Genomic DNA, 107,087 nt, shown 5'->3' on the forward strand with positions numbered 1-107,087 from the left:
CCCGTCCGTAGTCGAGGACGAGTGTGCCCTTCGTTCGCATCGTGTCGCGGTCGAGGGCGGTGAGAGCGACGTTGCGCTCGTTGATGTCCACACCGACTACCGTATCGGCGGTATCGGGTTCGGGCACGTCGAACTCGCGTGTGACCGTGACGTGTAGGTAGTACACGCCATCGCGGTATCTCGAAGTGCCGTGGCACTTCGATGACTCGTCGAAAATCTTTGATTTTCGAGACAGGAGGTCGGCCTGTCCTATATCCACCTCATCCGACGTGAGGGCGTCTCGAAGTTCGTTCATTGCGTCCGGCTCACCGCGAAGATGGCCCTTCACCTTCTTGTAGGGTTTCGGGCTGATGCGGAACTGGACGCGGTTCGTGTTGTTGTTCACGGTGAGGCGGTAGCCTTCCGTGTGCGCCATCACAAGCGGGTAGGCACCAGATTTGTCCGTACTCGGCGGAGTCGGCTTCCCTCGGTCAGGGTCGTCTTGATTCTCCCACCAGTCTTTGAGTGATTGGTAGGAGTCCCATGTTTGGAGGGCTTTGCCGACGACCGCGCACTTGTTGTTCTGTAGGAAGTCGTCGGGTCAACCTCCTTTTGTATCTCGGTGCGATTGTACCCTTGTTGTTTGAGGCGGATGGTTTGGTTGAAGCTCTCGCGTGAGGCGAGGCGGGCGTCGTGAAGCCACGATCGTTCACCAGACGCTATGTGGAGGCGCGTCTGGATCGTCTTCGTGGCTTCTTCACCCATGCATTGACAATCGTTCCAGATTATCATAAATGTAGAGATTAGAGATGGAAGAGTACCGCAGTCACGCACATTCGGTTAGTTCCTGCAAGTATCATTTCGTGTGGTGTCTAAAGTCAAGCAAAGCGAAGTCGTTCGAGACGGCGCGCCGTCTCGTGATGACGAAACGTGTTCGCACGTTTCGAACCACTTTGCGTACCTCGCGGGATCTCTGATCCCGCTCAGTATAGACACCCTGTTCTCGGTGTGGTCGAGGAGGACGTGAGAGAGTTGTTTGCGGAGACTGCCGACCACTTCGGCCACGAGATCTTGGCGTTGGAGATTGCAGACGACCACATTCATCTGTTCGTGCAAACAGACCCGAAACATAGCCCTGCTGAGGTAGCACGGCAGTTCAAGTCGTACTCTGGAAAGCACTTGCTGGAACGGTATCCCGAGATTCGAGAGTCGTATTTCTGGGGCGGTGGATTCTGGAAGGTTGGATACTACGTGGGAACAACGGAAGCAGTATCGGAGGAAGTGGTTGAACGGTATATCGAGGAGACGGAACATATGCCGGAGTGACGCGCTTTACCCCCGCCCACGGTGTTGACGCAAATCTTCGATTTGCGAAAGCCGAAAACCTACGGTTTTCGGAAGGGCAGGGAACTCGCGCTGCTATTCATTTAGATCTGCCACCAGACAAAACACGCATCGAAAATAATAACTTATCTATCAATAGTCGATGTTCACATATCAAAAACAGACTGACGAGTGATCTTCGAGTATAACGCATAATAGCCAAATTTGACCCAGAATACGCCGCATATTCGCCTATTGTTCATGAAGTGTGAACACATAGATTACAATAGTATGTTCGTAATTAGTCCTCGAGACGTGAAAGACGATTACGGATGGAATTTATCGTACTACCAACGAGGCTCTCGAAATCGGTACTTGCGTCCTTGCGTTTCATCCGGGTTGCTGGTCCCGAGACTGTTACTGCAGCGATTGCACGCTCATCAGCATCCATCACTGGGTGAGCAATACAGTGACGATTCGAACGGTGCTCGCCCCGATCGTAAGCAGTTCGGCGGTCACGGACAAGTTGGAGTTCGTCCTCGAGTTCGTCTCGATCCGTAATGGTGTGCTCAGTGAGGGCTGGAAGTCCACGGCGGTCAAGAATCATGTTGCGTTCGTCTGGAGGCATGTACGAAAGGATAGCCTTCCCACCCGCAGTTGCGTGCATGGGAAGCCTATCACCGACTCGCACATCATCCGTACGCTGTCTGGAACCACTTTCTTGTGCGATGTATATGCCGTGTCCATGTTCAGGGATCATCAGACTCGCCGTTTCGCCCGTTGCTGCTGCCAGATCTTCCAGTGGGTGTAACGCAGCATCATAGATGGGAAGGCGGGCTCGAGCGCTTGTTCCCAGTCCAAGGAAGCTGACACTCAATCGATACTCGTGACCATCCTTGACGACGTAATCTAACTGTCGAAGCGTGTTGAGGTGTTTGTGAACCGTTCCTTTCGACAGTTCGAGTTCGGTAGCCAGTTCAGTGACACCCGCAGTGTGGCGGTCTTTGAGTGCCTCAATCACCCGTACACTCGTTACAGACGTCGTCGCAGTCGGTTGCTCGTCAGACCCTGGAGGGACATTTACCGTGGTCATAGAAATATATCCACACCCCATCGACAAAAAATTGTTCATACTTGATGAACACAGTAGAGCAAGTGTGGGCTCACTCGAGCCAGACGTGGACTCAAAGCCACTAGGGGCTGTCCATCATCGTACGAACTGCACACCTTCGGTGCAACACACATTATTCACACACCGTGAACACACGAGCGATGACGAATTCTGGATCTGAAAACAAACAATAGAGTGGGTAGACAGAAAAGCAAAAGATGGCCCGATCAAATCGAGCGAGAAACACCGCCAATCGATACTGTGACCAAAGTCTTAATATCCGAGGGTACGATTGCCGTTCACATGGGTCAGATTGCGATTCGGAACCTGAGAAAGGTCTTCAACACCGGCGAGAACGATATCGTCGCAGTTGACGATCTCGATTTCACGATCGAAGATGGTGAGTTTCTCGTCCTCGTCGGTCCGTCCGGGTGTGGCAAATCAACGACGCTCCGTTGTATCGCCGGTCTGGAAACCGTGAGTTCGGGTGAAATCGTCGTGGATGGAGAAGACGTTACGCACAGTAACCCCTCGGCTCGAGATATGGCGATGGTATTCCAGAGTTACGCGCTGTATCCACACATGACGGCTCGAGAGAACATGGCGTTCGGGCTGAAAATGACGACCGATATGGCGAAAGACGACATCAATGACCGGGTTGAAGACGTCGCGGAAGTGACCGGTATTGAGGACCTCCTCGAGAAGAAGCCTGGTGAACTCTCGGGTGGCCAGCAACAGCGTGTGGCACTTGGTCGGGCGATTGTTCGGGATCCCTCCGTGTTCTTGATGGACGAGCCACTCTCGAATCTCGATGCAAAGCTCCGGTCGCAGATGCGAATGGAGTTGCAGAATCTCCAGCAAGAACTCGACGTGACGACGATTTACGTCACCCACGACCAGACCGAAGCGATGACCATGGGTGATCGAATCGCGGTTCTCAACGACGGAGAGTTACAACAGGTTGGCACGCCGCTCGAGTGCTACCACGAGCCCGCAAACCGGTTCGTCGCCGGCTTCATCGGCTCGCCAAGCATGAATTTCCTTGATGTCACGTTGGCTGATGCGACCTTCGAGCACGACGTATTTGCCTATACGCTTACCGAGACGACGACCAGCGAACTCGAGACGACAACCGGGACATACACGCTTGGAATCCGGCCCGAAGACATCAGGCTGGCAGCACCAGACGATCCGAACGCAATCGAAGCGACTGTTAACGTCGTCGAACCGCTTGGTGACGTTTCGCATATCAACATCGACATCGGATCACAAACCTACACTGCCAGTATCGACGGCACACCACGGTTACAGCCTGGCGAAACGCTCCATGTGACGTTCCCCGAGGACGATATTCACGTCTTCGACGCCGAAAGCGGAGAGGCACTTAAGAATGCCTCACTGGACGAAGAGACAGTCATCCCGGGGTCGAACACGAACGCGACAGCATAGACTCTCGAGTGGTCGAACAGCGTAAAAAGAAACTGGGTGATTAGGTTAACGTCGGGAGGTACGCTTCGTTCGCGTCGATGAGTTCCTCAGTCATGTCGTGAATCTCGTCGAGCGAAAGCGCTGCTGCGGTTAGCGGATCGAGTTTGAGCGCCTGGTGAACGGCGTCACGGTCGCCCTCGAGACCACCTTTGACCGCGAGCTGTTGGACGTTGACATTGGTTCGGATCAGTGAGATCAGCTGTGGTGGCAGATCGCCGACTGAGCACGGTCGGACGCCAGTGCCGTCGATCAGACACGGGACTTCGACGCAGGCTTCGCTGGGGAGATTCGTGATATGCTCGTCGTGGTTCGGGACGTTGAGGTTGAGTCGACGCGGTGTATCCGTCTCGAGAGAATGAATCAAACGGGCAGCATACTCCTCGGAGCGTTCGATCTCAGCGTCTTCGGGATTGAAATCGTCGAGAGCACTGTCGCGTTCTTCGGAGCGTTCCTTCCAGCCGTTAAGGTACGTCGCGGTTGGCATCCGCTCGGCGTAGTCCGTCCCAGTCATCTCGTCGATCACGGCCTCATCCGTGCGGAAGTGCGGGACGTACTCCGAGAAGTGGTGGCTCGATTCCGTGACGAACGCATCGAAGTGGTTCATGATTTCGAAACGGACCGTGTCCCGCTCGTAAATTTCGGGATCCGTCATTGCCTCCTCGAGCATCGGATAGACGTCTGTCCCGTCGTGCTCCAGTTCGAGGAACCACGCCATGTGGTTGATTCCGGCGACCCAATAGTCCAGTTGGTCCTCTGGGAGTCCAACGTAGTCTGCAATCGCTTCGGCGGTGTGTGGAACACTGTGACAGAGACCAATCGTTTCGATGTCCGTCGCTTCGGCCATCGTCCAACAGAGAATCGCCATCGGATTAGTGTAGTTCAACAGCAAGGCATCAGGGCACAGTTCCTCCATGTCTCGAGCGATCTCGAGCATCGTTGGAATCGTCCGCAGCCCACGGAAAACACCGCCAGGCCCCAACGTGTCACCAATTGACTGTTTGACGCCATACTCCTGTGGGATACGGATCTCGTTTTCGAACGGCTCGGTCCCGCCAACGTTGATCATATTCAAGACGTAATCAGCACCCTCGAGCGCCTCGCGGCGGTCAGTCGTCGACTCGATAGTGGCGTCGACATCACCGTTTTCGACCATCGCGTCGGCAACAGCGGTCGTCTGCTCGAGGCGGTGGTCGTCGATATCCATGAGCCTAATCGTGCTGTCAGAGAGGGCATCAAATGAAAGGATATCACCGACGAGGTTCTTTGCGAAGACCATACTTCCGGCACCGATGAAGGTTATCGTTGGCATCTACATGCATCTGTCTCAGACACCAGCATAAAATTGTCGCAGCAGGCCCTCGCTCGTGCGTTAAGGAAATTTAGCGCTTAGACTGTTGGCTGGCCAGAATTGTTTTCATCCCTTTTTGTCCAGATTCTGAGACTGACTTTTATCATAGTTGGTCCAAGACAGTGGAGTATACGATGGAGCTTAGCAAGCGGACCTTCCTGAAAGCGAGTGGTGCAACGACCGTTGCAGCTCTTGCGGGTTGCCTCGGTGACGATGATGATGACGGGCGCACCTTCTGGGCAGGGTGGTGGGATGAAGACCACCTCGAGGACTTCCGACCAGAGTTCGAATCCGAACTGGAAGAAGAAACCGGCCAGGAGTGGGAGCTAACTGAGTACCAGTACGACGATTTACAGAGCAACGTGCTCACCGGTGGCAACACGGGAACACCGGACCTTCTCGAGGGCGTCCTCGAGCATCCGGGCGATTACGTTGCGGCGGATGCGATAGAACCGTTGACTGACCACGTTCAGGATTTCGATCATTTCGATGGCTATCTTGACGCTGCAATCGACGCCTTCGAGTTCCAGGGTGAACTTTGGGGCCTGCCACTCGCTGGCGGCAATGGTCGCGCACTTGTTTACCGGACAGATATTCTCGCGGAGTATGGGTACGAAGACGGGCCACCAGAGGACCTCGATGAATTGGTCGAACTAGCTGGAGAGATCAACGCGAACGAGGACATGAACGGCCTCCACCTGACGACTGAACACGGCGAGGTTCGCGCAACACAGGAGTTCCTCTCACACGTCTACCAGCGTACTGGTAACATCTACGAATACGATGGTGACGAATGGGTGTTGCAAGCAACTGCTGATGATTTCGAAATCGTCCTCGATACGCTGTATTACAATCTGTTCCACGGTGACGAACCGATGGCTGACGATGATTACCGTGGTGCCGGCTGGGAAACCAACGACGAAGGATACTCGATGGGTGACCACGCAATGATCCACTGTGGACCATGGATTCAACAGGATGCCGACTCCTCCGATGAGCAAGCCGAAGTCATCGAAGAAAACACTGGGATTGCAGAACTGCCTGTCATCGATGGCGGCGAGCGAGCAACGTATATGGAAGTCTCGCCAGTCATGATCAACGCCCACACCGACGACCTCGATGCCTCACTCGAGGCACTTGAACTGTTCACGAGCCCAGAGATGATGCAGCGGTTCGAGGACGCTGATCCAGCGACAAACGCACCGACGCATGACTCCCTCGAGGTCGAACACGACCTGGAGGCGTTCGAGACGTTCGAAGATGCGTTCGAGAACGGTGTCGCCCCAGCGCAGATTCAGTGGGGCGAGGTTCGAACCCCGATGTACGATGCAATAGAGGAGGTCATCTACGACGAGACCGACCCCGCAACCGCTGCCGAGGAACTCGAAGCAGCACTCTCTGAAGCCGATGTCCAACTCGAGGCCTGAGCTGTCGAGTCGCTCCATATACTAATCAATGTCTACGCAATCAGACCGTTCCGGAACATACGTCCGCGAGCTACTCTCCCTTTCGAAGGAGAGTTGGCTCGGCTACGCGTTCCTCGCACCGGTAGTCGTCATTATGGGAGTCATCATCGGCTACCCAATCCTCGAGGGTATTTTGATGAGTTTCCAGGAGCGATCGATGCTCCAGCCAGATGATTGGACCTGGGTTGGTCTCGGGAACTACAGCCAGTTAGTGAACGACGAACTATTCCGGACGGCATTGTGGAACTCTGCGGTATTGACCGGGGTTGCCGTTGCCTTCCAGTACCTGCTTGGACTCGGGCTAGCCTTGTTGTTGATGCAGAAGGTTCCGGGTATCCAAATCTTCCGAAGCCTTACGATGGTGACGTGGGTGCTGCCTGTGATCGTCATCGTGATTATCTTCAACTGGCTGGTTCAGCCAGGCTACGGTGCAGTAAACATCATCTTCGAACGGCTCGGACTTCCGACGACCTACTGGTTTGCGGATACCCGGTGGGCAATGCCGCTGGTTATCCTCATGCACGTCTGGAAGAACGTTCCGTTCTTCGCAATTGCACTGTATGCCGCGATGCAGTCAATCCCACGTGATCTCTACGAAGCAGCCCAGATGGACGGGGCAAGCTCAATCCAGCAATTCCGATATATTACGCTGCCGAACATCTCGTACGTCTCGATGATCATGATCGTGTTGCACGTGTTGTTCACGTTCAACAACTTCGACTTCGTCTGGCTGTCGACCGGCGGCGGACCGTTGCAGACGACTGAAGTGCTGCCAACGTACATTTACCGCGAGGCGTTCGAAACCTACGCACTCGGGTACGCAGCGAGCGTTGGTGTCGTGATGATGGTGATCATGGTCACGTTCACGACGATCTACATCAAACTGGAGGACTTCAACTAATGGCGACGAAAACGGACACCTCGCAATCGACTGATGCCGATGGGACGATAGACGGCCTCATCCAGCGGTTCGATCGACATTTGGGCAATGACATGTCGATTCGCAAAGCCGCGACCGTTTACGGCCTGTTGTTCGCCTATTACATCTTCTTGCTCGTCCCGATCGTCTGGCTCATGCTCTCGTCATTCTTGACGACCTCTGGACTCTACAGCGGCGAGTTGATCCCATCGATCGACGAGTACACGATTGCCAACTATGAGCGCGTGCTGGGCGATGGGCTCTTCCAGCAGTACTTCCTCAATTCCGTCATTGTAGCCGCTGCAACGACCCTTCTCACGCTGGTCGTTGCCATCCCAGCAGCGTATTCAGTGAGCCGATTCGAGTACCCTGGCCGAGACTACGTGATCATTGGGCTCATCTCGAGTCAGATGCTTCCACTGGTGCTCGTATTGTTGCCACTGTTTACCATCATGTTCCGGCTGAACCTCGTTGACAGCCTGATGGGACTGGTGATCGGCCACACTGTCGGTGCCCTCCCGTTCGCTGTCTGGCTCCTGAAAGGGTTCTTCGATGGGATCCCGGAGGCACTCGACGACGCAGCAATGATGGATGGCTGTAATCGGATCCAGATCATGTACAAAATCATCGTTCCGCTGTCGATTCCAGGAATTGCCGTAAGCGCGTTCTACGCGTTTATCGCCTCGTGGAACGATTACCTCTTCGTGTCCATCCTCTCGCAGTCCTCGGGCACGCGAACGCTACCGATGGGTCTCCAGTTATTCCAGACGGCTAACCAAGTCGACTGGGGAGCAGTCACTGCAGCAGCAGTAGTGACGATGATCCCCGTCTTGTTGCTGTTCGCGTTCGTCCAGAGTTGGCTCGTTGAAGGACTCTCAAACACTGGAACGAAGGGGTCATAATACAGTCTGGGGCGATCTACAAAGGCTGTCTCTCAATGCGGTTTCGGATTCAAGCATTGGATCGGCTACCCCATCGATACTAGCTGCACAACATCAAAGACCAACTGCAACACTCTCCCAACATAGACGCATTCACAGAGATCCATGACAAGAATCACTGAGTACGAACTGTTCGAGGTACCGCCACGCTGGGTATTCCTCAAAATCACGACGAGCGACGGCACCGTTGGCTGGGGAGAGCCAGTCGTCGAAGGCCGTGCAAAGACCGTCCGTACTGCTGTCGAGGAACTGATGGACAACTATCTCCTCGATGAAGATCCGTCACGGATCGAGCATCACTGGCAACGCCTCTACCGCGGGGGCTTCTATCGCGGTGGACCCATTCTCATGAGCGCCATCTCTGGAATCGACCAGGCGCTGTGGGACATCAAAGCAAAGCAGTTTGATGCACCAATCTACGAATTACTTGGTGGTGCTGCCCGCGACCGTATTCGTGTCTACCAATGGATCGGTGGCGACCGGCCGTCCGAGGTCGGTCACGCTGCAGTTGAAAAAGTTGACAACGGCTTTACCGCATTGAAAATGAACGGCACCTCGGAGATGCGCCGTGTCGATACTCCTGGGGCCGTTCAGGAGGCTCGAGACCGGCTATCCGAAGTTCGTGACGCCGTTGGTGATGATGTCGACATCGGCGTGGACTTCCATGGCCGTGTCAGCAAACCGATGGCCAAGCGACTCGTCGAGGCTCTCGAGCCGTACGAACCGATGTTCATCGAAGAGCCAGTCTTGCCGGAACACAACGACGCGCTCCCAGAAATCGCTCAGCACACGACGGTTCCAATCGCGACCGGTGAACGAATGTACTCTCGGTGGGACTTTAAATCGCTGTTCAAGCAGGGCGTCGTTGACGTGATCCAGCCGGACCTCTCCCACGCTGGCGGCATTACCGAGGTCAAGAAAATTGCGAGCATGGCAGAGGCCTACGACGTTGCCGTTGCGCCACATTGTCCGCTCGGACCAATCGCACTGGCTTCGTGTATTCAGGTTGACGCCTGTACACCAAATGCACTGATTCAGGAACAGAGTCTCAATATCCACTACAATCAAACGAGTGATGTGCTCGATTACCTGGCTGATCCGACCGTCTTCGAGTACCAGGATGGGTACGTCACCCTGCCAACTGGGCCTGGGTTAGGCATCAATATTGACGAGGACGTCGTTCGCGAACGCGCGGCACAAGACGTCAACTGGCACAATCCAGTCTGGAGACACGACGACGGGAGCGTCGCCGAGTGGTAGCGACCGGAGGGAGGGAGTACTAGTACGATCTTCACAAGACTGCTGTGGAAATACAATCTGAGTGTAAATACGGTAAAATAGCATGTATAAATATGTATTTTGTAAGCAGAGGCGCATAACACCCACCAAGAGATCAATAAGCAATCGCCGTGTATCTCAAGTTATAGCTGACGACGCGACCAACAAAAACACCGACATAACTATCAATAAGTTTTCCTTTTTAGAGTGGAAAATTCAAACAGGAGCCTTAAACCGCCCATAGGACACAAATACAACTATTATAGATCCGCAGAGTCCCATATGTGAATTGATTTTATTGTCTCTTGATACAGACTCACTCAACAGCATAGAACAGTTAATAGTTCACAATGAATACAATGTTGATGTCGACGCCATCCCCGTTCGTTCCAGGCAATCGCTCGAAAGCACACCGGAAAGACCCAAAGGTGATCCCCAGAACGGAGAAATAAGTCCCTCATCGGGGCGGCCCAGCGCTCACACAGTGGTGTCTGCACGCGGGAGCGTAAAGTAGAACGTCGTCCCAGAACCGGGTTCTGACTCGAGCCAGATGTCACCGCTGTGGCGTTCGATGATGCGGGTGCAAACGGCAAGTCCAATGCCCGTTCCCGAATGCTGATCGGTTGGATGTAAGCTTTGAAAGAGTTCGAAAACACGCTCGCTGTTGTCTGGCTCAATACCGATTCCCTCGTCAGCAACCGATATGAGTGCATCTGAGCCCTCCGTGGTCGCCGAGACTGTTACTCGTGGCGGATCGTCCCCACTATACTCAATTGCGTTCGACAACAAGTTCTGGAAGACCTGGCGCAACTGGCCTGCGTCACCGTCGACTCGAGGCAGCGATTCAGCCGTGATCTCGGCGTTGCTTTCTTCGATTCGCATGTGAAGGTCCTGGCGAACATCTGCCAGCACAGCGTCCAATTCGACCGGTTCGAACGGATCGCCGTGCGTTTCGATCCGTGAATACTCGAGGAGACCGTTGATCATCTCGCGCATCCGTTCAGCACCGTCGACGGCGTAGTCGATGAATTCTTGGCCATCCTCGTCGAGTTCGTCTGCGTAGCGGTTCTCGACCAACTGGAGATAGCTTGTAACCATCCGCAGCGGCTCTTGGAGGTCGTGTGAGGCCGCGTACGCAAACTGCTCGAGTCGTTGGTTGGAAGCCTCGAGTTTGCGTTCGAACTGCTTGCGCTCGGTGATGTCAGCCAGTGCACCGGGAAACAAAACAGGCTCACCATCGTCGTCGTACGTGACGTGACCGCGGGCAACCACCCATCGGAGGTCGCCGTCGTCGTTCCAGACCCGATACTCCTGGTCGTACTCGTCTCCCGACTCGATGGCGTCCTCGATTCGTTGTTTAACGCGCTCGCGATCGTCTTCGTGGATGGCTGTGATGAACTCCTCAAGTGAAACCCCCTCAGTAGCTGCGTCCGGATCAATCCCGAACTTATTGGCAAACGACGCACTCGTGACCATCCGGTCGTCGGGAATGTGCCACTCCCACGTTCCAACAGCACCGGCTTCGGCCGCCGCCTCCAACCGCTCTTTTGCATCCTCAAGTTCTTGCTCGCGTTCGACCCGTTCGGTGACGTCGTTCGCCGTCCCGAGCCAGCGAGTGACGGTTCCATCGTCATCTAAAAGCGGGGTGGCACGCGAGACGACCCAGGTGACACTACCATCCTCGCGAATAATACGGTGTTCAAGCTCGAAGCTTTGTTGTGTACGAATAGCGTCGTCGATGGTTTCCCGAACACGGGGCCGGTCCGCAGACGGGACGTGCTCGTCAATCCACGATGATCCGTCTTCGTCAGTATTGGGGAAGAAATTGGTCCCCTCAACACTCTGTACCTCGGTCCACGCTGCGTTCGTCGTGAACACAGCATCTGATGTCGTCGTCACTAACGCACGAAACCGCTCTTCGCTCTCACGCAGTTGTTCGTACGCCTCCTGCTTTGCCTCTCGGAGAACCTTCTGTCCACGCAAGACAACATCGGATGCGAGTTGTTCGTCGACGGGCGTGTCGGGGTCCTGCAACAACTCCATGTCACCATCTGCATGAAGCTCCTGAACGATTGGCGTGACATCGTCAACAGAATGGATAATATACTCGAGATCACCGTCTGAGGTGAAAACCGGCGAATTAATCGGGCTCCACCAGCGTTCCTCGAATTCCTCACCACCCGACTCACGGGTGGGAATCGGATAGTGTGTCACCGACATTACATCGATCTCACCGGTCTCAGTAACTGTCTCGAGTGAACGGCGCAAGTTTTCGGCGCCATCAGCCGGGTCGTCAGGGTTGTTCGGAAAGATTTCAAAGAGTGAAGCACCCAAGACATCCGCCCGATCAGTCATCGTCGCCTCGAGATAAGCGTCGCTCACGGCGATTATTTTGTGGTTCCCAGGTTTGACAATGAGATAGTTCCCTGGAACGTTCTCGAACAACCGGCGGAAGGTCGCTTCCGTGGTCTCTGGACCCGTTCCATCACAGTCAGGGCATTCGCGAACAATGCCAACAGCTCCCTGTGGGCCGTTGCTCGTCTCGAGGACGGTGACTCGGACAGTACAGTGAATCTGTTCTTCGGCGGCAGTCCCGATACTAAGGGTAAGGATGTTGCTCTGTTCGTCTGGGTTCGCTCGAAGTCTGTCGACCTCGCGACTGATCGCCAAAGTGTCTCCGCCGAAGAGCACAGACATGTGCTCGCCACGCAGTGTCTCGCGTGTGTATCCAGTCAGCGCAACAAGCGCATCGTTGAACGCGATGAGACGTCCCTCACCATCGAGTCGGTAGACTCCATCGTCGATCGTATTGATAAGAGCCCGATAGTGCTGGAGGGCTTCAGAATTGTCTGCATCACCCCACAATAGAAATTCAGCAGACCTCGCCGAGTCGTTCATATACGTAGTAGCGGCCCCGAATCAGATAAGTTTCGTGCCGACCTCGAGTTGTGGATGACAGAACGGCACGGTAAACTACCCCACCCTACTCCTTCGGCGAATAAGCGCCTCAGTCCTTGAGGGTAGCGCGGGACCGAAGGTCCCGCTGACCATGCAAACGGGCGCTTCGCACCCGTGAGCAGATGGGGCTTTGATGTGGACTCCCGGCAATCAGTCACCAGCAATAGGCTGCTATAGTAACAACTGAAACTGTGTACACACCAATCGCATAGCCGTCATGCGATTGGGTGTGCACTGACTGTCAGTGGCTACTATAGATATCGTGTGTTCCATGTAGATAACTAATAGTTTCACCGAATATACATCTCGTGTGTATTCCAATTTGGTCCCAGGCTGGATAGCAACCATTTTCCTGCAGAACGTACCGTATGCGCCTATGTTACTCTCTGGAACCGTCATCGCCGATGCCTCGACCGTCATCGAAGACGGTAGCATCGTCGTTGATGGCTCGCGTATCGAGGCAGTCGGGCCTCGAGAGACGCTTCGCCAGCGCTATCCCAACCTCGAGGAACGCACAGTCGATATTCTTCTCCCGGGGCTCGTCGGCGGCCATCTCCACTCGGTACAGAGTCTCGGCCGTGGCATCGCCGACGATCACGAACTGCTCGATTGGCTGTTCGAGTACGTGTTGCCGATGGAAGCCTCGCTCACCGCAGACGAGATGGAAATCGCCGCGAAGTTGGGCTACCTCGAGATGATCGAGAGCGGGACAACGACCTGTATCGATCACCTCTCGGTCAATCACGCCGAACGGGCGTTCGAAGCAGCTGGCGAAATCGGCATTCGCGGCGTGTTGGGCAAGGTATTGATGGACCAACGCGCCCCCGAGGGACTGCTCGAGTCGACCGAAGACGCACTCGCTGAAAGCGAACAGCTCATTCAGGAGTACCATGGGGCGTTCGACGATCGCATCCGGTATGCGGTGACACCCCGATTTGCGGTCTCCTGTACTGAAAACTGTCTCCGCGGTGCTCGAGAGTTGGCAGACACCTATGACGGCGTTCGGATCCACACGCATGCAAGCGAAAATCGCAGTGAGATCGAAACCGTCGAAGGTGATACCGGCTTGCGAAACATCCACTGGCTCGACGAGGTCGGCCTTACCGGCGAAGATGTGGTGCTCGCACATTGCGTCTGGACTGACGAAAGCGAACGGGAGGTACTTGCAGAGACGGGTACCCACGTCACGCACTGCCCATCTTCGAACATGAAACTCGCAAGCGGGATTGCGCCGGTCGTTGACTATCTCGAGCGCGGGATCAACGTCGCACTGGGCAACGATGGCCCGCCGTGTAACAACACGCTCGATCCGTTCACCGAGATGCGCCAGGGGAGTCTCCTACAGAAAGTCGACCGACTCAACCCGGTTGCAGCCTCCGCAAGCGAACTACTCGAGATGGCGACACTGAACGGGGCACGCGCGGCTGGCTTCGACAAACTCGGCGCGATCCGTGAGGGATGGCGAGCCGATATCATCGGCATCGATACCGATCATACCCGGGCAACACCGCTGCATGATCCGCTCTCGCATCTCGTCTACGGCGCCCACGGCGACGACGTCGTATTCTCGATGATCGACGGCAACGTCGTTCTCGAGGACGGCGAGATTCAGACGGTCGACGCCAACGCAATTCGGGAGGAAGCGACCGCCATTGCCGATGGTTTTGATCTCGAGGGCCATCGGGACGCTGCCAGAAACGTTCAGCCATGATTGTCGGCGGGAAGGAAACCATGTGCGGAAAACGATGAAGGTGTTGCTGCCCTGTACAATAGGTGCCTATTTCCTAAAAGAAGGCTATTTTACAACAGCAGGCTCTTTCGCCTATCAAATTTGCTGATGAGTGAGTACTACCGAGCGATGAGACACTGATTCGTCCGGGAAACAGGACAAGACACCTCAAAAACCGAACGTATATCGTGACATATATAGTCCACAACCAATAAGAAAATCTAGACGAGACAACCACGCACAGGAGTCCACTCCCTTGTTGCACCAGTTCAAGTCGACAAGGAGACGAAATTCATGACAGACGATCTCTCCGTGAGTTTACCGGATGATGCCTTTGGGGTACTGAGTCATGATCTTCGACTGGCTGTCTTAGACGTTCTGCAACGGGCACAAAAGGCCGATACGTTCGCCGCCGAACCCGTTGCCTATGCTGAACTCGCTATGTTGGTCAGTGAACGCCTCGAGAAGGACTTTACGCGAGATTCTGGCAATTTCAATTACCATCTTCGAACACTACGAGACGCGGGATTCATCCGTCGGGTTGATGGGGGATATCGCATCCGTCAGGCAGGCGTTCGGGTTGTTCGCGCCGTCAGAGCAGGAAACATTTCTAATGAGACACAGTTCGAGTCGGTTCCGATCAACGAGCCCTGTCCGTACTGCAACGCAGAGTCAACAATTTCGTTAGACGATGATTGGCTGTTTATCCGCTGTTCGTCCTGCGATGGGGCCTTCGCACAGGACGAAACGCTTCCTAGTGGAACACTGGCTGGATTCGAAGTATCGCCAGCTAGCGTCCAGGGTCGTGACCCAATCGAGACATTCAAAGTTGCGTTTCAACTCGGCCAACAAGTGCACCGATCGTTCGCTGCAGGTATTTGTCCAGAGTGTGGTGGCACAACCACGACAGAAATTCTCGAGACCTGCCTCGAGCATGAATTGACAGAAGAACACGTCTGTGATGCCTGTGGACGAACGACGGATGAGTTCGTTGCCGTTTCGTGTGATGTGTGTAATCGATCGCTGATGACGTTTCCGGCAATCGTCGTTGCGACTGATCCACATGTCATCGCAACTATGTACGAACGTGGGAGAGACGTCACTGATCAGACGTGGGGAGCACTCTCTCGACCACCCGATTGGCCGTGTCACCACGTTCAGACTGAGCCACCAATTCTCGAGTATGTGATCCCTGTACCTGACGGAGAGGATATCCGCGTACAACTCGATATGTCACTAACGGTCCGTATCATAAATCCATGAGCGGGGAAGGCCGACAGTCAGAACAACGGCGCAATTGGATCGTTCCGAACCGGTGCACCCGCAATCGCAACAGAGAGACTCATTTCGCCAACACCTGCCTCAAGCTCGAGGACATCGCCGAGCGGTCCCCGTGGATCGTAATTCAGCATAAGGCGATTCGCGCCGCCAGGATTCGCCCGAAGCGTTTCCCAGAGTGTCCGTGCGGCGTCTTCGTGTCCGGATGCATACCAAAGGTCAGAGAGCATCGTCATTCGAAGTTCCTTGCTGTCGGGAATCGCCGGTGGCAGTGAGTCTGCCTCCTCGAGTTCCGGTGGCAGTGAATCAACAACAAGAGACATCACTTTGTGCATGTCCGAGGCGAAAACGCCTGCAACGACCTCGTCGTCGACGGTCGCAACGACGTAGCGATGAATCGGTTCCTCGATCGGCGAATCACCAAGCCGGTCTGTCAGGCCCGAAGCTGTGTACGGTCGGTACACGTCCGTCTCGGAGTAGAATTCGTTTGACTGTTCGACGGCAACTGCTTGCTCATCCAGAGTTCCGTCGTGAATAGCAATGCGGTCGGTGGTCGGACCCTCCTCGAGCGGTGAGGCGGGATACATGACGAACTCGGACTCGAGCGAATCGGCCCACCATTCAGCGACCGCTTCTGAGGGATCGTTTCCGTGCTGGATATTCGAGAACACAACGCAGTCTTCGCCCAGTTGTTCTCGGGCGAACTCGATACGTTGTGTGACAATCCGTTTGGCTAGTCCCTGCCCGCGGAAATCAGGATGGACTGCAAGCGCGTTTAATAGTGCACTTGGCCGTAGTTCATCGTCGAAGCGCGCTTCGGTAAATGAAACGAAACCCACTCCTGCGAGTCGCCCATCATCGGTTTCGGCAACAAATCCCGTCGTATCAGGTCGTAACCCAGCGTAGACGTCGTATGGATCGTACGCAAACCGTGGTGCAAAACTCACGGCCCCTTCGTCAGGACTGTTCGTAAAGAGTCGTCCAATCGCCTCTCCATCGGCAGGTCGTGCGGTTCGGATCTGCACGGGTGTCGCTGCATCGCTTTTGGTTGTCATTTTCGAACAGCCTCGTCTCTTCCTGTGCCTGCACTATTATAAACTCTTCTGAACGTATATTAAATTGATACATACACATACATTGTGAGAATCAGTTTGGCTCTGACATCGGTATCAAGAGTAGAGTATATTGCTCTAAGGAGTTATTCAGCGTTAATAATCTCTATTGGCATCGGTGTGGATGTCACTTTCATTGTCAGATCCGTTTTCTGTGACGTTATCGTCTTCACTATCATCTTGATCGTTGTCAATACGTTCGCTCGTATTCTCGACAGAATCACCACCGAAATCGGTATTCGTATTTTCATCCTCGAGTACGTCCTTTTCAGAAGCGGTCTCGTTGTCTGTACTCGATGCGGTCTCGTTCTCACTCGTATCTGCTGACTCCTCGAGATCGGACGGACCGACAGCAGGCTGATTGGTAGCTGCGGTTGTGACTGTCGAGACAGAATCGTCGTCAGTTGTGGTTGTCGAAAACTCGCTGGTTACCTGTTCAGAGTCAGAGAACATGGCAAGGGTTCCTGCGCCACTGAAAACAGCGCTCCCAATAATTATCACTGCAATGACGGCGACCAGACGACGACTCATTGGACTACCTCCTCGTTATCAACGGATTGCTGGCTAGTGTTGTCTGCAGTCTCGGTAGTGACACCAGCGCCCGAAGGTGTCGAATCGGTTGTCTGAGAGCCTTCCCAGATGAACGCGGATTCATCCGGTGTGCTAATGGGCCCAGATTCAGCGTCCTGTACAGCGACCTCGTCAGTTGAAGTGGAGTCTCCCTCATCTCGATTGAGAGCGTCGGAACCATCTGGTAACGGACCCGAGGCACCAGCAGAGCTGCCATCTGATTCTGCGCCGCTACGTCGTGCTGCGAGCCAGATGGCACCAAGGCCAAGGAAGGAAAAACTCGTGGCGAACGCTGCAGTGATCGCGAGTGGTGTCTGCACCAACATTGCAACGTAGATGCTGTATGGCATCACCAGAGACAGAATACCGAGTGTAAGCGTTAGATCCGCTGCATGGACGCCGACGACATCGTCCCCATCCATCCCATCAGCCGACTCGCCGTCTTGGTCACTGGAACGTGTGTGAGTCATCTCTGCGTCGGCTGCCGTTCCAGTGACCTCATCTGTGTCGTCTGTAGTGTTTGAGGCAGCTGCCGTCTCCCCCGGTGAATCAGGCGCTGTGTCGCTCGAGTCGTGTTCGACGGACTGGAACAGCGACCAGAGTTCCGAGAGGACGAGGAATCCGACTGGAATGCCCACGAGCAACACGATACCAAGCGGTGTCGAGCCAAACTGGATGACGTGACCGATAAGCGGAATCGTCAGGATAACCGACCCGAGGAGGTTATCTTCAGGAACGAGTTCCGTATCTGGCTCAGGATTTGCATCACCCTGCGTTTCGTACGCCACATTGCCGTTTTGTTCCTGGACATCGATCACGCGGTGTGTCACCGGCGTTGCCTCGTCGGCTTCGGCGTAGGTGATGACATCGCCGTCAGTGATGGCTTCTGGGTCAGTCTCATCGACAATGACGACATCACCAGGCGAGAGTTCCGGCTCCATGCTGCCCGAGAGGACAACAAATCCGTGATCGGCACCAATTACACCAGGAACGGCGTACACGATGAACGGTACAACAAGCGTGATCAACAGGACGATACCACCGATGTGAGCTAGTTTTCGGATATTCATCGGGAATCACCAGCCTCCGCAGGTGGGCAGACGTAAACCGAGAGGTTGCTAATCGCCGGCCGCTCGCTATCGTCGACGGAATCAGGGTCAGTTTTTGCGTCGCCATGGGCAGCACAGACCGACTGTCGTGTCCGGGTGAGCGGCGGCGACACGTCGTAGCTTGCAACCCGTGAGTCAGGATCGCTTGGCGGGTCCATTGGCCGTCCACCACCGACCGTCACTCGACAGATTGGTGGGGCACCGTTCTCGTCGCCATCTTCTAAGAGCCGAATGCGTGAACACACCGTCTCAGCACCAGCCCCCTCTCCCTTATTCGTCACCCCCAACACCTCGAGTTGGTACTCGTGATCAACTGTAAATCTGTCATCTAATTCGTCGAATTCGTATACGCGCGGCTCCAGCTGATCGCCTTCAACATCGAGTTTGCCCAGTTCGACACAGTCAGGACACTTGAGTTCCGGACAGTCCTCAGTTGGGTCGAACGGGTTCTTGAGGTCAGCAGGCTGTGAGCGACATTGCTGAGCAAACAGGCGAAACGAAAAGTCTGCCTGTGCGTTGACGGTCCACTCCGCGTCGGCCGGTAGTTCGTACTCAAGTTCCAACGAAAGATCATCGTCTGCGGAGAAGCAGGTGTCTTCGCTCTGATCATCGAGATGGACGCCTCCACTGAATGTTCGACGGAGCGCAGACAGCGAGCCGGAGTCACCGTCCGTTGGGAACAACTGGGTTTCCTCACCGTTGCGAACAAATACGACGCTGACCTCGAGTGCATCAGCAAGCGGGTCGACGGTAGATGGACAGGCTGTTTTGAGCCAGAGGTGTGATGGATTTCCGTCAAGTGTCAGCGAAAATGTTTCGGAGTCTCGGTCGCCAGGTTCGATATCACTGAACGAGACAGTAAGTTCGTCATCAGTACTGTTACACCTCGAGCAGTCAATTTCAACCGAGACCTCACCCGCCTGAATCGTTGCTGAATTGCGCTCAGAGTGTGCGAGGCGGGCAGCAGTAACACCAGCGGTCGCACCAAGGGCGCCGGCACCGGCAACGGCTCCGAGCAGTTGTCGGCGAGTCGGTTCGGTAGATCGGTTTGTCATGAGTCACACTCTGCGGTTGGCGGGTTCGTTCCAGGCCAGTCGACCACTCGGTGGAGAGACGATCATGGTCTCATCCTGTTTTCGTCGCTCGTTCAATCGGTACGGAAGCACGGACGTTTCAACTGAGAGGCCTGGAATACTGTGTTGGCTCACAGACGGACAACTCATAAGCATACAGTGTGTACCGGGTCGAACACCGACCAACAAGCATCGCTTACCGGCTTTCAAGCATGTGCTGTTGGACCGCGCCGGCGTGTGAAACTGGAGTCCCCACGGTATTGAACCCCGTTCAGACCTGGTTGGGAAGTCGTGAAGTATCATTGTCAGTCGTCGTTAGCACTGTGTGGCATCAAAGGAGAGATCAAACTCAAGAGAGTCTCCCTGTGCCGCGTTGATGTTCGGTTGATCCGGCGGGAACGACCAGCCAAACGTGACTGTAACGCCGTCGCCACCAGACTCGAGACAGCGTCCCCCAAGCCGTTCAGGAGTTCCAGTAAGGTCGATACCATCACGGAATACGGCCGCAAGATCCTCGAGCGTGCCATCAGCCTCAGGGTGGACGAGTGATTCACCAAGGTCTTGCTCGCCGTTATCACCGCCGAACGCGGAGATTCCCAAGAGTCCGCCGTCATACCAGACAGACCCGTTGATAAACGCTTGCAACGGTGAGGACTCGCCCGAAGCAAGATCGAACGCCATCGACGGCACGACTGCAAGACTCGAGTCCTCACTCTCGAGGCGGAGCCGAACACTTAGCGAGCCCGAATCACCTGGCAAGACGTTCCCCACAGAAATTCCCGGCTCGCTCGACGAGGCTGTGCCATCGCTGTCGTCCAGTGGCGTCAGCGTTGCGCCGTTGTACGTTTCTCGCCAGTCAGCAACGAGTCCATCAACGCTGTCGGTTGCTATCGCCGTGGTTCTGGTGAACGACTGACTACGGTCAGTCGTCAGGGCAACGCTGGCGGTCGTGATCGAGACGCCGCCAACCAGCCCAGCGAGTACCGTTCGTCGTGGGATTCGGTCAGGCATATCTTGTCGAGAGCGTACGCACGGTGTACGAAAACCCGCCGGCGGAATCGAACCGCCGAATGCCAGCACGGGTCAGGGTGTGTGAATGACAATGAACAATGGGCCCTGGCCGCCGTTAGACTCCGGATGGACCAGACGGCAGGGTGTTGTGGCGACACTGTTCGGTGTAGAATCCAAGATCAAAGCTCAGCGATCGCCCCTGCAACTCGTTGATATCCTCGAGGTGCTCTGGTGTCGTCGTTGGGAGACACCATTTGAAGGCGACACAGAACGTCTCATCCGGCGGGAAACACGGTGGGATAACGTCATCATCAGGGCAGTACCGGAACTCGATGACGTTAATCTCGTCTTCGTTGTCGTTCTCTGGAATACGAACATTGGTCTGTCCGGTCGTACAGCCATCGAACGTCACGAGGGTGTCCCCATCCTCGTTGATCACGAGTTCTCCAAACCCGAAGTCATCACTCGAGTCGACAATATCCCAGTCGAATCGCGTGATTTCCGAGAGATCATCCGCGTCTGCATCGACGGCCGTCCGCTCGAGTCCGTCCGATGTTGGGATCTGTAAGTCCGACAGGACAACATCGAACCAGACCGAACCATCGACAGAGACGAGTTTGAGTTCAATCTCAACTTCATCGACACCATCGTCGTTCTCGTCTCGAATCTCTAGGACCTCTCCGTTCTCGATGTGGACACCGTTCTCTTCGAACGTAATCGGCTCGAGTGGTTGTGGGTCAGTTGGATCACCACCAGCATCGACCCCACTGCCGTCGTAGACGTCTGGGTTGAGGAATCGTCCGTCGGGTGAGAGACGGTCCTCGAGGAACGTCTTGAGATCGGTTGTCTCGATAAAGACGACATCGCCGTCGTCCTCGAGGAGTGTGTTCGTACACCCGAGATCGTACCAGGCTTGGACTTGGATGGCTTCTGCTAACTCCGCATCGTAGTCACCGATGTCGGCAAGCATCCAGATGTACCCAGAGTTATCGCACAGGTGGAGACTGAACGTGACCTCACCGCAGTCTCCTGGCTTCACATCGTCGAGTTCGATCAACCGCTGCTGTTCGGGTTCGACTCCGTTTGCAAAGTCAGCTGGATCCTCGAAGTTTGAAAGCGTCTCACAGGTCAGATACTCCTGAATGTTTGCGCCTTCTTCAGGATCCTCGACTTCGTCCATGTACGACACCTCGTCCGACTGGTCAGCGAATTCCCCATCGTCAAAGGCACTGAGATCGAGCGACTGCATACCGTTGGTGTCGTGATCTGGGTGTGCGTTGACGAACGGATACCCTGCGTCACCGTACGGTGCGTAGTGATCCTGGTTCGTCTCCGGACCGAAGTACAACTGTTGCCAGTCGATTCTGAGGTCAAGTTCGCCAGCGGTCAGTTCGTTCCCTTCGAACGACTCTTGATCACTAAAGAGCGCACTCGTCCCCAGCCCGGCCCCCGCCGACAACGCGCCGATGGCACCGATTCCAGCGAGGGCCTTGCGTCGCGTCAATGTAATTTTCTTACTCATATGGAATCAGGATGTGAGTATCGGCGACGGGTTAGTCGTCGGACTCCTCGTCTCCGACCGTTGCAGCAGCACGCGCGACGAATTCTTCGAGATCGTCGTTGTGTCGCTGCTGTTCAGCGTAGAATGCCAGATCCCACTCGAGGACAGCCCCCTGCAGTTCGTTTCCGACGTCGGTCGGAATGCTCAGTTCGATGCAGAGTTCCTGTGACTCCTCGATCTCGAAGTCAGCAGCATCCCCATCCTCGTCGACGAGTAGTTCGCCGTCTGCGAGGGAATCAAGGAGGTCCGCGAGCGAGTCGTACTCCGCGATGGTCTCGTCCTCGAGCGTCACGTCGTCGACCTCCGTCGCTTCGGCGACGGTCGTGAGGTCGTCTTCGTCATCGACGTCCCAAAGGTCGTCCAGGTCGACGTTCTCGGCTTCGACGCCGTCGTAATCGCTGCTGTCAGCAGCAAGTGCGACGTAGCCGGGATTTTCGTCAACAGTAATCTCCCAGCAGAATTCGTACTCGTCACCGGGTTTGGCGTCTTCGATTTCAATCGTTTCAGTGGCCCAGAGACCGTCCCCGCCACTCACTTCATCAAAGAACATCTCGTCCGGACCGATTCCATCCTGATCAATGTCGTGGACAAGTTGTTCAACACTCAGTGCGAACTCACCGGCTGTGATCGTGTTGTCCTCAAAAGACTCCTGATCACTGAAATACGCGCTCGTTCCGATGCCTGCGCCTGCGGATGCGATACCAATACCGGCGAGGCCACCAAGGGCACGTCGCCGCGTCAGTCGAAGTTTGTTGTCGTCGGTCATGGTTGTAAGCCCCAAGTCGCCGGTGTTGTCGGCGGTTGGGTTGTTTTCATCCAGACCGGGTACCGGTGTAGTTATGAGCGAGCACGTCACCATCGAACGAATTGATAGAACGGTCGCCAAGATGTCGAACACTCCGTTGAGTCGCGTCAAATGGTGTATTTGACTGACGTATGGTTCTCAACCCCACCTCCAAGAACCCGTCAATGCAGAATAAATTCTATATTTCTACTAGCTGGTGTTACTTGAAACAATATTGCTCGAGTACAAACACTGTATACGATACCGGTATGGAGTGTGTACATATGGTAGCTGGTAGCTACCCAGCATGTGGGGGATGACCGTGGATACCATGTCCACGTCGTTCAGTAGCAGACAATGTTCAACACGAACACCATTCCGGAAGAACAGATCTACGAAATACTCGCGAATCGCCGCCGGAGAGAGACCATTCGAGAGCTCATGTACTCGAGTGAGGCAGCACCAATGTCGTTGCACCAACTATCGAAAGAGGTTGCAGCGCGGGAAACAGGGGAAACGCCTCCACCATCGAAGCTTCGCGAAAGCGTGTATAACTCGCTCCACCAGACACACCTTCCGAAGCTTCACGAACTCGGGATTGTCCAGTACGACCGCGACAGTCGAACCGTACAACTACACGAGCGTGCCCACGACGTCGACCAGTATATGGCGGTCGAAGCCGGGTATGGCATTACCTGGAGCGAAGTGTATCGAACGCTTGGCGTCCTCTCGCTGACTGTCCTATTGGCCGCATTGCTCGAGGCACCCGCCGTCTCGGCTGTCGACCCACTCTTGTGGTCTGCGGTCTTTCTGGTCGCGTTCACCATCGCCATTAGCGGACAACTCTGGACAAACCGCTGGCAAATCGCTCGAGCGCTCCGATCGCCGACGCTCTGATTTAATTTTTTGCGGAGAACGTCTAGGCAGACAACGGTCCCAGATCGAGGCCTATTTCCGCCAGTCACTGACTGTAGTGGCCACTGTTGCCGATTCAGCTGCATCGAGATCGATCGGTACCTCAGCTATTCGAGTATCACAGTCTTCACACGTAACGACGGCAACGTCTAGAGTTCGACAACAGGACTCTACGACGCCGTGTGCCAGTGAGACCGTACCCGTACAGTTCGGGCAACGCTCGAGAAAGAATCGTAACGTCGCCAGTAACTCCATCCGGTCGTCGATAGAACGGCGGCCCCAGTCAGGGTCTCGCTGGGCGAGGACAACGGCTGCGGCGACGTCGGCTCGACAAGCCGCTTGTGACTCCCATCTCGCAATCGTGTCGCCGTCGTAGGTCGCGATAAACGACGACAGCTCCGACGAGACCGCAAGACGATCCGGAGACAGCAACAAGATGTCAGCGATACCATGTCGAAGGTCACTCTCCGTGTTCGTACATGCCGACAGTGATTCGCGCCACGCCTGTGCGAACGACGGTGTCAACAACAGGTCATCGACTCGAGGATCAGGTTCAATCGCCCCGATTCGACGCAACTCGACCTCCGGGTTGTACAACCCTCGAGCCGGATCGTCAGCCGTGTCAAATATCGCAAGCAGCCAATCCGGAAGGTATCGCTTGGTCAGACGAGGTGTTCCGGGAACGAGATACCCTCGAAAATAGATGACACTCAGCGCACAGCCAAACACGAAGAGCCCAGCAACGACACCACCAGCGGAACTGGCGCGTGCGACGACGCCAGCAATGAGGGCAATCACACCGGCCAGGAACGTATTGATGGCTGTACAGGGAATACACCGATTGTCGCCAGTGTAGGCCGGGTTCTTGAATCGCTCGAGGAGTGTATCAAAGCGGTGTGTCCGTGGCATAGCACTCCTATTGTGGGTAGATCGGTAGTTACAGTGGCCGTACCGAGCTCCAAACCCCGTATTGTACGGAAACGCTGTCGAAATCACGGTTTGAATGGCATATTTGATCGACAGCACAATCGATCGCACAGCTATTATGATATTAGATCACCAACAAGTAGAGTATTCTTATGCCTCATCTGGCGCGACTACTGTCAGATGCAACGGGTTGGGACGGGCGGCGACGACCAGACCGAGACAGATGCACAATCGGACGCGCCCTCGAGGCCACAGATCGAAGCAACACGTGATGGAGCGTTCAAAATTCTTTCAAACCCGCGTCGACGGTATACGATCGAGTATCTGGTTCAGTCGGACGAAGAGGTCGTTCGACTGCGCGACGTTGCCGAACAGATCGCCGCCTGGGAAAACAACGTTTCGACGCAAGAGATTACCTACAAACAGCGAAAACGCGTCTACACGTCGCTCTACCAGACCCATTTGCCGAAAATGGATCGGGCAGGTGTGATCGAGTACGATCAAAGCGCCGGCGTGATCCGGTCGACCCCAACGGTGGCAGACCTCGCAACCCACCTCAACTCGAGTACCCACGCACGCCGGTGGGAGAGGATTGGACTCCTCACTTCGTTTGGAAGTGGAATTGTGGCACTCAGTCTGACCGTGATGACAGCCGGAGGAACCGGCTCCGTAGGTGCGCTTGTGATTTCGGTCGTCTTTGTGTTGGTATCGATTGCACAGTACCGGAGTCGACGCTCAATTTGAGTCAGTAGAAGACACTTCGGGTGGCGGACCGCGCTGTGTCGAGCGCCCACGACAGGTCCGGTATCTGTGACACAGTCCAAGCACAACGAACAACAGTGACGTGCCAACAGCCCAGACATGACCAGAGTACCACGCAGCGGGGACGATTCCTACCCAGCCAAAGAGCGCGCCGACACAGAGCACTGCCGCAATAGCGGTATAGCGAACGCTCCAGGGAACACCAGCCCTGGGTACGACATCCATGTAGACAGTCAACGTCTCGAGTGCATCAGTTGGACGAACAACAGTCTGGCGGGTGTCGTATCGAACGATATCCATTCGCTCGAGTTTTGGTAAGTGTGACTGGTGTAACGCGGTATACACACGCTTGCGTTGTTGTGGTGTCACAGCACTCGTTGACACCCCATTCTCCCAGGCGGCTACCTGTCGAGAAAGCGCTCGCAACGGAATGGGTTTCCCCACCTGGACGAGATGATGAAGCGTGAATCGCCGCCTCCTGTTTTGGAGGATCTGATACGCCATTTCACGGTCGACCGTCGTTTCAGACTGACCTGGCGAACGATCCCAGCCAAATTGCTGACCCATCACACTTGGACACCGATCACTGTGGGTTCGATTCGAGTAACGCTCATTCCGTACTGACTCTTGTTAGCGAGTGGTCATAAATGACCTACCAGCATGCGGGGGTGTGCTATAGTAGCCACTGAACGTCAGTGCACACCCAATCGCACGAGGGCTGTGCGATTGGTGTGTAAACAGTTTCAGTTGTTACTATAGGTATATCGCGAAAACCTGAACACCGCGGAGGGTACCAAGAATCCTCGTATCGACTCCGTCGTCAGTGATTAGTGATGAGAAACTTCCGGCGGCGGCCCTTCGACACCGAGTCGATTGTGCCGGTCTCGATACATGTTAACAACGCCCGTCAGCATAATCACCGCCGAAATGAGAATCGCCCAAAGGTAGCCAGAAACGAGTCCGAACGGAAGGAGGCCACCCCATCCAAGAAGCGCACTGCCACCAAGCAGTGCCGCGGTTCCTGTATAGAAGACACTCCACGGAACATCATCACTTGAGACAACATCCATGTAGACAGTTAGCCTCTTGAGGTCGTCCGTAGGCTTGACAACTGTCTGGCGCGTATCGTACGTGATGAGTCCGTACCGATCCAACTTCGGTAGATGTGCCTGATGCAGAGCCGTGTAGACGCGCTTTCGCTGCTGTGGCGTTACCGCTTGCCTCGGGACATTGTTTTCCCATGCGGCAACTTGTTCTGAAAGCGGGCGAAGCGAGACCGGCCCGCCATGTTGAATCAAATAGTGGACTGTAAAGCGCCGTCGCTGATTCCCCAGAACCTGATAGGCTATTTCGCGGTCACTCTCCGTTTCGTCTGACTGCCCCCCGGCAACAGCTGCGTGTTGTGGTCGTCCTTTTGTGAGACTCATGCTATCACCCCCACCCGAATTATGCCTGTCCAGCGAATTGACCCGCCAGCGCTGACTCGAGTCGTTCCACTGAGATGGATAATCTGATCAATTGTCGAGTCATAGTAGTTCCACAGTCCAGAGTGGCCCACTGATTAATATGTACGCGAGGTACCTCCGATTGGCTGTTGGGTTGTATTGTCATCAGATAATACTCCCTTCGGTGGGAATTAATTAATAGTTCTGAGCAACCAGTTATGGTATTTTTTCTGACGGGAGGATTGGCAGGTTGGAAGCGAGAGAAGTGAGTATTTATAGAGATGTTTATTTAAAAATGTATATGGTTCGGGGACGAACCGCTCAATTCATCGGGATGACTACGCCGCTCAGCCGCCTCGAGAACGGAGAAGAGTGGACAAAACTGTGTGTCCAAGTCCCGTTCTGTTGGACGGGTTCCCACCACACCCGCAATTTTGAACAGTGAAATTAAAGATTGTTCTCTCCTGCTGCACTACCTTCTTTGAGTTCAGAATACGTGGAACACGATGGACAGCCATGTACCTCTCCATCAATGCCATAAACTCGAACAAAATCCGACGTCACGTGACTACCACACTCGGCACATTCAGGCATTGTCCAAGTCAATGAAGTAATAGAATATAAATTCTAGTGAGAGAGTTTGTTCTCAATATCTGTACGGGTGTTCTCATTCCCAGTTATCAACTGGGTCGTACTCTTCTACTGTTGTGCCCCCATTTTTCGCTAACATGGCGATTAATAGAGTGATTACAGTAAGCACAACAAGGATGGTAAGCCGTCTCATTGCAGTTCAATGGTTGATTCTCCAACCTATAAAAATAAATTGGTATTTTCTCCATGAACAATGAACATAGTGCGATGATTCTCTGATTTCATGAGATGTTCTGTAGTATTCCGTAATCCATGGGGAGACCGAATTGAGTTATTTGATTTTCGCACATCATTTCCGATAGGTGAACTGAGCAGAGATCGGAATCCGCAGAGATGTGTAATTTGGGCTACTCGACGGTAACGCTTTTTGCGAGATTCCGAGGTTTATCGATTGAGCGATCCAACTGATTGGCAACCCAATACGAAACCAACTGCAACTGGACATTAGCCAGAATGGGTGTTAGATAGGGTCCAGCATCAGGAACCGCGAGTACATGCGATGCGTATTGACCAACCGCTTCTGGTGAATCAGTCACAGCGATTACAGGGGCACCGCGGGCCTCGACTTCTTTGATGTTGCCAATTGTCTTGGCTGCATCTGTGCCAGTGACCACTGCAAAGACTGGCGTGCGCTCAGTGACGAGCGCAAGTGGGCCATGTTTGAGTTCACCAGCTGCAAAGCCCTCAGCATGCTTATAGGTGATCTCTTTCATTTTGAGTGCTCCCTCGAGAGCGACTGGTGCATTGTAGCCCCGGCCGATGAAAAAGTATGCATCGGCGTCGACGAACTCGGTAGCAACTGCCTGAGCCGTTGACTCGTCGAGGACGTGTTGCAGTTTGTCAGGGAGCCCACGGAGATCTTTGATCAGCGTTGGTGAGTCCCCATTTGACAGCACACCAGAGAGCATGGCGAGAGCAGCTTGCTGACTCACGAACGTTTTGGTTGCGGCGACGCCGATCTCTGGACCGGCCCGAATATACATCACATGGTCACACTCGCGTGCAGCAGAACTACCGACAACGTTCGTGAGCGCAAGCGTCGTTGCACCAGCCTGATTCGCGGCTCGAAGCGCACTCATCGTATCGGCAGTTTCACCGCTTTGTGTGACTCCAACAACAAGAGTCTCATCAGTAATCGGGATCGAGCGCGCATCGTACTCGCTGGCAAGGAAACACTGTGCGGAGCGCCCATTCTCACGGAGCAAACGGGCGCCATACAATGCTGCGTGATAAGAGGTGCCACACGCGACAAACTGGATTGGACCGGTGGACTCGAGCGAAGATAGTTCGTCAACAGTTATTGTGTTCTCGAGTTCTGAGACACGCTCACGAAGACACTTACGGAGTGCAGTTGGTTGTTCGTGGATCTCTTTGAGCATGTAGTGATCGTAGCCTGATTTTCCGGCGTCCTCAGGATCCCAATCGACAGTGTCAATTGCCGTGTCGATGACTGCTCCCTGTTCGTCCGTGACGACGATTCCAGACGGGCTAACTCGTGCAAACTGTCCATCCTCGAGATAGATTACCCGGTCTGTGTACTCGAGAAATGCAGGGACATCACTGGCAAGATAGTGTCCGTCGTCACCGACGCCAAGGACGAGTGGAGACTCATTGCGTGCTACGTAGATGGTCTCATCGGCCTGAAACACCGCTGCAACTGCATAGCTCCCCTCGAGGCGGTCAACAGCCTGTCGAAATGCCTGGTCAGGAGTAGCACCGTTCTCGAGCGCTGATTCGATTAAATGTGGGATAACTTCAGTATCAGTATCGCTTTCGAACTCATGGCCGGCCGTCGAAAGTTCTGTCCGAAGTGCTTGGTAGTTCTCGATGATCCCATTGTGGACAACGGCAACACGTGACTCACAATCGGTGTGTGGGTGGGCGTTTTCGTCCGAGGGTGGACCATGCGTACTCCAGCGGGTGTGACCAATCCCAGCAAGCCCATCGTGGTTACTTGCTGGCACTTCGGCTTCCAGTCCCGAAACATCACCCTCGCGCTTGTGGACGGCTAATGAGCCATTTGAAATGGCAAAACCTGCAGAGTCATAGCCACGGTACTCGAGTCCAGAAAGGCCCGTTAACAGTACTTCTTGGACATCGTTGCCGGTACCGGAGTAACCAATAATCCCACACATTATGATCGCACCTCCGTTCCGTCCGACACCGTTCCACGGACTGTTGCTCCGGCTTCGATGACTGTCTCTGAGCCGACGACAGTGCCTGGAACGTACGTGCTCCCACCACGGTCTTCAACGCGGTCACTGAGCAATGCGCCCAATTGCTCGCCCTCAAAGACTTGATTACCAACACGAACATCACCAGGGCCGCCAGGAATTGTTGTTCCGGGGCCAATAGTGACGCCAAGACCAGTGACACAGTCGACGACGGTTGCCCCAGACTCAACTCGCGTATCAGCATCAAGGACGCTCCGCTCGACAACAGCATTCGATCCTACTGTTGTGTTCTCACCAAGGCAGGTGTAGGGACCGACGACAGCGTTAGCACCAATTTCACAATCGGAGGCAATAACGACCGGCTCGCGGACAATAGCTGAGTCATGAACTGTCGTCGACTCAGCAACTGACGTATTACCATGTGTCTCGAGAAGGCCCGACTCGAGTAACTCAAATGAGATATCAAGCAAATCCCACGGATATGTTGCATCAACCCAGGTGCCAGCAGACCGTGTTGCACCAATCGCTCCATCGGTACACAGTTCACTAATCGCATCCGTCAATGAATATTCACCAGCTTGTGGCTCTGCGTCGTATATTGCATCGAATATCGCGGGCTCGAACGCATAGACACCTGCATTGAGCCGATACGTTCGATCATCCTGTGGGTTCTCAACAATTTCTGTGACAGTGCCGTCTTCGACGATCACACCGCCATATGAGCCAATCTCAACTCGATTGAGAACGCCGAGTGTTCCAACAGTATCACCGGTGTGGGACGCAAGTACATCAGCGATGATTGGACTCTCAACGAACTGATCACCATTGACAACAAGGACAGCCTCGTCTACTTCGGATTCAGCAGCCAGTAACGCGTGTCCACTTCCAAGTTGTTGCTCCTGAACGACGTACGTTAGCGGTACGTTCCGATACGTTGAGCCGAAATGCGCTTGGACACGGTTGCGCTTGTACCCGACAACAACTGTAATGTCAGTGATTCCTGCGTCGATGAGTTGATCAAAGACGTGCTCGAGAATTGGCGTCGTTGCCGCAGGTAACAACGGCTTTGGCCGATTGCTTGTCAACGGACGGACTCGAGATCCCTCACCCCCAGCAAGAACGACAGCAGAGGATATTCCCATACACAATGGAGAAGGTGACAAGCATATAGTAGTATTGTTTCGGGAAACAATAGCGCATGTACAGGAGTGGATCGTAGCACGAGCGTCATACTTCCTGATTTAAATGGAAATTTCTATCTTTCTTCGAGGAGAGAATCCCGTCGTTTACGACGGGCGTGAATCCGACAACGCCCCTACAACTCACGTTCAGCAACAATACTGATATTTAAGTGGGAACGTCTCGTAGCATGACGTACACCGAGGCGGCATGACCGCCCACCTAATCGGACAATATCGGGACTCCGAGACCCAGAACGTTCGAGACACCCTCTCGAACCGCTGTGGTGTCTCGGTTACAAGATAACTCCAAGTCCCCCTACCTGGGATAGGAGTAACGGCGGTGTGGCCCCGCCAGCGGCCCGTCATGCCGACAGGTCGTCAACCAGCAAATATCCCAACCCAGCGGTGCGGTGCCGTGGGAAGCCTCGCTGTTTACGGCGAGGAGGAGGTCACAGCCAGCAATTCATTCTTCAACGTCGACCCAAAGGTGAACGTGATAGTCTGTAGTCTCCATGGAGACATCCTCGGGAATGTCATCTGGGTAGAGAAGCCAAACCAGTCGAATATCTTCGCCCGTCATCGTCGGCTCAACGTCGTGTGAATGATGCCACGTTTCGTTGTGTGCAAGTTGTGTTTCGAAGCGCTCGAGTTCGCGTTGTTCGTCCACGACCGTTTCATTACCGTCTTGACTTACTTGCTGTTCGACCAGTACAACAGAGTAATCAACCGTGCGGTGTTCGTTGTTATCAACACCAACGACAAGCTCTTCTGACTCTCCTTGCGTAAATTCAGTGGGGTAGTTATCTGCGACGTACTCGCCATCATCGTCTTCAGACAGGATGTAGACGGCAGAAAATTGTTCTCCGTCCGGTGGAACCATAACTGCAAATGTGACGCTACCGGCAGCGAGTAAAATCGACGCAATCAACAAGATGTTCAACAGTGCGTCGCCCCGACTGTCTGGTTCCAACAATTCTGATCGGCCTGTGGCGTACCACGATTTATACGGAACACGAAAGCGCTGATCAGCGGGAAGATTCCACCGACGAACGGCCGCAATCACGGTGGCAAGAACCGTAAAGAGACTCACAGTGATCATAATCGGGACCAACCGAATCCCCCACGGCGTGAAGTTCAATATGAGTCCCAAAAGCGGGGTGATCGCAATACTGAGCCCGAACGAGAGTGCAACGCGTTCGATGCCATCAATACCGGACCGGCCAAGCCCATGTTGTAACAGACCCGTCTCGTCAGTATTGTCGTCTGCAGTCGACGACGAACTCGAACCCCAGTCAGTCTCTGAACCCCAGGTTGAATCTGGTGCTGCCTCAGAGTCGGAGTCACTGTCTGTATCAGTATCAGAATCTGTGTCTGTAGGTGAGTCGCCCTCTTCCGGAAACAGCGCGGCTATGAACGCATAGCCAGGGATAAACAGTACAAAGACCAGTCCGAGTGGAATTCGAAGTGAGGTCTCGCTGATGACCGGCGCAAGGACCGCGACGTTGGTGAGCGCGACAAAGATGAGAACCACAGCGAGATCGGCAGGGAGCGTTCGGACTGGACGTGGAAGCAATGCCAGCAGTGAACGCAACTCGGTCATTCGAACCTACGTAGCGACGACGATAATAAAAACCAACCGGTCATCGGCTGTCGGTGTCGTCATCTGCACACAGTTGCTGTGCGTTCTCGAGAATCGTTTCTGCCTCTGTTTGTGAGATACCAGCCGTATCGAAAGTCGCCATCTCGTAGCCTTCTGTGATGGTACGGAGTGAATCAGCCATTGAGGTTGTCGCCGTCTGTTGTTGGAACGCACGATAGAACTCCCAGTGGGTGTAGCTGGCTGTGTTAGCCGAGCGAAGTTGGGGCTCGAGTGTATGGCGCACTGCTGTATAGCAGGTTCTGACGGCTGCATCTGCCTCGCCATTAGTCAGACGGCCAGTTGCTTCCTCGAATAAGACCTCTGTGAGCGATGGAGCGGATGGCTCGGAGACAGCCACTGTCTCAGAGGTTGCGTGGTTACCAGGAGGGATGGAGTCGTTCGAACTATCACTAGAGGTGCCAGGCGAGCCTCGAGATCGATACCAGTAAAGACCACCACCGGCACCGACAACTGCAAACACACCCATCGCAACCGCGATCCAGAGCCATGGGATCCCTGTAGAGTCACCAGCAAGCGAAAGCGTAGTTGTTTCGCTGGCGTCTCCAATATTCGTATCCGCATCGGTATACGTCGCAGTGAGTTCAGCATCCGATGGCGTGTCTGCAGGAATCGAAAGAGTGCTACCGAACGAACCGTCTTCTGCGGTCGTCACTGTCTCAAGCGTTGTTCCATCAAGAGCAAACGCGACAGATTCACCACCGAGTCCGTCACCAACAGCGGTAAGCGATCCATTGACAGTGAGTTCATTTTCATCCGCATCACTGTCGGTCACATCGATGGTGAGATCTGGATCGGTCTCTTCGACCGTCACAGTCGTCTCGGCCGTCACGGGCTCGAGTGCACTGTCTTCGAACGGAAGCGAAACCCTCAGAGGCTGTTCGCCTGCACTGACACCCGCCGGGAGAGTCGGTTCGCCATCCAGATACAAAGATCCAGACTCCAATGAACCCGTCCCAAGATCTGTCTCAGCAATCGAGACCGCAAGTGGAACGTCATCGATTTCGTGGCCATCAGCCTGTAACTCGACCTCGAGTGAGACAGCCTCGTTGTACGCGACCGTCTCAGGTTCAACAGATGTGATCGAAATAGTTGGTTCGACCTGGTCAACATCGGCTGTAATGGTCGTTTCAGAGTCAAGGTGTGTCGACTCGTCATCAGGGATGTACTGAATATCGATATCAGTCGTCCCGGCAGCAATGGAAATCGGTCGGTATGTGAACTCGAACGAACCAGTTTGATCCGTATCTACCTCGAGTAACTGATTGCCAACATTGAGTTGGATCGTTTCATTGGCAACCGGAGTCCCATCATCTGTGGTTACCTCACCAGTTGCGACAAGTGGATCAGTAAATGATACTGTCTCTGATTCAGTCGACGTAATCTCGATAGTCGTCTGTTCAAACTCAGAGTCACGGATTTGGTCCTGATCTGTTTGAACTGATTGATTCGTCGAGTTAATCGCTTCCGTCGAACTATCGACATCAGCATCGGTTGCTTCGCCTATCGCATCGTAGTGGTTACGGACTGTCTGGCTCGTATCACTGATATCACCAGCTAATGATTCGAGCTCGCGTGCGAGTTCGCGCGCTCGATCGTCATCACCGTCATCACGAGCCTCCTGATATTCCTCTTGTGTCTCGTTGTACTCCGAAATCGTCGCAGAGAGGTTTTGCTGATCCTGTTGTGCCTGCTCATAGGCCGATGGTTCGTCATCATCAGTCTCACCGGAAACAGAGACGTACTGTTCAAGGCGCTCGTCAAATTCATCGCCGAGATATTCGCTTGCAGCATCATACTGACCGTCGCTAATCTCTGCTGCACTCTCTTCGAGTTGTTCAGAAAGCCAGCCAGAGAGCCACTCCTCAAGTTCCTCGTCATCTGCATCCTCACTGTACGTCTCTGGATTCTGGTGGCGAACCGTTTCGTTATCGTCGTCTGCCTGCTGTGTCGTACCGGAAACGACAGATGTAACCACTGGATCAGACGAATAGAGTGACTCTGAGTGGCCCGAATCCGTCGTCATAGGTGAGGCCGACGCACCGAAAGCGACCCCTGTCGTGGCCACGAGCAGACAGCAAATCAAAGCCAGGAGGGCAATCGTCCGACCAGCAGCGAATGTCACAGTAGCCGAATGTGAACCAGACCGCAAAAATCTGTCTTCTCGCAATGCCCGATTCGGAGCTACCGAACCAGTACCTTCAACAGGGGGCCCGCGCATCGAACGAATATGCATCCCACGCGCCGATTGTGGGCAGCAATCGCACTGGCCGTCCTTCTTGGACTGCTCGCAATTAGTACTGCCCAGCCTGTGTTGCTTGCCGGGAGCGGACTCATCGGTGCGTGGATCATCGTACAGCAGTATCATTTTCTGCAGACAGTGAGAACAACGGCCGCACAACTCGAGGTCCAGCAGGCCCCAGTGCGATCTGGAATCCAAACTGGTGAATCAGTGCCAGTAACCCTCGCAGTCAGTCTCGATAAGCCATCGCCGCTCTCGATAGCAGTCAACGGTGGACTCCCAACCGTAGCAGTATCAGATACTGATTTGGAAGTAATTCTCGCACCGGGAGAAACAGATGCTAGTCACACACTGGAGTGTTCGTGGTCTGTTGCAGGCCATCATACATTTGAAACGCCAACGGTTGTTGTCGAGAACAACTTCTTTAAACAGACACTCACGATTGGCTCGGCACCGTCGGTGACAGCAGAGCCACATGGACCACGAACCATCCATGTTGGCGAAGGAGGAGATCGACTGGCAACGGCATACGGAGAACACGATGGTGGACGCCACGGTTCGGGCATCGAACCTGCAGAGCTTCGGGAGTACATGCCAGGCGATACGATGGACCAAATTGACTGGAAAGCAACCGCACGACTATCCGCCCCACACGTTCGAGAGTATGAAGCCGAAACGGAGCGCCGAACGCTATTGCTTGTTGATCACCGAAGCGTCCTCGGGACAGGCAATGAAGACGGTACAAAACTCGAGTACCTTCGCGAAGTTGCACTCGCAATCGCTGCCAGTGCACGACGACTTGGCGATCCAATCGGCTTGCTGAGCGTCGGAGACGATGGAATCACGACTCGCATTGATCCAGCGACGACGCCTGCAACCTACAATCGGATCAAGCGCGAACTGCTTGAACTCGAGCCAACAACACCCGAGGGCGACACCGTTGAGACCAAATCTGCTGTGAGAGCCGATGCGAAAGCGCGTGCTGAACCACACCAGCCAGGCGTTCAAAAAACAGCTGCTGACGCCCGTCAGACACTCGAGAAACTCACTGACGGAACTGTGGATGAGCCGACGGATTTTGTCTCGACACTGCGCCCCTTCTATGCGGCCAGAGATGGCTACCAGAGACGAATTGAATCCGAACCCCTCTATGGAGCGGTCAAAACCGCTATCCAACGGACGGACACACAACGCTGGACGATCATTTGTACGGATGATTCGAACCCAGCCGAACTCCGCGAAGCAGTGACGTACGCTCGCAAGAGCGGCAACTCCGTCATGGTGTTGCTCGCGCCCACCGTATTATATGAATCCGGTGGCCTCACAGATATCGAACGTGCGTACGACCGCTACGTGGAATTCGAAGAGTTACGGCGTGACCTTGCGCGGATGAACCGCGTCACCGCACTCGAGGTTGGGCCAAAAGACCGACTTGCGAGTGTGCTGGCTGCACGTCGTCCACGAGGTGAGGTCGCATGAACACGTCAACACCGGTGTCGATGCCAGCACGGGATATCCCCTCAGCTATCGCAATACTCGCCTGTGTGATCATCCTGACGCTGGTTGTTGGCCCACTTGGCGCAGTGATTGCACTTGTCGGTGCAACTGTCTGGTACACCTTGGGGACGCCGTATGCGATTGCAACGGGGTTTGTACTGCTTGCGGTACTATCACCACCAACGACTGCTGTGACATGGGGTGGAATTGTACTGGCGTTTCTCGCACTCGCCTTGTTGCCAGCATTGCGCCAATCATGGGGCTACCTCGAGAGTGGTGGATTGGTCACTGGGACGGCCGTGTATAGCGTGTTAACCTGGTGGCTAGTCCAGACACAGCCGCTGTGGCTTGCTACAGGAACGGTTGGTATTTGTATTGTGCTGACAGCATACACGATGCATCGATACGAACTGGTAGAGCTCGGACTGGTTCCCGAAACGCAATCGACCAAATCTAAAACAGAGCGATGAGTGACTCCAATACAGAGACCGATACAGGCACCGATACCAAAGCTGCAGCGACTGATCAAACCGCCGTTGAATTTGCAGCACAGGTCGAACTCTTAACTGAAGAAAACGAGCGATTGCGCGAGGAATACGTTCGAGCACGTCGGACACAGTACCGTGCAACGGCGATCGGACTTGCTGGGATTGGACTACTTGCAGTCCTCGGTGGACTACTCTTTCCAACCGCGCGTGAGGTATTGATCGGACTTGGTGCAACTGGTCTCTTCGGTGCAGTACTGACGTACTATCTCACGCCAACTCAGTTCGTCGCTGCTGATGTCGGTGAACGTGTCTATACCGCCACGACTGCAAACCTGGCCGACATCGTTGATGAGCTCGGGTTGCGTGAAGACCGAATCTACGTGCCCGGTGAAACCGAGCCTGCACGTCTGTACGTGCCACAGCACGCCGATATCTCCGTTCCAGAGTCACGATCAGGTCCATTCGTCGCTGCAGAAGAAAGTCGTGGTCTGTTACTCACTGCGAGTGGAACCGAACTGTTTCGAGAGTTCGAACGTGGATTGACTGGCACACTCGCTAGTGCCCCACCAGTACTTGCTGAACAGCTCACCGATGCCCTCATCCAGCAGTTCGAACTAGCTCGCAGCGCCGAGATCGACACCGACCCAGAACATAATCGAATCACGGTTGCGATCACCGAAAGCGCATTTGGGCCCGTTGATCGCTTTGATCACCCGATTGGCTCATTTCTCGCTGTCGGCTTTGCAAGTGGACTCGGGCAACCCGTTCGACTCGAGGTTACACCAGACTCGGGTCGAGCAGACTGGCTCGTCACCTGTCGCTGGGGAGATATTGAGACAGTTTCCGGTGGGGAGGCCAATATGGGCGGTTCAGAGTCAGAGACAGCAATTAACAGCGATGAGAAATCCAAGACGGTTCAGTATACAGACGTAAACAAGTCAACGGCCACGGGTCAGGTGACCCGTGGCTTGTCAGTGGACTCCGCCTCTGACCCGAAGTAGTCTGGGTACGGGGCAAATCCCCGGTTCGGCTTCACCGTCCCTGACTTGAGGGCGAGTTGACTGTCGCCCGTCCGCCGCGAGTCGTTTAGCCCGCGACGGACAAACCGCCATCCCACGTTCTTCGCCGCATTATAATCCGCGTGGAGTTCCTTTCCACACTTCTCACACTCGAACTCCGTTCCCGTGCGGTTTCCCTTGCTCGTGTGCCCGCACTCCGAACACCGCTGGCTCGTGTAACGCGGGTTCACGAACTCAACGCGAATCCCACGTTCTTCGGCCTTGTACTCAACGTACTGGACGAGTTTTTGGGGTGCCCACTGCTGGAACTTCTTCCCGTTCGAAATGCGCTTTCGGATGTACCGTAAGTCTTCGAACACGATGTGCGTGCAGTCGTGCTCGACGGGCTCGTCGATAATTGCGTTCGACACGCGATGGAGTTTATCACGGTAATACCGTTCTTCACGGCCCTCCATCCGTACAAGCGTGCGGTGGGCAGACTGGGTGCCGGTTTTCTGGAGGCCGCCGCGAGTCTGTTCGAAGCAGTCGCGTTCGTGGACGAGTTTCTTGCCGGGTTCAAAACGCGCGGTTGAGGTGACTGCGAGGTGGTTGATGCCGAGGTCAACCCCGAGAACTGTCCTGTCCTCCGCGGGAGACTCTTCAACATCATCCATCGGACTCTCTTTGCGGAACCCCAAGTGCAAGTAGAACTCGCCGTCACGAGCGGTGAGCGTGGACGTGGCAACGTGCCAGTCATCGTTGTTCAAGAACTGGTATTGGAAGCCATCGTCAGCTTCAGGAAGCACCATCTCGCATCGGACTCGGTTTTCCAGAGTCGTGAGTGAGACGGTCTCGTCGTCGAACACGGTCATCGTGTTCGCGTCGTATTTGATGGTTGGTGCGTTGACATCCTCCCCGCGCTGAAGCGCGAGGATTCCCACGGCACCGCACCGCTGGGTTGGGATGTTTAAGGTTTGTAGTCACCTTGGAAGGCGGCTACTGGCTGTGCCAACCAGCCGTTACTCCTATCCCGGCATGGGATTCGGAGATACTTTTTGTCTACACCCTATTTCGGCACGGAAGAGGGTGTCTTCCGCTTGAAATTAGGGAATCCCGATATTGTCCGATTAAGTGGGCGGGCAGGCCGCCTCGGTTGACTATTGGTACGGTGACTGGTCACTTAAAACATCCGTCCAACCCATCGAACGTGGTTCGTGTAGGAGTTGTCGGATTCATCCCCGCCCTGAAAGGGCGAGGCTTTCTCCTCGTTCTTCCGTAAACTTGGGACACGAGACTTGTTGATGGTTCTCGTGAAGTTCGTGGACGCCGGAGAGGGCGTCTGCGGCTTGGTGGGTGGCGAGGATTGCGTGTTGACTCTTGAGGCGGGTTTGTTCGCGCACATCGTCATACGCGAGGCTTTGGAGTTCGTATTTGTCGTGTTCATAATGTACCCAGCCGATTTCAGCGGCAAGGTCACACGCGGCGTGCCACTCGTGAATCGTGTCTTCAAGCAAGTCTGCTTGCTCGTCGGACACGCATAAGCGAGTGATTGCCGTTCGCCCCAAGTCGTCGTTTGCCACAAATTCAAAGAAAAATGAGGATTATTTAATACTATTTATTTCCCGAGGGGTCAGTCGGCATTCCTCCACGGGTCGGGTGACTCGTGGAATCCTGCCTCGACCGCTGTTGAAATCAATTGCTGGTGGCTGGCTGTACTGTGCTGTCGTCTGAACTCGGTGGCTCGACTGAACTGACGATATCATCGATAATATCTGCCGGTCGAACATTGCTCAGATCTGCGTCTGTACTCAACACGAGGCGGTGAATAAGAATCGAATTGGCGAGTGCTTTCACGTCGTCTGGAATAACATAGTGACGACCCTTAATTGTGGCTCGAGCCTTTGCCCCTTCAAGAAACGCAAGCGCCGCTCGAGGAGACCCACCATGTGTGACATCTGGGTGGGCCCGGGTTGCATCGACGATGTCCAGAATATACTCTTTCACTGGCGCGGCGATATGTACATTTGCAACCACCTCCCGGGCTTCGAGAATCTGTGATGTCTCGACGACCTGCTCGACAGCATCCGGGCCAAGTTCTGGGTCGTCATCGAATCGATCAAGCAGTTCGCGTTCATCCGGCCGGTCAGGAATATCAATATTGAATTTGAATTGGAAGCGGTCGCGTTGGGCTTCCGGTAACTCAAAGACGCCTTCCATCTCGAGTGGGTTCTGTGTCGCGATTACCATAAACGGCGTTGGAAGCGACAGCGTCTCTCCCTCGATAGTCGCGCGTCGTTCTTGCATCGCCTCGAGAAGTGCACTTTGAGTCTTTGGCGTTGCACGATTAATCTCGTCAGCGACGACTAGATTTGAGAAGATTGGCCCGCGTTGCAGTGCGAACTCACCGCTGTGTTCACGATAGATGTGGGTTCCTGTAATATCTGCTGGGAGAATATCAGGAGTCATCTGGATTCGATTGTAACCAAGTCCTGTTGCGCGTGCAAAGAGATTTGCAAGCGTTGTCTTAGCCACGCCGGGGACGCCCTCGAGCAGAACGTGCCCACGCGTCAACAATGCAACTGTGAGATGCTCGACTGCCATTTCGTTGCCGATCAAGACGCGATCGACCTCAGACTGAATCGCATCGTAGAGTTCGGCTGGCAGCTGCTGGTTCGCATCGCCGTCGCCATCGTGCGAGTGCTCGGCGCTCATTCGTCGTCCCTCCGTTTTGATCCAGTACGGTTAAGCGCTGTTATGACGCGCGAGATACGTTCCTCGTCCCAGTCGGGATGGCGCTCTCGGAGGTGTGTTGCCCGTTGTTCGTCCTCGAGCGTTGGAAGATCGGCCTCGTCGGTGCTTGTGCCTCGGGTATCCTGAGGGTGGCCAGATGTGAGTCGCGAGCGAAGACGGGTTGCTGTCATTTTGAGCCGATGTGATGATCGAGCACCAACCGCAATCATACCAATTCCAATCCCACCAAGGAACAATTGCAACAGCGGTGATTCTCTAAGTGTGAGCGTAGCACTTGCTAATGGTGGCAACTCGTCTGCGTGCGATAGATCAATCAACACCTGATCAGCATCAGTGTAGATTGCCCGCAAGAACGCTTCGTTATCTGGTTCGTCGATCATAGCGTTGATTGCGATACTGGGGTCACTAACGGCGATAACCTGCCCAGATGAGACAGGTTCGACCGTCGCGACGGGATATGCCCCAGGCTCTTCGCCATCACTCAGTTCGCCATCACGGTTGAGGTCGCGATATGCAGCATCGCTTGTCTCAACCAAGACGGTGGCGTTATTTGGTTCGATCGACGCGGCGTAATTGAGCGTCAGTTGGTCGACGCCCTCAGTATAGGTGTGATCTGTGATGCCAGTTGCAATCGGCATCGAGGGACCCTGATAATAGTTCTGATGATCACGAAGTAACTCACCATCAGCATGTGCTGAAGCACCAACATCGGCAAGTAAGTCATTTCCTGGAGTGTCGAAATTCTCGAACACGACAAGTGTCCCGCCATCAGCGACGAACTGTTCGAGACGCTCGAGGTCAGCGCCGGTGTAAGGCTCATCCGGTGCGACAACGAATGCAACCGTTTCGTTTGACTGGTGATCGGTATACTGTGTTGTCTCTCGGATCAGATCGCTTTCAACACCCGGTTCATCGTTGATCTGGTCGTGTAATTCGGACATCCCGTCCCAGGAGGGGTTGAACGGCCCGAACGCCGCCGTCGAGGTTGCAGCAGCAATCCCAAATCCGAGACAGACAACAATAACGAGACTAGCAAGCAACACACGGGGCCAATCGATCCCCGTTCTCGAGCTAGTATCTTGAAACCATTCGAGTGGGTTCATTCGTCCACCCCCTGTATCACGGTGCGAAGCGGCGTTTCACGCTGGTTCGTTACCATGGAAGCACCTCCGGTGGCAAAATCTCGAGGATACGGCGGATAACAACGACACCGAAGCCACAAAGACCAACGAGGATCAGCCACCGAAGCCGGCGTCGCCAATCAGGGGTAACTGCAAAGGGGGCGGTCAGTTCGGTAACGATCAACAACCCAATAAGCGAGAGCACGAAAAATAGCTCGTACGAGAACGAGCCCAGTAGAGAAAGCGCGAGAAGCGCTGCGAGCATCCATGCAAGTTGCCCGCGAATGAACTGCATCCGTCGGTGGGTCGCCATCTAGTCCAGTAGGGACACTCAGTCATCGTAAATCCTCGGGGTTTCGTTCGCATCTGCCGGCCTAGTGAGAACGGTAGTTTCATTTACTCGTAACCAACTGTTCCCGGTATGTCTCCCGCTGCCACTTCTACTCCGCGAACCGATGCGGGCGATTCGTCACCGGTTGTCCACGCAACCGACGTGACGAAAGTCTACACCCGCGGGTCCAAACCTGGCCGTATTGGGCGACTCCTCGGTCGATCAGATCCGCCGTCAGTAACGGCACTCGAGGAGGTCTCCGTTGCAATTGAGACGGGCGAAATTGTCGGTCTCGCCGGCCCAAGCGGCAGCGGGAAGTCTACACTGTTGCATCTTCTTGCCGGTCTCGAGACACCGACATCTGGAACAGTACAGTTCCAAGACCAGGATTTCTCGGCGCTCTCTCGTCGACAGCGGATTCGACTTCGCCTCGAACACGTTGGAATCATTTTTCAACATTTCCATCTTGTCGACTCACTCACTGCACGGGCAAACGTTGCCCTCCCGTTGGTCGAACTCGGCGTCGGTGCACAAAAACGTCGTGAGCGTGCAGAGACCTTGCTCGAGCGTGTTGGCCTTGGTGACCGAATTGGACATCGGCCGCGCGAACTGAGCGGTGGTGAACAACAACGGGTTGCAATTGCCCGTGCACTCGCAACTGACCCGACGCTGGTTATCGCTGATGAGCCAACGGGTGAACTCGATACGGAAACAGGCCAGCGCGTACTCGAGCAGTTCGAGCGAATCGCAGACGACCGAGCAGTCGTTCTTGCCTCTCACGACCAACCAACACTGGACATTACTGATCGTGTTATTCGCCTTCGAGACGGTGCTCAAGCAGAATCCACGCAACTCGACGCATGAGTATTCGGAAACGGCTGATTCGCTGGGCTGGCCTCCTTCGCGTTGGAGTCCGACGGACCGTCTCACGGACGCTCGGTGCAGACCAGCGACGCATGCAACTGAGCGTCCTCGGTGTTGCCGCAATCATTGCACTGCTCGTTATCGTCACTGGACTCGGGCTTGGGCTCGCGACTGGGACGACAGTCTATGATGACGATATCGACTACTGGGTCGTCCCCGAAGACAGCGGCAGTAGTTCACCGCTGTTAGCGACAGACAATCCGCGCTTTGGGTCAGTACATGATGCTACCGAACAGTTCCGAAGTGACGACGTTACGTTTGCAACCCCAGTCCTGTCGCAGGTACTCCAAGTCGAAACAGACGGAGAGACAGAATACATCCTCGTCATGGGAGTAATCAACGAACCGGGATTGGATTCTGTCACCGGTGTTGCAACCACCGGCATTACAGATGGTGATCCCTACTATGATGATGGTTCATACAGTGGAGAGTGGACCGGCGACGCCGTTCTTTCCCAGAGTGCTGCAGGACTACTCGAGGCCGATTCCGGATCCCAGTTGACGATCGCTGGCAACGACTCCTTTACTGTAACCAACGTCGATGACGGGGCCGATTCGGTGGGTGACGTTCCAGCCGCGGTTGTCCAACTGAGCGAACTCCAGACACTCACGGGAGCGGCAGAAAACGATCAAGCCGACCAGTTCATCGTCGGGACGAACTCACCAGCTGTCGAAACAACCCTCGAAGGTGTGTATCCACAGTCAGAGGTGCTCACGCGAGGCGAGTTGACAACCAGTGCCGCAATGGACTCAGAGTTGCCACTGGCGCTTGCGTTAACCGCGTTCATTATTTCAGTCTCTGTTGGCACCCTGTTCGTATTGACGACGAACGGCCTTGAGGTCGTTGCGGACAGAACGCAACTAGCAACACTGGCAGCTATCGGTATTTCAACGCGAAGCCAACTGACGCTTGTTGGAACACAAACGCTTGTGATCACGGGTGCCGGCGGCTTGCTTGGTGCACTCGTCGGTATGGGTGGAATTTGGGGCGTGAATGCGGCAGCTATGGAATTTGTCACGACCGAGCCGATCGCACTTTCAGAGCCGTGGTTCATCCTCTATGGCGGAGCTGTTGGATTGATTATTGGCATCCTTTCGCTCCCATATCTGTTATTGTTGACCCGTCGAGTTACTGGAGGTGTTCCTTAATGGCTGGAATTGCCAGTCGTTGGTGGCTGGCTGTGCGTCGCTGGGGTGCCAGAGTGCGGGCTGCTGCTGGGATTACAATCAGCCAACTTCGGCATCATCGCCTTCGGCTAGGACTGGCTATTGTTGGTGTCGCACTGGCCGTGTTAGCAATGACTCTCCTGGCGGGTGCCGGAATGGGCGTCATCGATACTGGACACCAACAGTTCGAATCCGCCGATCGCGACCTCTGGGTGACCGCTGGAGAAACACGATTGACGACTGCCGGTGGCGGCGGTTTCGAAAACTCCCTGTATGATTCACGGACCGTCGCGAGCGAGATGGAATCCCACGACGGAGTCAGACACGCGATTCCAATGGCGTTCCAGACAATCTATGTTGGTTCCGACCCGGCCGACGACTTTGAGACGTTCGTTGGAGCGGGCGTCGCCGGCGGTGGCCCTTCAGTACAGGTGACTGAAGGGGAATTGTATGGGAGCGATACGTACTACGCCAATGGCAGCTACGACGGCGAGCGGACGAACGAAATCTTGCTCGATGAGGAAACAGCAAACGAACTCGATGTCGATATCGGAGATACGCTCTACGTCGGCGGGTCACTCTCTACTGCCCGCGATACCGAAGTCACCGTCGTCGGATACTCACCGACGTTCGAGCGGATGCTTGGGACATCCACAGTTGTGATGCCACTCAGTGAACTGCACGAGGCAACTGGTGAAACACGAACGGAGCCCGCGACGTTCATTACGATCACTGTAGAGGACGGTGCCGACGCAGACACGGTCCAGTCCGAACTCGAGGAAGCTCACCCGGAATATCAGATCCAGACGAATCAAGAACAACTCGAGAGTGTTCTGCAGGAGCAAGCGCTAGTGCTTGCAGCTGGTGCTGCGCTCGTCGTGCTTGCAATCGGTGCGGGGATCACACTGACTTTGAATTTGCTTGCACTGGTTGTCTTCCAACAGCGTGAGGCGTTCGCTGCATTGACCGCTCAAGGTGTCTCGTCGTCGCTACTGATTGGGTCCGTACTCGGACAGGGACTGGCCATTGGGCTTGCTGGTGGGCTACTTGGCGTCTCGCTTACCCCACCAGCAGTTGATCTCTTGAACCGAATTGCCGCGGCCGTCGTCGGGTTCGACGGCCTCGTCCAGACATCAACCGAGATTTTACTCGGTGGTTTTGTCATCGCAATCACTGTTGGGACAATTGCAGCGGTTATCGCTGGCTGGCGTCTGAGTCGGACTCCGCCACTCGAGATTCTGTAAATCGCCCCTCAAATTTTTTCACAGGTTGTGACGTTCGACCTCTGAGAGAGTAGTGTGCTTAGGAATACTACAGACATTGCCACGACAACATAGAGCACTAGAACGCTCAATTTCCAGTACCAAAACCGACGATCTCAAAACGAGCCCCACCATGCATACTATCAGCTATTCTGACTTTCCAGCCGTGAGCCTCTGCGATTTCTTTCACGATCGGAAGGCCAAAGCCAGTTCCGTCCTCCCTGGTCGTTTGGCCAAAATCAAATACAGAGGAACGGTCCTCAACAGGTATACCTGGACCATCGTCTGCAACGTAAAACCCGTCGTGCATGTCTCCGACAGTGATCGTCACCGTCGGGGAACCATGCTCGATAGCGTTTCGAAAGAGGTTCTCGAACAACTGTTGTAGACGGCTTTTATCACCCTGTACCGTTTGAGTCGTCTCGACAGCCAGTTCGCCAGCGTTTGTCTGGATCATCTCCCAGCTTTGTGTGGCACATTTTGCAAGCGAAACTGGCTCCGGGTCCTCGATAGATTTTCCTTGGCGGGCCAGCGTCAAGATGCCCTCAATAAGTTCACGCATCCGCTCATGAGCCGTTTCCACTTCTTCCATATGTGGACTCTCTAAATCATCTGAAAGCATCTGGGTGTGGCCCATGGCTACATTTAATGGATTCCGAAGGTCGTGACTGATGACGTGTGCAAACTGTTCGAGTTGTTTATTTTGTCGTCTGACCAATTCCTCCGCTTGCTTGCGTTTGACAAGTCCACCAAGATTCTTCGCAACGTCGGTTACGTCTCTGACGAGGTCTTTGTCACTGTCTCTCGAATTTCGTAAAAAGAATACGAGGACCGCAACGACGGACTCCTCGTCCTCAGTCTTCACAGGGACGCCCAGGGCAGCGTGGAGACCGCTTTCAGCGGCTAGTTCTGTTCTATGGAAGACGGATGGTGACTCTTGTGAGACATCAGCAATCCATTCACGTGCGCCAGACTCGTAGACGCGTCCGGGAAGGCCAGAACCAGACGCGAAGGTTACGTCCTTGCTCCCTTTGAGAAAGCGTTCACAGTTAGCATCGTCAGTGTGACCAACGACGAATTTGAGTTCATCGCTCGTGGCTGCTGGCTGCCATACTTCACCGTACGCCCACTCGGTATAGTCACAGATTGATTGGAGAGTCGTCTCAAATCCGTCTCGAAGCGTTTGTGCTGTACCGATACAGCGACTAGTTTCGGTCAATAACTGGCGTTTTTGTTTGATTCGTTCGCGCTCGGTAATATCTGTATAGAGTGCAATGCCGTCGATTGATTCCGATTCGTCACATGGGATGCTCCTGTGAAGGAATTCACGGTGACCGTCGGCAGTCTTGCGTGTGAGTTGGTGTGAAGCAATTTCACCGTCTTTTGTGGTGCTATCGATATCACGTCCTTGCTCCTCGAATTCTGCTGGGATGATCCAGTCATTAAGTGATTCGTTACAGATGTCTTCAGATTCATACCCAAATATCTCTTCGAAAGCAGCATTGACCTTTCGAACGATTGGCTCTCCGTCAACGAATTCGAACTCGACAACCGCATCCTGGACATTTTCGATGAGATACTGATACCGAACAGTCGAATCCTGCTCATGCAAAGAAGTGGATATTAGCGACTCTTCCGTATCAGAGCGATCCATTTACACTGGATTAGACAATCAATCCATATGAAATGTTTGATTCGACTGAATATTAGGTGTTCGAGTAACCCCCACTGTCACAAATTGGAATCCGAGGGTGGGAAGTTGTATGAGTCATTCTTAAGGAGAAAAGTTTTACCGAGACCCAGATAATTCTGGTTCATGAACCGGAATTTTGGACTCAGTGCCCTCCTCATAGCTGGCGTACTCGCCGCTGCAGTAATTGGTGTTACAGCCGTCGCTGCGACGTCGGACGCCAATATGAGTGTTCACCCAGCGATAGATACGCCAACTGAAACACTCGAGATTGAGGGGAGTGAGTATGAGGTCGATGAAATAGCAGTCGTTGAACAGGGAGACACACTCGAGGTAGATGTGACTGCATCTGGATTGTATAATCTGTATCTTTACAATACAGACGTCCAATCCGAACAAGACGACTATACGGATGATTCACAAGTACAGTTCGACATTGATGACCTCGAGCCAGGAAGCTACATGCTTTCACTCGAACCGGATGATGAAGGGAGACAGGCAGTTACCCCTGTTGTTGTCCAAGGACACGATATCTCGCTGGAGTATCCGACGACAGTAGAGGAGACGGAGGACGTCACGTTCGAGGCAACAGTTGAATCGGCCGGAATTAGCGATCAACCAGACGAACTCGAAGTCGTTATCTGGAACGGAAATGCAGCCTCAGAGCTAACACTCGAACATACTGGTGGAACGAGTTACAGTGCAACCGAATCAATGGCAACGCTTGGAACTGGCAGCTATGAGGTATACAGTGCTGTCATCGGTGATGAAGCGTATGAGGGCTACAATTTACCAGATGCGGTCGCTGAAGGAGATGAACTAACTGTCACAGAAGAATCCGATGACGATGAAGACAGTGAAGAGAAAAACGAGAGTGACGGTGACAGCAATGAGGATGGCGAAGACGAGAGTGATACAGACGAAGTGAAAGACGATGAGAAGGACAACGAGAGTGTTCTGAATGATGATAGTGACGAAAAGGATGATGACAGTACTGACAGCAATGAATCAGACGAAGAGATGAACAACGAGAGTACCGACAGTACTGATGACGAGTCGTATACTGATGATGAAGTTGGTAATGAAACCGACGACACGGATAATGGCTCCGGCTCAGATGTTATCGAGCCAAATGAAACCCAAGAAACGGATGATACAGCAGCCACTGATACAGCCGATGATGATGGACTCGGACTATCTACAGCTGCCCTCACCGCTGTCGCCATCGCAACAATGCTCATTGTCATAGTTGCTCGAGATAACTAATGCTCTTATAGTCTGGTTGAACTCTTCGAGACTATGGCAAAATTTACGTACACTGATTGGTCGTCCTGACGAGATGGCGTAGACAGCCCGCAACTATTAAATCGGTAGGGTTTAATTAACTGATATATGGGAAATTCAGAACGACTGGCAAAAGTGACTTTCCTAGTCACGGTAATGCTCCTTGCTCCGGTAGCCGGAGTTGTAGGGGCTAGTGGTAGCGGGGGAGCTGGCACAGCACAAGATGTGACGCTCTTAGAAGAGAACAACGAACTTGACGGACTCTCCGTCTGGGATCGAGCGCCACTGTCACTACAGGCAGATACCGATGATGCGAATGTCTCAGTTAGTCTGCCAAGTATTACTGCTAATACTGAGGATGGGGATAGTAACCTTTACCGGTCCTCTGTTGGCGTCTACAACGTCAATGATGGCGTGACACTCGACTTTGGTGAGAACGTTGACGCTAAAGAACACGATGGCGATGCTCAAATCCTGACTGCCTACCTCAATGAGAGTGTTGAGGATGACGATGTTGATTTCAGTGACCTCCCAACGAGTATGGACGAACTGGAGTCTGAACTCACACAAGAGAACCTTGATAACCTAAACGAGAACATCACGTTTAGTGACTCAAATGAGGATATTAACGATGGAACCTTCAGTCACGATGCTGACTTCGACGAAGGGGCAGGCGCATACACGTACATCGTTGCTACTGAAGATACCTTCACTGTCGACGAGGGCGATCTCGAAGATGTTCATGAGGGTACTGTCCTCGGTGCAGAGCAAGTGGTTGCTCACGAGGAACCATCTGAAGTCGACGTTGATTCCTCGGCCGAGCCTGGTGACGACATTACGTTCGATGTGACCGCAACAGAGTTTGACGACGATCTTAACGGGAGCGTCAACCACGGTGTTGTACTCTACAACGAAAGTGGCTTTGATGCAAGCAGTGCCACGCTCTACGTCGATGGAGAACTCAACACCGACCTCTCCGCAGAGGACGTGACTCTCGAGACTGAGATTGAATCACTGAACGGAGTTCAGAACCTCTCCGACGATGTCTCGGCTTGGGGCGAAGAGATCGAGAGCCAGAATAAGTCTGGTGAATTGACCCTCGAGACAGTCTTCAACTTCTTCATGGACGAAGCTGACATCGATGAACGGCCATCGATGAACACCACCGACGACACCATCCAACTTGATGCCTCGTCGACGGCCGTTGTTGGAGACACGAGCGAAGAGATTACGGTCGAAACCTACGATAACTGGAGCGAAACGGACTACCAGTGGATCCACGTCGCAACAGGCACCTCGAGCGACGAGATCCAAGTCAATGCAGATACAATCGAAATCGAAGAGGATGATGATGAGTCCACTGGTGGTGGTGGAATCTCTCCATCACCGTCTCCAGACCCATCCGGTCCTGAGTTCGATGTGGAAGCAGGACTCAGTGATTCAAAGATCATGCCTGGTGAGTCAGTTGATGTGACGGCAACAATCTCAGAAGTCAGTGGTGACCGCGGTGGAATCTACACGGCCGAACTCATGATCGATGGCGAAGTCGTTGATGAGGAGGAGGTCCACATCAGCCGCGATAGTTCCGAATCAGTGACATTCACGCACACGTTCGATGAGTCCGGTGAATATGACGTCGCAGTAAGCGATGTCACGGCTGGAACGGTTTCCGTATCCGCCGATCACGAGGAAGATCCTGACGAAGAAGAAGATGACGAAGCAGAGTTCGAACTCTATGACGCTTCTCTGAGCGACACCGAAGTTGAAGTTGGTGACAGTGTCACTGCCGGTGCAACTGTCGAAAACGTTGGTGGCGACTCCGGGACCTACACCGCCGAACTGATCGTCGATGGCTCGGCAGTCGATGAAGAAACTGTGACACTCGGCCCAGGTGCAGTTGACGACGTCTCGTTCACCCATTCGTTCGACGAAACTGGTGAGTACGATATCGCGATTAACGATGAAAACATTGGCACAGTAACTGTTGATGAAGACTCCGGACTGCTGCCCGTGCCTGGCTTCGGAGCGCCTGCAGCACTGTTTGCGCTTCTTGCATCGGCACTGATTGCGATTCGACTGAACGACTAAGCGAAACGAAGCTACCTGTTCTTTTTTGCCACAAGACAACACAGCGACAGCTAAGCACCGTTGATGATCAATCGCCTCCGGGCTTGACCCCGAGGCGATTGACGGCGTGCCTTAATCTCATGTTGGCCACGCCTCGTGAGGGTATAGAAGTTCGTTCAACGGCCTTCTTACCCCTTCTCGACGAACCCTTCGTTAACAACCCCGGCCCCAAGTGTCGGGTATCCGCCTCGAGTGCCGATGAATTTCTTTCTCGTAGTATCCCTCGAGTTCGTCTTTGATTGCGACTCTGTGAGATTCGTCTTGGCTAGCAATCGTATCCAAAAAAGTACGTCAAAAGCCAGTGAGGCCGTACATACACGGATTTTGTTCAAACAAACATATAAGAAGTGTTGATTATCAGATGCGATGGTAAAACTGGCCTATAAGAAAGGAGATAGTTGCAGTGGTTCGGGTAACACCTTCAAGAAAATAGAAAGACACAGTTATAAAGTTGTGAATCCTACCTAAAGGTAGCATCAGGTGGAGATATCACTGGTTACCTGCAACCAATATACCCACTTCCAGAGTATTTGCGGTCATCACTCCTGTTATCCGACGATATGACAAAAGTTACAGAAATATATACTATTCAAAAGAGTTAATAGACTCACATGTTTGTAACTAATTGGATGGGGGATAACCAAGATGATCAGCCCACCGAGGCTACCCAAGAAGAGGTCGAAGAAGCGATCAACGAACTCGAGGAGGACGACGACAATACTGAAACAAGCGAGAGACAACTGAGTGGCGACAACCAAAATGGAAAATGACGATTCCACAACGGGACCTCGTGAAGTTACTCGGGGCCACTCGAGCGATTCAGCGCTACCAATTGAAACAATACGGATTCGCAATGGAGACAATCCAGACGAGTTAGTGATCTTTACCGATGACCTCATGCATTGTACAGAGTGGGTTACAGCTAGTGGGCCTGAATCGTTTGTCAATCTCGAAGACTGGTGTTGATACCATCCTATCGTTATGTGTTAACAACCCAACCTCGAGTGTCGGGGTATCCGCCTCGACCGCCGATGACTTGGTGGTGTTTGAATAGAGAATACAATTGCAAAAGTAAGTCCACTCGTGAAAGAACCCATATATAATAAATGTATATTGCATCTAGAGTATTATTCACAGTCACTAAGTATTCAATCAGTAAATAAAACCGGAACAAAGTGATTGCCAAAGGTATATTTATATTGAGTCAACACTTATGGCCAATTGGCGAGGGGATGGGGGACTGTCGTTGCCACCGGCCAACCCAGCCCAATGGGGGTACCCACTCGCCATCGCAGACCACCTCACGCAGTCCGAGATTAGTGATTGACGCGGGAACAACGCCAAAGTTCATTCAGAAAGAACTCGGGCAACTCCCGCGACAACTCTGCACTCCACACACCGTGTGCTTCACTAATTTCATTCAGTATAACTCCATAGTCTACCTTCAACAGCGAGAGAATCCTAGCCTCCCCGTAAGATTATGGGATAAGCAGGCGCAAAACCTCGCGCTTCAGCGCGGGGAGGATGTCAATCAAAATGATGAGGGTTCGTGATGATAGAAACGTGCAGTATTTCGAGTACGGTTCCAGTGGGACGACCTTGCTCGTTCAGGGCCACCACGCTCTCCTTGTCTCAACAAACAGCGCATGTACTGCCCACAATTGCGGGAATATAGCCTCCGGGGAGTCGTAGCGCAAGTGAGGGTCCTACGTCAGAGAGGGAACCGCACCATTCAGGATGCGAAAGATTTCAAGAACACTTGTGCCCATCGTGTGAGTTCGAGTCGGATAGAGTGCTGATGCGATCGTCAGACTACATCTGACGGACAACAAAATCGCTCACGATTTTGCGACGGCGTAGAATATCCTTTTTCGCTATCTCGAAGATGTAGGAGTGGGTCACTCCGAATCAACGTCCTCAGAATCGCAGAGCGATTCTAAATGAAAAGCAGCGCGAGTTCCCCGCCCCACCGTGGGCGGGGTGAAGCGCGTCACTCCGGCGCGTGTTCCGTCTCTTCGATATACCGCTCAACCACTTCCTCCGACATCGTTCCCGTCGTCCCAACGTAGTATCCGATCTTCCAGAACCCGCCGCCCCAGAAATACGACTCCCGGATCTCGGGATACCGCTCCAGCAACTGCTTTCCAGAGTACGACTTGAATTGCCGAGCGATGTTCGCAGGGCTGTACTTCGGGTCTGCTTGCACGAACAGGTGAACGTGGTCGCCCGCAATCTCCAACGCCAGAATCTCGTGACCGAAGTGATCAGCAGTCTCACCAATCAATTCTTGAACGTCGTCCTCCACTACATCGAGAACCGAGTGTCGAAACTTCGACACTACACGAAGTGATACTTACAGGAACTAACCGAATGTGCGTGACTCCGATACTTCTCCATCCCTAATCCCTGCATTTATGATGTGTTAGAACGATTGTCAAGATATGGTTGAAGAAGCCTCGAAGACGATTCAGACGCGCCTTCACATAGCGTCTGGTGAACGGTCGTGGCTTCACAACGCCCGCCTCGCATCACGCGAGATCTTCAACCAAACCATCCGACTCACACAACAAGGGCGCACGCGCACCGAGATACAGCAGGAAGTTGACCGTGACGACTTCTTGCGAAACAACAAGTGCGCGGTCGTCGGCAAAGCCCTCCAAACGTGGGACTCCTACCAGTCACTCCTTGACTGGTGGGAGAACCAAGATGATCCAGATGGAGGCAAGCCGACACCACCGAGTACGGACAAATCTGGTGCGTACCCGCCGTAATGGCGCACACGGAAGGCTACCGCCTCACCGTGGACGAAGACACGAACCGTGTCCAGTTCCGCATCAGCCCGAAACCCTACAAGAAGGTGACGGGACATCTACGCGGTGAGCCGGACGCGGTGGACAAACTTCGAGATGTCCTCACGTCGGAGGAGGTGGATGTGGGGCAAGCTGAACTCCTGTACCGCGATGGCGTGTACTACCTACACGTCACGGTCACACGCGAGTTCGACGTGCCCGAACCCGACACCGCTGATACTGTGGTCGGCGTGGGCATCAACGAGCGCAACGTCGCTCTCACCGCCCTCGACCGCGAAACAATGCGGACGAAGGGCACACTCGTCCTCGACTACGGACGAGTCAAGCAGGAACGCCAACGCTACCACACCATCACGAAACGGTGTCAAGAACACGGAAAGACAAGCGTTCACCAGAAACTCGGTGACAAGGAAGAACGATTCACCGAATGGACACTCCATCGTCTCTCCCGTGCTGTCGTGGAGTTCGCAGAACAGTTCTCGAACCCAGTCATCGTGTTCGAGGATATGAGCGGCATCCGCGACGAAATCAAGTACGGTACGTATATGAACCGCCGATTGCACAAACTCCCGTTCCATAAGTTCGAAAAGTTCGTCTCGTACAAGGCGACGTGGCAAGAGATTCTTACGGACACGGTGGACGCTTACTACAACTCGAAGACGTGTTCATGCTGTGGTGAACGTGGGTATCGGCAGGGGCGGCGGTTCCGCTGTACGAACAACAAGTGTGACGTGGTGCAAGACCACGCCGACCGGAATGCGTCAGTGTACATCGCGTGGCGCGAGAAGGCGAAGATCGATGGTAACGAATCGAATTACCGGACTCACAAAACCCAGTCGCAGGTGCGGGTGGTGCGTCTGTCCGGGTCGGGGCGTGTAAGCCGCCCAACCTCATCCCGTTCCCTTGCGGAACAGGGAGTGCTAGCGCACGGCTGAGGGAATTACAAAAGCCTCGGGCCACCGCGCCCGAGGTTGTTTACTGAGTTGCGAAAGTCGATGGATGATTTTCGAACGTCTGTAGAGACTGCGCTCCCTGTGGGTACGTCCGTATCTGTAAAGCGCGTTTGTCGAGGAGACCTTGACAGGTTGTCAAACGTTGTCTGACAACGTCGTGGAAGCAGGAAGTCTCATCTGCTCACGGGCGCTTCGCGCCCGTTCACATGGTCGATGAAACCGTCGGTCTCACGCTCCTCTCAAGAAGCGAACGGCGCAAGCCGTGAGCGAGTAGGGTGGGTAGTTCACAACGAAACGACACCAGATACGTCAACCATAGCACATAGTGTTACGCCTATACGATTGTAAATAACATTGTTGCAATGTGGTTTTGAGTGTTTGTAAGCTTATAAGAAATATTTTCTGGATTCGCCAACCAATAGTCGAAATGGCCATCAGAATTTATATTTATATCAAATATTAGCGTTGGTAGATCTCACCGAACATGCGACGGAGACGATCACCCTCGAGATGAGTGAGGTTGCTGACGATGGCCCCTAGGTTCGGTCTGCTCACGACCTTGCTTGCGCTCAGTGTACTCGTGAGTCTTGGATGGATACACACCCGGTTGTGGTCATTCTGAACTGTGGTTTGAGTTAACGGAGTCAATCCGGTTGTCTTCTTCCAATTCCAATCACGCCAACAACTTGTCCGGTTTTGTTTGTAACCGGCGACCCAGTGAATTCGTACCGAGTCGTTTCGCCACTTTTTGTCAAAAGATCTGCCTCCACTTCTACCTGTTCACCCTCGTCTACAATTCTGGAGAGTAGCTGCTCTATTTCAGACTTGGTTTCTCCTTCGAATAGATCCAACGGTGAAATCTTCTCCATCTCTTCCTCCGTGTACCCAGTCTCTTCCTCCAAGGCCTGGTTCCAGTGGACATAATTCATATCCGAATCAAATGCATAGAACAGGTCATCCAAGGAATTAAGAGCAGAATCTAAGAACAGTTTTTTGTGATTCAAATCTCGTTCTCGCTTCTTTTTCTCTGAAATATCTCTAACCACGCAGACATGGCCTCCAGTATCCATCTGGGTGAGGGTCAACTCTTCTGGCACCAACTCTCCATCCTGGGTTACGCCGACTGATTCACCCTTCCAAGAACCGATGTCTCTCAGTTCAGGGAGGATCTGTTCGTGAAACTTCTGAGCCTCGTCCTCAGGATACAATTCCTCCCAGTGATGCCCTGTTAACTCCTCAGGAGCTGCAGAATAGATATCTGCATATGCTTGGTTCAGGTACACATACTTGCCATGTTTATCTATGATTCCAATCCCTTCTTGAGCCGTCTCTAGTGCTTGAAAACCGTGTATAACTTCTTTCTCTGCCCGATATTTTCCCACCACATTTTCGACACGGTTAGCTAAAACCGTGTACTGATCAGTGCCCCCTTTTTTCTGCAAATAATCAGTGACTCCTGCAGAGATCGCATCACTTGCAATCTCTTCATCTCCTTTGCCTGTGAACAAGATAAATGGTAAATCTGGGTGGTCAGAGCGAACCCGCTCCAAAAATTCTAACCCGTTCAACCCCGGCATATCGTAGTCACTGATGATGCAATCGATCTCTTTTTCTTCTAAAATTTGTAATCCACTTTCAGCACTGGTTTCCGTAGTCACTGTGATCTGGGAACTTTCCCGCTCGAGAAATGTGGCCACCATTTCCACTAATGCGCGGTCATCATCGACATGCAATGTCTCTATATCGCTTTTTGTCGAAGAAAGATTGATTTCCTGCAATGTCGATCCGTTCCCCATGTGCCTCATAGTCTACTCCTCTTAACCCTACGCCATTAGTTCTGTTGCTGATACCGGAGGAAGTGAAAATGGCACACCCCAAACAAGCGGACAACTGAGAAAGATTCTCGAGGTCATCACCCCCCACTGAGTTCAATTTCATGATAAGCCATATTAAGATAAGTGAGTTGTGGTGGTTCATACTGGAACTGATCGACTTGTGGGTCAAACCAGCTAAGTTCTTCATGGTGTCTGATTTCTGGATTGCCAGATAATTCGGCCGATCCGGCAACGATCGAGCCATCAATATGGGGTGTACCAGAAAAGTCAAACGTCTGCGTTTCACCGTTATCACTTGGTGCGTACACTACACCCTCAAAGTAGGGATTCCCGCCCATTTGGCCCTGTTGAAGTCCTATTCTTCAGTCACTATGTAGCATGAAACAGACGATAGGTGGAAATGTGAGTGGAGTATTAGAATCGATTACTCTGTTGTTCCGTAGTTGGTGTACTGTAAGAGTAAGTGAGGGACAATAACTCCGACTATGAAGACGATACCAAAGACAATCTCTGATGAGAGAGTAGTAAACTCGTAGAGACCAAATAGCAACCCCATCGCTAACAGAACGAACACACTGATAACCTTGTTCTCGGCAGTTACCAGCCCTTCGCGCCTGATAATGATAACCAGTGAGACTATAATCAAACCAAGAATCCCAACAGCAACTGCGGTGAACAACTGTATTGAATCCGTTGCAAGACTGATAAAGAAGCCAACACCCACCAACAGGTACGCAAGCCCAAGAGCTGTGATTTTCATTTTGTCAGTAACGCTCCTGTCCTGCTTAATTTCCCCTTGAGATGAACTCATGCTCTGAAAGTAGTTTCATCATGCTAAGTATTTGTTCCTCAGAATGCTACCGGTAGATCTGCACCCTGTATTGACCGCTCAGAGTGATCGGTAGAGGTTGTGAATGACACAGGCGATGGTGAGCTCACGGAACTGCTTCCACAAGCGTCGTGAACGGACGAACGCACCGTACTTCCGCTTGAGCGTTGAGTTGACGGTCTCTGATTGACTCCGTTGGCCGTAGAGATCAGTATCTAAGCGCGCGTTCCATGCCTTGTGAAGCGATGTGAACTCACGATGCTTGATCAGTGGACGAACTTCGTGTTGACGGGCAAGTCGTCTGATTTTCTGGTCGTCGTAGCCTTTGTCACCGAGAAGGATGTTAATGGTCTCTGGATTGCGTTTGATCAATGACGGAGCGATCTGACTATCGTGTTTTCGTGTCGTCGTCACATGTAGATCGAGAATGGCGTTCACCTTCGTATCAACCAGTAGTGTCACTTTGAGCTGCTGAATTGTGAGTTCGGTTCGTTTCGTGTAGTGTTTTGAGGCGTGGTTGCGGTCGAAGCCTGAGGCGTCGATCCCCGCAACACCGTTGGTTGGGAGCAGTGAAACAGAGAGATTGAGCAGCACTCGCCAGACAGCCATATCGAGTCTATCGAACGCTTTGCACAGTGTTGATGGAGCAGGCAGTTCGGTGAGATTGATCGCGTTCCGGATACGGGGCATCTCGATGAGTTCGTCGAGGAGTGTACGATAGGTCGTTTTCTTCCGAACCTTGAGACAGAGGAGAACGATGTGCTGATGGAGCGTGTAGCGTTGTTTCGAGAACTTCGAGGAGTATCGAGCGACGGCACGTTTCGCTAACTGAAATGCTTCCTCGACAAATCGGAGCAACCGAGACTTTGGGAGGGTCTGCATCTACTCAAACTACCGGCTGAACCTGTAACTCACTAAGGATTTCAACAGAGCCGGTAATAGAAAAATGGTGGCCTTGCTAAATTCCCCACGTTACATCAGTGAATTCAAAGCGTGCACCACCATCTACACTCTCAGTTAGGCGAACCGTCCATCCATGGGCCTCAGCGATTTGCCGGACAATCGTCAATCCGAGGCCAGTTCCTCCTGCCGCTGTATAGCCCGGTTCGAAGACCCTATCTCGCTGGTCAGAAGGAATGCCTTCACCATTGTCTTCGACATAGAATCCAGCTTCATCCTCGAGTTCACCGATTCGGACCGTTAAATCGCTGGAACGTTTGTTTGTATCGTCGTCCCCCAGTGGGTCGTAAGGCGTTGATGAGCCATGTTCGACAGCGTTCCGAAAAAGGTTCTCGAGGATGTGCCGGAGACGACTTGGATCTGCACGGAGCGTGCTGTCGGTTTGGATGTCAAGCGTCGCTTCGTTAGTCTCCACGGTCCGCCAGCATTTTTGGCCAAGTGCGGCAAGGTCCACCGCTGTGGGATCATCGACAAGTTGGCCGTTGCGGGCTAACGTCAACGTCTCTTCGATAATCGACTTCATGCGATCAAGAGCTATCGCAGCTTCTGCCACCGATTGCGACGCCTCATCCTCACTCTCGTTGGCGAGTTCGAGGTGGCCCGATGCGACATTCAACGGGTTCCGAAGGTCATGCGAGACAATGCGTGTGAACTCTTTGAGGCGCTCGTTTTGGTGACGCAACTGGTGTTCGCGCTCGAGGCGATCAAGCGCACTCGCGGTGTGACTTACCAGCAGCTCCGCAAGCTCGAGATCTGTTTCATTGAACGCATCAGCATCCTCAGAGACGGCCTGAAAGACACCATGAGATCCAATTGCGATGCTGATTACTGACTGGTACGGACCTTCCGGCTTGGCTTCTGGGTGATTTGCAATGTCAGTAACAAGCATCGACTCCCCGGTTCGGAAGGTTTTGCCCGCAAGTCCCTCCTCAACTGACATCGAGATCGCGTAGATTTCGGGGGTGTCTTCGGATATCGCAGCCTTCGAAAGTATTCCGTTGTCCTCGATGTCGATTACGCTGAGGTCAAACTGAAGAAGGTCTTGACTGGCAGCAATACTTCGCTCACAGATGCCCTCAACAGTCTCATAGTCGTTGAGATCAATTGCGACGTCATTGAGCGCCGTAAGGGTCCGTTCGCGGTCTTTTCGTTCGCTAATATCGGTTACCGCACCGACCACCTCTACAGGTTCCTCATCCTCGAACACGATCCCAACGTGACACAGACAAGTAACCGACGACCCGTCACGACATCGCCAGCGGAACTGTTCAGAGATGCAACCACGGTTTCCCTCGAAAACATCGAATACGTTTGGGTTACGGGCCAGCGCCGCCTCGAGAGAGGTGCGTATCGTCTCACGAGTATCGGAGCGAATTCGCTCGAGCCACCAATCGAGGCCCGTTTCGATCTGTGTTTGCTGGTAGCCGAACTGCTCGAATCCGGCGTCCAAGTACAACGTATCGGCGCTCACATCGTATGTGAAAAACGCATCCGCCGAAGCACTTGTGGCGAGATCATATCGTCGCTGAAAGGTGTTTTTTCGCTGTCTGAGTTGGTACCGTTCGACTGCGTGTTGGATTCGGTTAGCAAGGAGACTGTACTGATCAGTTATACTGCTCTTTTGCAGGTAATCGGTCGCACCGGCGTGAATCGCTTCAGTGGCACAATCCGTGTTTGTGAGTATAATAAACGGGAAATCGCTATTATCGGCTCGAACAGTTGTTAGAAACTCTATTCCCGTCATCGTGGGCATGTCATAATCACTGACGATGCAATCGATTGGTTCCTCGTCTAGTAGGCGCAACCCTTCTCGAGGATTGGGTGTCGTCCGAACCGAGAGTCGATTGGACGCTCGAGTCAGCGAAGTCGCAGTAAGCTCGAGGAACGCTGGGTCGTCATCGACCACCAAAACTTCAATATGATCGAATGACGTGTCAGTCATGGCTTATTAAATAACCAACCATCATATATATCTACTGACTGACTCACCGAATAGGCTATATGCCATCGTACTCACGAAATTTTCGTTGATAGGGATACGTGGTTGAAAGCGGAGTGAAAATCGCATCTCAATCAGACTCGATAGTGACCTCGTCAACACTGATATCGGTATATGAGTAATCGTCTCTGTTTACAGTTTTGCTAATTCTAGTATCCTCGATAGCTTCATCGTAGTAAATTGATTGGCCACCACTAATTTCACTTCCTGCAGAAGAGATTGCTCCATACAGATCAGTTCCACCACCCAACTCGACTGACGATTCTGAAAATACGACACCATAGAACCCTTCGTGAGAGGCCTGAATATAGGACTCTTCCTCAGAATCAGCAATATATATCCAGAGACGGTCTCCCGCACCATCACTATTTGTCCATGATGCACCCCCAGTGGTCCTGAAAGAACCATCCACGTAGAGATTTACATCACCATCACCAACAACCTCTACGTCTAAATCTGGGCCATAGAAGTCTCCATCTACGACGAGATTAATATCACCACCAGTAACATCGAATACGAGGTTGCCGCCATAATCTATGCTACCATCATGGTAGTAATCACCAGATGTTACTTCTACAGAATCACCATCGAATTCGTCGAGTTCATCATTACTCGATTCATACAATTCACTAGCATTTTCAACCTCAGCAACTGGTTGTGGAAGACTCTCAGTGTGTTCTTCGATGAAATCAGTCTCACTCAGAGATGGTGTATCCACATCTTCGTTACGAATTTCCGCATTATTGTCTTCTTCGACTTCCCAATCAGTCTCAGCTCGAATAATTGACCCGTCGACTGCGTTGGTGAGTTGGACCTCTTTTGCCCGTACTTCGCCAGAGGATCCTAATTCAGAACCGCCACCACTCCCTTCAAAACTACCTGCCGTGTGGATTAGGCCGTTATACACAGTTCCGCCATTAGTATCAGTGAAATCTCCGCCTGTTCGAATTTCACTACCATCACCAAATGATGCCCCCCCACTCGTCACAGTAAGATCTCCATCTGCAACAATCTCTTCATCAATGTTAACACTCCCAATTCCAATATCCCCTGTTGAATAGATATTACTATCCTCAACATCTGCGCCACCGCTGACTTCAAAATCGCCATTAACAAAGATATCTCCTCCAATATCAGTTGAGCCGCTACCGGAAAATCCATCACTAACTAATACACTGCCTGTGTCTGTTTCTTCGTACTCTCCTATACCTACATCACCCTCGTTTGAGTTTTGGCTCGAATCATAACTGGATACAAACGTCCCTCCTCCGATATCTAATTGTCCGTCAACAGAGAGTGCATTTTCGAGAGTTGTGGGGCTTGAATGATTTAAATTCGCTAGTACTGTATTTTCACTGTGGTTATATTCAACGTCTAGAACACCGGTGTCCTCGAATAACTCACCCCAGCCCTCATAATATTTTGAGTCGACTTCAATAGTAGTCGTACCATCACGGACTTGGTTGGGAATGTCTTTGAATGCATCAGTTTGTCCGTTCGATCGGGCTACTAAGTCATCATCTGAGTGATTTCCATCCTGCAAGTGTACGGTATCAAAATGAATCGTATAAATACCAGTCTGGTCGGTGGTAATCTCAAAATTAGGGCGTGACACCGGTGTGGTGTTCCCATTTTGATAGTCCCAAACTCCACCCCCCTGATACGCTATATGACTGTCCTCCTGGTCGTAGATAATGGCTCCAAGTTTTGTATGATGCTCTTTTCCGTCAGGAGTACGTATCGTCATACTCCCTGCATCAGCGTCCACTTGTGTTTGCTCTGACGTTCGGTCACTAAACGATATTTCAGTTGCAGTGCTCTCTTCCAACGATTCTAAATCTACTTTAGCATTTTCTAGAGACTGAGTAGCGGTTTCGTCTTGGCTGACTCCTTGAATCCCAGTGAGGGCCATATTTCCAGCAAATAAAATAGAGATTCCAAAAATGATAACGAACCCGAATAATAATACCGTGGCAATCAACTGCGCCTCCCCCTTAGAGTCGTTGCGTAAAATAGCACCCCAATTATCTCCCATACTGCATTTTCAAACTACATGACTAAAACATCATCGGTAATTCACCGAGTAATAAGAAACACGCATATCATACATTCAGACGTAAGTATAAATAAATAATATATTGATTGTGTTTGCATAGGGCATGAATTAATTATCGGCTGACTCAGTCACTGGCGGATTGCTTTCAGGTGGTCGTTCTGAAACTGGCAGTGAGGGTTGTAACTGCCCAGCAATTTTCCGGGCGGTGGGCAACTCTTGTGTTTTCACCGACTGGACCAATGCAAGCGCGCGACGCGCACGTGTTCGTTCCCACGACTCTTGTCGGTGTTCGTAGGTTCGAATCCCTCGTAAGAAGTCTGTTTTCGAGAACTCTGGCCAGTATGGGGTTGAAAAGAATACTGCGGCTTCATTCCCATTTGCATGCCACGGGAGAAAGTTCGACGTTCGCTCCCCACCTCCAGTTCTGATGATGAGATCGACATCACGAATTGGTTCCTCGTAGAGTTCGTTTTCGACCACCTCGAGGTCAATATCAGACGGATCAATCACGCCAGATTCGACGTTCTCAGCAATACTGCGTGTGGCCTCGAGGAGCTGTGATCGACCACCATAAGCTAATGCAATATTGAGGGTGAATTTGTCGTACGCTTGTGTCCGCTCGGTCGCGTACGTGATTGCATCCTGGACCCGGTCTGGGAGGCGGTGGGTTGCTCCAATGGCACGAATTTGGACTTCGTTCTGGTGGACTCGATCTGCATCAGCAAAATCATGAAGTTTCTCACAAAACAGATCGAACAGTGGTTCGTTCTCTTCAGCCGGACGTTTGAAATTTTCAGTCGAGAACGCATACAGCGTCAATTCCTTGATCCCGAGTTCCTGGCACCATTCCAAAACCTGTTCTGTTGTTTGGGCGCCTGCTCGATGGCCTTGATGGTGGCTATTGCCTCGTTGGCGAGCGTAGCGCCGGTTCCCATCCTGGATAACGGCAACGTGAGTGGGAGTCCCAGTAACTTCCTCAGAGAGCACTCTCCCATACACTGCGTTTACTTGATCCCGAATCCACCCCTTCATGATGTCTCTTACTAGATGTGTGGTTCATTTATGGTTTATGATGCATACAAAACAGATTGACAATATTTTTGCTGGATCACCGTCCATGGATGGCACTTCGGTCGTGGTGGAAGGTCAATTAAGAAAGGCAGGATCACTGTTCTTTTGTACGTTGTATTCAATTCATCAATGGGTACTTAGTTCAGTCTGGAAGAACAGCTGAATTGCAGGGGACGTTGTCGAGTGTGAGTCCGCGCGCGGCACACTCAGGGGGTGACGATATTGCCGCTCAGCAGGCCCGAGGTTCGAATCCTCGCGTACCCATCCACAGTCGCATTTTGCACACGAAAATCACGTACAGTTTTGTGATGTGATTCGTTGGTATGTGTATGACCAGTGAACGAGGAATCGAGCTGACAAAATATCTCGTCGATCATTACGACCTGTTAGACGTTCTCCGGGAGAAAGAGAGCCTCACGACTCAACAACTCCAGCAAAAACTCGATCAATCACGAGCAACAATCAATAGGCATCTGGCTACCCTTCGTGAGGCCGAGCTCGTTAAAACTACTAATGGAGTACACGCGCTTACAGATTTTGGAGCGATAGTTCTCCAGGAGGTAGAAGGGCTTTGCCACCACTTCGATGTTTCAGCGCAGCTTCCGGTGCTCACTGAACAGCTTTATTCTTGTCCGGTTGAGTTTGAAACCCGTATCCTCACAGGAGCGACTGTGACGAAAGCAACATCTTCGAAACCCTATAAAATGCACGAGCGATATCTTGAATTTTGGGACGAAACAAACCGTGTGAAAGGTATCCGGAGTATTGGTGCCATCCCTCCCGATGTTGTCGAACGGCTTAAACCAAAACTCCGTGGCAATGTCGAAGTGGAAAGTCTTTGGACACATGACGCAGCCGTACAGTATCTCGAAACATATCCGGAAATCAAGTCACTGTGGCTGGAAGAGCCGAATGCCCAAATGCAGATCACTCATGAGCCGATTCCAGTCCAGTTCGGACTGTTTGATCACAGGCTCGCGCTCACTGTTCACGACGAAGAGACGGGCTATCCCCGCGCACTCGTTGATACGGCAAACCCCGATGCACTCAAATGGGCGAACGATCTCTTTGAATATTATCGTGATTTGTCACAGCCGCTGACCGCAGAATTAGCTGAAAGCAGGCGCTGAGCCCATGGCCTCAGCAAGCACAAGCGAGTAGGGGTGAGGTAGTTCACAGAAATGCAAGGAGGAAGCCCACGACTTCAGTCGTGGGAGGAATCCGACATCCCCAAAATTACATCATTTCTGGTGTCTCGAAGTCAAAGAGTCCTTCGCGGATGTGTGTGGGTGCCTCCGTCTGTCCCCAAGTCAGCAATTCGGTGGTGACGGCAGGATCAGCGCCATCGATGTGGCGTTCGTTTTCATTCCCCCAATCATAGAAGTTCTTAGGGAGCCAGTCGGCCTGCTTCAGCTCGTTGAAAATCGATTGTGCTGCCGTATCTGCATCGATCTTACCCTCAACATGAGTATTGAGAACATCAGCAGATCGTTCTAACAGCGCATTTTTTTCGGAGGCAAAGGGCGCGTTGTCCCCCGGACGAGGCACCTCGAGCAATTCCTCGAATTCATCCAAATCCCCGGATGAGAGATACTTCATGCAGTAGCGTTGGATATAGAGATCAGGAAACACGGATTCGGCGAGTATCACCTGTGTCCAAGCATTCCAGAGATTGAACTTGCCAGTCGCCTTGTAGGCGTTGTTTACTAAGAGATCTGCCGTCTCCAACTGTCTCTGATGAAGGTCGTCAATCGGAGTGAACCGGTCAGTAGAAAAGTCATCTTCGGCAAATGCGTCCAAGAGAATGTTTGCCGATCGGAACACTGATTCGAACGTGTGAATCAACCCTTGAGAGTAAAGTGGGTCAACGAATCCATAGGTATGATTGGTCAGTAAGTGCCGATGACCAGTTGACTTGGAAGCACTTCGCTGCAATCGACCTGTTCGGATCCACGGCATCACCGGCTCAACGGATTTGAGATGTCGTTCGATATCGGGGTACGCAGAAATAATCTCGTAAAACTCTTCCTCGGCACTGAGCGTATCATCACGTGGGTAGGTGGCCCGGTCAAGCGTGAGTCCTACGCTCGCTTTTGTTTCTTCTGAACGCTCAAAGTTATCGAACGGGATAACCCAGATCCAACCGCCATCAAAGACATGATGGAGTGTGCCATCATGTAACCGGTTAGTTTGATTGGGATGATCGTCCTCGTCGATCAAATCGTCAAACGGATCAAGTCCCTCAACGTGCGTGAAAATCGCCCGGGTATCCGTTTCGATAGTCGGTGTTTCGTCTCGATATCCCATTTTTTCGGCGAGGATGGAGTTGCCGCCGGTTGCATCAATGAAGAAGGCACCTGTTGTTGAACCTTGACTGGTAGTCACAGTTACGTCGTCTTCGTTGATTTCTACGTCAGTTATCGGAGTTTCATCAACATACTCCACGCCGTAGGAGCCTGCTGACTCAACGAGATAGTGGTCGATATGTTCGCGTACGAGATGACTCTCGTTGTAAAATGGCATGTCCGGAGGAACCAGTTGATGGGCATGTTCACCCCTGAACGGCTGATCCTGTTCGTGATAAGCATATCCGACGGAGTGTTTAACCCCACAAGAATGAGTGATGTTATCAACGATTTTGTTTGCATCACTAACGGTTTGTATTTCGGGAACATCGAAGTATTCGCCGACAATCCACATCCACACAGCACTTAATGGTAACATTCCTTCACCGATTGCAAACCGTGGATGGGTTTTCGCCTCAATCATCAGAACGTCGAGGTCGTTTTTTGCAAGAATCATCGAAGTGGCTGATCCGGCAATTCCACTTCCACCAATGACTACATCATATGTGTCTTTCACAGACGATCAGGCAACATTTGTACAAGACACTATAATATTCTCCGATATTTATGTGCATAGAACGAGAATGGCTAAATTCATGAGCAGGACTCAATTTATGAGTTCAGCTCATCTCGTCGGAACTCGAATCGTGACAACAGTGCCACGAGGATTGTTCTCTTGGATTTCGAGTTCACCGCCTATCTTCTTACAGCGAGAGAATCCCGGCGTTTACGCCGGGCGTGAATCGCGTCACTTAGCTACACGATTCACCGCCGGTAGCAGATCGGATATTCAACGGTAATCAAAATGAATAAGTAGTTTCAACTACATAGGCTATGTATGGCGATTGAGGTCACACGCACCTACGTTGGTTCCATCCAGAACCACCGACAAGTGAGTGATGGCCTTGATTCGCTCGGAGACTCTGCCTCGAAAATCTGGAACGTCGCACGCTGGACAGTAGATCGCATCTGGGATGAGACAGGCAAAATCCCAGATGAGGGAACGCTCAAAGCGTACATGAAGAACCACCCCTGCTGGAAAGATCTGAACGCACAATCCAGTCAGAAAGTCATTGAAGAACTTTCTGACGCTTTCCAGTCGTGGTTCGACCTGCGACACAAAGACGAGAAGGCGAATCCGCCCGGCTACCGCAAACACGGCGACACCCGACCAAAGAGTACAGTCACGTTCAAGGCCGACGGGTTCAAACACGATCCCGAAAACAACCGCGTTCGACTCTCAAAAGGCTCGAACCTCAAGGAGTATTGGTCGGACTTCGTCCTCTGCGAGTACCAGACCCGACCCGACGTTGACCTTTCAGAAGTCAACAGGGTACAGAACGTTCGAGCTGTCTGGAACGGCAACGAATGGGAACTCCACTTCGTCTGCAAAGTCGAACTCGAAACACTCGACTCAGCAGGTGACGAAGTGGCAGGAATTGACCTTGGTATCACGAACATCGCTACGGTCGCATTCCCTGATGGATACGTTCTCTACCCCGGCAACTCGCTCAAAGAGGACAAACACTATTTCAACCGTGCCGAGTACGATACTGAGGGTGAGAACGGCCCATCGAAAAAGTCGATGTGGGCACGTCAGAAACTCGCAGAACGCGAGACGCACTTCTACCACACACTCACAGACACAATTATCACCGAGTGCGTCGAGCGGGGTGTTGGAACGCTCGCAGTGAGCTGGCCCGAAGACGTACGAGAATCCGACTGGGGCAAGACCGGCAACAAGAAACTCCACACCTGGGCGTTCGACCGCATCTACCAGTACCTCGAATATAAAGGCGAGATTCGTGGCGTCGAGGTGCTAAAAGAGAACGAGTGGAACACCTCGAAGACGTGTTCACGATGTGGTGACGATACGAAGTCGAATCGTGTCGAACGCGGCCTGTACGTTTGCTCGTCGTGCGAGTTGGTCGGGAACGCGGATTGTAACGGGGCAGAGAATATGCGGCAGAAGATAACTCCGAGTCCTCACGGTGAGGATAGGAGTAACGGCTGTGTGGCACAGCCATCGACATACCTGTTCGACCGCGAGAGCGGGACGTTCACCACGAGAGAACAGATTGTATCGTAGACCGGCAAATATCCCACCCTGCGGTACGGGAAGCCGCGCCGTTTACGGCGCGGAGGATGTCACGCTGGCAACCAGACAATAAACGGAGTGCGTCTATTCCAGGTTGTGAAAGGAACTATCGAAAACGAGCACTTCAAACCCTGTCGCTTATTTCGATTGTTCGAATTTGAACACAACCACGCCTAGATTCGTCGACCAGATAGTATATATCTGTGATCTCACTACTGCCTATCAATGAACCCAGGGTCGATCCTCTATGTCGATCCAGATGTCACCCGACAAGAGCGAGTGGTCGTTGCTCTCGAGAATCACCTCGCCGACGTGGTAGTTGAGACAACTACGAGCGTCACAACGGCACTCGAGCGGGTGGCTGATCGGTCGGTCGACTGTCTCGTAAGTCGGTACGAACTCGCTGAGAGCGACGGCATTGAACTTCTTCGGCACACCCGAGATAACGCAGCCGACCTCCCGTTCGTGCTGGTCACAGACCAGGGATCTGAAGCACTCGCGAGCGAGGCGATTGCTGCTGATGTCACGGAGTACGTCCCGGTGAATGGTGATGACGAACTCGATCGACTGGTTTCACGCGTCAAATCCGCGATCGACGAGGATCGATCACAGACTGTGTATCGCGACATCTTTGAGCTACTCGATGACGCAATCGTCATCCATGACCCAGAAACAGGTGACGCCGTCGACGTCAACCAAGCAGTCTGCGAACAGTTTGGGTACTCCTACAACGAAGCCTGCGAGTGCAATGCATCAGATCTGAGTGCGTGTAGCCAGCCGACTTCCGATCGCTCAGCTCAGGAGTGGATACGCCACACACTCGAGGAAGGGCCACAGCACACCGAGTGGGTATGCGAGACCGGCGACGGAAAGAAGTTTTGGGCAGACGTTCAACTAAAGCCGCTCTCGACTGGTACGAGCGATCGAGTTGTGGCACTCATTCGAGATATCACGAACCGGAAATTCCGGGAACAGGAACTGGCGTCGTTTCGCCAGGCAGTCGAACACGCTGGCCACTCGATTTACAGCACTGATACCGATGGCGAGATCCGCTATGTGAATCCAGCGTTCGAATCCATTACAGGATATACGACAGAAGAAGCTATTGGGCAAACACCAAACATTCTCAAATCCGGCGAACACGACAGAGAGTTCTACCAAGACCTCTGGTCAACGATCCTCGCAGGAGAGGTTTGGCAACGTGAACTCATCAACGAACACAAAGACGGACATACGTACGCCATCAATCAAACAATCGCACCAATTACTGACGAAACAGGCGATATCGTTCGCTTCGTCGCCGTTAATGCAGACATCTCTGAACAGCGCCGGCGCGAGCGACAACTCCAGGAACTCTACGAGGCAACTACGGACTGGCTCGATGCGAAATCCCGACAGGATGTCTGTGAAATTGTCAGCGATCACCTGACTAATCTCCTTGAATTTGATCTCCATGGTCTCTATCTCTACGACGAAACCACGCACCGTCTCGAGCCAGCGACGGTCTCTACGGAAGCGACCACCAAGTTTGATGTCTTACCCACGTTCGAAGCGGGTGAGGCCATTGCTTGGGAGGTTTACGAATCGGGAGCACCCAAGATGTACGACGATGTCAGCAACGATCCGGACGCGTACAACCCGTCGACCAACATCAGAAGCGAGTTACTCCACCCACTTGGTGAACACGGCGTCTTAATGATTGGCTCGGAACGCATCGAGGCGTTTACGGCTACCGACAAAACGTTCGCCAAAATTCTGGCATCGATGTTGACCGAGGTCCTCACCCGGATCGAACGTGAGTGTGATTTACAAGAGCAAAACAGTCGACTCGAGGAGTTCGCGACCGTCGTCTCGCATGACCTGCGAAACCCGCTTTCGATTGCGAGTGGACATCTCGAACTTGCCCGGGAAACCGGTGAGGATGCCCACCTCGACGAGATTGAATACGCACATGATCGAATAACGCGGATTATTGAGGATCTCCTCTGGTTAGCTCATGAGGGACGAGGTATCGGCGAGACCAGACCCATTGATCTCGAACACATCGCTTCAGCCGCGTGGGCACATGTCGACACAGCGGAAGCGACACTAAAGATTGACTGGGATGGACGATTCGAGGCCGATTCCGATCGGTTACAACAGTTGTTTGAGAATCTGTTCCGAAATGCCGTTGAACATGGCGGTCACGACGTCACTGTTTCCGTCGGACGACTCGAAGACGGGTTCTTTCTCGAGGATGACGGTCCTGGAATTCCAGCACCAAAGCGCGACGAGATTCTCAAAACCGGTTATACCACATCATCAGACGGGACAGGATACGGTCTTTCAATTGTCCAGACAATCATTGAGGCCCACGGCTGGAGCCTCGAGGTCTGTAACAGTCAGGATGGCGGAGCCCGGTTTGAGGTCCACGGTGTGCTGTCCTGAGAAGTATATCGAGCGAAACCAACCACAGACCTCGTGAAGTTTATCAACACGGTCAAGGGCGCGACCGCCCGCCGTATCCGCAACGAGTACTCGGACGAACTGAAGACCGAACTGTGGGGCGACTCGTTCTGGAACGACTCGTACTGCCTCATCTCGACGGGGCAGGTGTCGCTGGATGTGCTGAAACAGTACGTAGAGGACCAACGCGAGAACTGATGTACTACGCTTACAAATACCGCCTCAAGCCGTCCGACGCCCACCGCGAGGAGTTGGACCGCCACCGAGAATTTGTAGGCAACTGTACAACCACACGCACACCGCCTCAACGAATACCAAGACGAACACGACGAACTGCCGTCCATGACCACGCTTCGGTCGGAACTCCCCGACCTCAAGAAGTGGTGGGACGGCCTTTCGGACGTGTATTCGAAAGTTCTCCAAACCGTCGTGGAACGCCTGTTCGACAATCTCAAAAGACTCTCCAAACTCAAGGAGAACGGCTACGGCGTCGGTCAACTCAAGTGGAAGCCGCCACGGGAGTTCCGTAGTTTCACGTACAGTCAGTCTGGCTTCAAGCTCGACAAAAAGGGCGGTCAGACTGTCCTGTCCCTCTCGAAACTCGCGGATATACCGATTCGGCTCCACCGCGCGATCCCCCGACGTTCACAAGAGCGACAGCTCTTGTGCAGCCCATCAGAAATCCCCGATTTCTGAGGACGACGCCACGCTCAAGCAGGTCACGGTCAAGAAGGAACCGACGGGCGAGTGGTTCGCCACGTTCGGCGTCGAAATGGACCGTGAACCACCTGAACTGCCCGAAAATCCCGAGAATTGCGTCGGCATCGACGTAGGGATTCTCAAGTACGCCCACAATACCGACGGCATGGCAGTCGGGTCTCTCGACCTCTCGGACGAACGTAAACACTTGGAACGAGAGCAACGGAAACTCTCGTGCAAGCAACACGGGTCGAACAACTACGAGAAGCAACGGCGTCGAGTCGCGGAGTGTCACGCCGACCTCCGTCGGAAGCGCCGCGACTTCTTAAACAAGCTCTCGGCGTACTATGCTCGGGAGTACGGCCTTGTGCGGTCGAAGACCTGAACGTGAAGGGGATGATGGAGTCGCCGTCGAACAGCCGCAACACCGCATCAGCGGCATGGCGAACGTTCCTCTCGTTGCTCAAATACAAGTGTGAGCGCGAGGGGACACACTTCGTGACGGTCAACCCGAGAGGGACAACCAAGGAGTGTGCGTCCTGTGGCGTTTCGACGGACAAGCCGTTGTGGGTCCATGAACACTCCTTTCTCGCCTGTGGGTTTGAGGCGGACAGGGATGCAAATGCAGCGTGGAATATTCTTTCTCGCGGCCTCGAAGACGTAGGAGTGGGATACTCCGAATCAACGCCTGTGGAGACTGCGTTCCCTGTGGATACGCCCGTATCTGCAAAGCGCGTCGTGGAAGCAGAAAGCCCTACCCTCAAGGAGCGAACGGCGTCAACCGTGAGCGAGTAGGGTAGTTCACCGGAGCGTACGGCCTTCACCCTCGGGGTCAAGCCCCGACGCTCAGCCTGCTCCGCCTGTAGAACGGGAGTTTCAGTGTGGCGCTATAGACAATGTCACTCTTGACTGGGTCAGGATTTCTGTTGTTCACGCCACGCCAACACTAGGACTGCAATACAGAAAGGCACAACAAGACCCACAAAACGTGCCCAATGTGTACTGGCGTCCCCAGGAAAAACGTCAGATAGGGAGATTAGCCAGAAGAATCCGAACCACAATACTCCGGAGACAGCGAACACGTACCACCAGAAGACACGACGCAGTAGCTGAAAATAGGCACCCTTCTGGTTGTCCCCGGTGAACCACCGCATGAGTGTTACTCTACCCATATGTATTTTGAAAGTTGTTTATATATGAAGATTTCTGTATGGCTTACTTTCGTCGACGAGAGGATTTAAAGAGTGTCGTGATTATCCGCCGATCAACCAGTAAAGTACCACGGGTCGGGTGACCCGTGGAACTCTCGCTGTACTCTTTAGAGTCCGCTACTCGAGAGTTGCCTCTCTGTTGGATTCCGCCCCCTACCTGCGCCGGGACCGCCACTGCGGTCGTCAGCCTTGGTTCTGGCCAGCAACGGATAGCGTCGTTTAGGACTGAGAGAGTCTCGGTTCTGCGGACTCGAACTGCAAGCGGCGGAACCGCCGTCCCACAACGTTCTCAAGTCAGAATATAAATTCAAGTTTGTGGATATATTCGAGAGGAACCGGCACATCTATCCACTTGTTATCCAATAGTGTTTACGGGAGTAGAAGAAAATAATCGCTTCTGAGATCCGAACACGACTCTGAGAAAACTGACACTATTGCCGATGATGATCTTTGATAGTCCGTCGACGCTGGTGGTTATGAAACTCATCCTCGTAGTAACGATTGCTGTTGGCGTTTCGGGCGGACTACTCGCATGGCGGGAGCGGCCACAACCCGGTGCTGTGCCGCTGGCGTTTCTCCTGGCCGGTCAGGCATGGTGGTCTGCAACCCTCTTTTTTCGAATCACCGCAACAGAGATGTCAGAGAAAATCTTCTGGGTCGACGTTTCCTGGATTGGGATCGGTATCATCCCCGTTGCCTGGCTGTTGTTCTCACTGGAGTACACGGGGTACAGCCAGTACGTCAAACCACGGTTTATCGCGCTCTTGTTAATCGTGCCCCTGATTACGGCGGTGCTCGGTTTGACAGACGGGTATCATGGCCTGTTGTATACTGATTCGATGCTGGTTGACCAGAACGGGGTTTCCATCCTCGATCGCAGCCCTGGTATCTGGTTTTGGGTGATTGCTGGCTATACCTATCTTCTCGGATTGATCGGTGCATTCCCATTGCTGCTGTTCATCACAAGCCAGGTCAACACCTTCCGAGGGCAGAGTCTCCTGCTTCTCGGCGGTCTGATCGTGCCCTGGGCTACGAATGTGTTGTTCGTTTTGGATGGACTCCCAACGGCCGGAATCGACCCCACTCCGATTGCATTTTCGATTACCGGTGTCGCATACCTCAGTGCGCTGACCCAGTACCAACTGTTTGGAACGAATCCGACGCCGATCCGACAGGCACGCCGAACGGTGTTCAACCAAATGCAAGAAGGGGCGATGGTATTGGATCAACACGATAATGTAGTCGAAGTGAATAAGAGGGCAGCGGCGATTCTCGAGGTGGATCCGTCTACTGTACTGGGACGTCCGATAACAACTGTCCTCCCAAACCTCGCTGTCGCACTCGACGATCAGTCACAAGGGGGGCAAACAGTCTTGCGTCCCAACGACGGGGTTGGCGGATACGATATATCCGTGAATCAACTAGTCGACGATCGAGATCGTGGTATCGGACGGATCGTTACGTTACACGACATCAGCGATCACCTGCGCCAGCAACAGCGACTCGAAGTGCTTCATCGCGTGTTCCGGCACAATCTCCGGACGAATATGCAGGTTATTCTCGGAACCGTCGATACGTTGGACGAGTATGACGAGACGCAAGCAGCGCATGTGCGCCAGAGCGCCTCTGAGATCAATCAACTCAGTGAGAACATACTGACCGTGCTCGATATATTTAAGCAGCAACGGACACCCACACAAACGGTATCGCTTAGGTCGTTACTGGACGATTCCATTGCGACAGTTCGAACCAACTATCCTGAGACGACCGTTCACAGCGATATCGATTCCGCCGAGCAGTGTGTCGACAGCGTGTTCAGCGAGGTGATTTTTAACGTCCTCGAGAATGCGGCAGAACACAATACGAGCCCAGATCCATGGATTCAGGTCTCTGTTGATGCCGACGATGAGTCCGCACGGATCGTAGTCACTGACAACGGACCTGGTATTGATGACCAGGAACTTGCTCTCATACAAGACGGTGTGGAAACACCGCTAAAACACGGCAGTGGCTTCGGGCTCGCGTTGATCGTCTGGGGAACAGAGATTGCTGGCGGAGCAGTGTCTTTCGAAGAAAATGATCCGACAGGTACGACCGTTATCATCGAGGTACCGGTTCTTGCCGACACAGAGGCAAGTTCCGAGGTATCGCCGTCTGACGAGCGGAACCTGTTCGGTGCTTCTGGCTAAGTCGCCAACGGATGACCGATCAACAGATCACAAGAGTGTGAACAGTACGAGCAGCGCGAACACGGGCAATCGTGTACATTCTGCGCTGATCGACAACCATCGCTCGTCGATCCGACCGATAGCCCCAGTCACCCCGAGCAAGCAGACGAGTCCAACCGAAAGTACGCCGGCTGCCATCGCTGTCACGTATCCTTCGATCACGCCGTAGCCGAGAATGGAACCTGTGAGAAGTGTGATTCCGTATAACGCGTGTCGCGTGCGGGTAACACTGAGTACGGTCGGCAGTGTCGATACGCCGCGTGCCCGATCGCTTTTGATATCACGCACGTTCGCAATTTCCGTATTGACGAAAGTCGCCAGGACAAAGTAACCGAAGATGACGCCGGCGGCCGGAGTTACCGTCGCGTTCGCGTATGCAACCGGAAGCAATACAATCGTCAGAGACCACGCCGTTGCGACAAGAGTTGAATTGACGAAGAGGACGTCCTTCAACCGCTGAATTGGCAGAGACGATGTCGAAATCCAATCCATGGCGTACAGTACCCAAACGACACCAGGAAACAGCGTCAGTCCAAACGCGAGCGGGCCGCCGAGCGCTGCGAGTGCGACAGCGAGGCCGTACGCCAGTGCGGACAGCACATATAACGGATGTCGATACCGGCGAACGAACGCAGTTCGCTGTGGGTTCGATGCTGCATCGCTTTCGAGATCGAGGAGTCGATCGTTCGTGTAGATGGTGAACGTAATGAGCCCAACCACGATCGGGGCTGGAGACAACGGCAGTGACAACAGCGACATTACGATGATCACTTCGGCGACTGCGATGAACGCCAAGTACGCCGAACTGTATACGAACGGTTTCCAGACTCGTTCACTGTAGTCACGCAATCGTTTGAAATGACTATTGTTTGTAGTTTGATGATGCGTTACTTCTCTCCAAGTTGGTGGTTCGGATGCCATTGTTTTCGCTCGAGTTCATTTATTCTCAAAATATTTAAAACTTCTTACATTTTAGATGTTTTTATTGCCACTGGGGGAAAAGTGTCAAAGGGTATTAAACTGATGGCGATTCGAGAAGCCAGTTGGCTGCGTGGGCTTTGACCATGGGAATGACTGCGTCGGAGTCGATTCATTAAAAGGACATGTTGAGGAGGAGAATGCAGATGACCTTGAACGAATTCGGGAAGCAACAGAAGATGCGGTATCGTTGACTATGTATACTAGAAATATGTGCTATCGAAGAGGCCGTGCAATATTATTCAAAATCTTAGATTCTGCTTTTCGAAGATGCTCTAAAAAGGTTGTTTTCGTAATTTCCATGTGTGTTGCAAGTTCACGTGCGGTAACCTCCCGAGGCCATTCATAGTATCCATTTTGCCGTGCAAATTCAAACATTTTCCACTGTCGTTCTGTTAGTTGATTTGCAAGCGGTTCTGTCGTGGGATTACTCCGACTAACCGAAATGATTCGATTCATTTCAATCATTGCGTCTTTTTCTTGGCGAATTTCTGTGAGTGATTCCCTAATAGCCTCTCTATTATGATGACCGACGAGTGACCATTCTTCTTGTCCATTTCTAATGTTTGTCGGACCATCATAAATGAAACCACGCGAGATAAATGCATCATCAATACTATTGTTACTTTGGTATTCAACGAAGATATCACGAGACATATTTCCAGGGAATTTAACCGAACTAGATTGGATTCCAAACACCTTCTGAATCTCTTGGACAGACCGCGTTAATTTTGATTCTTTGGTTTTAGTAATGAGAGAGTCGACTTCATCTGCACTGTCTCCGTAGACAGTGAATAGACCCTTTGCAACTCCTCCAGTTGTTTCATATGCACCATGTCCTAGTAATCCAGCCTCCACGTCTTCTGTTACTTGAAGTGTCCAGCAGTTTGGATGCCAAACATTAAGTGAGAGGTGAACCAGTTCCCCGGTGTTATCAGTATCCATAAGTTATACTAACACACTAATCCCCGAGCGATATAAAATTGATTATCGAAATATATTTTTCCAATATATTGTATATTCATTGTATCTTCAACCCATTATATGGGTTACTTTGAAGAGAAGGTGGTATAAAACTTTATCATAAATTTTGTTGGAGAGGAGTAGAGGAAACACAGGGTTTAGTAAGGTACCTCGAGTGTTACCGTCTCGGTATCGTCGGGCGCGACCGTTACGTCAGTCGTCGTCTGTGTGTCGGCGACTGCGTAGGCCAGCGACGCGGTGTGGGACTCAGAATCATCGTTCGTGACCGTCGCTTCGGCCGTGATCTGATCGCCAGGTTCGGCCTCGGACGGGAACTGACTCTCAGCAAGGTCGAGCGTTCCGTTAGTCGGCGTAGAGTCGTCACCCTCGACTTCGACCTCGGTTTCGGCGGTCGCGTTCCCGGCCATCGCAGTCACGTCAACCGCGCTGGCGTCTGCTGGGATGGAGACCGCTGACTCGAGCGTCGTCGTTTCACCGGGCTCAAGGGCGAACTCAGACGTGTCGACCGACTGGCCATCGCTCTCGAGGTCGAGCGTTCGCTCGAGCGGTTCGTCCCCGGGGTTCGTCGCGGTAACCTCGAGGTGAGCCTCGTCGTCAGTTACGTTTTGCACCTCGAGGTCGAGTTCAGGATCAGTGCCGGAATCGAAACCGTCGTCATCGTCCGGCGACGACGCGGAGAGTCCGGTTTCACCCCCATCGTCGTTTCCGTCTCCAACCTGCACCGTCGCCGTATCCGTCGCGCTGATTTCGTAGCGGTCGACGTCGGCATCCGTCAACTCCGTAACGTCATCAACCGCGAGAGTCGCTGTTCCGTCGGTCTCCCCTTCAAGTTCAACCTCGAAGATGTCGATCTCCTCAGCTGGGTCGTGAGTCGCCTCAAGCAAGGCAGCACCGACCGAGACCTCATCGTCGTCGTGGTCAATAGTTGTCATCGGCCCGGAATCACCCTCGGCCAGGATCTCGATATCTCCGACCGTCGCAGCGTCACCTTCGAGTGAGAGCGTCAGTTCATACGCGCTGATTCCCTCTGTCGCGCCTTCAACGACGACAGTCGCCGGGGCGGACTCGTTCGGTTCGAGGTCATCAGGTGGGACGACAGCGATCTCAACGGAATTACCATCCGTTTCCTCGAGTTCGTCGACAGCCTGTACGAGGCCAATTGAAGCCGTGAGCGAAAGGACGAGTACGCCGGCGACGAGGACGGCTACCAGCTGCGTTCGTGGCCGACGCATCAGTCGTTCCCTCGTCGAAGGCGGTTGGTTCGACCAATCGATCGTAAACTGCGGTTCGGTGTCGCTCCGTCGCGTTCGACTCGAATTTCCCCCGTCACAGTATGCGATGGCATTTCGAGCCAGCTGTCATAATTCTATCCGATCGCGGTTTCGGTTGTAAGTCCAGCGGCTCGGCGAACGCTACGTCGCGGCAGTTGTTCGATTGATCGGCGCTTTCAGCATTACACAAGGTGGAGCCTCCGGCCTCAAGGAGCGACCGAAGCGTAGCGAAGGGGGCGAGTAGGCCGGAGAGGAAATCGACATGGTACGACACAACCGGCATACTGCACCCGACTGACTCCCGGATATATAAGTACCGTCGGTACTTCTCTGACGTATGGACGTGCGTCGAACCGCCGTCGTGAAACTCGCCGTTTCCGACGAGCAACGCGACGCACTCCACCGAACCGCCGAGCAATACCTGTACTGCGCGAACCGAACCGCTGACTACTGTTGGTCCGAAATCTCTCCCACCGAGTGCAAGACCAACAAACGGCGGGTTCGTGACGCGCTCTACACCAAACTTCGAGAGGAGACAGACCTACAGGCACAACTCGTCCAAGCCGCCATCAAACGCGCCGTCGAAGCCGTCAAAGGCGTTATCGAACGGTGGAAGAAAGGACAGCGCGTCTCTTGCCCCTCGTTCACCGCCGAAACGATGGACTACGACACGCGAAGCGCGACGTTCTACCGTAACAAGGTGTCGCTGGCAACTGTTGAGGGCCGCGTCGAACCCACGTTCATTCTCCCGGCGGACAGCCCGACGCCATACGAGCGGTACGTTCTCTCCGAGGATTACGAGTTCCGCGAGAGTACGCTTCGGTACGACGCGGCCACCGACGAGTTTTACCTCAACATCTCGACTCGGCGGACAAACGGCAACGACGCAGGGGTTTCGGAAGATACCGGGCACCCCGACCAAACGGTCCTCGGTATCGACCTCGGCGTCAACTCGTTGGCTGTCTCCTCAACCGGCACGTTTTGGCAGGGAGATGACTACGACCATTGGTGTCGTGAGTTCGAGAAGCGGCGGGGTGAGTTGCAACAACGCGGCACGCAAGCCGCGCACAACGCTGTGCTTCGACTCGGAAAACGCGAAGAAGCATGGCGAAAACAGTACATCCACACCGTCGCTAACGAACTTGTGGGGGAAGCCGTCGAACACGACTGTGATGTTATCGCGTTCGAGGACTTGACCGATATTCGAGAGCGACTTCCGCAGGCGAAGTGGCATCACGTCTGGGCGTTTCGACGCCTGTTCGAGTTCGTCTCGTACAAAGCGCCCGAGCAGGGCGTCTCCGTGGAGCAAGTTGAGCCCAACCACACGTCCCAACGCTGTTCGCGGACAGACTGCGGGTTCACGCACGACAGCAACCGCCACGGAGAACACTTTGAGTGCCAGAAGTGCGGCTACGAGGTGAACGCGGATTACAACGCCGCGAAGAACATCGGGCTACGCTATGCTCGGAAGCGGACACACAGACTCCGTTCCTCGCCCACGTCGAGGAGCGGAGACGCACAAGTAGACGTGCGTATAACTGGTGGGACACTGAACGGCGAGAGTCACCAGCCTATTGCTGGCAACTAATCGCCGGGAGTCCACATCAAAGCCCCATCTGCTCACGGGCGCGAAGCGCCCGTTTGCATGGTCAGCGGGACCTTCGGTCCCGCGCTATCCTCAAGGACCGAGGCGCGTATGCGCCGAGGGAGTAGGGTGGGGTAGTTTACTTCGTTTTGTTGCAGTCGGAAAGCCGTGGTAGTTCGGTTCACTACGCCGGCGACGGCGGATGCTGGACCCGGTCGATCCAGAACGATTCGATCGCCTTCGCCAGCGAGTCAAACTCCGTCGGACTGTCCGGTTTGACGAGGTACGCGTTCGCGTTTCGGTCGTAGCTCTTGTGGATATCATCATCCGCGGTCGAACTCGAGAGGACGAGCACCGGTGGCGTCGGATGCTCCCACTCGTTACCGAGCAGTTCAAGCAGCGCGTGCCCGCTCTTCTTCGGAAGATTGAGATCCAGCAGGATGACGTCAGGATAGCCATCTACCGCACCCGTCCGACAGCGACGGAAGTACTCCGCCGCTTCGGCTCCGTCGGAGACTGTCCGGAAGCGCACGTCGCTGTCGGTCATGCCGAACGCCTCCTGCATGAGTCGAACGTCGCCGGGATTGTCCTCGACAATCAAGATATCCACCGGTTCGTTGGGCGTGTGATCTGACGTGCTCATCACTACTACCAAGGTGGTCGCGCCTTCTACGTGCTCTGCCTACACATATTGTGTGTCTGGTTTGTTGTATTATCCACAACAGCGAGCACGAATCGTGGCCACGGTCGCGACGGATCGAGACTGTAATCAGGCCCACCCGTCGGGAGTCGTTCACTGGCAACACGGGTCGAACTGGCACCGGTACTCCGTCCACAGCGCGGCTGCAACAGTGAAGTGCCCCGCGCTGGCGTAGCCGCGCTTGACGTAGGGTTCGCCCGCCAGCGTATAGCACTCGAGAAAAGTGCCATACCTCCCCAAGACGCGCTCGACGCGCTCGAGTTCTCGTTTCGCCCGATCCTCAAATCCGTACTGCTCGAGGCCGATGGCGTACATGAAGCTGTTCCAGGGCCAGACGTGATAGTGATAGTCTCGATGGAGAAGAAAGAACGGATGCACCGCGCCATGTGAAAACGGCTGTGCGCGCAGACAGAGTCCGTTCGAGCGCTCGAGACCGCCGAGTGCGTCGACAATCGACGCCGCACGGTCATCGTCGACGAGTCTGAAGTAAAGCGGGACGACGTTCGCATCGCAGGCGAGCGTCTCCGAATCGCGATGCTCGTCGAAATAGTCGCCGTTCCACAACTGCGAGTCCAGAGCGTCGCGAATCCACGACGAGTCGCCCGTGAACGTCGTCTCGAGACCGGCTTCCTCGAGTCGTACGACTGCCGCGAGAAGCATCGCGGTGTTGTACGCTTCACGCGCTCGAGCGGCCGAATCCCACCAGCCGCTGCCGGTGCCGGTGACTAGACCTGTCCGCTCGTCGACGAACCGCTCGCGGTGGCGTTCGGCAAGCGACACAATCGCGTCGGCATGGGCCTGAAGCCCCCCGGTTGCTGCCAACAGGCACACGAGCGCGGGAAACGTGTCAGCTCCTTCCGCGGGCGTGGCAGCGTTGCGACTCGGATGGAAGTCGGTGTAAAACGTCTCCGCATCGGCGAGTTCCGCGACGAGTTGGTCGGCCGTGTCGGCCAGCACGTCTCCGTACCCCGCCGCGACGATTCCTCGAGCGCCAAAACAGAGGTCTCGAGGCCAGACCCCGTCGAAGTGGCCACCGGCTTCAAACCCGCCTGCTGCCCGCTCGGCGAGAATCGTCGTCGCTGCCTGCTCGAGCGAGCCGTGATCGTGATAACCGTTCCGGCGAATGGTGGCGTAGTGAGCAAGTCGCCGGACCAACTCCCGCGTGTAGTATCGGCCGGTACGAACCGGTTCAATCGTCGTGAAAGGGATTTGGGTGCGCATCCAAAAAGAGCATGAGTTAGCGGCGCTCTCGACGAGCGTTAGCTCTCGTCGTCCGCTTCGTCTTGGGTGTCGGCGTCGGCCTCCTCGTCTTCCGCATTGGTAGAGTCGTTCTCATCGTCCGCTTCTGCCTCCGAGTCGGACGCGCTACTCGAGTCACCATCGCCATCATCGGGGTCTACCTTTTTGTGCGAGGCGTCCTCCTCGGGCGTTTCCTCTGGTTCAACGGCGTCGGTCTGGGACGGCTGGGCCTGTTCTGGATCCGGTCCCGCTGCCTCGGCGTTTTCCTCCGCAATCGCTGCATCGGAGACATCAATTTTGACGGCTTCGTCATCGCCGTCCGTGTTCCGACGAGGATCATCCGCTGTAGTGCCGATGTCCGGTTTCGACCGTGGCTCGTCACGGTCGTCGGTGAACTCGACGCCCGAACCCGTCGCCTCGTCGTCCGAATCGATGGGGTCGTCCTCGAGGGACTTCCGACTGGCATCGGGTCGATTCGACGCATGGGCTGCATCGCTCGTCTCTTTGCCAGCCGTTTCGCCCTCGATATCTTCGATGGAAGTCGGTTCGAACGTCTCTGCCGCGTCATCGCTCGAGTCAGAGCGACGATTCAGTCCGTATTTCAGCAGGGCTGCGCCAGCGATTGCTTTCGGAATCGCTCGTCGCTGCCCCTTGAGTCCCGACCGAAGGGCAGCGACGAGCAAGAGTCCACCACCTGCAAGCGAGAGTGTTCCACTCGGTAACTCACTCGGATCGACCGATTTCGCCGCTTCGATCGGGGTTTGCGCGCTCAATTCGTCGGTGGCGATATCGTCGCCCGGCAGTTCCGTCGGCAGCTTGTGATCGTGTTCCTCAGTCATTGAACGGACCTCCGCGCACGTGCGCTGCGTACTGCTATGCGGCCCGGACGGTTGAAAGTTAGACCGGCAATCGAAACGACCGTTGCTCAACCGGTTGCCGCAGACGGACTGTGACAGGAATCAGATGCGCGAGAACAGTCAGACTCGAGCCGTCACTCGCCCGTGTCAAACGCAAAAAACGGTCCAGGGACTGGTTACTCGAGTTCGCCGCCGCCCCACTGGGCCTCGCGGCGTGGGCGTGAACTCACGGAGGCAACCTCGAGGTCGCCATCGAACTCGTCGAGTGCTTCGACGTAGGCCTCGGCGCTGGCTTCCGTCGAGAGGTACGGAATCTCCTCTTCGACAGCCATCTCGAGGGAGTCACGGTCGCGGCTGACGACGAAGTCGACCTTCCCTTCGCGGATAGCCTGTGGCACGTCGTCGAACTCGGCGACGTCGAAGTGGGCATCGAAGCCGTCAATGTCGAAGTCGACGACGGCGGTTCCCTCGCTGGCGTCGTTGTACGCGGCTTGCTGGGCTTTCCAGTAGGCCGTGCCGAACTCGCTTGCGGTGCCCATGACCTCACCCGTCGATTTCATCTCTGGGCCGAGACGTGGGTCCGATCCTGGCAGACGGTCAAAGGGCAGGACGACCTCCTTGATAGACGTATGATCCGGAATCTGCTCGGTGGCCTCGAGACTCTGCAGGGTCTCGCCGGCCATGACCTTCGCGGCGAGTTTCGCGATTGGGACGCCCGTTGCCTTCGAGACGAACGGGACGGTACGCGAGGAGCGCGGGTTCGCTTCGAGGACGTAGACCTCGCCATCGCGGACGGCGAGTTGGACGTTCAGCAGGCCTTTCGTCTTCAGCGCCTCGGCGATGTCTTCGGTGACTTCGCGGACGCGTGCGAGCGTGTCCGCATCGAGCGAGCGCGGCGGGATCATACACGCCGAGTCGCCGGAGTGGACGCCAGCCGTTTCGACGTGTTCCATGATGCCGCCGATGAGGATGGTGCGGCCGTCCGAGACCGCGTCCACGTCGAGTTCGACCGCATCCTCGAGGAAGTCATCGACGAGGATCGGTTTCTCGGGGCTGACGCGGACTGCTTCCTCGATGTAGGTCTCGAGTTCCTCGTCGTTGTAGACGACGTCCATCGCACGGCCACCAAGCACGTAGGACGGACGCACGAGGACGGGGTAGCCGATATCGTGGGCGAGTTCGAGCGCCTCTTCTTTGGAGAAGGCGGTGCCACCCTCTGGCTGGGCGATGCCCATCTCGTCCATCAGGGCGTTAAAGCGGTCGCGGTCCTCTGCGAGGTCCATCGCTTCGACGCTCGTGCCCATGACCTCACACTCGAGGCCGCGGCGCTCGATCTCTTCGGCGAGCGGTTCGCCGATGTTGACCGAGGTCTGACCACCGAACTGGACCATGACGCCGTCTGCGCCGGTTGCTTCGGCGACGTCTGCGACTTCCTCAGCCGTAATGGGCTCGAAGAAGAGGCCATCGGAGGTGTCGTAGTCAGTCGAGACCGTTTCGGGGTTGTTGTTGACAACGTGGGCGTCAATTCCCAGTTCTCTGAGTGCGCGGACTGCATGCACCGAACAGTAGTCGAACTCGACACCCTGTCCGATACGGATCGGGCCACCGCCGACGACGATGACGCTCTCGATATCGCGTTCGACCTCGAGTTCGCCGGCTGCGGCGTCACCGAGCAGCGGACCGGACTCGAACTCGTTCTTGCGCGAGGAGTAGTAATAGGGCGTCTCAGCTTCGAACTCGCCGGCACAGGTGTCGACCTGTTTGTACGTGCGACCGGGGACTTCGCTCTCGACGGTGTCGACCTCTGCGCCCGCCGCGGAGGCGATGGTTGCGTTCGTGTGGCCGGCGATGGCGGCTTCGGTGAAGTCACCCTCCTGAGCCGCGAGCGTCGAGTCGGCAATGCGCTTGTAGCGCTCGGTGTACCACTCGAAGATGCCCGTCAGGGAAACGACCTCATCAACGCTGTAGCCGCGCTCGAACGCCTCGAACATCGCGTACGGACGATCCGGCGATGGGCGCTCGAGGTAGTGCTCCTCGAGTTCGTCGTCGGAGACCTCGTCCCAGACGACGTCGGGTTCGTACTCACTCGAGCGGAGGGCTTTGAGCAGGGACTCCTCGAAGGAGCGGCCGATAGCCATTGCCTCGCCGGTCGATTTCATCGCGGTCGTCAGCTCGAAGTCGACATCGTCGAACTTGTCTTTGGGCCAGCGTGGCACCTTGGTGACGACGTAGTCGATTGCAGGCTCGAAGGCGGCGGTCGTCTCGCCGGTAATTTCGTTCTCAATCTCGTGGAGGCGTTTGCCGAGTGCGACCTTCGCGGTCACGCGGGCGATTGGATATCCCGTTGCCTTCGAGGCGAGCGCCGAGGAGCGCGAGACACGCGGGTTGACCTCGACGACGCGGTATTCGCCGCCGGGCGTGCCGTCGTCGTGCCAGGCGAACTGGATGTTACAGCCACCCTGAATGCCGAGTTCACGGATCACATCAAGCGCTGCGGTGCGCATCTCCTGGTGACCCTCGTCGGGAACGATCTGGGAGGGCGTGACGACCGTCGATTCGCCCGTGTGGATGCCCATCGGGTCGATGTTCTCCATGTTACAGATGATGATACAGGAGTCATCGGCGTCGCGCATGACCTCGTACTCGTACTCCACCCAGCCCGCGATGGATTCCGTGATGAGCACCTCGCTGTTGCGCGAGAGACGCAGCCCCTTGCGGACGCGCTCGAGCAGTTCGTCCATCTCGTGGACGACGCCCGATCCGGAGCCACCGAGCGTATAGGTTGTGCGGGCGATAACTGGGAGTCCGCCGACCTCCTCGACGGCGGCTTCGACGCGCTCACGAACGTCCTCGTCGCTCAGTTCGGTGACTGACTCGCCCTCCTCGAGCGAGATAGTCGTCGATCCCGGCACGGGCTGGCCGATCTTTTCCATGCGCTGGCGGAACAGATCTCGGTCTTCCGTCGCGTAGATGGTGTCGAGTGGCGTGCCCATAATCTCGACATCGTACTTCTCGAGAACGCCTTCTTCGGCGAGTTCGGCGGTGACGTTGAGGCCGGTCTGGCCGCCGAGACCCGCGATAACGCCATCTGGGTTCTCTTTGGCGATAATCTCCGAGATGGCGTCGGTCGTGATTGGCTCGATGTAGACCTCGTCTGCCATCTCCGGGTCGGTCATGATGGTCGCCGGATTTGAGTTGACGAGGACGACTTCTGCCCCTTCCTCCTGCAGTGCGCGGCAGGCCTGTGCGCCGGAGTAGTCGAACTCGGCTGCCTGTCCGATCTGAATCGGGCCGCTCCCGATCAGGAGGATTTTGCGTCCGTCCCCTGTGTCGCCGTCGTTGTCCGTACTCATTGGTCTTGTACGTCCGAAGTTCGCACATCGTAATAAGCCCCACGATACAGTACGAATCTCGAAATGGCTTTTCGAAATTCGAACTGGCGACGAGTGAGAGGCCACACTGTCACCGATTTCTGCCCATTAGGATAGTTGCACCACGAACCGTTCGACATTTGCGAGTAAATCGGTGTGACTCTCTGTGATTCGCTCGAACTACGGCGTGTGCTATGGGGACAGACAGCACTCGAGATGTGCAGTGAGATCGGTCCCAAAGAGCCGACTAAAGCAGACATCTACCTCATCACACCAGCGGCGCTTCGAAAATCGAAATCAGGATCGATCCCCGATGTAGCAGCAGGCAGGCGCAGTCACGCTCGAGGAGATTGCGTACCGGAGAGTTGGGGATGCTACCGCATTGATTCGGGCGCGTAGACGGTATCGGACATGATCCATGCCGTCTCGCTGCCCGGTTCGCCGAGGTAGATCGCAAAGAACGATTCGCGGCCATCGTCGACTGAAATTCGGTAGCCGCGACTCGTTAATTCGGTTGATGTATCAGAATCGGATAGTTGTGTATCGGTCTCAGGTGGGCGATCGGGGGCGGTCACAGTCGCTCTCAGGGCCAGCGACAGATAACGGACACGGTTCGTGCGTTCCTCGAGTGATCGGCCCCGAGACGTGGTATTTCTAAACTCCAGAAAGTAGTGGATCAATTCATCCGTCTGTATTGTCTGCGTTTCGACCGCGCAATTGTGCTAGCCTGCAGGACGAAACGCCGTCATATGTCGAGATGGAATGTACTATTCATTTTCGAGAGGTTCTGCCCCATCGTTACATCGGTTGGTCGTGTTCGCTCTCGAAGTTTCGCTGGGCGCGGTACTGCTCGACGAACTCGCCGATGTCGAACTCGAGCATCTGGGTTTCGAACTCCGAGATGGCGCCGTCGTCCTCGGCGTGGCTGATCGCGTGTTCCATGAGTTCGACGACGAGTTCGACGATGATCTCGTGGAGTCGCCGGGAGTCGAAGTCGGTGACCCAGAGCATCGCGTAGCCGACTGTGCCGTCGTCGCTCGCGTCATAGGTGACGACTTTCTCGGGGAACTCCTCTAAGACGACGCCCATGAGGTGGGGCGTCCCGAAGCGGTCGAAATCGTCGTCGGTGTCGATTGTCTCCTCGAGAATCGCAACGAGTGACTCGGGGAAGAATCGCGACGCAGGGTGTGCGTCGGTGACGACGGCGTGGGGTTCGCCACAGGGACAGCTGGTGTACTCGTACATCCCGAGGTCGACGCTGTGGGGGTCGAGGTGCTCCCCGCAGGGTAACTCGAGGTGCCGTTCGGTGCCGGAACCCGGAACACGGGGCTCTGCCATTGGCCGCTCTTGGGCCGGACCGGGCATAAGGGCGACGACTCGGTGAGCACGGTTGGGTCTACGCGGGCCACCGAAACGCGAGGCTGTACATCTCGCCGACGGATTCGAACCCGATTGTCTCGACGAGGGCGTCAGCTCGGTCGCACAACTGTTCTCCGACCGCATCCTCCAGTTGGTCCGCCCGCGAGTGGACCACCGCAGCATGAGCCTCGAGGTGGCTCTTTGTCCACGGCACCGGCTCGAGTAGCGTCTGCGTGCGGTCGTATTCCCAGCCAGCGCCGACGAACAGCCGCCGCAGCGTCGCGGCCGCGTAAAACGAGAGCATCGGCTGTCCGTCGGCCAGTTCGGCGGCCGCGTTCTCGAGTGCGAACAACTCGCGGACCGCGGCGTCGTCGGGCAGCGGCTCGTAGTCGTTGGCGACGAGGTGACAGCCCGGCGCGGCGACGCGGGTTAGTTCCGTGAGAACGGGCTCGAGATCGGCCGGTGGGACAACGTTGAACAGCCCGTGGGCGGTGATGATCTCGATGGAGTTGTCGGGAAGCGGAATCGTGCGAAGATCGGCCTCGAGGACTGCGACTTTTTCCGGTGAACTGGTCGCCGAGTCGGTGTTCACTCGCACGCGCTCGAGAGTGGATTTCGCGTGCTTTCGCTCGTTGGTCACGGCGTAGACGCGGCTTGCGCCGCCTGCGAGCAAGCCGGCGGTTGTGTTGCCGACGCCCGCGCCTGCCTCGAGACAGACGGCATCCGCAACTGGACGATCCGCAAGTGCGGTCGTAACAGTACGTGGAATTGACATCGAAGCCGCGAGTTCGTTAGTGGTGTAACTGCTCTGGCACCGGACTCTCGTCGTGGCGTGCCGCCTCGAGCAGCGAGCGCTGTGTCTCCTCGGCCATGCCGTCGTACCGGCTAGCGGCATCGAGTACCATCGCGACGAGTTTCGGGTCACCCGGCGAGACGACGCTCGTTAGGCCCTGTGAGGCTGCAAAGTCGAAACGCTCCCGAATCTCGTCGGGCCGGTCGACGGGGCGATACCAGTTGCAGTAGGGCCGGTCGGCTTCGGGCAGTTCGTCGGTCGAGGGCCACGACCCCTTCGCGAAGGCTTTGATCCCGAGCGTTCCGATTCCCTCCTCGTCCGCTCGCTCGAGGACGGCCTCGTAGTCGTATTCTCTGTCACCATCGCCATCACCACCTGCGTCGGCGTCAGCATTGGCATCAGTTTTCGCCATCACGACGGGATTCAGCGGAAACATCACCGTCGCCAGATCGTCGATTTGATCCATCGCCTCGAGAATAAGCTCCGGGTTCCCGTGACTCGTCAGGCCAATATCGCCGATGAGTCCCTCATCCTGGGCGTCTCGGATCGCCGCGAGTGCGCCGTCGTCGCCCGTGATCTCCGCGAGTTCGGATTCGTACTCGAGGCCGTGGATCTGATAGAGGTCGATGTGGTCGACGCCGAGGCGATCCAGCGAGCGCTCGAGTTTGTCTCGTGCGCCCTCGTAGCCCCGTTCCTGGGTCTTACAGCCGAGATAGATCTCCTCGCGGTGCTGGCGGAGTTTCGGGCCGAGTTTGAGTTCGGCGTCGCCGTAGGTCGGGGCCACGTCGAAGTGATTGACGCCGTGCTCGAGGACGAGTTCGACGAGTTGGTCTGCGCCCTCCTGCTCGAGCCAGTTGAGTGCAATTGCACCGAAGGTCGCGACGGTGCTCTCGTGTCCGGTCTGCCCTAAGTCACGCGTTTCCATACCGATCAATTGACGAGCGACCACATAAGTCTCGGTTACGGCTCAACCGGTAGCGTAAACGAGAACGTCGTTCCGTCGCCAGCGTTGGATTCCGCCCAAATTTCGCCGCCGTGGCGTTCAACGATACGCCGACAGAGTGCGAGACCGATACCGGTGCCGGGGTGTTCTTGATGGGAGTGCAGTCGCTGGAACACTTCGAAGATCCGTTCAGTGTGTGCTGTCTCGATGCCGACTCCCCTGTCGCAAACCGAGATAACGTGGTACTCGCCTTTCCGGTCGGCGGAAATGGCAATCTCAGGCGGCTCCTCTCCGCTGTACTGCAGGGCGTTTTGCAGTAGGTTCTGAAAGACCTGCCGCAGTTGGTTCGAGTCGCCGTGCACGTCGGGTAACGACGAGGCGGTGATCGCTGCGCCGGTTTCGTTGATTTGCATCTGCAGGTCGTCACGAACGTCCGCGAGCACGGCGTCGAGATCGACCGGCTCGAACGGATCGCCGCGCGTATCGACACGAGAGTATTTGAGGAGCGCATCAATCATCGCCCGCATCCGATTCGCGCCGTCGACGGCGAACTCGAGGAACTCCTGGCCGTCTTCGTCGAACTCGTCGCCATAGCGACTCTCGAGCAACTGGAGATAGCTCGTGACCATCCGCAGCGGCTCTTGTAAGTCGTGGCTGGCGGCGTATGCAAACTGCTCTAAGCGCTCGTTCGAGGCCTTGAGATCCGTCTCAAGCTGTTTTCGATCCGTAATATCGGAGATAATTCCCTCGAGTGAGACAATCGTGCCATCGTCGTCGGTGATGGCGCGACCATACGAGCGAACCCACCGAATATCTCCGTCAGCAGTTTCGATCCGATAGGCAACTGAAAAGGTATCCTGCTCGCCACTCAATTGCTGAATCTCCGACCAGACCTCGGCGCGGTCTTCTTCGAGCATGATCTCGTCGCCGTAAGATATCTTGCCAGACTCGAGTGCCTCGGGGTCGTAGCCGGTGAGTTCTCGACAGGCATCGCTAACGAACTCCATCGGCCAGTCGGATTCGTTCTGGCAGCGATAGACCATGCCAGGGACGTTCTCCATCAGCGTCGACAGCTGTCGCCGATTCTCCTCGAGTGCTTGTTCGTACTGGCGACGTTCGGTGATGTCCGTCACCGTGACGACGGCGCGACTGACGCTGCCGTCGTCGGTTCGGACCGGTTGCCCGTGTTCCATAATGATCCGCTGCTCGCCGTCGAACGTGTCTATTTCGTAGATGTTGGGATCGGTCACTGACTCGCCATCGAGCACCTGCGCCATCGTCCACTCGTTTGGCTCGACCGGCTCACCGGAGTCTGCCCAGTTAGCGTCGAATTTCTCGTACTCCTCGACTGAATCCGAATTGAAGACGTCGCCGCCCCAAATCTCTTTGGCCGTCTCGTTTGCTCTGCGCAACGAGCCGTCTGCATTCGCAACGACGACACCGACCGGCAGCACCTGAAACAGCGCCTCAAGTTCGCGTGATTGTTTCTCGACTGCGAGTTCGGCGCGTTTGCGTTCGGTGATATCGGTGAGTGCGCCAGGGAACCGTCTCGGGTTCCCATCCTCGTCACACTCGACGTGGCCGCGGGCGACAACCCACCGCAGTTCGCCGTCGGCGTCCCAGACGCGATACTCTGCTTCGTACTCGCCGCAGGTCTCGAGTGCGTCCTGAATCCGCTGAGTTACCCGTTCACGGTCGGCCTCGTGAATCGACGCCGTAATCCGCTCGAGCGGGACTCCCTCGCGTGCAGCAGCCGGCTCGACCCCGAACGTTCGCGCGAACGACGCGCCGGTTACGAACCGGTTCTCAGGGACTTGCCACTCCCACGTTCCGACAGCGCCGGCTTCCGTTGCCGCCTCGAGTTGGGCTTTCGCCTCCTCGAGATACCGTTCTCGATCGCGCTGGTCGGTGATATCCTGCACGATGCCGACCGCTCGAACCGGTTTGCCGTCAGCATCGAACTGAAACTCGCCGGTTGCCGTAATCGTTCGCTGCTCACCGTCGGCGCGGATGATCCGACAGTCGAACTCCCAGGTTCCAGACTCCATCGCTGCCTCAAAGCGTTGTTCGACCAGTTCGCGGTCGTCCGGATGGACGTGCTCGAGGAACCGATCAATGCCCCAGTCTTCGAGTGGGTCGTCGTATCCGAAGATTCGGTCGTGTTCGGCCGACCGAACCGGCGAGTCTTCGGTCTGTAAATCGAGTTCCCACGTTCCCATCGACCCCGACTCGAGGGCAAGGCGCAGATGCTCTTCGTTCTCACGGATGTCATGAAACCCGTCGGTTCGGTCGTTGGTCCGTTCTTTGCGCTCAGTGATGTCTTCGACTGTGAAAACCGCACCAGCGATCCCCTCGTCCGTGCGATCGAGCGCGCCGTTGACGGAAAGCCAGACACGCTCGCCTGTCGGGATTGTGATGCCAACGATTTGGTCAGTGATCGAGCCATCGGACTCGAGTAGCGTCGAAAACGGTGTCTCGTCGGACTCGAGTGGCGTGCCAGTTTCGTTGACAAGGTCGAACCGATCATCGTCGTGAGCACAGCCATGGAGTGACTCCTGTGACCGACCGAGAATGTCTGCCGCGCGGTCGTTGGCTGTGGTGAGCGTGCCGTCAGTATCGAACGTAACGATACCGTCTGTAACTGCAGTGAGAAGTGCTGAGAGCCGGTGCCGAGCATGCGACCCGTCGACGTCATCCCAGAACGCTCCAGCACTACCCCCGGCTTGCTCGCTCATAGCGATAGCACAACGTGGAGTTGTATAAGCATCTTGCCGCACGCGAACACAGGCGCGGTCGAACCACCACTCGCGGCAGTGCTGAGGCGTCTCATACAGTGTTTAGTCCGTCAGTTCCGGCGCACCCGCGATCCGAGCGGCGGTTGTACCGGGACCATGGGACAACAAGCCGTTTCAGGGCCAGTCGTCACGAACCGGCTCTGCGTCGTCTTCGCCGTCGTCAGCACTCGCCGCCAGAATCCAGTCTGCCGCGTCCGCGGCGTCTTCGATGTCCAGGTACTCCCAGTCGACTTGCTCGGCTAACTCTTCGTCCTCGTCGGTGACACCGACGTAGACGTAGCGATCAGTCTGGAACTGATCTTTCACACCCTCGAGACTCTCCGCTTTGCCTCGCGGCCCGGAGAAGAAGTCCTGTCGGATGCGATTTTTCCGCGTGAAGTTCGTTACGACGTAGGTCGGTTTCTCGGAGACAACACCGATGTATTCGGTCCAGCCTCTGGCGTCTTCGAAGACGTTCTCGGGCGAGGCAACCTCTTTCAGCGCCTCGAGTTCGAACGCGAGGGTCATGTCACTACCGCCGTTCATGTCCGCAGGAAGGAACGCACTGGGGAAAACGGCTTCGATACTGCCGGTCGGCTGAGAACAGTCGGGCGCCGTCTCAGCGCGCTTCGACCCGGAAGTTGTCGGTGAAGACGATGATCTCTCCCGGCTTGAGGCCGCTCTCTATCGCGTGCAGTGACGTGTCCGCAGTGGCCAACTCATAGAACGCCTCGAACGTCTCGGCCTCGAGTTGGTCGACATGACGAATCGATGCCGCTGCGTCAGCTGTTTCGATACGCTGGACGGTCAGCGACCGTCCCAGCGGCTCATCGGCGGACAGTTCACTGGATGCCATGTGTATTGTTACCAAGTACCACTATTTACTTAACTGTTTCGTAGTCGTGGCTCGAGTCGGTCGGTTTGTCGTCGCCAAGGCGTCAAGTTGATAGCAGACGCGTTCGTGTGTTTCGCTTGACTATGCCGACCCCACGTTCGATGGCCGGGAGCGACCTGGCCATCGGCCTCGAGCACGGCGGGCAGGTGGCGTTCGTGTCGGATCTCGGTATTGGATTCACGGACGCGCTTGCCTGGCTCGCGATCGGTTCGTTTCTCGTTGCACTCGCCTTGCAGTGGCGAGGCGAGCGCGATCTGGCCCGCGGGACCGGTGCGCTGGCCTGGGTGCTGTTCGGAGTGTTCTGGTTGACGATGGTCCCCTATTATTATGGCGAGATACAGAGTCCGTTGCAGACGATTCTGGCAACGGTGGCGTTGCCGTTGTGTGCGTACGTCGCCTATCTGCTCTTTCAGGGCCGGACCTCGCTGTTCGTGCTGACGAAAGCCGTGGCACTCATGGGCGTGATCTACCTGCCCGTCGAGACGATTCCGATGGTCCGAACGTGGCTCATCGAGACGACGGCCGTCCAGACCCATTACGGGATGGAACTGTTCGGTCACAGCCCCGGGATCAACGAGGGCGCAAACGGCTATCAGAGCCGCTTCGATTTCGACCCTGATGAGACGGTTACCGGCCGGACGACCTACATTATCCTCGCCTGTACCGGCATCGGCAGCATGGCCATCTTCGGTGGCCTCGTCGCTTCCGTCTCGGCCCCACTGAAGCGAAAACTGACCGCGTTCACACTTGCAATCGGTGTCATCTGGTTCCTCAACCTCGCACGGAACGTCTTCATCGGACTTGCCTCCCCGTGGGGCTGGTTCCAACAAGACTGGGTCGTCTCCCTAATGACGACGTACATGGGCGCTGACCCGAATCGGGTCTCCTATCTCGTTGCTCACAACTACATCGCCCAGGTGCTGTCCGTCGTTGCCCTCGTCGGCATCACCTACCTCGTCGTCAAAATCGTCCCCGAAGTGCTCGCCCCGCTCGAGGAGGTGCTCTTCGTCCTGACTGGGAACGAGTACGACCTCTTCGACGCGCTCGATAAATCGGAGTTCCGACCCGACGGCTACGGGACCGGCGCTGCAGCCGCTGAGACGGCCACAGACGCAGGTGCCGATACCGACGGCTCTGCCGACCCGCCAAAACAGTGACCCCGTCCGTCGACGTTGACGTGGCGTTTTCCCCACTCGAGCGCGCTGTGTTCGTTCCCGCCGCCGAGACCCTACTGCTCGCCGACCTACATCTCGGCCGTGCCGAAACGTCACGCGTTGAGGCACCCATCGACGACGGGAGCGACACACGAGAGCGCCTCACTGCGCTGCTTGAACAGACTGAACCCGAAACGGTCGTCATCGCCGGCGACCTGCTGCACGCGTTCGACCACGTCCCGCTCAGTGTCGCCCGGGATCTCGAGGCACTCGAGTCGACCATTGCCGACGCTGGCGCATCACTGGTTGTTACGCCGGGGAATCACGACGCGATGCTCGAGTCTGTCTTCGACGGCGAGACAAGTCCTGAATACCAACTCGCAGACGGCGAAACAATCGTCTGTCACGGCCACGAGGACCCCGCGACGGACGCCGACGCACAGCGCTACGTCATCGGCCACGACCATCCCGCACTCGCAATCGACGGTCGGAAGCACCCCTGTTTTCTCTACGGACCCGGCGTCTACGACGGTGCGGACGTGCTCGTGCTCCCCGCGTTCACGCGACTCGCCGGCGGTGCAACGGTCAACCGAATGCGCGCTCGAGACTTCCAGTCGCCGCTGGTGACTGATGCGGACGCGTTCTACCCGGCGGTCTGGGATGGCGACGCTGGCGAGACGCTGTGGTTCCCGCCGTTGGGGAAGTGTCGTCAGTTTCTCTAGGCGAACGGAACTGCGCTGAGAAAGAGGATAGCGTTGAACGCGCCGTGGACCAGCGCTGGAACGACGAGTGTCTCCGTTCGTTCGTAGGTCATGCCGAAAATCGCGCCCATCACTGTGTAGTAGACGAGCATGTGAGCGATGACCGCAGCGGGAACCTCGAGCAGGAGGATCAGATAGAAGTGAAAGAACGCAAAGACGAAACTCGCGAGGCCAATGGCCGCGACCGGTCCAAACACCGCGCGTAGTCGACCCTGAATTACACCGCGGAAAAGAAACTCTTCTACGGGACCGATAACGAGCAGCGACAACACCGCTCCGACGAGCACCATGGCCACTGATGAGGCGCTGTATCCCGAATACGCCGAGAAATGGGGCCACAACTCGAGGGAGGGCACAACTACGTCGGTGCTAACAAACGAGAGTGACACGGCGACCAGTCCGGCCACGAGCCCGGCGAGGGCAACGGCCAGTTCGTCTCGAGTCGGCCATCGAATCGGTATCGTCACCGCCGGCCGGAACCACAGGTAGCCGACGCCGACGACGAGAAATGACAACTGCACCGCGAGCAGATTGAGTGCGAACGTCAGTCCATCACTGCCAACGGACTGCAACTGCACTGCAAGGAAACTGGCAACGATGTTCGCACCCACTGCCGCGACACTGAGCGCCGTGACGACGGCCAGCGCTCGAGCGCGACTAAACCGATCAGTTCGAGAATCGATACCCCCACGCTGTCGGGTTGTCTCTCCCATGCTTACGCCGTCCGCTGCTGTTCCAATAAGTGTTGTCTGTATGACATTTAAGTTGTGGATTTGACAGGTTCGCAACGACTATTCGAACCGGAGACAATACGACAACGCATGACTGCAAAGTATTCCGTCCCCGACGACGCCTACGCGGCCCTGGGCGACGAGACGCGACTCGAGATTCTGTTCGAACTGGCCGACCATTACGACGAGGCGTGGTCGACCGGCTGGCTTTCGTTTTCCGCCCTCTACGACCTGGTCGACATCGATGATACGAGCCGGTTCAGCTACCACCTCGGAAAGCTCCAGGAGGAGTTCGTCGTCAAGGAACGCGAACAGTACCGCCCGACTATCGCCGCGCTCGAGGTCGTCACCGCGATCCGATCCGGGACCTACGCCGATGCGACGACTCGCGAGACGACTATCGACGCGTCTTGTCCCCACTGCGAAGCGCCGCTCCTCGCTCGCCATCACGAACACCTGCTGACGCTGTCCTGTCCCGACCACGGCGTCTCGATGGGGTATCCCGTCCCGCCAATCGCTGCTTCTCACCAGTCCCTCGAGACGCTCGTCGACCTCGTGCTTCGACGACATGCGGCTCACGTCGACTCACTTCGTCGCGGCGTCTGTCCCTATTGTTGGGGACCAGCCACGTTCTCCTTTCCACACGAGTCGGTCCCCGAATTCACGCTCCAGTACGACACCATCTACGCGAGAGCCGCCTGCGAGGCCTGCTGGATGTCGTACCCGATTCCGATTCCCGACTTACTCGTCTCCCATCCCGACATCCGCCACCTGTACGCCGTCCACGACCTCGAGCCGCCGGCGACCCAGCTCGGCTCGCTGTCGCTAGTCCAACTGAGCGATGTCGAACTTCTCGAGGATGGCAAAGCTAGGGTCACCATCTCGCTTGAGGAGACGACGCTTGTCGTCGATCTTGAGGAGAGTGGGACAGTCGATATATGTCATCGAATCACCAAATCATAAACTGTATTAGTGTTAACAGAAGAAAATTCCACATATGCGTCTGTTGACCCCACCCTCGACGCTCTCCCAGCAGCAGCGAACCGGCTGGGTGCTGGTCGCAATCGGTGTTGCCCTCGCAGCCGGGTTTACGGCCCTCAATATCACTGACGGCGAGGCATGGACACGACTACTCCCCGTGTTCCTCGTTGCAGGACTCATGGCCGCCGCCGGCGCGTGGCAGGTTGTCGCCGCCCGCCGCGGACGGCTTCGATTTGACGAGCAGCGCCGTCACCGTCACTATCGGGCTGGCTACCGCGCGTTCGTCCTCATCGCGCTCGCTCTCATCGTGACCGCGGCACTCGAGCCAGTCCCAGGGCCCACCCCCGCGAGCTACCTGCTCTTTGGGATGGGCGTCTTCGTCGCCTCCCTCGCTGTCGACAGACACCGTGGCTGACGGGTGCTGACGTACGCCGCCGTTAGCCTGACAGATCCTCGAGCACTGCCTGTGCTGCCTGCCGGCCGCTTTCCATCGCGCCCTGAATCGACGACCAGCGGGTGTAGTCGCCGGCCAGATACACCGGCCCGTCGGGGTCGCGCACATCGGGTAACTGCTCGTAGATCCCCGGCGGCTGGGAAAACTGTGCGAAGTCGATTCGGTCGGTATGCAGGCGCTCGAGGCCATCGAACACGCGCTCGGGGTACCACGAGGCGAGCGTCTCGCGGGTGCGCTCCTCGAGTTCCTCGTCGCTTTCGTCGCGCTCGCCGAGGTAGGTCGCACTCAGCAGCGTCTCGTCGTCGGGCGCGTACTCGGGGGCAACGGCGCTGTGTGGAACGAGGTGGTTCGGTCCGTTATCGCTCGCGTTCAACAAGAGGCGACGGTCGTTCTCGAACTCAGTCAGCCCGGGCAGGCGGTAGTACTGTGTGACACAGGCCTGACTGTCGGTAGGGATTCCCGTCACATCTGTGAGTGCTGCTGCCGTCGGCGGATCAGCCGCGACGACGACCGCGTCGGCCTCGTACTCGCTCGAGTCGCCGTCAGTCACACCCGTTACGACGGCCCCGCTATCCTCGCTTTCGATCGATTCGACCTCGAGGCCGGTCTCGAGCGTCGCCCCCTCCGCTCGCGCGTGGTCGGCGAGTTGGGCCGGGATCGCCTCCATTCCTGCCGCGGGGACAGCAATCGACCCTGACGCGAGCGCGCCGAATGTGTACTCGAAGACGCGACTCGAGGTTCCAAGCGTCCGGTCGAGGGTGATCCCGCCGTAGAAGGGCGCGATGAAGTTCTCGAGGAACTGCTCGGAAAAGTCCCGTTCGCGGAGGAACTGTGCAATCGTGGCCTCCTCGTCCTCGCGGTCGGCCGCAAACACCGCTTCCGGGTCACGGCCGCGGAGTTCGCGCCACAGCGAGAGAACACGGCGTTTGTCGCCGAGCGTAATATCCGGATTGAACAGCGTATCGAGCGCGGTTCGTGGCTCGCGCAGCGGATCCGAAAGCGTCGAGCGATGGTTCGGCTTGGCGATTGTCGCTCCCGGCGAAAAGGCTCGGAGGTCGAGCACCTCGAGATCGAGTTCTCGCCTGACCGCTGGATAGGCGGTAAACAGTACCTGAAAGCCGCGGTCGAACAGGTAGCCATCGCGCTCGGTCGTCCGAACGCGACCGCCGACCGTCTTGCGGGCCTCGAGAAGGGTTACGTCAACGCCGCCGCCAGCGAGATGGCGCGCTGTGACGAGTCCGGCCAGTCCTCCACCAACGACGACAACTTGGGGCGTCGACTCCATACGTGGCCGTTGTCGACCAGCCCTAAAAATCGGCAACCTAACGGCTGTCGATGGCCGTCGACTTGCGTATGGTCGGTCGTTACAGGTCGAACAGGGTCCTGAGCGCGATCCCGGCGAGTATCGTCAGGATGCCGGCTATCGTTGCAATCGGCGGAATCGGGATGAACAGGAAGACGACACCAACGAGGATAACGCCACTCGAGAGTCTGACCATACGGACACGTCACCGAGCTGTGGAATAGTGCTATGGCCGGCATTACCAACTGCTCAAGAGCGGGGGTGGGTGAGACCACCATTCTCTATACTATTCGAGCCCAGTATCTACTATGGTCGATGCGAGTCTGACGCCGATTGAGCGCGGAACGATCACCGCCGACGTGAACAACCTCCGAGAGGGCGCAACGCTTGCCACTGTGAGCGAGCCGAACCCGAACGCTGCGCTACAGACTGCGCCCGTATACAACGTCGTGATCGACCACCCGGAGGGAACGATCCTGTGGGACACCGGTTCCCACCCCGACGCCGCCGACGGCCACTGGCCCGCCGGGCTGTACGACGCCTTCGAACACACCGGCCTGCGCCCGCTCGAGGACGACCTCGCTGACGCTGGGTATGCTGTCTCTGAGATCGATTACGTCATCCAGTCTCACCTGCACCTCGATCACGCCGGCGGCCTCGAGACCTTCGCCGGAACTGAGACTCCGATCTACGTCCACGAGCGCGAACTCAAATACGCCTACTACAGCGCGAAAACGGATGCTGCGGACGCCGATATCGCCTACCTCGCTGCCGATTTCGATCACGACCTCTCGTGGGAGATTGTCCATGGTGACCGCGCACATGTGTTCGAGGGCCTCGAGTTCGTCCGCTTACCCGGGCACACGCCCGGCTTGCTCGGCGTCGTCCTCGATCTCGAGGACGCGGGCGCGGGCACCGTGATCCTCGCGGGCGATCAGGCCTACACGCGGGCGAACTACGACGACGAACAGCCGATGGGCGGCGGCCTGCTCTGGAGCAAGCGCGACTGGTTCGAGAGCCTACAACGCGTGCAGAACCTCGAGCGACGACACGACGCAACTGTCATCTGCGGGCACGACGCAGACGACCTCGAGCGCCTGCACTCACTCTAGTTTCAGGCAGTCGATGTCGAACTGGTGATCGACGGCAACACCGCATCAAGGTCGATGTTTTCGACGTCGACTGTCAGCTGATACTCGCCGTCCTCGAGATTAAGAACTCCTTCCTGAGACAGATGATCCAGATGTGCGTACGCCTCGCCCGGCCCGTGGAGAATGTGGATTCCCTCAAGGTCGCCAAAGAGCTGTGCACTGACTGTCCACGGGTCTGCCGGCCCGTGATCGGCGAGTACCTCGAGGACGTTTTCAGTCCGCTCGCGATGATGCGCAGCAATCGTTCGCGCACGCTTGGTCGGCTCCTCGATAGGGTCGCGATGGCCGGGCCAGACACGGTCGTAGTCGCGTTCGACCAGTCGCTCGAGCGTTTCGAGATACTGCTCGAGCGGCCGTTCGACCCGGACATCTGCACCGCCAATGTTCGGCGTGTAGACCGGCAAAATCGTGTCGCCAACGAACGCCTCGGTGGAGGTACTGTCGGGTCCGTTCTCACTCTCGAACCAACACAATCCCGCTGCGTGGCCCGGTGCGTGGACGGTCGTGAGTTGTCGGCCGCCGACCTCGAGGACATCTCCATCTTCAATCGGCGTCACATCTGCGGGTTCGCCCTGGATTTTGCTTGCGGCCTCGAAAACGTCGAGTAGTTCCTGGCGGGCGTCCTCGGGAAGCCCCCACTGCTCGAGGCAGTCGCGTCGCTGCTGGTCGAAATTATCGAGGGCATCCGCATCGCCGGCGACGAGGGGCGCGTCGGCTTCGTGGACGTACACGGTCGCATCGCTTTCGGCCTGTATCTCGCCCGCTAACCCGCTGTGGTCGGGATGGAAGTGCGTCAACACGATGTCGTCGACATCCGAAAACTCGTAGCCACGCTCGGCCAGCCCCTCACGGAGGTCCGCCCGACAGTCAGGCGTCGCAATAGCGGTGTCGACGAGCGCGAGTGAATTGCCGTCGCTGTCTGCGCTGTCGCCGGCGAGGACGTACGCGTTGTTGTTCCCTTCAAACTCCTCGTTACCCAGCGTAATCCGGTCCATGTCGGACTCTCAGTCGTCGCTCGCTCATAATTCGCAGGGTCACGGGCCGATTGTTCGTGGTCGAGTTTCTGGCGGGCGGTTTGCCACCCGAATCGATTCCTCGAGTTCGACGGACAATAACCGGGAAAGTGTCTGCTTCCTCATTCGACGGGCTCGAGCGGCGCTTCGATTGTCGAGCTCACCGATCTACTGGTGTGGCCTCGTCGCTCTCTGCTGGGGCCTGTTCGGGTTTCGATCTGAGGACAGCCTCACGGTCTTCGACGCGCGTGAACGTTTCCTCGTTCAGCGACTGGATCATCGCCGGCCGGACCTCGATTGTCGCCGCCAGTCGCCAGTCGATATCTGGGTACTGCGACCACAACGAGAGTACATCGTCGAACGGCTCATCCGTGATCGAAATTGTCAGCGGCTCATCCTGAATCAGAGGGACCGGCACCTCGTCTGGCTCGAGCCGGCTCGTATCGTGGAAGATCTGGAGGGCAGCCCCGAGGAGTCGCTGTCGCTCAATCGAACTCATCTGCGTCTCAGCGTCGTCGTTCTCGTTTTCGCCAGCACGGGGGACGACCAGATATCGGATGGACAGCGAAAGCGGCGGGTCCTGCCGAGTCGTTTCCGTGGTTGTCCGGCTCACTGTTCCTCTCGAGTTGTCTGTTTCGATCCGGTAGGGACAGAGGACGAGATCGATATCGGAGAGCGATCCGAGCTCGGCTGGCGATGCCACCGCGATCCGGTTCGGATCCAGTGGACTGTGTTCGGCAACGTTCGTTGCCATCACCTCGAGTAACGCATTACTCACATCCGCAATCGCACTATAGCTCATCTTTCTCTGTACCCATACCTAATACCTTAAATCTATTACTGTATGAATATGTACGAATGACGGACGAGTACGCGGTTCATCCCGGACAAACAGACAGGCAGACAGATAGGCAGACAGACAGGCAGACAGACAGCGCCCCGTCTTAACTACGTCGACGTGCCTCCTGAATCTGTGTTCGCGCTTCCCTCTCAGTCGGCCCCTCGAGGTGCTCGAGGTACGGCTCGAAGTCTGCCTCGCGGATTGGAGAGTTACGGTCTCGTTTGTACTGCTCGAGTGCCTGGACCACGAGCGGCATAGTGATTGTTTCCGCCTCACGGTCAGCACCGTAGATGGCGACGTGTTTGGCCAATTTATCGATGTCGCCACCACTGTACTCGAACTCAGCGAGCCACTCCCAGTCGACAGCTTCGACGGGACAGTTGTCAGGGAAGATTCCCTCCCAAATCCGCTCGCGGGTCGCTGCGTCAGGTTTCTCGAACGTAATCGAGTGGGTGATCCGCCGCGAGAACGCCGCGTCAATGTTCTGGGCGTAGTTCGTCGTCAGGACGATGACCCCATCGTATGTCTCGACCCGCTGGAGGAGGTAGTTCACCTCCACGTTGGCGTAGCGATCTGTTGCGTCCGAGACCTCCGCTCGATCCCCGAAGATCGAGTCGGCCTCATCGAACAGCAAGATCGCGTTCGACTGCTCGGCCGCGCGGAAAATCTGCTCTAAGTTCTCCTCGGTCTCGCCGATATACTTCGATATGACGGAGGAGAGATCGATCTTGTACAGGTCCATCCCGACGGAGTTGGCCAGGACTTCCGCTGCCAGCGTCTTCCCCGTCCCCGGGAGCCCCTTGAACAGCGAGACGATTCCCGCGTTGCCGTCTTTTGCCCGAAAGCCCCAGTCGTCGTAAAGCAGTCCCCGGTTCGTGATGTGTGTCTCGAGCGTGCGCAGACGCCGTTCGGTCGACTCGCGCAACTCGATGTCGTCCCAGCATTTGCGGGGCTCGACGCGTTGAGCCAGGTCTGCCAGATCGGTACTCGACTGGGCGCGACAGCCCGCTCGAATCTCTTCAAGCGTGGGGTCGTCGCCACCGGCCAGCGACGTTGCCGTCGCCAGCGCCGCCTCGAGTTGCCCCTGCGTGAGGTCGAACGTACTCGCCATCGTCTCCGGCTCGACGGCCGCCGGAAGGTCGTCGGCGCGGTCCTCCCAGAACGTCCGACGAAGCGCAATCGAGGGCCGCTCGAACTCGACGATGGCGTCGACGCTCGCTCGCCGGCTCGCAGACGGTGTCCACGCCTGCTCGCCTGTGACGAACACGTCGTTTTTGAACGCACGAAAGCGCGCGAGTACCCCCTCGAGCGTGTGATCAGTCTCTCGGTTGCGGACTGTTGCCGCGTCAGCCTTCGACAGTTGGACGGGCCGGTCCTGGATGGTTGCCTCACGTACCAACGCCTCGAGTGCGTCGGCCTCGAGGACGGCCCGCAGGTCTGCCTGCAGATACTGATCGCTCGGACAGCAGGCCTCGACCGCGCGGTTGACCCCCGATCCCCGCGGCCCAGAGAAGTAGTATCGACCACCCGACTCCGACGACGGGAGCGACTCGAGGTCCGCCCGCAGGTCGTCGGGCAACAGCAGATCCTCGAAGGTGGTGTCGGCAGAAGTCCGGGTGAGGTGAGACTCGAGAGTCGCCGGGATATGGGCCTCGAGGGTTCGCTCTAACCGCGGATCGATGCCGTCGTGACCGAGCAAATAGTCAGAGATGTGGTCGTCAACCCGTATCTCCCGGTTGAGTTTCGGCGTCGATCCGTTGTCGTCCTCGAGCACGACGAGATCGTGTTGTCGAAGTGGCGAATGCTCACCGACGAGTTCGGTCGCGGCCACGAACTCCGTTCTCGTGGTCGAGAACAGTTCCGCGATCAGCGAAACGGTCGGTCGCGGCTTTTGCACATCGTTGTTCAACACCGTAAACAGGTCCTCGGCTGCCGGCTCGACGTCGGGAAGGAGCGCGATCAAGAGTACGTCACGGTGTCGGTCGTCGAGACCGAACCCGTCGACGAGCGTCTCGAGGCGTAAATCGACGCCGTCCTCGCGGGCACCACGCAACTCTCGTTCGATCTCGGCGTCGAGTTCGTCGATGGCGGTGTGGTCCGAATCGGAGATCGCATACTCGAGGGTGGTCAGGTCCGGGGTTTCATCTCGAGGGGCAGCGTCCAGTCGGTCCGAGTCGGCGGCTGTCCCTGGAGTTGTCTCGGGTCGACCGTCTCGGTAGTGCTCGAGTATGGTGTGGACGCGGTGTATTTCGGCGAGCAGGTGTGCAACGGTGTTCGGATAGCTCATGGATGTGATTCTGAACTCGTCACTCGGGTGATGATGCCCACGACCGGGCCGCAATCGACGCTGTCTGTCGGATTTGCTGACTCACTGGCGCGACGTTCTGGCTCGGGATACATCTATCTTTTCCAATCACTCATCAGTAAGTATATGTTGCTGTCGGAAGCATACCAGCGTAGAGACTAATGGGATACACCGGTGTCCGATCGAATTCGAATTCGGACTCGGGAGACAAGGGAACATCCTCGTCCCCGAGTCAGAAGGTGCAGTCGTCCCGCTCACAGTCGAACACAGCGTCGCAAACCCCATCTGAACGCCCACCCCGAGAGAGAATCGAACGCCGCTACGATCTCGAGTTGTACATGCCGGGTCAGGCGACGAAACTCCAACGCCTCGAGAAGGCTTGTAGCCCCCAGCGCGTGCAGCAGTGGGCCGACGAGGGAATGCCTATCGGGATCATGGGCAAGCCGGTCGATATGGACGCGTTCCGCGAGCGTCAAGCCGACCAGCCGGCCGAAGTACCTCAGGATATTGAACGCCAAAACGCGGCGTCGGTCCAGCGCAGTCGTGAAGCCCAACACGATACCGCCCCTGCTGGTGATGCGGGCGCACCCGACTCAGTCAGAGAGCTCATTTCGTCGCCCGGACGAGCACTCGACGGCGACATTCAGCAGGCGATGGAAGACCGGATGAGCGACTCCTTCGGCGATGTTCGCATCCACACCGGCCCGAAAGCCGCCCAAGCATGCGAGCAAATCGACGCTCGAGCGTTCACAGTCGGGAACCACATCGCGTTCAACGCTGGGGAGTACGATCCCACATCGCCGGATGGGCAGTTCCTGCTCGCACACGAACTCACTCACGTGCGGCAACAGACCGGTGCCGCCATCAGCATGATGCCACAACAGGATGCTGCCCTTTTCGAGATTGATCCTGATCCACAACTCGAGCGTGAGGCTGACGAGGCGGCTGCAGCCGCGTTGCAGGGCGACGAGCCGCTGGTTGTGAATCGGATGGGATCGGAGATGCACATTCAGCGCATGCCCGAGGCCGAGTCGCTCGAGCAGGCCCACATGGAGGCTGAAGAGCGATTCAGTGATAGTGTCTCTGCAGATCCGGAAGTGCTGGCCAAAGAGGTCGAACAGATCAAGGCGAATCAGGGTGAGTTGTTCGACGCTATCAAGGGTGATACCGCTTGGCGAGGCCGGCTTGGGAAGGCCGCTGGAAAAGGTGCCATTGGGACAGCCGGCGGGTTAGTCGGCGCTGCCGTGGGAACGATGATTGCCCCGGGTGTTGGGACTGCTGGCGGTGCTGTTGCCGGCCAGCAGGTCCTCACCGAACTCGTGTCGGGAATCGCCAGTGACGTCTCGAAAGCCGCCTACGATCCAGCCTTCGAGGCCGGGTCGAAAGCGATCGCTGAGAAATCGGCCGACTTCAGCGCCTACATTGAGGACCTCATCGACGAAAAGTTCCGCAAACGCTTCGATGGGGCGGATTACAACAGTCATGACCCACTCTCTGACAAAAAATAGTTATGGAAGCCTCAATCACTGCAGAAGATGAGAACCATATTGGTCTTGATGTACTAGATAATTCCACATATAAACATGACCTCACCTTAGAAAGGGAATCCGGTGAAATCGTCTATCACCAATGCGACGCATACGCTGACAAAGCAGATAATCGTACCCCAGAGGAGAACGAATCGAACGAACAGGCTCGGCGCTTCGCCCAGTACTACGTCTACTGCGAGCAGGGCTACGACACCGTCCCTCCAGAGATTCACCCCGAGCGGATCAACGCCGTCCGGTTAGCCGTCCAAGAGCTCTCGGACGCGGCGTTCGACGACCTGTTCGGCGATCTCGAGCAGCAATTGCGGAGTTACCACGACGACGGAATTTCTCGGCCGATCCCGATTCCGTCCGCTGCGACTGGCCCAAATTCGGTGCTGTACCGCCAGCACGTCTATCTCGGAGTCGATCCCCTCGAGACAGACCTTGCTGAGGAGGCTAAAACCCTCGCGACGGTCCATGGCGTGGATCTCGAAGCTATCGGGGATAACACTGGCATCGATGAATTCAACACATCGTCAGTCGACGACTGGCACCGTTTCTCAGCGGATCTGGCCACTGTGGCACGTACACAGGATGTCACAGTTAGCGACGAACTCACCATTGCCGACGTTTCGTCACTCTACACGGCCTTCGTTGACGACCGCGGCGTCGAACACATCGGCGAACCTGACCGAGATCCCTTCGACCGCGAACCGGATACGCTGATCGAACTCGCACCGATCGATCCCGGACCGCTCGAGGAGTTCCGAACCTACCTTGATCACTACCTCAAATGCCAGGTCAGGGATTGCTTCATCCGAATGGGGCTACATCCGCCTACAGCGTTTTGTGTGCTTGGACCGGGGCGAATCGAAGCCGCTGAACAGTACAAAACCCTCGAGATGTATCCCGATTTCACCGATCCCGACAACGAAGAGTTGCTTGCGTCGAACTGATGAGCCAGCGTGTACTCGTGGGAACTGATATCCTGTTCAACGCCGGGGAGTACGATCCCACATCGCCGGATGGGCAGTTCCTGCTCGCGCACGAACTCACTCACGTGCGGCAGCAAACTGGTGCCGCCGTCAGCATGATGCCACAACAGGATGCTGCCCTCCTCGAGAGTGACCCTGACCCACAACTCGAGCGTGAGGCTGATGAGGCGGCTGCAGCCGCCTTGCAGGGCGGAGAGCCGCTGGTTGTGAATCGGATGGGATCGGAAATGCACATTCAGCGCGCAGCGAAAGATAACGGTCCTGAGGAGTTTGCTGAACTTCTACAAGAAACAGGAGAGAGTACAGTTGAGGCCGACGACGAGGCCTTTAAGGAGTATGTCAAAGACGGCTTCGGACCACTGGGAGCGCTCGTCGAGAAGACGTCCGAATTGCTCGGGAATCTCGGAACAGGATTCCGTGAGATGGATCAGGAAGATTGGGCTGAGGTCGTGGTCAAGACTGGACTTAAAATAGCAACCGCAGGTGCTGCTGGCGAAATCCTTGAAACTGGAGAGGAAGTCGCAACTCAAGCAGCAACTCAAGCAAAATCGACTGCAGAGAATAAGGTCGCCAAATCAGAGTCGCTTCAAGAGATGGGCATTTCAGAAGAATGGAATAGCATTCTTGCCGACTCGCCGAGTGCGTGGGCGTCCAAAATCAAGGATGAAGCTGTCAAGGCTGCCAAAGCCACTACTGGTGAGAAAATGCCAAGAGAACTATAAATAATCGGTTATGAAAGCTACAATCTATGGAGAAGATAACGTCGTAACAGGTGTTAAGATTACAGATAACAACGTAACTGAGCACGATATACAAGTCGAAAGAGATGGCACCATTTATTCACATCAGCAAGATGGATATCCGGACAACCCGGACGAGCGTACCGAGGCGGAAAACGAGCATGTGAATCAGGCGCGTCGCTTCGCCCGGTACTGGGTGTATCGCAAACGTGGCTACGACACGCTCGAGGCGACGAAGAACCCGGCCCGAATCGCTCAGTCTGCAGCGGCGTTAAAGCCGCTCTCGGAAGATGCAATTGATTCGTTTTTCGGCGACCTCTACAAACACCTGCAGAGTATCTACGCTGATGTCGACTCGCAAATCGAGATGCCCGATGGGGTTACGCCCGAAGAAGCGGTCTATCAACAGGATATCTACCTCGGAATGGACGAGGAGACGGTCAGCACCTACGCAGACGTACTGACCGATCCGGACGTTGTCGACTTACTCAAGGAAGACATTACAGGAACCAGTGCTGACGAAGTGGATGCTGAGACAGTCGCTGACGCTGCGGGTGTCGACCTCGAGTCAATACCGAACATTCGAAATGGGGCACTCATCGAAGCTGTGTCGGGCGTTCACGTTCATTGGGACGATGTACTCGGCCAGTACCACACTCGATGGGGCGCACAACCGGACCTCGAGCGCGATCCTCATGCTCGAATAGAGATTTTCGCGTACGAACCCAACTCACTCGTTGATCTGAAAACCCAACTCATACGAAATCTGGTCTGTCAGGCCCGGGATTGTTACCTCGGGATGGGGATTTCCCCACCGGAATCGTTTCAGATCTTAGGTCATGGACGTCACGATGCCTCGACATGGTACGCCCACTACGACTTTTATGACGAGTACTTCGATCCTGATGCAGAAATCAGCACGTGGTACGAAGAACAGACTCCTGAGGACGCGTACGAACACGAGGCAAGTACCCCCGCGTTCACCTCAGTGCTTGAGGAGTAGTCCTATCACTCCATAAGAACCCCATCCAGACTGATCGATGACCTTCTGTCTCAGCTGTAACTGGCGATGTCAAAGGTGGTCTCGAGGATCGCCTCGGCGAATCGCTGGATCACGTCCGGGTGCATACAGGTCCGACCGCACAGCAGGCCTGCGAGGCGGTCAACGCCCGCGCGTTCACCGTCGGCAATCACATTGCCTTCGGCCCCG

General features: G+C 55.1%; 83 protein-coding genes, 1 tRNA gene and 9 pseudogenes (1 of these 93 running past the window's edge). 39 read left to right on the forward strand and 54 right to left on the reverse strand.

The genetic code is table 11. From position 1 onward, the window contains the following. Positions 1–744 (reverse strand): annotated as a pseudogene (locus G6M89_RS17200) (RNA-guided endonuclease TnpB family protein) (it extends 614 nt beyond the left edge of the window). A 44-nt stretch (positions 745–788) separates the two neighbouring features. On the opposite strand from G6M89_RS17200, the pseudogene tnpA (G6M89_RS17210) reads away from it, so the two are divergent. Next, positions 789–1,305 (forward strand): annotated as a pseudogene (tnpA, locus tag G6M89_RS17210) (IS200/IS605 family transposase). Positions 1,306–1,603: 298 nt separating this feature from the next. On the opposite strand, the gene G6M89_RS17215 reads toward tnpA (G6M89_RS17210), so the two are convergent. Next, positions 1,604–2,395 (reverse strand): IclR family transcriptional regulator, encoded by a 792-nt coding sequence (locus G6M89_RS17215; RefSeq protein ID WP_165163106.1) that lies wholly within the window; start codon positions 2,393–2,395, stop codon positions 1,604–1,606. Between the two features lie 321 nt (positions 2,396–2,716). On the opposite strand from G6M89_RS17215, the gene G6M89_RS17220 reads away from it, so the two are divergent. After that, on the forward strand, positions 2,717–3,862 hold the full coding sequence (locus G6M89_RS17220) for an ABC transporter ATP-binding protein (RefSeq protein ID WP_165163107.1): 1,146 nt from the start codon (positions 2,717–2,719) through the stop codon (positions 3,860–3,862). Between the two features lie 40 nt (positions 3,863–3,902). Here the strand turns inward: G6M89_RS17220 and melA are convergent, their stop codons facing one another. Then, positions 3,903–5,210 carry an alpha-galactosidase gene (melA, locus tag G6M89_RS17225; protein ID WP_165163108.1) on the reverse strand — a complete coding sequence of 436 codons (1,308 nt, stop codon included), beginning with the start codon at positions 5,208–5,210 and terminating at the stop codon, positions 3,903–3,905. 173 nt (positions 5,211–5,383) lie between these two features. Here melA and G6M89_RS17230 point away from each other — a divergent pair, with 173 nt between their 5' ends. The 4 genes from G6M89_RS17230 (at position 5,384) to dgoD (ending at position 9,835) form a co-directional block, all read left to right on the forward strand. Then, a complete protein-coding gene (locus G6M89_RS17230; RefSeq protein WP_165163109.1) occupies positions 5,384–6,676 on the forward strand; it encodes a substrate-binding domain-containing protein in 1,293 nt (430 codons plus the stop codon). Between the two features lie 28 nt (positions 6,677–6,704). Further along, the gene (locus G6M89_RS17235) at positions 6,705–7,616 is read left to right on the forward strand and encodes a carbohydrate ABC transporter permease (RefSeq protein WP_165163110.1); all 912 of its coding nucleotides are present in this window, start codon (positions 6,705–6,707) and stop codon (positions 7,614–7,616) included. Then, positions 7,616–8,536, forward strand: a complete 921-nt coding sequence (locus G6M89_RS17240; RefSeq protein WP_206335603.1) for a carbohydrate ABC transporter permease — start codon at positions 7,616–7,618, stop codon at positions 8,534–8,536. Before G6M89_RS17235 ends, G6M89_RS17240 begins: the two co-directional genes overlap by 1 nt. 144 nt (positions 8,537–8,680) lie before the next feature. Further along, positions 8,681–9,835, forward strand: coding sequence for a galactonate dehydratase (gene dgoD, locus G6M89_RS17245; RefSeq protein WP_165163111.1), 1,155 nt, complete (start codon positions 8,681–8,683; stop codon positions 9,833–9,835). A gap of 495 nt (positions 9,836–10,330) precedes the next feature. Here dgoD and G6M89_RS17250 read toward each other — a convergent pair whose 3' ends face one another. Next, entirely contained in the window at positions 10,331–12,751 is a 2,421-nt protein-coding gene (locus G6M89_RS17250; RefSeq protein WP_165163112.1) for a PAS domain S-box protein, read from the reverse strand. Between the two features lie 436 nt (positions 12,752–13,187). Here G6M89_RS17250 and G6M89_RS17255 point away from each other — a divergent pair, with 436 nt between their 5' ends. Both G6M89_RS17255 and G6M89_RS17260 read left to right on the forward strand, forming a co-directional pair. After that, positions 13,188–14,522, forward strand: coding sequence for a 5'-deoxyadenosine deaminase (locus G6M89_RS17255; RefSeq protein ID WP_165163113.1), 1,335 nt, complete (start codon positions 13,188–13,190; stop codon positions 14,520–14,522). A gap of 312 nt (positions 14,523–14,834) precedes the next feature. Next, the gene (locus G6M89_RS17260) at positions 14,835–15,803 is read left to right on the forward strand and encodes a helix-turn-helix domain-containing protein (protein WP_165163114.1); all 969 of its coding nucleotides are present in this window, start codon (positions 14,835–14,837) and stop codon (positions 15,801–15,803) included. A gap of 17 nt (positions 15,804–15,820) precedes the next feature. Here G6M89_RS17260 and G6M89_RS17265 read toward each other — a convergent pair whose 3' ends face one another. The 7 genes from G6M89_RS17265 to G6M89_RS17295 form a co-directional block, all read right to left on the reverse strand. Further along, positions 15,821–16,873: a GNAT family N-acetyltransferase gene (locus G6M89_RS17265; RefSeq protein WP_165163115.1), complete on the reverse strand. Its 1,053-nt coding sequence runs from the start codon at positions 16,871–16,873 to the stop codon at positions 15,821–15,823. Between the two features lie 153 nt (positions 16,874–17,026). After that, a complete protein-coding gene (locus tag G6M89_RS17270; RefSeq protein ID WP_165163116.1) occupies positions 17,027–17,461 on the reverse strand; it encodes a hypothetical protein in 435 nt (144 codons plus the stop codon). Then, positions 17,458–18,570 carry a signal peptidase I gene (locus G6M89_RS17275; RefSeq protein ID WP_165163117.1) on the reverse strand — a complete coding sequence of 371 codons (1,113 nt, stop codon included), beginning with the start codon at positions 18,568–18,570 and terminating at the stop codon, positions 17,458–17,460. Before G6M89_RS17275 ends, G6M89_RS17270 begins: the two co-directional genes overlap by 4 nt. Next, complete coding sequence (locus tag G6M89_RS17280; RefSeq protein WP_165163118.1) at positions 18,567–19,664, reverse strand: hypothetical protein; 1,098 nt, start codon at positions 19,662–19,664, stop codon at positions 18,567–18,569. Before G6M89_RS17280 ends, G6M89_RS17275 begins: the two co-directional genes overlap by 4 nt. Positions 19,665–19,997: 333 nt before the next feature. Next, on the reverse strand, positions 19,998–20,693 hold the full coding sequence (locus tag G6M89_RS17285) for a hypothetical protein (RefSeq protein ID WP_165163119.1): 696 nt from the start codon (positions 20,691–20,693) through the stop codon (positions 19,998–20,000). 115 nt (positions 20,694–20,808) lie between these two features. Next, the gene (locus tag G6M89_RS17290) at positions 20,809–22,215 is read right to left on the reverse strand and encodes a SipW-dependent-type signal peptide-containing protein (RefSeq protein ID WP_165163220.1); all 1,407 of its coding nucleotides are present in this window, start codon (positions 22,213–22,215) and stop codon (positions 20,809–20,811) included. Positions 22,216–22,246: 31 nt separating this feature from the next. Beyond that, positions 22,247–23,020, reverse strand: a complete 774-nt coding sequence (locus tag G6M89_RS17295; protein WP_165163120.1) for a SipW-dependent-type signal peptide-containing protein — start codon at positions 23,018–23,020, stop codon at positions 22,247–22,249. A gap of 375 nt (positions 23,021–23,395) precedes the next feature. Here G6M89_RS17295 and G6M89_RS17300 point away from each other — a divergent pair, with 375 nt between their 5' ends. Continuing rightward, positions 23,396–23,935, forward strand: a complete 540-nt coding sequence (locus G6M89_RS17300; protein ID WP_165163121.1) for a hypothetical protein — start codon at positions 23,396–23,398, stop codon at positions 23,933–23,935. A 51-nt stretch (positions 23,936–23,986) separates the two neighbouring features. Here the strand turns inward: G6M89_RS17300 and G6M89_RS17305 are convergent, their stop codons facing one another. Next, positions 23,987–24,862 (reverse strand): hypothetical protein, encoded by an 876-nt coding sequence (locus G6M89_RS17305; protein WP_165163122.1) that lies wholly within the window; start codon positions 24,860–24,862, stop codon positions 23,987–23,989. A gap of 198 nt (positions 24,863–25,060) precedes the next feature. Between G6M89_RS17305 and G6M89_RS17310 the strand changes: the two genes are divergently transcribed. Beyond that, complete coding sequence (locus G6M89_RS17310; RefSeq protein ID WP_165163123.1) at positions 25,061–25,624, forward strand: hypothetical protein; 564 nt, start codon at positions 25,061–25,063, stop codon at positions 25,622–25,624. Here the strand turns inward: G6M89_RS17310 and G6M89_RS17315 are convergent. The 6 genes from G6M89_RS17315 to G6M89_RS17340 form a co-directional block, all read right to left on the reverse strand. Next, entirely contained in the window at positions 25,616–26,209 is a 594-nt protein-coding gene (locus G6M89_RS17315; protein WP_165163124.1) for a hypothetical protein, read from the reverse strand. The two genes, G6M89_RS17310 and G6M89_RS17315, sit on opposite strands and share 9 nt — an antisense overlap. A 260-nt stretch (positions 26,210–26,469) precedes the next feature. After that, positions 26,470–27,069, reverse strand: a complete 600-nt coding sequence (locus G6M89_RS17320) for a hypothetical protein (RefSeq protein WP_165163125.1) — start codon at positions 27,067–27,069, stop codon at positions 26,470–26,472. A gap of 1,016 nt (positions 27,070–28,085) precedes the next feature. Further along, positions 28,086–29,873: a glutamine--fructose-6-phosphate transaminase (isomerizing) gene (gene glmS, locus G6M89_RS17325; RefSeq protein WP_165163126.1), complete on the reverse strand. Its 1,788-nt coding sequence runs from the start codon at positions 29,871–29,873 to the stop codon at positions 28,086–28,088. Next, positions 29,873–31,054, reverse strand: a complete 1,182-nt coding sequence (locus G6M89_RS17330; protein WP_165163127.1) for a sugar phosphate nucleotidyltransferase — start codon at positions 31,052–31,054, stop codon at positions 29,873–29,875. The genes glmS and G6M89_RS17330 overlap by 1 nt, the downstream gene beginning before the upstream one ends. A 502-nt stretch (positions 31,055–31,556) precedes the next feature. After that, positions 31,557–32,693 carry a DUF1616 domain-containing protein gene (locus tag G6M89_RS17335; RefSeq protein ID WP_165163128.1) on the reverse strand — a complete coding sequence of 379 codons (1,137 nt, stop codon included), beginning with the start codon at positions 32,691–32,693 and terminating at the stop codon, positions 31,557–31,559. Positions 32,694–32,733: 40 nt separating this feature from the next. Continuing rightward, positions 32,734–34,776, reverse strand: coding sequence for a hypothetical protein (locus tag G6M89_RS17340; RefSeq protein ID WP_165163129.1), 2,043 nt, complete (start codon positions 34,774–34,776; stop codon positions 32,734–32,736). A gap of 204 nt (positions 34,777–34,980) precedes the next feature. On the opposite strand from G6M89_RS17340, the gene G6M89_RS17345 reads away from it, so the two are divergent. Genes G6M89_RS17345 through G6M89_RS17355 form a run of 3 tightly spaced genes read left to right on the forward strand, consistent with a single transcriptional unit; the run spans position 34,981 to position 37,978 of the window. Beyond that, complete coding sequence (locus G6M89_RS17345; RefSeq protein ID WP_165163130.1) at positions 34,981–36,471, forward strand: DUF58 domain-containing protein; 1,491 nt, start codon at positions 34,981–34,983, stop codon at positions 36,469–36,471. Further along, positions 36,468–36,959 (forward strand): hypothetical protein, encoded by a 492-nt coding sequence (locus G6M89_RS17350; protein ID WP_165163131.1) that lies wholly within the window; start codon positions 36,468–36,470, stop codon positions 36,957–36,959. Before G6M89_RS17345 ends, G6M89_RS17350 begins: the two co-directional genes overlap by 4 nt. Further along, a complete protein-coding gene (locus G6M89_RS17355) occupies positions 36,956–37,978 on the forward strand; it encodes a hypothetical protein (RefSeq protein WP_241175393.1) in 1,023 nt (340 codons plus the stop codon). Before G6M89_RS17350 ends, G6M89_RS17355 begins: the two co-directional genes overlap by 4 nt. On the opposite strand, the gene G6M89_RS17360 is transcribed toward G6M89_RS17355, so the two are convergent. The 5 genes from G6M89_RS17360 to G6M89_RS17380 form a co-directional block, all read right to left on the reverse strand. Further along, entirely contained in the window at positions 37,930–38,916 is a 987-nt protein-coding gene (locus tag G6M89_RS17360) for an RNA-guided endonuclease TnpB family protein (protein WP_165163132.1), read from the reverse strand. The two genes, G6M89_RS17355 and G6M89_RS17360, sit on opposite strands and share 49 nt — an antisense overlap. 291 nt (positions 38,917–39,207) lie before the next feature. After that, positions 39,208–39,555: a hypothetical protein gene (locus G6M89_RS17365; RefSeq protein WP_165163133.1), complete on the reverse strand. Its 348-nt coding sequence runs from the start codon at positions 39,553–39,555 to the stop codon at positions 39,208–39,210. A gap of 112 nt (positions 39,556–39,667) precedes the next feature. Beyond that, the gene (locus tag G6M89_RS17370) at positions 39,668–40,687 is read right to left on the reverse strand and encodes a MoxR family ATPase (protein ID WP_165163134.1); all 1,020 of its coding nucleotides are present in this window, start codon (positions 40,685–40,687) and stop codon (positions 39,668–39,670) included. Next, positions 40,684–41,829 (reverse strand): DUF4350 domain-containing protein, encoded by a 1,146-nt coding sequence (locus G6M89_RS17375; protein WP_165163135.1) that lies wholly within the window; start codon positions 41,827–41,829, stop codon positions 40,684–40,686. The genes G6M89_RS17370 and G6M89_RS17375 overlap by 4 nt, the downstream gene beginning before the upstream one ends. 49 nt (positions 41,830–41,878) lie before the next feature. Next, positions 41,879–42,142 carry a hypothetical protein gene (locus G6M89_RS17380; RefSeq protein ID WP_206335617.1) on the reverse strand — a complete coding sequence of 88 codons (264 nt, stop codon included), beginning with the start codon at positions 42,140–42,142 and terminating at the stop codon, positions 41,879–41,881. Positions 42,143–42,268: 126 nt separating this feature from the next. Between G6M89_RS17380 and G6M89_RS17385 the strand changes: the two genes are divergently transcribed. The 3 genes from G6M89_RS17385 to G6M89_RS17395 are packed head-to-tail and all read left to right on the forward strand — an operon-like array spanning position 42,269 to position 45,512. Then, entirely contained in the window at positions 42,269–43,042 is a 774-nt protein-coding gene (locus G6M89_RS17385) for an ABC transporter ATP-binding protein (protein WP_165163137.1), read from the forward strand. Next, entirely contained in the window at positions 43,039–44,250 is a 1,212-nt protein-coding gene (locus G6M89_RS17390) for an ABC transporter permease (protein WP_165163138.1), read from the forward strand. The genes G6M89_RS17385 and G6M89_RS17390 overlap by 4 nt, the downstream gene beginning before the upstream one ends. Beyond that, a complete protein-coding gene (locus G6M89_RS17395; protein WP_165163139.1) occupies positions 44,250–45,512 on the forward strand; it encodes an ABC transporter permease in 1,263 nt (420 codons plus the stop codon). The genes G6M89_RS17390 and G6M89_RS17395 overlap by 1 nt, the downstream gene beginning before the upstream one ends. 106 nt (positions 45,513–45,618) lie before the next feature. On the opposite strand, the gene G6M89_RS17400 is transcribed toward G6M89_RS17395, so the two are convergent. Further along, positions 45,619–47,184 (reverse strand): ATP-binding protein, encoded by a 1,566-nt coding sequence (locus tag G6M89_RS17400; RefSeq protein WP_165163140.1) that lies wholly within the window; start codon positions 47,182–47,184, stop codon positions 45,619–45,621. Between the two features lie 162 nt (positions 47,185–47,346). On the opposite strand from G6M89_RS17400, the gene G6M89_RS17405 reads away from it, so the two are divergent. After that, positions 47,347–48,486: a DUF2457 domain-containing protein gene (locus tag G6M89_RS17405; RefSeq protein WP_165163141.1), complete on the forward strand. Its 1,140-nt coding sequence runs from the start codon at positions 47,347–47,349 to the stop codon at positions 48,484–48,486. A gap of 243 nt (positions 48,487–48,729) precedes the next feature. Further along, positions 48,730–50,592 carry a CARDB domain-containing protein gene (locus tag G6M89_RS17410; protein WP_165163142.1) on the forward strand — a complete coding sequence of 621 codons (1,863 nt, stop codon included), beginning with the start codon at positions 48,730–48,732 and terminating at the stop codon, positions 50,590–50,592. Between the two features lie 158 nt (positions 50,593–50,750). On the opposite strand, the pseudogene G6M89_RS22420 reads toward G6M89_RS17410, so the two are convergent. Beyond that, positions 50,751–50,913, reverse strand: a pseudogene (locus G6M89_RS22420) (PadR family transcriptional regulator); the annotation flags it as partial. A gap of 347 nt (positions 50,914–51,260) precedes the next feature. Between G6M89_RS22420 and G6M89_RS17415 the strand changes: the two are divergent. Next, on the forward strand, positions 51,261–51,401 hold the full coding sequence (locus tag G6M89_RS17415; protein ID WP_165163143.1) for a hypothetical protein: 141 nt from the start codon (positions 51,261–51,263) through the stop codon (positions 51,399–51,401). Between the two features lie 1,220 nt (positions 51,402–52,621). On the opposite strand, the pseudogene tnpA (G6M89_RS17420) reads toward G6M89_RS17415, so the two are convergent. After that, positions 52,622–53,028: pseudogene (tnpA, locus tag G6M89_RS17420) on the reverse strand (IS200/IS605 family transposase). A gap of 44 nt (positions 53,029–53,072) precedes the next feature. Here tnpA (G6M89_RS17420) and G6M89_RS17425 point away from each other — a divergent pair. After that, positions 53,073–54,376 (forward strand): annotated as a pseudogene (locus G6M89_RS17425) (RNA-guided endonuclease TnpB family protein). A 662-nt stretch (positions 54,377–55,038) separates the two neighbouring features. Here the strand turns inward: G6M89_RS17425 and G6M89_RS17430 are convergent. The 7 genes from G6M89_RS17430 to uppS all read right to left on the reverse strand — a co-directional run bounded on the left by G6M89_RS17430 (position 55,039) and on the right by uppS (position 63,105). After that, positions 55,039–56,190, reverse strand: coding sequence for a PAS domain S-box protein (locus tag G6M89_RS17430; RefSeq protein WP_165163144.1), 1,152 nt, complete (start codon positions 56,188–56,190; stop codon positions 55,039–55,041). 116 nt (positions 56,191–56,306) lie between these two features. Next, entirely contained in the window at positions 56,307–56,567 is a 261-nt protein-coding gene (locus G6M89_RS17435; protein WP_165163145.1) for a hypothetical protein, read from the reverse strand. Between the two features lie 86 nt (positions 56,568–56,653). Further along, positions 56,654–57,040, reverse strand: coding sequence for a hypothetical protein (locus tag G6M89_RS17440; protein WP_165163146.1), 387 nt, complete (start codon positions 57,038–57,040; stop codon positions 56,654–56,656). Positions 57,041–57,118: 78 nt separating this feature from the next. After that, positions 57,119–57,940: an IS5 family transposase gene (locus G6M89_RS17445; protein WP_165163147.1), complete on the reverse strand. Its 822-nt coding sequence runs from the start codon at positions 57,938–57,940 to the stop codon at positions 57,119–57,121. A gap of 76 nt (positions 57,941–58,016) precedes the next feature. Further along, a complete protein-coding gene (locus G6M89_RS17450) occupies positions 58,017–59,960 on the reverse strand; it encodes an ATP-binding protein (RefSeq protein WP_165163148.1) in 1,944 nt (647 codons plus the stop codon). 127 nt (positions 59,961–60,087) lie between these two features. Continuing rightward, positions 60,088–62,052: a hypothetical protein gene (locus tag G6M89_RS17455; protein WP_165163149.1), complete on the reverse strand. Its 1,965-nt coding sequence runs from the start codon at positions 62,050–62,052 to the stop codon at positions 60,088–60,090. Positions 62,053–62,181: 129 nt separating this feature from the next. Next, positions 62,182–63,105, reverse strand: coding sequence for a polyprenyl diphosphate synthase (gene uppS / locus G6M89_RS17460; RefSeq protein ID WP_165163150.1), 924 nt, complete (start codon positions 63,103–63,105; stop codon positions 62,182–62,184). A gap of 170 nt (positions 63,106–63,275) precedes the next feature. Between uppS and G6M89_RS17465 the strand changes: the two genes are divergently transcribed. Beyond that, a tRNA-Ala gene (locus tag G6M89_RS17465) sits at positions 63,276–63,408 on the forward strand. Between the two features lie 65 nt (positions 63,409–63,473). Beyond that, positions 63,474–64,274 (forward strand): winged helix-turn-helix domain-containing protein, encoded by an 801-nt coding sequence (locus tag G6M89_RS17470; RefSeq protein WP_165163151.1) that lies wholly within the window; start codon positions 63,474–63,476, stop codon positions 64,272–64,274. 106 nt (positions 64,275–64,380) lie between these two features. Here G6M89_RS17470 and G6M89_RS17475 read toward each other — a convergent pair whose 3' ends face one another. Next, positions 64,381–66,006 carry a tryptophan 7-halogenase gene (locus tag G6M89_RS17475; RefSeq protein ID WP_206335605.1) on the reverse strand — a complete coding sequence of 542 codons (1,626 nt, stop codon included), beginning with the start codon at positions 66,004–66,006 and terminating at the stop codon, positions 64,381–64,383. Between the two features lie 321 nt (positions 66,007–66,327). Between G6M89_RS17475 and G6M89_RS17480 the strand changes: the two genes are divergently transcribed. The 5 genes and pseudogenes from G6M89_RS17480 (at position 66,328) to G6M89_RS17505 (ending at position 74,131) form a co-directional block, all read left to right on the forward strand. After that, the gene (locus G6M89_RS17480; RefSeq protein ID WP_165163152.1) at positions 66,328–67,578 is read left to right on the forward strand and encodes an RNA-guided endonuclease TnpB family protein; all 1,251 of its coding nucleotides are present in this window, start codon (positions 66,328–66,330) and stop codon (positions 67,576–67,578) included. Positions 67,579–67,812: 234 nt separating this feature from the next. Then, positions 67,813–70,014: a PAS domain S-box protein gene (locus G6M89_RS22155; RefSeq protein WP_206335606.1), complete on the forward strand. Its 2,202-nt coding sequence runs from the start codon at positions 67,813–67,815 to the stop codon at positions 70,012–70,014. A 3-nt stretch (positions 70,015–70,017) separates the two neighbouring features. Beyond that, a pseudogene (tnpA, locus tag G6M89_RS22905) lies at positions 70,018–70,230 on the forward strand (IS200/IS605 family transposase); the annotation flags it as partial. Then, positions 70,230–71,526, forward strand: a pseudogene (locus G6M89_RS17500) (RNA-guided endonuclease InsQ/TnpB family protein). The pseudogenes tnpA (G6M89_RS22905) and G6M89_RS17500, both read left to right, overlap by 1 nt. An 892-nt stretch (positions 71,527–72,418) precedes the next feature. Continuing rightward, on the forward strand, positions 72,419–74,131 hold the full coding sequence (locus G6M89_RS17505) for a histidine kinase N-terminal 7TM domain-containing protein (RefSeq protein WP_165163153.1): 1,713 nt from the start codon (positions 72,419–72,421) through the stop codon (positions 74,129–74,131). A 27-nt stretch (positions 74,132–74,158) separates the two neighbouring features. On the opposite strand, the gene G6M89_RS17510 is transcribed toward G6M89_RS17505, so the two are convergent. Then, positions 74,159–74,890: a UbiA family prenyltransferase gene (locus G6M89_RS17510; protein ID WP_343162659.1), complete on the reverse strand. Its 732-nt coding sequence runs from the start codon at positions 74,888–74,890 to the stop codon at positions 74,159–74,161. On the opposite strand from G6M89_RS17510, the gene G6M89_RS22620 reads away from it, so the two are divergent. Next, positions 74,877–75,011 (forward strand): hypothetical protein, encoded by a 135-nt coding sequence (locus tag G6M89_RS22620; RefSeq protein WP_255488451.1) that lies wholly within the window; start codon positions 74,877–74,879, stop codon positions 75,009–75,011. The genes G6M89_RS17510 and G6M89_RS22620 overlap by 14 nt on opposite strands. Before the next feature lie 353 nt (positions 75,012–75,364). On the opposite strand, the gene G6M89_RS17515 is transcribed toward G6M89_RS22620, so the two are convergent. Together G6M89_RS17515 and G6M89_RS17520 are read right to left on the reverse strand one after the other, a co-directional pair. Further along, positions 75,365–76,093, reverse strand: a complete 729-nt coding sequence (locus tag G6M89_RS17515) for a helix-turn-helix domain-containing protein (protein ID WP_165163155.1) — start codon at positions 76,091–76,093, stop codon at positions 75,365–75,367. 176 nt (positions 76,094–76,269) lie between these two features. After that, the gene (locus tag G6M89_RS17520; protein ID WP_165163156.1) at positions 76,270–77,364 is read right to left on the reverse strand and encodes a hypothetical protein; all 1,095 of its coding nucleotides are present in this window, start codon (positions 77,362–77,364) and stop codon (positions 76,270–76,272) included. Positions 77,365–77,740: 376 nt separating this feature from the next. Here G6M89_RS17520 and G6M89_RS17525 point away from each other — a divergent pair, with 376 nt between their 5' ends. Continuing rightward, complete coding sequence (locus G6M89_RS17525; RefSeq protein WP_165163157.1) at positions 77,741–78,991, forward strand: RNA-guided endonuclease TnpB family protein; 1,251 nt, start codon at positions 77,741–77,743, stop codon at positions 78,989–78,991. Positions 78,992–79,172: 181 nt separating this feature from the next. Here the strand turns inward: G6M89_RS17525 and G6M89_RS17530 are convergent, their stop codons facing one another. From G6M89_RS17530 to G6M89_RS17580, 11 genes are all read right to left on the reverse strand, one after another. Continuing rightward, positions 79,173–79,631 carry a response regulator gene (locus tag G6M89_RS17530; RefSeq protein WP_165163158.1) on the reverse strand — a complete coding sequence of 153 codons (459 nt, stop codon included), beginning with the start codon at positions 79,629–79,631 and terminating at the stop codon, positions 79,173–79,175. 150 nt (positions 79,632–79,781) lie between these two features. Continuing rightward, positions 79,782–80,909 (reverse strand): hypothetical protein, encoded by a 1,128-nt coding sequence (locus G6M89_RS17535; protein WP_206335607.1) that lies wholly within the window; start codon positions 80,907–80,909, stop codon positions 79,782–79,784. 38 nt (positions 80,910–80,947) lie between these two features. Continuing rightward, positions 80,948–81,766, reverse strand: a complete 819-nt coding sequence (locus G6M89_RS17540; RefSeq protein WP_165163159.1) for a hypothetical protein — start codon at positions 81,764–81,766, stop codon at positions 80,948–80,950. Positions 81,767–81,960: 194 nt separating this feature from the next. Then, positions 81,961–85,137, reverse strand: a complete 3,177-nt coding sequence (carB, locus tag G6M89_RS17545; protein ID WP_165163160.1) for a carbamoyl-phosphate synthase large subunit — start codon at positions 85,135–85,137, stop codon at positions 81,961–81,963. Positions 85,138–85,529: 392 nt separating this feature from the next. Further along, on the reverse strand, positions 85,530–85,730 hold the full coding sequence (locus tag G6M89_RS17550) for a hypothetical protein (protein WP_165163161.1): 201 nt from the start codon (positions 85,728–85,730) through the stop codon (positions 85,530–85,532). Between the two features lie 223 nt (positions 85,731–85,953). Continuing rightward, positions 85,954–86,493: a DUF5815 family protein gene (locus tag G6M89_RS17555; protein WP_165163162.1), complete on the reverse strand. Its 540-nt coding sequence runs from the start codon at positions 86,491–86,493 to the stop codon at positions 85,954–85,956. 58 nt (positions 86,494–86,551) lie between these two features. Further along, a complete protein-coding gene (locus G6M89_RS17560; protein WP_165163163.1) occupies positions 86,552–87,289 on the reverse strand; it encodes a class I SAM-dependent methyltransferase in 738 nt (245 codons plus the stop codon). Positions 87,290–87,305: 16 nt separating this feature from the next. Then, positions 87,306–88,232, reverse strand: a complete 927-nt coding sequence (locus G6M89_RS17565) for an aldo/keto reductase (RefSeq protein ID WP_165163164.1) — start codon at positions 88,230–88,232, stop codon at positions 87,306–87,308. A gap of 35 nt (positions 88,233–88,267) precedes the next feature. Beyond that, complete coding sequence (locus tag G6M89_RS17570) at positions 88,268–90,985, reverse strand: PAS domain-containing protein (RefSeq protein ID WP_165163165.1); 2,718 nt, start codon at positions 90,983–90,985, stop codon at positions 88,268–88,270. Positions 90,986–91,159: 174 nt separating this feature from the next. After that, entirely contained in the window at positions 91,160–91,570 is a 411-nt protein-coding gene (locus tag G6M89_RS17575) for a hypothetical protein (protein WP_165163166.1), read from the reverse strand. Positions 91,571–91,643: 73 nt separating this feature from the next. Further along, positions 91,644–91,880, reverse strand: a complete 237-nt coding sequence (locus tag G6M89_RS17580) for a hypothetical protein (protein ID WP_165163167.1) — start codon at positions 91,878–91,880, stop codon at positions 91,644–91,646. Positions 91,881–92,002: 122 nt separating this feature from the next. On the opposite strand from G6M89_RS17580, the gene artA reads away from it, so the two are divergent. Both artA and G6M89_RS17590 read left to right on the forward strand, forming a co-directional pair. Beyond that, positions 92,003–93,076, forward strand: coding sequence for an archaeosortase A (gene artA, locus G6M89_RS17585; RefSeq protein ID WP_165163168.1), 1,074 nt, complete (start codon positions 92,003–92,005; stop codon positions 93,074–93,076). Beyond that, positions 93,073–93,795, forward strand: a complete 723-nt coding sequence (locus tag G6M89_RS17590) for a metallophosphoesterase (protein WP_165163169.1) — start codon at positions 93,073–93,075, stop codon at positions 93,793–93,795. Before artA ends, G6M89_RS17590 begins: the two co-directional genes overlap by 4 nt. On the opposite strand, the gene G6M89_RS17595 is transcribed toward G6M89_RS17590, so the two are convergent. Then, complete coding sequence (locus G6M89_RS17595; RefSeq protein ID WP_165163170.1) at positions 93,792–94,547, reverse strand: CPBP family intramembrane glutamic endopeptidase; 756 nt, start codon at positions 94,545–94,547, stop codon at positions 93,792–93,794. The genes G6M89_RS17590 and G6M89_RS17595 overlap by 4 nt on opposite strands. 108 nt (positions 94,548–94,655) lie before the next feature. Here G6M89_RS17595 and G6M89_RS17600 point away from each other — a divergent pair, with 108 nt between their 5' ends. Continuing rightward, a complete protein-coding gene (locus G6M89_RS17600; RefSeq protein ID WP_165163171.1) occupies positions 94,656–95,528 on the forward strand; it encodes a winged helix-turn-helix domain-containing protein in 873 nt (290 codons plus the stop codon). A 34-nt stretch (positions 95,529–95,562) separates the two neighbouring features. Next, a complete protein-coding gene (locus G6M89_RS17605) occupies positions 95,563–95,961 on the forward strand; it encodes a hypothetical protein (protein ID WP_165163172.1) in 399 nt (132 codons plus the stop codon). A gap of 22 nt (positions 95,962–95,983) precedes the next feature. On the opposite strand, the gene G6M89_RS17610 is transcribed toward G6M89_RS17605, so the two are convergent. Then, positions 95,984–97,285: an NAD(P)/FAD-dependent oxidoreductase gene (locus tag G6M89_RS17610; RefSeq protein ID WP_165163173.1), complete on the reverse strand. Its 1,302-nt coding sequence runs from the start codon at positions 97,283–97,285 to the stop codon at positions 95,984–95,986. Positions 97,286–97,364: 79 nt separating this feature from the next. Beyond that, on the reverse strand, positions 97,365–97,499 hold the full coding sequence (locus G6M89_RS17615; protein ID WP_165163174.1) for a transporter: 135 nt from the start codon (positions 97,497–97,499) through the stop codon (positions 97,365–97,367). Between the two features lie 112 nt (positions 97,500–97,611). Between G6M89_RS17615 and G6M89_RS17620 the strand changes: the two genes are divergently transcribed. Continuing rightward, positions 97,612–98,415, forward strand: a complete 804-nt coding sequence (locus G6M89_RS17620; RefSeq protein WP_165163175.1) for an N-acyl homoserine lactonase family protein — start codon at positions 97,612–97,614, stop codon at positions 98,413–98,415. Positions 98,416–98,417: 2 nt separating this feature from the next. Here the strand turns inward: G6M89_RS17620 and G6M89_RS17625 are convergent, their stop codons facing one another. From G6M89_RS17625 to G6M89_RS17635, 3 genes are all read right to left on the reverse strand, one after another. Continuing rightward, positions 98,418–99,449 carry an MBL fold metallo-hydrolase gene (locus G6M89_RS17625; RefSeq protein ID WP_165163176.1) on the reverse strand — a complete coding sequence of 344 codons (1,032 nt, stop codon included), beginning with the start codon at positions 99,447–99,449 and terminating at the stop codon, positions 98,418–98,420. Positions 99,450–99,627: 178 nt separating this feature from the next. Then, entirely contained in the window at positions 99,628–100,269 is a 642-nt protein-coding gene (locus G6M89_RS17630; RefSeq protein WP_165163177.1) for a Pvc16 family protein, read from the reverse strand. 142 nt (positions 100,270–100,411) lie between these two features. Continuing rightward, entirely contained in the window at positions 100,412–102,595 is a 2,184-nt protein-coding gene (locus tag G6M89_RS17635; protein WP_165163178.1) for an ATP-binding protein, read from the reverse strand. A gap of 356 nt (positions 102,596–102,951) precedes the next feature. On the opposite strand from G6M89_RS17635, the gene G6M89_RS17640 reads away from it, so the two are divergent. The 5 genes and pseudogenes from G6M89_RS17640 to G6M89_RS17660 form a co-directional block, all read left to right on the forward strand. Further along, a complete protein-coding gene (locus G6M89_RS17640; protein ID WP_241175403.1) occupies positions 102,952–104,121 on the forward strand; it encodes a DUF4157 domain-containing protein in 1,170 nt (389 codons plus the stop codon). 2 nt (positions 104,122–104,123) lie between these two features. After that, entirely contained in the window at positions 104,124–105,098 is a 975-nt protein-coding gene (locus G6M89_RS17645; RefSeq protein ID WP_165163179.1) for a hypothetical protein, read from the forward strand. Further along, a pseudogene (locus tag G6M89_RS17650) lies at positions 105,098–105,383 on the forward strand (DUF4157 domain-containing protein); the annotation flags it as partial. The gene G6M89_RS17645 and the pseudogene G6M89_RS17650, both read left to right, overlap by 1 nt. Before the next feature lie 657 nt (positions 105,384–106,040). Next, positions 106,041–106,880: a hypothetical protein gene (locus G6M89_RS17655; RefSeq protein WP_206335608.1), complete on the forward strand. Its 840-nt coding sequence runs from the start codon at positions 106,041–106,043 to the stop codon at positions 106,878–106,880. A 62-nt stretch (positions 106,881–106,942) separates the two neighbouring features. Continuing rightward, a pseudogene (locus tag G6M89_RS17660) lies at positions 106,943–107,087 on the forward strand (DUF4157 domain-containing protein); the annotation flags it as partial.

It is taken from the genome of Natronolimnobius sp. AArcel1, assembly GCF_011043775.1.
Classification (GTDB): Archaea; Halobacteriota; Halobacteria; order Halobacteriales; family Natrialbaceae; genus Natronolimnobius.

Coding starts and splice junctions, on each gene's coding strand:
- G6M89_RS17415 (WP_165163143.1), top strand. CDS start 51,261: ATGGGGGATAACCAAGATGATCAGCCCACCGAGGCTACCCAAGAAGAG.
- G6M89_RS17265 (WP_165163115.1), bottom strand. CDS start 16,873: ATGACAACCAAAAGCGATGCAGCGACACCCGTGCAGATCCGAACCGCA.
- G6M89_RS17395 (WP_165163139.1), top strand. CDS start 44,250: ATGGCTGGAATTGCCAGTCGTTGGTGGCTGGCTGTGCGTCGCTGGGGT.
- glmS (WP_165163126.1), bottom strand. CDS start 29,873: ATGTGTGGGATTATTGGTTACTCCGGTACCGGCAACGATGTCCAAGAA.
- G6M89_RS17335 (WP_165163128.1), bottom strand. CDS start 32,693: ATGACCGAGTTGCGTTCACTGCTGGCATTGCTTCCACGTCCAGTCCGA.
- G6M89_RS22620 (WP_255488451.1), top strand. CDS start 74,877: ATGAGCCCAACCACGATCGGGGCTGGAGACAACGGCAGTGACAACAGC.
- G6M89_RS17470 (WP_165163151.1), top strand. CDS start 63,474: ATGACCAGTGAACGAGGAATCGAGCTGACAAAATATCTCGTCGATCAT.
- G6M89_RS17450 (WP_165163148.1), bottom strand. CDS start 59,960: ATGACTGACACGTCATTCGATCATATTGAAGTTTTGGTGGTCGATGAC.
- G6M89_RS17530 (WP_165163158.1), bottom strand. CDS start 79,631: ATGAGCACGTCAGATCACACGCCCAACGAACCGGTGGATATCTTGATT.
- G6M89_RS17560 (WP_165163163.1), bottom strand. CDS start 87,289: ATGTCAATTCCACGTACTGTTACGACCGCACTTGCGGATCGTCCAGTT.
- artA (WP_165163168.1), top strand. CDS start 92,003: ATGCCGACCCCACGTTCGATGGCCGGGAGCGACCTGGCCATCGGCCTC.
- G6M89_RS17250 (WP_165163112.1), bottom strand. CDS start 12,751: ATGAACGACTCGGCGAGGTCTGCTGAATTTCTATTGTGGGGTGATGCA.
- G6M89_RS17390 (WP_165163138.1), top strand. CDS start 43,039: ATGAGTATTCGGAAACGGCTGATTCGCTGGGCTGGCCTCCTTCGCGTT.
- G6M89_RS17330 (WP_165163127.1), bottom strand. CDS start 31,054: ATGGGAATATCCTCTGCTGTCGTTCTTGCTGGGGGTGAGGGATCTCGA.
- G6M89_RS17645 (WP_165163179.1), top strand. CDS start 104,124: ATGGAAGCCTCAATCACTGCAGAAGATGAGAACCATATTGGTCTTGAT.
- G6M89_RS17315 (WP_165163124.1), bottom strand. CDS start 26,209: ATGGGTCAGCAATTTGGCTGGGATCGTTCGCCAGGTCAGTCTGAAACG.
- carB (WP_165163160.1), bottom strand. CDS start 85,137: ATGAGTACGGACAACGACGGCGACACAGGGGACGGACGCAAAATCCTC.
- G6M89_RS17290 (WP_165163220.1), bottom strand. CDS start 22,215: ATGAGTAAGAAAATTACATTGACGCGACGCAAGGCCCTCGCTGGAATC.
- G6M89_RS17595 (WP_165163170.1), bottom strand. CDS start 94,547: ATGGGAGAGACAACCCGACAGCGTGGGGGTATCGATTCTCGAACTGAT.
- G6M89_RS17555 (WP_165163162.1), bottom strand. CDS start 86,493: ATGGCAGAGCCCCGTGTTCCGGGTTCCGGCACCGAACGGCACCTCGAG.
- G6M89_RS17385 (WP_165163137.1), top strand. CDS start 42,269: ATGTCTCCCGCTGCCACTTCTACTCCGCGAACCGATGCGGGCGATTCG.
- G6M89_RS17535 (WP_206335607.1), bottom strand. CDS start 80,909: ATGCGCACCCAAATCCCTTTCACGACGATTGAACCGGTTCGTACCGGC.
- G6M89_RS17525 (WP_165163157.1), top strand. CDS start 77,741: ATGGACGTGCGTCGAACCGCCGTCGTGAAACTCGCCGTTTCCGACGAG.
- G6M89_RS17310 (WP_165163123.1), top strand. CDS start 25,061: ATGCAACGGGTTGGGACGGGCGGCGACGACCAGACCGAGACAGATGCA.
- G6M89_RS17480 (WP_165163152.1), top strand. CDS start 66,328: ATGGCGATTGAGGTCACACGCACCTACGTTGGTTCCATCCAGAACCAC.
- G6M89_RS17345 (WP_165163130.1), top strand. CDS start 34,981: ATGCATCCCACGCGCCGATTGTGGGCAGCAATCGCACTGGCCGTCCTT.
- G6M89_RS17295 (WP_165163120.1), bottom strand. CDS start 23,020: ATGACCGACGACAACAAACTTCGACTGACGCGGCGACGTGCCCTTGGT.
- G6M89_RS17640 (WP_241175403.1), top strand. CDS start 102,952: ATGCCGGGTCAGGCGACGAAACTCCAACGCCTCGAGAAGGCTTGTAGC.
- G6M89_RS17430 (WP_165163144.1), bottom strand. CDS start 56,190: ATGGGGAACGGATCGACATTGCAGGAAATCAATCTTTCTTCGACAAAA.
- G6M89_RS17620 (WP_165163175.1), top strand. CDS start 97,612: ATGGTCGATGCGAGTCTGACGCCGATTGAGCGCGGAACGATCACCGCC.
- G6M89_RS17565 (WP_165163164.1), bottom strand. CDS start 88,232: ATGGAAACGCGTGACTTAGGGCAGACCGGACACGAGAGCACCGTCGCG.
- G6M89_RS17380 (WP_206335617.1), bottom strand. CDS start 42,142: ATGCAGTTCATTCGCGGGCAACTTGCATGGATGCTCGCAGCGCTTCTC.
- G6M89_RS17625 (WP_165163176.1), bottom strand. CDS start 99,449: ATGGACCGGATTACGCTGGGTAACGAGGAGTTTGAAGGGAACAACAAC.
- G6M89_RS17605 (WP_165163172.1), top strand. CDS start 95,563: ATGCGTCTGTTGACCCCACCCTCGACGCTCTCCCAGCAGCAGCGAACC.
- G6M89_RS17540 (WP_165163159.1), bottom strand. CDS start 81,766: ATGACTGAGGAACACGATCACAAGCTGCCGACGGAACTGCCGGGCGAC.
- G6M89_RS17230 (WP_165163109.1), top strand. CDS start 5,384: ATGGAGCTTAGCAAGCGGACCTTCCTGAAAGCGAGTGGTGCAACGACC.
- G6M89_RS17305 (WP_165163122.1), bottom strand. CDS start 24,862: ATGCCACGGACACACCGCTTTGATACACTCCTCGAGCGATTCAAGAAC.
- G6M89_RS17370 (WP_165163134.1), bottom strand. CDS start 40,687: ATGAGCGCCGAGCACTCGCACGATGGCGACGGCGATGCGAACCAGCAG.
- G6M89_RS17600 (WP_165163171.1), top strand. CDS start 94,656: ATGACTGCAAAGTATTCCGTCCCCGACGACGCCTACGCGGCCCTGGGC.
- G6M89_RS17260 (WP_165163114.1), top strand. CDS start 14,835: ATGACAGACGATCTCTCCGTGAGTTTACCGGATGATGCCTTTGGGGTA.
- G6M89_RS17255 (WP_165163113.1), top strand. CDS start 13,188: ATGTTACTCTCTGGAACCGTCATCGCCGATGCCTCGACCGTCATCGAA.
- G6M89_RS17215 (WP_165163106.1), bottom strand. CDS start 2,395: ATGACCACGGTAAATGTCCCTCCAGGGTCTGACGAGCAACCGACTGCG.
- G6M89_RS17340 (WP_165163129.1), bottom strand. CDS start 34,776: ATGACGACGGATTCGGGCCACTCAGAGTCACTCTATTCGTCTGATCCA.
- G6M89_RS17610 (WP_165163173.1), bottom strand. CDS start 97,285: ATGGAGTCGACGCCCCAAGTTGTCGTCGTTGGTGGAGGACTGGCCGGA.
- uppS (WP_165163150.1), bottom strand. CDS start 63,105: ATGAAGGGGTGGATTCGGGATCAAGTAAACGCAGTGTATGGGAGAGTG.
- G6M89_RS17445 (WP_165163147.1), bottom strand. CDS start 57,940: ATGCAGACCCTCCCAAAGTCTCGGTTGCTCCGATTTGTCGAGGAAGCA.
- G6M89_RS17455 (WP_165163149.1), bottom strand. CDS start 62,052: ATGGGAGATAATTGGGGTGCTATTTTACGCAACGACTCTAAGGGGGAG.
- G6M89_RS17350 (WP_165163131.1), top strand. CDS start 36,468: ATGAACACGTCAACACCGGTGTCGATGCCAGCACGGGATATCCCCTCA.
- G6M89_RS17635 (WP_165163178.1), bottom strand. CDS start 102,595: ATGAGCTATCCGAACACCGTTGCACACCTGCTCGCCGAAATACACCGC.
- G6M89_RS17400 (WP_165163140.1), bottom strand. CDS start 47,184: ATGGATCGCTCTGATACGGAAGAGTCGCTAATATCCACTTCTTTGCAT.
- G6M89_RS17285 (WP_165163119.1), bottom strand. CDS start 20,693: ATGCCTGACCGAATCCCACGACGAACGGTACTCGCTGGGCTGGTTGGC.
- G6M89_RS17440 (WP_165163146.1), bottom strand. CDS start 57,040: ATGAGTTCATCTCAAGGGGAAATTAAGCAGGACAGGAGCGTTACTGAC.
- G6M89_RS17375 (WP_165163135.1), bottom strand. CDS start 41,829: ATGAACCCACTCGAATGGTTTCAAGATACTAGCTCGAGAACGGGGATC.
- G6M89_RS17235 (WP_165163110.1), top strand. CDS start 6,705: ATGTCTACGCAATCAGACCGTTCCGGAACATACGTCCGCGAGCTACTC.
- G6M89_RS17580 (WP_165163167.1), bottom strand. CDS start 91,880: ATGGCATCCAGTGAACTGTCCGCCGATGAGCCGCTGGGACGGTCGCTG.
- G6M89_RS17405 (WP_165163141.1), top strand. CDS start 47,347: ATGAACCGGAATTTTGGACTCAGTGCCCTCCTCATAGCTGGCGTACTC.
- melA (WP_165163108.1), bottom strand. CDS start 5,210: ATGCCAACGATAACCTTCATCGGTGCCGGAAGTATGGTCTTCGCAAAG.
- G6M89_RS17320 (WP_165163125.1), bottom strand. CDS start 27,069: ATGAGTCTCACAAAAGGACGACCACAACACGCAGCTGTTGCCGGGGGG.
- G6M89_RS17615 (WP_165163174.1), bottom strand. CDS start 97,499: ATGGTCAGACTCTCGAGTGGCGTTATCCTCGTTGGTGTCGTCTTCCTG.
- G6M89_RS17435 (WP_165163145.1), bottom strand. CDS start 56,567: ATGGGCGGGAATCCCTACTTTGAGGGTGTAGTGTACGCACCAAGTGAT.
- G6M89_RS22155 (WP_206335606.1), top strand. CDS start 67,813: ATGAACCCAGGGTCGATCCTCTATGTCGATCCAGATGTCACCCGACAA.
- G6M89_RS17275 (WP_165163117.1), bottom strand. CDS start 18,570: ATGAATATCCGAAAACTAGCTCACATCGGTGGTATCGTCCTGTTGATC.
- G6M89_RS17505 (WP_165163153.1), top strand. CDS start 72,419: ATGAAACTCATCCTCGTAGTAACGATTGCTGTTGGCGTTTCGGGCGGA.
- G6M89_RS17300 (WP_165163121.1), top strand. CDS start 23,396: ATGTTCAACACGAACACCATTCCGGAAGAACAGATCTACGAAATACTC.
- G6M89_RS17520 (WP_165163156.1), bottom strand. CDS start 77,364: ATGCGTCGGCCACGAACGCAGCTGGTAGCCGTCCTCGTCGCCGGCGTA.
- G6M89_RS17240 (WP_206335603.1), top strand. CDS start 7,616: ATGGCGACGAAAACGGACACCTCGCAATCGACTGATGCCGATGGGACG.
- G6M89_RS17630 (WP_165163177.1), bottom strand. CDS start 100,269: ATGAGCTATAGTGCGATTGCGGATGTGAGTAATGCGTTACTCGAGGTG.
- G6M89_RS17570 (WP_165163165.1), bottom strand. CDS start 90,985: ATGAGCGAGCAAGCCGGGGGTAGTGCTGGAGCGTTCTGGGATGACGTC.
- G6M89_RS17270 (WP_165163116.1), bottom strand. CDS start 17,461: ATGAGTCGTCGTCTGGTCGCCGTCATTGCAGTGATAATTATTGGGAGC.
- dgoD (WP_165163111.1), top strand. CDS start 8,681: ATGACAAGAATCACTGAGTACGAACTGTTCGAGGTACCGCCACGCTGG.
- G6M89_RS17355 (WP_241175393.1), top strand. CDS start 36,956: ATGAGTGACTCCAATACAGAGACCGATACAGGCACCGATACCAAAGCT.
- G6M89_RS17515 (WP_165163155.1), bottom strand. CDS start 76,093: ATGGATACTGATAACACCGGGGAACTGGTTCACCTCTCACTTAATGTT.
- G6M89_RS17220 (WP_165163107.1), top strand. CDS start 2,717: ATGGGTCAGATTGCGATTCGGAACCTGAGAAAGGTCTTCAACACCGGC.
- G6M89_RS17575 (WP_165163166.1), bottom strand. CDS start 91,570: ATGAACGGCGGTAGTGACATGACCCTCGCGTTCGAACTCGAGGCGCTG.
- G6M89_RS17280 (WP_165163118.1), bottom strand. CDS start 19,664: ATGACAAACCGATCTACCGAACCGACTCGCCGACAACTGCTCGGAGCC.